This is a genomic window from Halosimplex yunnanense (assembly GCF_054504345.1).
Genome location: NZ_JBTJEL010000029.1, coordinates 109,832 through 213,272 on the forward strand (window position 1 = coordinate 109,832; position 103,441 = coordinate 213,272).

85 protein-coding genes and 1 pseudogene (1 of these 86 only partly in view) are annotated in these 103,441 nt (G+C 67.8%); 53 read left to right on the forward strand and 33 right to left on the reverse strand.

The window, feature by feature from the left end; genetic code table 11:
• Positions 1 to 605, forward strand: partial view of an Rv3626c family coenzyme F420 biosynthesis-associated protein gene (locus AB2U09_RS04040; protein WP_459191403.1) — the 3' portion only. It extends 346 nt beyond the left edge of the window; the window shows 605 of its 951 coding nt (coding positions 347-951); its start codon lies beyond the left edge, outside the window; its stop codon occupies positions 603 to 605.
• A 54-nt stretch (positions 606 to 659) separates the two neighbouring features.
• Here AB2U09_RS04040 and AB2U09_RS04045 read toward each other — a convergent pair whose 3' ends face one another.
• From AB2U09_RS04045 to AB2U09_RS04055, 3 genes are read right to left on the reverse strand one after another with little or no spacing between them, the layout of a single operon-like run.
• Complete coding sequence (locus AB2U09_RS04045) at positions 660 to 1,046, reverse strand: DUF8527 family protein (protein ID WP_459191404.1); 387 nt, start codon at positions 1,044 to 1,046, stop codon at positions 660 to 662.
• A gap of 52 nt (positions 1,047 to 1,098) precedes the next feature.
• Positions 1,099 to 1,533 (reverse strand): nuclear transport factor 2 family protein, encoded by a 435-nt coding sequence (locus AB2U09_RS04050; protein WP_459191405.1) that lies wholly within the window; start codon positions 1,531 to 1,533, stop codon positions 1,099 to 1,101.
• Positions 1,533 to 2,084, reverse strand: coding sequence for a hypothetical protein (locus AB2U09_RS04055; protein WP_459191406.1), 552 nt, complete (start codon positions 2,082 to 2,084; stop codon positions 1,533 to 1,535). The genes AB2U09_RS04050 and AB2U09_RS04055 overlap by 1 nt, the downstream gene beginning before the upstream one ends.
• A 182-nt stretch (positions 2,085 to 2,266) precedes the next feature.
• Between AB2U09_RS04055 and AB2U09_RS04060 the strand changes: the two genes are divergently transcribed.
• From AB2U09_RS04060 to AB2U09_RS04105, 10 genes are all read left to right on the forward strand, one after another.
• Positions 2,267 to 4,486 (forward strand): DUF4129 domain-containing protein, encoded by a 2,220-nt coding sequence (locus AB2U09_RS04060; RefSeq protein WP_459191407.1) that lies wholly within the window; start codon positions 2,267 to 2,269, stop codon positions 4,484 to 4,486.
• The gene (locus AB2U09_RS04065; protein ID WP_459191408.1) at positions 4,483 to 5,394 is read left to right on the forward strand and encodes a DUF7269 family protein; all 912 of its coding nucleotides are present in this window, start codon (positions 4,483 to 4,485) and stop codon (positions 5,392 to 5,394) included. The genes AB2U09_RS04060 and AB2U09_RS04065 overlap by 4 nt, the downstream gene beginning before the upstream one ends.
• Positions 5,387 to 6,694: a DUF58 domain-containing protein gene (locus AB2U09_RS04070; RefSeq protein WP_459191409.1), complete on the forward strand. Its 1,308-nt coding sequence runs from the start codon at positions 5,387 to 5,389 to the stop codon at positions 6,692 to 6,694. The genes AB2U09_RS04065 and AB2U09_RS04070 overlap by 8 nt, the downstream gene beginning before the upstream one ends.
• A complete protein-coding gene (locus AB2U09_RS04075) occupies positions 6,694 to 8,121 on the forward strand; it encodes a DUF7519 family protein (RefSeq protein ID WP_459191410.1) in 1,428 nt (475 codons plus the stop codon). Before AB2U09_RS04070 ends, AB2U09_RS04075 begins: the two co-directional genes overlap by 1 nt.
• A 71-nt stretch (positions 8,122 to 8,192) precedes the next feature.
• The gene (locus tag AB2U09_RS04080; RefSeq protein ID WP_459191411.1) at positions 8,193 to 9,443 is read left to right on the forward strand and encodes an AAA family ATPase; all 1,251 of its coding nucleotides are present in this window, start codon (positions 8,193 to 8,195) and stop codon (positions 9,441 to 9,443) included.
• Positions 9,444 to 9,482: 39 nt separating this feature from the next.
• Entirely contained in the window at positions 9,483 to 12,212 is a 2,730-nt protein-coding gene (locus tag AB2U09_RS04085) for an AAA domain-containing protein (RefSeq protein ID WP_459191412.1), read from the forward strand.
• A gap of 325 nt (positions 12,213 to 12,537) precedes the next feature.
• Positions 12,538 to 13,395 carry a phosphatase PAP2 family protein gene (locus AB2U09_RS04090; protein ID WP_459191413.1) on the forward strand — a complete coding sequence of 286 codons (858 nt, stop codon included), beginning with the start codon at positions 12,538 to 12,540 and terminating at the stop codon, positions 13,393 to 13,395.
• 72 nt (positions 13,396 to 13,467) lie between these two features.
• Entirely contained in the window at positions 13,468 to 14,691 is a 1,224-nt protein-coding gene (locus tag AB2U09_RS04095; RefSeq protein WP_459191414.1) for a lactate racemase domain-containing protein, read from the forward strand.
• A 135-nt stretch (positions 14,692 to 14,826) separates the two neighbouring features.
• Positions 14,827 to 15,252 (forward strand): hypothetical protein, encoded by a 426-nt coding sequence (locus AB2U09_RS04100; protein WP_459191415.1) that lies wholly within the window; start codon positions 14,827 to 14,829, stop codon positions 15,250 to 15,252.
• A 144-nt stretch (positions 15,253 to 15,396) separates the two neighbouring features.
• A complete protein-coding gene (locus AB2U09_RS04105) occupies positions 15,397 to 17,850 on the forward strand; it encodes a HEAT repeat domain-containing protein (protein WP_459191416.1) in 2,454 nt (817 codons plus the stop codon).
• Between the two features lies 1 nt (position 17,851).
• On the opposite strand, the gene AB2U09_RS04110 is transcribed toward AB2U09_RS04105, so the two are convergent.
• Both AB2U09_RS04110 and AB2U09_RS04115 read right to left on the reverse strand, forming a co-directional pair.
• The gene (locus AB2U09_RS04110) at positions 17,852 to 20,593 is read right to left on the reverse strand and encodes an ATP-dependent helicase (protein ID WP_459191417.1); all 2,742 of its coding nucleotides are present in this window, start codon (positions 20,591 to 20,593) and stop codon (positions 17,852 to 17,854) included.
• A 118-nt stretch (positions 20,594 to 20,711) separates the two neighbouring features.
• Positions 20,712 to 20,918 (reverse strand): hypothetical protein, encoded by a 207-nt coding sequence (locus tag AB2U09_RS04115; protein ID WP_459191418.1) that lies wholly within the window; start codon positions 20,916 to 20,918, stop codon positions 20,712 to 20,714.
• Positions 20,919 to 21,026: 108 nt separating this feature from the next.
• Between AB2U09_RS04115 and AB2U09_RS04120 the strand changes: the two genes are divergently transcribed.
• The 4 genes from AB2U09_RS04120 to AB2U09_RS04135 all read left to right on the forward strand — a co-directional run bounded on the left by AB2U09_RS04120 (position 21,027) and on the right by AB2U09_RS04135 (position 26,545).
• Positions 21,027 to 21,926, forward strand: coding sequence for a dihydrodipicolinate synthase family protein (locus AB2U09_RS04120; RefSeq protein ID WP_459191419.1), 900 nt, complete (start codon positions 21,027 to 21,029; stop codon positions 21,924 to 21,926).
• A 64-nt stretch (positions 21,927 to 21,990) separates the two neighbouring features.
• Positions 21,991 to 22,767, forward strand: a complete 777-nt coding sequence (locus AB2U09_RS04125; protein ID WP_459191420.1) for an MBL fold metallo-hydrolase — start codon at positions 21,991 to 21,993, stop codon at positions 22,765 to 22,767.
• Positions 22,768 to 22,841: 74 nt separating this feature from the next.
• On the forward strand, positions 22,842 to 26,033 hold the full coding sequence (locus AB2U09_RS04130; RefSeq protein ID WP_459191421.1) for a PAS domain S-box protein: 3,192 nt from the start codon (positions 22,842 to 22,844) through the stop codon (positions 26,031 to 26,033).
• Between the two features lie 77 nt (positions 26,034 to 26,110).
• On the forward strand, positions 26,111 to 26,545 hold the full coding sequence (locus AB2U09_RS04135; RefSeq protein ID WP_459191422.1) for a hypothetical protein: 435 nt from the start codon (positions 26,111 to 26,113) through the stop codon (positions 26,543 to 26,545).
• A 30-nt stretch (positions 26,546 to 26,575) separates the two neighbouring features.
• Here the strand turns inward: AB2U09_RS04135 and AB2U09_RS04140 are convergent, their stop codons facing one another.
• Positions 26,576 to 27,028 carry a pyridoxamine 5'-phosphate oxidase family protein gene (locus AB2U09_RS04140; RefSeq protein WP_459191423.1) on the reverse strand — a complete coding sequence of 151 codons (453 nt, stop codon included), beginning with the start codon at positions 27,026 to 27,028 and terminating at the stop codon, positions 26,576 to 26,578.
• A 179-nt stretch (positions 27,029 to 27,207) separates the two neighbouring features.
• Here AB2U09_RS04140 and AB2U09_RS04145 point away from each other — a divergent pair, with 179 nt between their 5' ends.
• Entirely contained in the window at positions 27,208 to 28,776 is a 1,569-nt protein-coding gene (locus AB2U09_RS04145) for a hypothetical protein (protein ID WP_459191424.1), read from the forward strand.
• Positions 28,777 to 28,821: 45 nt separating this feature from the next.
• On the opposite strand, the gene AB2U09_RS04150 is transcribed toward AB2U09_RS04145, so the two are convergent.
• From AB2U09_RS04150 to AB2U09_RS04160, 3 genes are all read right to left on the reverse strand, one after another.
• Complete coding sequence (locus tag AB2U09_RS04150; RefSeq protein WP_459191425.1) at positions 28,822 to 30,000, reverse strand: sensor histidine kinase; 1,179 nt, start codon at positions 29,998 to 30,000, stop codon at positions 28,822 to 28,824.
• Between the two features lie 144 nt (positions 30,001 to 30,144).
• A complete protein-coding gene (locus AB2U09_RS04155) occupies positions 30,145 to 31,245 on the reverse strand; it encodes an mRNA surveillance protein pelota (RefSeq protein WP_459191426.1) in 1,101 nt (366 codons plus the stop codon).
• 54 nt (positions 31,246 to 31,299) lie between these two features.
• Positions 31,300 to 31,509 carry a hypothetical protein gene (locus AB2U09_RS04160; RefSeq protein ID WP_459191427.1) on the reverse strand — a complete coding sequence of 70 codons (210 nt, stop codon included), beginning with the start codon at positions 31,507 to 31,509 and terminating at the stop codon, positions 31,300 to 31,302.
• Between the two features lie 123 nt (positions 31,510 to 31,632).
• On the opposite strand from AB2U09_RS04160, the gene folD reads away from it, so the two are divergent.
• Positions 31,633 to 32,523, forward strand: a complete 891-nt coding sequence (gene folD / locus AB2U09_RS04165) for a bifunctional methylenetetrahydrofolate dehydrogenase/methenyltetrahydrofolate cyclohydrolase FolD (protein ID WP_459191428.1) — start codon at positions 31,633 to 31,635, stop codon at positions 32,521 to 32,523.
• 33 nt (positions 32,524 to 32,556) lie between these two features.
• Here the strand turns inward: folD and AB2U09_RS04170 are convergent, their stop codons facing one another.
• Together AB2U09_RS04170 and AB2U09_RS04175 are read right to left on the reverse strand one after the other, a co-directional pair.
• Positions 32,557 to 33,276 carry a DUF7117 family protein gene (locus AB2U09_RS04170; protein ID WP_459191429.1) on the reverse strand — a complete coding sequence of 240 codons (720 nt, stop codon included), beginning with the start codon at positions 33,274 to 33,276 and terminating at the stop codon, positions 32,557 to 32,559.
• A 458-nt stretch (positions 33,277 to 33,734) separates the two neighbouring features.
• Positions 33,735 to 34,013, reverse strand: a complete 279-nt coding sequence (locus AB2U09_RS04175) for an amphi-Trp domain-containing protein (protein ID WP_459191430.1) — start codon at positions 34,011 to 34,013, stop codon at positions 33,735 to 33,737.
• 258 nt (positions 34,014 to 34,271) lie between these two features.
• Between AB2U09_RS04175 and AB2U09_RS04180 the strand changes: the two genes are divergently transcribed.
• Positions 34,272 to 34,547: a PadR family transcriptional regulator gene (locus AB2U09_RS04180; RefSeq protein ID WP_274323010.1), complete on the forward strand. Its 276-nt coding sequence runs from the start codon at positions 34,272 to 34,274 to the stop codon at positions 34,545 to 34,547.
• 59 nt (positions 34,548 to 34,606) lie between these two features.
• Here the strand turns inward: AB2U09_RS04180 and AB2U09_RS04185 are convergent, their stop codons facing one another.
• On the reverse strand, positions 34,607 to 35,920 hold the full coding sequence (locus AB2U09_RS04185; protein ID WP_459191431.1) for an AI-2E family transporter: 1,314 nt from the start codon (positions 35,918 to 35,920) through the stop codon (positions 34,607 to 34,609).
• Between the two features lie 121 nt (positions 35,921 to 36,041).
• On the opposite strand from AB2U09_RS04185, the gene AB2U09_RS04190 reads away from it, so the two are divergent.
• The 4 genes from AB2U09_RS04190 to AB2U09_RS04205 all read left to right on the forward strand — a co-directional run bounded on the left by AB2U09_RS04190 (position 36,042) and on the right by AB2U09_RS04205 (position 40,592).
• Positions 36,042 to 37,319: an MgtC/SapB family protein gene (locus tag AB2U09_RS04190; protein WP_459191432.1), complete on the forward strand. Its 1,278-nt coding sequence runs from the start codon at positions 36,042 to 36,044 to the stop codon at positions 37,317 to 37,319.
• Positions 37,320 to 37,393: 74 nt separating this feature from the next.
• Entirely contained in the window at positions 37,394 to 38,731 is a 1,338-nt protein-coding gene (locus AB2U09_RS04195; RefSeq protein WP_459191433.1) for an aminotransferase class III-fold pyridoxal phosphate-dependent enzyme, read from the forward strand.
• 110 nt (positions 38,732 to 38,841) lie between these two features.
• Entirely contained in the window at positions 38,842 to 39,576 is a 735-nt protein-coding gene (locus AB2U09_RS04200) for a ZIP family metal transporter (protein ID WP_459191434.1), read from the forward strand.
• A gap of 71 nt (positions 39,577 to 39,647) precedes the next feature.
• A complete protein-coding gene (locus AB2U09_RS04205; protein ID WP_459191435.1) occupies positions 39,648 to 40,592 on the forward strand; it encodes a glycoside hydrolase family 43 protein in 945 nt (314 codons plus the stop codon).
• A 30-nt stretch (positions 40,593 to 40,622) separates the two neighbouring features.
• Here the strand turns inward: AB2U09_RS04205 and AB2U09_RS04210 are convergent, their stop codons facing one another.
• The 3 genes from AB2U09_RS04210 to AB2U09_RS04220 all read right to left on the reverse strand — a co-directional run bounded on the left by AB2U09_RS04210 (position 40,623) and on the right by AB2U09_RS04220 (position 42,197).
• Positions 40,623 to 40,958: a ribbon-helix-helix protein gene (locus AB2U09_RS04210; RefSeq protein WP_459191436.1), complete on the reverse strand. Its 336-nt coding sequence runs from the start codon at positions 40,956 to 40,958 to the stop codon at positions 40,623 to 40,625.
• A gap of 80 nt (positions 40,959 to 41,038) precedes the next feature.
• Positions 41,039 to 41,320 carry a HalOD1 output domain-containing protein gene (locus AB2U09_RS04215; RefSeq protein WP_459191437.1) on the reverse strand — a complete coding sequence of 94 codons (282 nt, stop codon included), beginning with the start codon at positions 41,318 to 41,320 and terminating at the stop codon, positions 41,039 to 41,041.
• 124 nt (positions 41,321 to 41,444) lie between these two features.
• Entirely contained in the window at positions 41,445 to 42,197 is a 753-nt protein-coding gene (locus AB2U09_RS04220; RefSeq protein ID WP_459191438.1) for a sugar phosphate isomerase/epimerase family protein, read from the reverse strand.
• 129 nt (positions 42,198 to 42,326) lie between these two features.
• On the opposite strand from AB2U09_RS04220, the gene AB2U09_RS04225 reads away from it, so the two are divergent.
• Entirely contained in the window at positions 42,327 to 43,331 is a 1,005-nt protein-coding gene (locus AB2U09_RS04225; protein WP_459191439.1) for an NAD-dependent epimerase/dehydratase family protein, read from the forward strand.
• A 97-nt stretch (positions 43,332 to 43,428) separates the two neighbouring features.
• Here AB2U09_RS04225 and AB2U09_RS04230 read toward each other — a convergent pair whose 3' ends face one another.
• The 3 genes from AB2U09_RS04230 to AB2U09_RS04240 form a co-directional block, all read right to left on the reverse strand.
• Complete coding sequence (locus tag AB2U09_RS04230) at positions 43,429 to 43,569, reverse strand: hypothetical protein (RefSeq protein ID WP_459191440.1); 141 nt, start codon at positions 43,567 to 43,569, stop codon at positions 43,429 to 43,431.
• 5 nt (positions 43,570 to 43,574) lie between these two features.
• A complete protein-coding gene (locus tag AB2U09_RS04235; RefSeq protein ID WP_459191441.1) occupies positions 43,575 to 43,745 on the reverse strand; it encodes a DUF7837 family putative zinc-binding protein in 171 nt (56 codons plus the stop codon).
• Between the two features lie 140 nt (positions 43,746 to 43,885).
• Positions 43,886 to 44,356, reverse strand: a complete 471-nt coding sequence (locus AB2U09_RS04240) for an FKBP-type peptidyl-prolyl cis-trans isomerase (protein WP_459191442.1) — start codon at positions 44,354 to 44,356, stop codon at positions 43,886 to 43,888.
• A 171-nt stretch (positions 44,357 to 44,527) separates the two neighbouring features.
• Here AB2U09_RS04240 and AB2U09_RS04245 point away from each other — a divergent pair, with 171 nt between their 5' ends.
• Positions 44,528 to 45,862, forward strand: a complete 1,335-nt coding sequence (locus tag AB2U09_RS04245) for a TIGR00341 family protein (protein ID WP_459191443.1) — start codon at positions 44,528 to 44,530, stop codon at positions 45,860 to 45,862.
• Between the two features lie 6 nt (positions 45,863 to 45,868).
• Here the strand turns inward: AB2U09_RS04245 and AB2U09_RS04250 are convergent, their stop codons facing one another.
• Together AB2U09_RS04250 and AB2U09_RS04255 are read right to left on the reverse strand one after the other, a co-directional pair.
• The gene (locus tag AB2U09_RS04250) at positions 45,869 to 46,030 is read right to left on the reverse strand and encodes a hypothetical protein (protein ID WP_459191444.1); all 162 of its coding nucleotides are present in this window, start codon (positions 46,028 to 46,030) and stop codon (positions 45,869 to 45,871) included.
• 56 nt (positions 46,031 to 46,086) lie between these two features.
• Positions 46,087 to 46,707, reverse strand: coding sequence for a VOC family protein (locus AB2U09_RS04255; RefSeq protein WP_459191445.1), 621 nt, complete (start codon positions 46,705 to 46,707; stop codon positions 46,087 to 46,089).
• A 174-nt stretch (positions 46,708 to 46,881) separates the two neighbouring features.
• On the opposite strand from AB2U09_RS04255, the gene AB2U09_RS04260 reads away from it, so the two are divergent.
• The 6 genes from AB2U09_RS04260 to AB2U09_RS04285 all read left to right on the forward strand — a co-directional run bounded on the left by AB2U09_RS04260 (position 46,882) and on the right by AB2U09_RS04285 (position 51,281).
• Positions 46,882 to 47,349, forward strand: a complete 468-nt coding sequence (locus AB2U09_RS04260) for a hypothetical protein (RefSeq protein WP_459191446.1) — start codon at positions 46,882 to 46,884, stop codon at positions 47,347 to 47,349.
• Positions 47,350 to 47,462: 113 nt separating this feature from the next.
• Complete coding sequence (locus tag AB2U09_RS04265; protein WP_459191447.1) at positions 47,463 to 48,329, forward strand: hypothetical protein; 867 nt, start codon at positions 47,463 to 47,465, stop codon at positions 48,327 to 48,329.
• Positions 48,330 to 48,366: 37 nt separating this feature from the next.
• On the forward strand, positions 48,367 to 48,954 hold the full coding sequence (locus tag AB2U09_RS04270) for a hypothetical protein (protein WP_459191448.1): 588 nt from the start codon (positions 48,367 to 48,369) through the stop codon (positions 48,952 to 48,954).
• On the forward strand, positions 48,954 to 49,607 hold the full coding sequence (locus AB2U09_RS04275) for a DUF2238 domain-containing protein (RefSeq protein WP_459191449.1): 654 nt from the start codon (positions 48,954 to 48,956) through the stop codon (positions 49,605 to 49,607). Before AB2U09_RS04270 ends, AB2U09_RS04275 begins: the two co-directional genes overlap by 1 nt.
• A 94-nt stretch (positions 49,608 to 49,701) precedes the next feature.
• Positions 49,702 to 50,547 carry a phosphatase PAP2 family protein gene (locus tag AB2U09_RS04280; RefSeq protein WP_459191450.1) on the forward strand — a complete coding sequence of 282 codons (846 nt, stop codon included), beginning with the start codon at positions 49,702 to 49,704 and terminating at the stop codon, positions 50,545 to 50,547.
• 92 nt (positions 50,548 to 50,639) lie between these two features.
• Positions 50,640 to 51,281: a phosphatase PAP2 family protein gene (locus tag AB2U09_RS04285; RefSeq protein ID WP_459191451.1), complete on the forward strand. Its 642-nt coding sequence runs from the start codon at positions 50,640 to 50,642 to the stop codon at positions 51,279 to 51,281.
• Between the two features lies 1 nt (position 51,282).
• Here AB2U09_RS04285 and AB2U09_RS04290 read toward each other — a convergent pair whose 3' ends face one another.
• The 3 genes from AB2U09_RS04290 to leuS form a co-directional block, all read right to left on the reverse strand.
• Positions 51,283 to 52,320: an NAD(P)/FAD-dependent oxidoreductase gene (locus tag AB2U09_RS04290; RefSeq protein WP_459191452.1), complete on the reverse strand. Its 1,038-nt coding sequence runs from the start codon at positions 52,318 to 52,320 to the stop codon at positions 51,283 to 51,285.
• 638 nt (positions 52,321 to 52,958) lie between these two features.
• Positions 52,959 to 54,110, reverse strand: coding sequence for a CapA family protein (locus tag AB2U09_RS04295; RefSeq protein WP_459191453.1), 1,152 nt, complete (start codon positions 54,108 to 54,110; stop codon positions 52,959 to 52,961).
• Between the two features lie 28 nt (positions 54,111 to 54,138).
• Positions 54,139 to 56,853 (reverse strand): leucine--tRNA ligase, encoded by a 2,715-nt coding sequence (gene leuS, locus AB2U09_RS04300; protein ID WP_459191454.1) that lies wholly within the window; start codon positions 56,851 to 56,853, stop codon positions 54,139 to 54,141.
• A 171-nt stretch (positions 56,854 to 57,024) separates the two neighbouring features.
• Between leuS and AB2U09_RS04305 the strand changes: the two genes are divergently transcribed.
• From AB2U09_RS04305 to AB2U09_RS04325, 5 genes are all read left to right on the forward strand, one after another.
• Entirely contained in the window at positions 57,025 to 58,245 is a 1,221-nt protein-coding gene (locus AB2U09_RS04305; RefSeq protein WP_459191455.1) for an FAD-dependent oxidoreductase, read from the forward strand.
• A 148-nt stretch (positions 58,246 to 58,393) separates the two neighbouring features.
• A complete protein-coding gene (locus tag AB2U09_RS04310; protein ID WP_459191456.1) occupies positions 58,394 to 59,440 on the forward strand; it encodes a phytoene/squalene synthase family protein in 1,047 nt (348 codons plus the stop codon).
• A 55-nt stretch (positions 59,441 to 59,495) separates the two neighbouring features.
• Complete coding sequence (locus AB2U09_RS04315; protein ID WP_459191457.1) at positions 59,496 to 60,701, forward strand: NAD(P)/FAD-dependent oxidoreductase; 1,206 nt, start codon at positions 59,496 to 59,498, stop codon at positions 60,699 to 60,701.
• 111 nt (positions 60,702 to 60,812) lie between these two features.
• Positions 60,813 to 61,103: a translation initiation factor eIF-1A gene (locus tag AB2U09_RS04320; protein WP_459191458.1), complete on the forward strand. Its 291-nt coding sequence runs from the start codon at positions 60,813 to 60,815 to the stop codon at positions 61,101 to 61,103.
• 578 nt (positions 61,104 to 61,681) lie between these two features.
• Positions 61,682 to 63,229 carry a glycoside hydrolase family 28 protein gene (locus AB2U09_RS04325; RefSeq protein ID WP_459191459.1) on the forward strand — a complete coding sequence of 516 codons (1,548 nt, stop codon included), beginning with the start codon at positions 61,682 to 61,684 and terminating at the stop codon, positions 63,227 to 63,229.
• A 131-nt stretch (positions 63,230 to 63,360) separates the two neighbouring features.
• On the opposite strand, the gene AB2U09_RS04330 is transcribed toward AB2U09_RS04325, so the two are convergent.
• A complete protein-coding gene (locus AB2U09_RS04330) occupies positions 63,361 to 65,604 on the reverse strand; it encodes a DUF1349 domain-containing protein (RefSeq protein ID WP_459191460.1) in 2,244 nt (747 codons plus the stop codon).
• A 166-nt stretch (positions 65,605 to 65,770) separates the two neighbouring features.
• The gene (locus tag AB2U09_RS04335) at positions 65,771 to 68,002 is read right to left on the reverse strand and encodes a DUF1349 domain-containing protein (RefSeq protein WP_459191461.1); all 2,232 of its coding nucleotides are present in this window, start codon (positions 68,000 to 68,002) and stop codon (positions 65,771 to 65,773) included.
• An 830-nt stretch (positions 68,003 to 68,832) separates the two neighbouring features.
• Here AB2U09_RS04335 and AB2U09_RS04340 point away from each other — a divergent pair.
• Together AB2U09_RS04340 and AB2U09_RS04345 are read left to right on the forward strand one after the other, a co-directional pair.
• The gene (locus AB2U09_RS04340; protein WP_459191462.1) at positions 68,833 to 69,879 is read left to right on the forward strand and encodes a Gfo/Idh/MocA family protein; all 1,047 of its coding nucleotides are present in this window, start codon (positions 68,833 to 68,835) and stop codon (positions 69,877 to 69,879) included.
• A gap of 124 nt (positions 69,880 to 70,003) precedes the next feature.
• Positions 70,004 to 72,637: a DUF7282 domain-containing protein gene (locus AB2U09_RS04345; protein WP_459191463.1), complete on the forward strand. Its 2,634-nt coding sequence runs from the start codon at positions 70,004 to 70,006 to the stop codon at positions 72,635 to 72,637.
• A gap of 187 nt (positions 72,638 to 72,824) precedes the next feature.
• Here AB2U09_RS04345 and AB2U09_RS04350 read toward each other — a convergent pair whose 3' ends face one another.
• The gene (locus AB2U09_RS04350; RefSeq protein ID WP_459191464.1) at positions 72,825 to 74,285 is read right to left on the reverse strand and encodes a pectate lyase family protein; all 1,461 of its coding nucleotides are present in this window, start codon (positions 74,283 to 74,285) and stop codon (positions 72,825 to 72,827) included.
• 157 nt (positions 74,286 to 74,442) lie between these two features.
• On the opposite strand from AB2U09_RS04350, the gene AB2U09_RS04355 reads away from it, so the two are divergent.
• The 7 genes from AB2U09_RS04355 (at position 74,443) to AB2U09_RS04385 (ending at position 83,028) form a co-directional block, all read left to right on the forward strand.
• A complete protein-coding gene (locus tag AB2U09_RS04355; RefSeq protein WP_459191465.1) occupies positions 74,443 to 76,374 on the forward strand; it encodes an ABC transporter substrate-binding protein in 1,932 nt (643 codons plus the stop codon).
• A gap of 117 nt (positions 76,375 to 76,491) precedes the next feature.
• On the forward strand, positions 76,492 to 76,686 hold the full coding sequence (locus AB2U09_RS04360; RefSeq protein WP_459191466.1) for a hypothetical protein: 195 nt from the start codon (positions 76,492 to 76,494) through the stop codon (positions 76,684 to 76,686).
• Positions 76,687 to 76,845: 159 nt separating this feature from the next.
• Complete coding sequence (locus AB2U09_RS04365; RefSeq protein ID WP_459191467.1) at positions 76,846 to 77,850, forward strand: ABC transporter permease; 1,005 nt, start codon at positions 76,846 to 76,848, stop codon at positions 77,848 to 77,850.
• A gap of 155 nt (positions 77,851 to 78,005) precedes the next feature.
• A complete protein-coding gene (locus AB2U09_RS04370) occupies positions 78,006 to 79,142 on the forward strand; it encodes an ABC transporter permease (RefSeq protein WP_459191468.1) in 1,137 nt (378 codons plus the stop codon).
• A complete protein-coding gene (locus AB2U09_RS04375) occupies positions 79,143 to 81,383 on the forward strand; it encodes an ABC transporter ATP-binding protein (RefSeq protein WP_459191469.1) in 2,241 nt (746 codons plus the stop codon).
• Positions 81,384 to 81,488: 105 nt separating this feature from the next.
• Entirely contained in the window at positions 81,489 to 82,544 is a 1,056-nt protein-coding gene (locus AB2U09_RS04380) for a lactonase family protein (protein WP_459191470.1), read from the forward strand.
• A 49-nt stretch (positions 82,545 to 82,593) separates the two neighbouring features.
• On the forward strand, positions 82,594 to 83,028 hold the full coding sequence (locus AB2U09_RS04385) for a PPC domain-containing DNA-binding protein (RefSeq protein ID WP_459191471.1): 435 nt from the start codon (positions 82,594 to 82,596) through the stop codon (positions 83,026 to 83,028).
• Positions 83,029 to 83,041: 13 nt separating this feature from the next.
• Here the strand turns inward: AB2U09_RS04385 and AB2U09_RS04390 are convergent, their stop codons facing one another.
• From AB2U09_RS04390 to AB2U09_RS04405, 4 genes are all read right to left on the reverse strand, one after another.
• Positions 83,042 to 83,305 (reverse strand): hypothetical protein, encoded by a 264-nt coding sequence (locus AB2U09_RS04390; protein WP_459191472.1) that lies wholly within the window; start codon positions 83,303 to 83,305, stop codon positions 83,042 to 83,044.
• 404 nt (positions 83,306 to 83,709) lie between these two features.
• Entirely contained in the window at positions 83,710 to 84,549 is an 840-nt protein-coding gene (locus tag AB2U09_RS04395) for an NAD-dependent epimerase/dehydratase family protein (protein ID WP_459191473.1), read from the reverse strand.
• 52 nt (positions 84,550 to 84,601) lie between these two features.
• On the reverse strand, positions 84,602 to 85,741 hold the full coding sequence (locus AB2U09_RS04400; RefSeq protein WP_459191474.1) for a pectinesterase family protein: 1,140 nt from the start codon (positions 85,739 to 85,741) through the stop codon (positions 84,602 to 84,604).
• 167 nt (positions 85,742 to 85,908) lie between these two features.
• Positions 85,909 to 87,042, reverse strand: coding sequence for a mandelate racemase/muconate lactonizing enzyme family protein (locus tag AB2U09_RS04405; RefSeq protein ID WP_459191475.1), 1,134 nt, complete (start codon positions 87,040 to 87,042; stop codon positions 85,909 to 85,911).
• 162 nt (positions 87,043 to 87,204) lie between these two features.
• Between AB2U09_RS04405 and AB2U09_RS04410 the strand changes: the two genes are divergently transcribed.
• The gene (locus AB2U09_RS04410) at positions 87,205 to 88,161 is read left to right on the forward strand and encodes a dihydrodipicolinate synthase family protein (protein WP_459191476.1); all 957 of its coding nucleotides are present in this window, start codon (positions 87,205 to 87,207) and stop codon (positions 88,159 to 88,161) included.
• Between the two features lie 38 nt (positions 88,162 to 88,199).
• The gene (locus AB2U09_RS04415; RefSeq protein WP_459191477.1) at positions 88,200 to 89,144 is read left to right on the forward strand and encodes a dihydrodipicolinate synthase family protein; all 945 of its coding nucleotides are present in this window, start codon (positions 88,200 to 88,202) and stop codon (positions 89,142 to 89,144) included.
• Between the two features lie 121 nt (positions 89,145 to 89,265).
• On the opposite strand, the gene AB2U09_RS04420 is transcribed toward AB2U09_RS04415, so the two are convergent.
• Positions 89,266 to 90,504, reverse strand: a complete 1,239-nt coding sequence (locus AB2U09_RS04420; RefSeq protein WP_459191478.1) for a mandelate racemase/muconate lactonizing enzyme family protein — start codon at positions 90,502 to 90,504, stop codon at positions 89,266 to 89,268.
• 734 nt (positions 90,505 to 91,238) lie between these two features.
• On the opposite strand from AB2U09_RS04420, the gene AB2U09_RS04425 reads away from it, so the two are divergent.
• The 5 genes from AB2U09_RS04425 to AB2U09_RS04445 all read left to right on the forward strand — a co-directional run bounded on the left by AB2U09_RS04425 (position 91,239) and on the right by AB2U09_RS04445 (position 100,103).
• Positions 91,239 to 91,544: a HalOD1 output domain-containing protein gene (locus tag AB2U09_RS04425; protein WP_459191479.1), complete on the forward strand. Its 306-nt coding sequence runs from the start codon at positions 91,239 to 91,241 to the stop codon at positions 91,542 to 91,544.
• 67 nt (positions 91,545 to 91,611) lie between these two features.
• Positions 91,612 to 92,331 (forward strand): ThuA domain-containing protein, encoded by a 720-nt coding sequence (locus AB2U09_RS04430; protein WP_459191480.1) that lies wholly within the window; start codon positions 91,612 to 91,614, stop codon positions 92,329 to 92,331.
• A 168-nt stretch (positions 92,332 to 92,499) separates the two neighbouring features.
• Positions 92,500 to 95,574: a hypothetical protein gene (locus AB2U09_RS04435; protein WP_459191481.1), complete on the forward strand. Its 3,075-nt coding sequence runs from the start codon at positions 92,500 to 92,502 to the stop codon at positions 95,572 to 95,574.
• Between the two features lie 254 nt (positions 95,575 to 95,828).
• Positions 95,829 to 97,979, forward strand: a complete 2,151-nt coding sequence (locus AB2U09_RS04440) for a hypothetical protein (RefSeq protein ID WP_459191489.1) — start codon at positions 95,829 to 95,831, stop codon at positions 97,977 to 97,979.
• Between the two features lie 210 nt (positions 97,980 to 98,189).
• Positions 98,190 to 100,103: a DUF8034 domain-containing protein gene (locus tag AB2U09_RS04445; protein ID WP_459191482.1), complete on the forward strand. Its 1,914-nt coding sequence runs from the start codon at positions 98,190 to 98,192 to the stop codon at positions 100,101 to 100,103.
• A 28-nt stretch (positions 100,104 to 100,131) separates the two neighbouring features.
• Here the strand turns inward: AB2U09_RS04445 and AB2U09_RS04450 are convergent, their stop codons facing one another.
• Both AB2U09_RS04450 and AB2U09_RS04455 read right to left on the reverse strand, forming a co-directional pair.
• Positions 100,132 to 100,905: an IclR family transcriptional regulator gene (locus AB2U09_RS04450; RefSeq protein ID WP_459191483.1), complete on the reverse strand. Its 774-nt coding sequence runs from the start codon at positions 100,903 to 100,905 to the stop codon at positions 100,132 to 100,134.
• Positions 100,906 to 100,959: 54 nt separating this feature from the next.
• Positions 100,960 to 101,997 carry an SGNH/GDSL hydrolase family protein gene (locus tag AB2U09_RS04455; protein ID WP_459191484.1) on the reverse strand — a complete coding sequence of 346 codons (1,038 nt, stop codon included), beginning with the start codon at positions 101,995 to 101,997 and terminating at the stop codon, positions 100,960 to 100,962.
• A gap of 169 nt (positions 101,998 to 102,166) precedes the next feature.
• Here AB2U09_RS04455 and AB2U09_RS04460 point away from each other — a divergent pair, with 169 nt between their 5' ends.
• Positions 102,167 to 103,204 (forward strand): alpha/beta hydrolase family protein, encoded by a 1,038-nt coding sequence (locus AB2U09_RS04460; protein WP_459191485.1) that lies wholly within the window; start codon positions 102,167 to 102,169, stop codon positions 103,202 to 103,204.
• Between the two features lie 72 nt (positions 103,205 to 103,276).
• A pseudogene (locus AB2U09_RS04465) lies at positions 103,277 to 103,441 on the forward strand (LLM class flavin-dependent oxidoreductase); the annotation flags it as partial.

A 103,441-nucleotide genomic window follows, 5' to 3' on the forward strand; every position in this document is an offset into this window, starting at 1 on the left:
TCGCGCTCGCGTTCCTCGGGAACAACGTCCTCGGGCAGTACGACCCGCTGTTGCTCGCCGAGGGCGACGACCACGCGCTGTATTTCGTCCACCCGAACATCGAGAAGGTCGCCGCAGCGCTGGGGGTCGACTTCGGTCGGTTCCGCCGGTGGATAGCCTTCCACGAGGTCGCACACGCCGCCGAGTTCGGCGCGGCCCCGTGGCTCTCCGACCACCTCGAAACGACGATGGAAGGCGCCGTGACCGCCCTCGGTGAGGGGTCGCTCGACCGCGACGCGCTCAAGGAACTCGACACGACGATGACCGCCGTCGAGGGGTACGCCGAACTCGTGATGGATCGCGCGTTCGACGACGAGTACGCGGACCTCCGCGAGAAGGTCGAAGAGCGCCGGCGCGGCCGCGGGCCGGTGGCGCGCGTCATCCGCCGGCTGCTCGGCCTCGGGATGAAGCGCCGCCAGTACGAGCGCGGCAAGGCCTTCTTCGACGCCGTCGCCGACCAGCGCGGCGTCGCCGGCGCCTCCGTCGTCTGGGACGACCCCGCCAACCTGCCCACCGACGCCGAACTCGACGAGCCCGCGCTGTGGCTCGCTCGCGTCGGCGAGTGACCACGCAGTAATCGATTCTCCGGATCTCCGCTCCGACTCTAGCGCCGACGCCGATCAGCGCCGTCCGCGGTCGCGCGACCGTGAAGACGTGTCACTGCCGGTGCCCGTGTCGCCGTCACCGTTCGAGCGACTATCGTCCGAACGACCCCCGTCGGTGCTCCCGCCTTCGCCGTCGGTGAAGGGGTTCTCCTCGATCCGGCGCTGTTGCTCGCGCCGGCGCTGTCGCTGGCGGCTCGCCGGCGAGGAACCGGTCGGGATGACGAACCTGGCGAGCGGGTAGCCGACGATCAGTCCGAGGACGACGGCGCCGAGCGCCTGGAGCGGCGTGGGGTCGACCTGCAACGCGACCAGTCCGCCCGAGGCGCCGACGAGCAGGGTCACGCCGATAGTGACGCGCCGGCTGAACGACGAGCGCTCCTCGTCGGAGATCGGGTCTACCATCGGTTTCTCCCGGGTGTTCGAGTTCGCCTTCTCCGCGACGCACCGGTCCGACTCATCCGAGGTCCCTCGCAGTGCTGACGTGCATGCCGACGAACTGCCAGCGTTCGGGTTCGCTGTCGCCATCGGTGGTCTCGGCGGCGTCCGATTCGGCCGGTTCGTCGCCCGCCCGCAGTTCGAGCGTCCCGCTCCAGCGGGTGTCGAACTCGAAGCGGATCTGCCGGTCGGTGTCGGTCCACGCCATCGCGACGCTGTCGGCGAACCAGGCGTGGCGGTCGCGTTCGGTGACCCGGAGGTCGCGGCTCTCGACGTGCCAGCCGGTCGTCGTCTCCGTCTGCTCGCGCAGGCCCTCGGCGACCTCCTCCCCGCCGACGAGTCGCTCGGAGATACCGACCTTGACGACGTCGTCGCCCGGAGCGAAGAAGGGAGCGAGCGCCTCACCGGCGCGGAGCGCGTCGTAGTACGCCCGCACCCGGTCGTCGGCGCTCATCAGTGGAAGCCCCGGTCGACGGACTCGTCGATCAGGTCGTCGAGTTCGGAATCGAGCAACTCCTCGGCCTCCTCGAACGTATCTGCGAGCTCGTCGACCGAGTCGGGACGTCCGTACTGGTCGTACTCCATCGGCCCGTAGGCGGGCGAATCGAGGGCGTCCATTACGTCCTCGAACAGGGCGTCGGGCGTCGTCGGCGCGTCGGCGTGGGCCTGGACGACCTCCTCGAGGCGTGAAGCGGTGTCCTCGGCCTCGTCTTCGTCTTCGATCCCCTGTCGGACGCCGAACATCCCGCCGTCGCCGGGTTCCTCCGGGAACAGCGGGTCGAGTTCGTCGTCGATCTTGCGCGCGACTTCGGCGCCGACCCCCTGCACCTCGTAGGGGTTCTTCGCGTAGGTCTTGACCTGGAACACCCCGACCGAGGGGTGGCCGAAGTACAGATCCTCGCCGATGCCGTTCGCGCGGTCGCCGCCGGTCGCGCGCCAACCGTCCGGATCGGCGCTGCTCTCCACGACGTCTTCGAGGATGTCCTGCCAGTCGCGGACGCGCATATCGGTCGCGCCTTGGACGCCACCGGGAATGAAGGCATCGGTCCCCGGTCGCGCGGTCGGCCGCTGTTCGCGCCGCTCGCCCCGAACTGCCGGACCGGACGTTTGATTACCGGGGACATCTGACAGGTGTACAACAGCCCGGCGACCGGACGGGTCCGGCGCCGGGGGAGTGGGATACGACGGTGTCCGAAACAGACGCGACGGGCGAGGGCGGAAGCGGCGCGGGCGCGGGAGCCGCGGGTGTCGACCGTCGACAGGTCGCGCTCGTGGTCCTCTGTCTCCTCGGGCTGGTCGTCGCGGCCTTCGTCGCCCCGATACTGCCCAACGCCGGCGTCGGCGGCGGCAGCGCCGGAGGCGATGGGGGCAGTCAGGCGGGGGACGGCAGCGGATCCGCCGACGATGGCAGCGGGGAATCCGGACGGGGGACGGTTCCCGGTGAGGGGGGTAGTGGACAGGGCGGCGAAAGCGAGGACCGAGGCGGTGAACGCGGGAGCAGCGACGGCGAAGGCGACACCGGCGGAGCGGGCAAGGTGATCCGCGACGAGGGCGATCCGATTCCAGTCCCCGGCGGTGACGCGCCGCCGACCGAACGCGGCTGTGCGGTCGTCGTGGAGAACGAGCCGATCCCCGGCGCGATGGTGGAAGTCAGCGTATACGACGACCTCAGACCGGCTCCGAACGTCTCCGTCTGGTTCGGCGACCGGTTCGTCGGTCGCACCGACGAGGAAGGCGGCGTGCGCGGGCGAGCGCCCTACACTCGCGAGCTGAACGTGACCGTCCAGAAGCCCGGCGAGGAGTGTGAGTTCTTCCGTCGACAGTACGAAGACGACCCGCAGTCGAACGTCGCCCGTCCGGAGCAGTCGAGTCTCAGTGGCTCCGACCGGTCGAGTCTGGGCGCTGGCTTCGGAGCCGGAGACCTCTCGCTCGGCGGCGACACCGACTCGCTGGCACAGACCGACGACGGGAACGACACCGCGCCCTACACCGTCCACGGGACGGCCAACGCCACCGTCGCCGGCGACCCGTACCCGGGCGAGACGGTGACGCTGCGCGCGTCGGTCAAAGGCGTCGGCATGCGCCGCGCGAACGTCAGCGTCGACGGCGAACTCGTCGGGCGGACGACCGTGAACGGGACCTACCACCTCGCGGTTCCCGACGACGAGGACTCGATCCGGATCGCGGTCGAGCGCGGGGACTTCGGTGCCTCGGTCGTCCTCGACGTGTGGCTGCTGGACGCGAGCGTGGTCCCGCAGGAGGGACTTCCCTTCCCCGGCGAACCGGCGCTCGTCAACGCGACCGTCGGCGGCCCCCCGGTCGACGACGCTCGGGTCTCGCTCGCCGGGTCACAGCTCGGTCGGACCGACGACCACGGCAGCCTCGGGTTCTCGCTCCCCGCGGACCCTCGCCAGTCAGTCACGGTGCGGACCGAGCGACAGAGTGTGAGGACGACGCTCTGGAACGTCTACCTCGCGACCATCGTTCCGGCGGCGTTCCTGCTGGTCGCGGGCGTCGTCGGCGTTACCGTCACTACCCGTGTCCGCGGGCGACGTGCGGGCCGCCGCGCCGCGCTCGTGTGGGCGGCCGTCGCGACGATGTTCGTCGGTCTGGTCGTCGGTGAGGGGTTCGGCCTGCTCGTCTCGATAGGTCTCGTGCTACTCGGCGCCGCCGTCCTGAACCGGGGAACCGTGCGGTCGGGCGGCGAGTCCGCGGCCGGCTCGCTGGCCGCCCTCGTCGCGTTCGTCCGGCGGACCGCGCTCGCCATCGCCGACTGGATCGCCGTCGCACTGGATCGCGTCGCCGCGGCGCTCGGCCGGGTCGCCGCGCGCATCGCCTCGCTCCCGCTCTCGATCCGTGGGCTCGCCGCTCGACTCGGCGCGTGGCTGCGCGCGCTTCCCGGGCGTGTCCGGGCTTTCTTCGCGGACAGGTTCTCCGCTCGTCGCGCCGTCGCCGCGGTCTTCGCGCTCGCGCTCGTAGCTGGACTGACGTCGCAGTTCGGCGCTCTCGGGTTCCTCGGGTCGCTCGTCGCACTGTTCGTCGCCTTCCTCGTCTATCGGTGGTGGACGCGCGAAGAACCGGACGCGAGCAGCAACGACGACACCCGACCGACGTTCGGGACCGCAGACAGGCGATCGACCGGCGACGACGGGCCAGCGACGCGGTCGCTGCGGGCGATCTGGCGACAGTTCGCGCGATGGGTCCGCCCGAACTCGTGGCGGCAGTCGACCCCGGGCGAGGTCTCGCGGGCGGCCATCGAACGGGGGTTCCCCGAGCGGCCGGTGCGCGTACTCACCGAGGCGTTCCGCGAAGCGGAGTACGGCGACCGATCGTCGACCGACCGGAGCGACCGAGCACGCGAGGCGTTCGAATCGATCGAACGCGAGCGGGAGGGTGAGGACTCGTGAAGCGCGTCCTCACGGCGATCGCGGCCCTGATCGGCGTGGTCGCTATCGCCGCGGCGCTCGCGCTCGCCGTCGTCCTGACGCCGGTGACGGCCTCCGATGCGGGCGTGGGCGCCGTTTTGGTCGCGCTGGTCGGTGGAATTCTGGTGATCGCGAAGCTCTACCGCCCGGCCGACGACGAGGACGTCGCGCCGGCGCCGTGGACCGACGAGGGCGCGCTCGTGGCCGGGCGGCCGGAGGAGACGGCCGACCCCGCCGACGTGACCGGCGCCGAGTTCGCGAAGACCGTCGACGAGGCCTGCGACCGGGCCGCGTCGAGCGACGCCGTCGAGGACGGGTTCGAGGTCGTCCGACCGCCGCTCCGCGAGGTGCTGACGCGGGTGCTCGTCGCGAGTGGGACGGACCGCGACGCCGTCCAGGACGCGCTCGCGGCGGGCGAGTGGACGAGCGACCCAGTGGCCGCCGCGGTCGTCGACGAACGGGTCGATCCGCCGCAGCGATCGCTGCGCGAGCGGATCCGGGCGTGGCTGTTCCCCGAGCGCGTCGTCCGCCGACGGACCGCCCGCGCGGTCGGTGCTATCGCCGAGACCGCCGAAGCGGAGCTGCCGCCGGTGGCGGGCCAGCGGGCGCCGCGCACGCTGCCGACGCTCGCGCCGGCGCTCGGCAGCCTCCAGCGCTCCGTCGACGGGACGCTCCAAGAAGCGAGTACGCCGCCGACGGCGGGTTCGGCCGGCGACAGTGACGACGGAGGCAGCGCGGGGAGCGAAACCGACGGCGGGGCGGCCGGAACGGGCGATTCGGCGTCCGACACGGACACCGGTTCTCCCGGCAGTGACGCCGCCGAAGCCGTGGCTTCGACCGACGACTCAGACGTAACGGACCTCGTCGAGGAGGTGTGGGAGGATGCGTAAGCGTCGCGTCCGCTGGCGCGGGGCCGTCGCTGCGACGCTCGTCCTCGCGGTCGCGGGCCTGTGGTTCCGGAGCGCCGCGCTCCTGCTGGCCGCCGCCATCCCGCTGGTCTACGTGGCCTATGGCGCGGTCTCGACGGTCGACCCGCCGTCAGCGGTCGCCGTCGAGCGGACGATCGACCCCACCCCCGCGCCGCCGGGTCGGCCGGTGACGGTCTCACTCACCGCGACGAACGAGGGCGAGCGGACGCTGTCGGACCTGCGAATCGTCGACAGAGTGCCGGACGACCTGCAAGTCGTCGACGGATCGCCGCGGGCGGGGACGACGCTTGAACCCGGTGAATCCTGTGACCTGGAGTACACCGTCGTCGCCCGCCGCGGCGAGTACGACTTCGAGCGGCCGCGGGCGCGACTCCGCTCAGGCGGCGCGGGGATGGTTGCGACGACCGCCGTGCCGACGGCCGGCGACGACCGGCTGATCTGTCGGCTGGACGCCGACGCGCCGCCGCTGGCCGAGCGCGGCGACGACTTCGTGGGCCGGCTGACGAGCGACCAGCCCGGCCGCGGCGTTCAGTTCCACTCGACGCGGGAGTATCGCCACGGCGACGCCGCCGACCGGATCGACTGGCGCCAGTACGCCCGCCGCGGCGAGCTCGCGACCGTCAACTACGAGCGGTGGGTCTCGACTTCAGTCGTCGTCGTCCTCGACGCCCGTGACGTCTGCCGCGTCGCTGCCGGCCCGGGCCGGCCCACTGCCGTCGAGCGGTCGGCCTACGCGGCCGTCCGGACGATCAGCGCGCTCATGCGAGTCGGCCACGACGTCGGGCTGGCGGTCGTGGGCCGGGACACGTCCGGTCCCGGCGGGCTGGACTGGGTGGCGCCGGGAACCGGCTCCGACCATCGCTCGCGGCTGCTTGCGAGCATCGAGCGGGCCGTCGAGGTGGACGTGCCGAGCAGCGTCGACCCGAGCTACCAGTTCCAGAAGGTCGCCGAACTCGCGGACCGGCGGTCCCAGCTCGCGCTCGTCTCGCCGCTGCTGGACGAGGAACCGGCACAGGCGGTCTCCTCGTGGGGCGCGCTCGGCCGCTCCCGGATCGTCCTCTCGCCTGACGTGGTGACGGCGACGACCGTCGGCGGCCAGCTCGAGGCCGTCCGGCGACAGACGCGACTCACCCGATGCCAGTCCAGCGGGGCGCGGACCATCGACTGGCGCCGGGGGACGCCGCTGGCGCTCGTGTTAGAGTACGCGCTCGCCGTCGAGGCGCGCCAGCCCGCGGGGACCGCCACGGGGGGTGCGCGCTGATGCCGTTCGGCCCGCGGCTGGACAGGCCCTCGGCCGTCGGCGACGAGGGACGCCCGCGTGAGACGAGTCTCGGCATCGCCGCGGTGACGGTCGTCGCGCTCGCCGTCGCGACGGGAACCGTCGTCGGGCGGCCGAGCTTCCTGACCGGGTTCGCGCTGGTCGCCGGGATCGCGTCGGCCGGCGTCGCCCTGCTCGACCGCGACACCCTCGGCGAGAAGGTCGTCGGCCACCTCTGCTTTCTCCCGGGCGCGATACTGCTCGGCGTGCTCGTGTTCGTCTATCCGGGCGGGCCGCTGCTGATCGGCGGGTTCGCGCTCGCGGTGCTCGGGGTGGCCTCCTCGTGGGCGGACGTCGCCACCGACGAGCCGCTGGAGTCGGCGCTCTCGCAGGGTATCCTCTCGTACGTCTTCGGGATCTGCTGGCTGTTCGGCGGCGCGATCGCCGTCGCCGGGCTGTTCCTCTGCTGGAAACTCGTGGACGGGACGACCGCGGCGGAGAATCCGACGGCCGCGGCGATCGGGCTGCTGGCCGTCGTCGGCCTCGTCGCGGCGGCCGTCAGGGTCTCGTTGCGCTGGCTTCCGGTCGTCCAGCTTGCGCCGCGCGACCGGCGCGAGGCCGTCAGGGCGAATCTGGGGCGCACCAAGCGCGCGTTCACGCTCATGGCGCTGGGCGGCGTCGGGACGGCGCTGGTCTCGCTGGTGTTCCTGGCGACGTCCTCGCCGGCGCTGGCGCTCGTCCCCGGCGCAGCGCCCGTCGTCGCCGCCCTCTCCTCGGTGTACGTCGTCGGACCGCTGCTCGCCGTCGGCACGCTGGCGCTCCTGGCGGCCGGCGTGGCCGTCGGCGCACGGGGGCTCACGCGCCAGTTCGACGAGCGGAAGACCCGAACCGTCGCGGGCGCCATCGCCGGCGCCGGCTACATCGTTGTCCTCCTGTTCGGCGTCGTCCCGCAGACCTTCGGGATCGTCCTCTTCAGCCCGCTCCTGTTCGTGGCCGCTGTGTTGCTCGCGCCGCTGCTCGTGTTCGTCCTCGTCGGGTTCGCGCTGATCGCCGTCCGACTGGACGTGTTCCCGGACAGGGCCGGCGGTCCGGCGCTTTCGGCCGCGGGGCTGGTGATCGCCGCCGTCGGTGCGGGGTCCACCGGACTCCCGGCACCGCTCGTGTTCGCCTGCGTCGCCGGCGCCCTCGTCGTCTGGGACGCGGGGTCGTTCGGGCTCGGACTCACCGCCGAACTCGGCCACCGCCCGGAGACCAGACGGCTGGAACTGTACCACGGCGTCTTCGCCGTCGGGATCGGCGCGGTCGCCGTGGTCGGGGCGACCGGGCTGTACGCACTCCGAACGAGCGCGCTGGGGCCGGCCGGCAACACGGTCGCGATGACCGCCGCCGTCGTCGGTGCGCTGGTGCTGGCGGCGTTGCTCCGCGGATAGGTCCCCAAGCGGGGCGGACGCCGGAGCGCGGATCGCACAGATTCATGTCGGTGGAGTCACAGGGGACGGCCATGGCCGATCAGGAGCTGACCGTCGACGAGGCGACGGAGGTGTGCCTCGACGTGGTGGAACGGGTGGAGGAGGCGGTCGTCGTCGAGCGGTCGGTGCTGTACGAGACGCTCGCGGCCGTCATCGCCCGCGGCCACGTCCTCGTCGAGGACGTTCCGGGGACCGGCAAGACGGTGCTGGCGCGCGTCCTCGCGGAATCGCTGGGGCTGGGGTTCACGCGCGTCCAGTTCACGCCGGACCTCCTGCCCGCGGACGTGACGGGGTCGAACGTCTACAACGAGCACGAGCGGGAGTTCGAGTTCGCGAAGGGCCCGGTGTTCACGAACGTCGTCCTCGCCGACGAGATCAACCGCGCGCCGCCGAAGACGCAGGCGGCGCTGCTCGAATCGATGGAGGAGCGGCAGGTCAGCGTCGACGGGACGACCCACGACCTGCCCGAACCGTTCGTCGTCATCGCGACGCAGAACCCCGTCGAGCAAGAGGGGACCTTCCGGCTGCCCGAAGCCCAGCGCGACCGCTTCGCGGTCAAGACGTCGATGGGCTATCCCGACGTGGACGGCGAGATGGACCTGCTCGACAAGCGCGCCGAGCGGCGCTCGCTCGCGCCGAGCGTCGATCCCGTGATCGGTCCCGGGACGGTGCTCGCGCTGCAGGACCTCGCCGAGGACGTGCGCGTCGACGACAAGGTGCGGCGGTACATCATCGACATCGCGCGGGAGACTCGCCAGGACGGCCGAACGGAGATCGGCGTCTCGCCGCGCGGGGTCCAGCGGGTCTTCGAGGCCGTGCGAGCGGGCGCCGTTATCGCCGGCCGTGAGTACACGACGCCCGACGACGTGAAGCGACTCGCCCGCGCGACGATGGCCCACCGGCTCGTGCTCACGACGGAAGCGACTGTCGAGGGCGTCGACCCCGAGGCGATAATCGACGACGCGCTCGAGGCGGTCGACGTGCCCGCCGTCTCGCCCGACGCGCCGGATCCGGGCGGTCCCCGCGACCAGTCCGACCGCTCCGACCGGTCCGAGCGCGCAGAGCGAACGAACGGTGACCGACGCGGATCGGAGCGCGGGGACGACGCGGCTGGCCGGAATGGCTCGGACGTGAGTGACGATCCGTACCGCGGCGGGAGTCCCGGAGAGGGTCAGCGCTCTGGCGGTCGGACGAGCGAACCCGGCGGCGAGCGCAGGAACGAGGGCCAGCCCTCGAACGGACGGCCGAACGGCGGCGAGGTCGACGACGGCGACCCCATCTAACCGACAGCGTTTTTCCCGCGGCCGTCCCGAGAATTGAGCGTGACACTCCGCGGCGTCGCCGTCGACGTGAGCGAACCGAAGACGGTCTCGACCCAGTACGGCGAGAGCGAACTCGTCGAGGTGAGCCTGCGGCCCGACCGGGGCCGAGGCGAACCGACCACGGTGACCCTCTGGGGCAAGTGGACCGAGACGGCGACGTACCTCGAACCCGGGATGGAACTCGCGGTGACGAACCCCGAGGAACGGGAGTATCGCGGCGAGCAGCAGTACTCGACGAGCGGCGACTCGATGGTCGTCGTCGAACCCGATTTCCTCGTCGACGTGACCGACGTGCGCTCGTGGGTGCAGTGCCCGCGGATGTACTACCTCAACAAGATCGGCGGGACGCCGAACGCGTACCCCGTCGTCAAGGGGACCATCGTCCACGAGGTGTTCGGCGACCTCCTTCGCGGTCGTGATCTCGACGAGTCCATCGACGAGCGGGTCGAGGAGGCCGGCCTCGAACTCGGGATGCTCGGCCGGAGCGCCGACGAGGTCCGCGAGGAAGTCCGACAGAACGCCTCGGCCATCGAGGGCTGGCTCCAGCAGGGAACCCTGACGGACGAGGACGAGTGGCGATCGGAGATGACGCTGGTCAGCGAGACCTACGGGCTGAAGGGGCGGGCCGACGCCGTCCGCCGCGGGATGCCCGTGGAACTAAAGACGGGCAAGAACACGAAGCGCGAGCCCCGCTTTCACGACAAGGTGCAGGCGACCTGCTATGCACTCATCCTCGGCGAGCGCCGCGGGGAACCGCCGGACACTGGGACGCTCCTCTACACCAAGAACGCGGCCGTCGAGCGCAACGAGGAGAGCGGCGACCTCTCCCCGGCGAAGGAGTTCTCCATCGGGTCGGGCTTCCTGAAGTTCGTCCTCCGCACGAGGAACGCGCTGGCCGCGATGGAACACGGCGTCGACGTGCCGACGGGATACGAGGCCGACGCCAAGTGCGAGTACTGCTTCGAGCAGGACACCTGCATGGCCGTCTCCGGCCGGCTCGGACAGGAGTCGAAGGCCGGACAGGTCGGCAAGCAGGTCCCCGAGGAAGAGCGCGAGTACTTCGACCGCGTCTACGAGTCCATCGAGCGCGAGCGCCGGGCCGTCCACCGTGAGTACGCCAAGCTCTGGGAGCAAACGCCGGAAGAGCGGGCCGACGACGACCGCGCCCTGGTGAACCTCGAACCCACCGAGCGGACGGAACTCGACGGCGGCCGCTGGGAGCTCCGCGCTCGCGGGACCGGCGCCGTCTCGAAGATCCGCGAGGGGGACCTCGTGCTCGCCAGCGACGGCGACCCGATCCGCGGCGAGGCGGAACTCGCCCGCGTGGAGCGACTCGGTGGCAGCGTCGACGAGGACGACGGGAAGGGGCCCGAAATCGTCGTCACCGCCGACGAACCGGTCGAACTCCGCCGCATCGACGTCTACCCGTCCGAACTCTCGACCGACCGGATGCTCACCGCGCTGCACGACGCCGTCCTCACGCAGTCGCCCGCCGAGAAGGACGTGCTGTTCGGCCGGCGCGAGCCCGAGTTCGAGGAGGTTGAGGAGACGTTCGTCCCGAACAACGACGCCCAGGACGAGGCCGTCAGGCTCTCCGTCGGCTGCGAGGACTGCGCGCTCATCCACGGGCCGCCGGGGACGGGGAAGACGTATACGCTGGCCCACGTCGTGCAAGCGCTGGTCGACGACGGCGAGCGCGTCATGCTCTCGGCCTTTACCAACCGCGCAGTCGACAACGCCCTCGAAGCGCTCGTGGATCAGGAGTTCACCGACTTCGTCCGCGTCGGCACCGAGAGCGGGGTTCGCGAGGACATGCAGGAGTACCGGCTGGAGCGGGCCGGCGACCCCGACGAGCGGGTCGCGGAGTTGCGCGACGCGCAGGTCGTGGCGGCGACGACGGCCACCTGCGGGTCGCGGATCATGCGCGAGCAGGACTTCGACGTAGCCGTCGTCGACGAGGCGGGCCAGCTCACCGAACCCGGGACGCTCGCGGCGACGAACCTAGCCGAGCGGCTCGTCCTCGTCGGCGACCACCAGCAGCTGCCGCCGGTCGTCCAGGCCGACGAACCCGAACCGGAGACCGGCGGTGACGAACCGCCGGCCCCCGGCGCCACGCTCTCCCGGTCGCTGTTCCAGCGGCTCATCGAGCGTTATCCCGACGCCTCGGTCATGCTCGACCGCCAGTACCGCATGGCCCAGCGCATCCAGGCCTTCGCCTCCCGGGAGTTCTACGACGGCCAGCTACGCCCCGCGACCGGCGGGGTGGCCAGCCAACATCTTCGCGACCTGTCGGAGGTCGACGTCGAAGCGCTGCCCGACCACCTCCGCGACCAGGTCACGTTCGTCGACCCCGATGGGGACGCTGAGGGGAACACGAACCCGACCGAGGCGGCCACCGTGGCGGAGACGGTCGCGGCGTACCGCGAGGCGGGCGTCCCCGCCGAGGAGATCGGCGTTATCGCGCCGTTCCGCGCGCAAGTGGCCGAGATCGGGAAGCACGTCCCCGACGCCGTCGCCGTCGACACGGTCGACCGCTTCCAGGGGTCGAGCAAAGAGGTCATCGTCATCTCGTTCGTCGCGACCGGATCGCTCGACTCGCCCATTTTTGAGGACTACCGGCGCGTCAACGTCGCGCTCACCCGGGCGAAGAAAGCGCTCGTTCTCGTCGGTGATGCGGAGGCGCTCCGCACCGACGAGACCTACGGTCGGATGGTCGACTGGGCGCACTGAGGCCGTTCTCTCGATTTCCGCCGAACGGACCTCGGCCGCGCGTTTTCACTTTCACCCCGTGGCTATCACTTTTGACTAGTGACTCACCGCTTCACTTTCACCGTGTGGCCCAGATTTATGTCTAGGGCCGGACGTTTCACTTTCACCCCGTGGCCGACATTTATGACTAGTCGATTACCGTTTCACTTTCACTCCGTGGACAGGAGTTATCACTGGGTTTCGGCTCTACTTTCACTCCGTGGCGGAGTTTTATCACTAGGTTCTGACCAGTCTCGCGGCGACCGGTGGAGGAAGCTATAAGCCGTATCGCCGGCGGGAGTACGGTATGTTCAGGCTGGTCGAGGCGAGTCGGGTGCTCAGGGCGGCGGTGCCGGCCGAACTCGCGCCGCTGTTCTGGGTGATCACGCTACTGGGCAGTGCGAAGTTCCTGATGGTCGCGCTCTCGCTGGTGTACTGGAACGACCAGCGGCGGCGTCGGGAACTCCTCGCCGTGATCAGCGTCGCGTTCGTCGCCGTCTCGCTGACGCTCGCGCTGAAGTACTGGTTCGGGCTGCCGAGACCGCCGGCGGTCGTCCAGCGGTATCCCACTACACCCAGTCCGGTCGGGTTCCCGAGCGGGCACGCCATCGCCGCGACGACCGTCTACGGCGGCGCGCTGATCGCGATGGACGAGTATCGCGACCGGACCACCGTCCTCGGAGTCGGCGCGCTAGTAACCCTCATCGGGCTCTCCCGTGTCGTTCTCGGCGTTCACTACCTGGGCGACGTCCTCGCCGGGTTCGCCGTCGGGCTGGTGATGCTCGGGGTGCTCGTCGTCGCGATCGACGAGGGGCCCGCCGTGGTGTTCGGACTCGCCGTCGTGCTCTCGATCCCGGCGCTGCTGGTGACCACCGATCCCGGCGACGCCGCGCTCGCCCTGGGCGGCAGCCTCGGCGGTCTCGCCGGTTCGCTCTGGCGGACCGGCGCGGCGCGGTTCCGCTCTCGCACCGAGCGGGCGTTCGTGAACGTCGCCGGCGTCGGCTTCGTCGGCGTCTCCCTGATCGCCATCGAAGCCGTCGACACCCGGCTTATCGTCGCGGCCGCCGGCAACGCCGCGCTCGCGTTCGGCATCGTCGCGCTCCCGTCGCTCGTCGGTCGCTTCGACCGACTGAATCGCGCGACCGCGACCGATTCGGCCGACTGACGGGCGTTTTCCGGGACACCGCTGATCCGAGCGACCGGTAGGCTCTCGGACGGGGGCGCTCTATCTCCGCCCGTGACTCTCGAACTCCCGCTGGGCGAGGGGACCGTCTCCGTCTCGCTCCCGGACTGCGACGTGACGGTCTGCCGGCCGCCGGGCGGCGACCCGGTCGACGTCCGGCAGGCGGCCGAGCAGGCCGTCGCCGACCCGCACGGCCCGCGCCTCGCCCGTCGCGTCGACCCGGACGACACCGTCGGGATCGTCGTGACCGACGTGACCCGCGCCACGCCCGACGACGTCTTGCTCGACGTGCTGCTGGAGGAACTCGGGGCCGCAGGCGTCGCCCGCGAGCAGGTGACGGTGATCCTCGGCCTCGGGCTCCACCGGCCGATGAGCGACGACGAGATCGAGACTGCGCTCGGCGAACACGCCGACCTCGCGCGGAATCACGACCCCGACGCGACCGTGGAGGCCGGGACGGTCGAGGGGACGCCGATCGAGATCAACGAGACGCTCGCGATGGTGGACACCGTCCTCGCGACGGGGATGGTCGAACCGCACCAGTACGCCGGCTTCTCCGGCGGCGCGAAGACGGTCGTCGTCGGCGCCGGCGGCGAGTCCCAGATCGGCTACTCCCACGGCCCGGAGATGCTCGCCCGCGAGGGCGTCCGCCTCGGCCGCGTCGACGACAACCCGTTCCGGGAGTTCGTCGACGCCGCCGGCGACCTCGTCGGCGTCGAGTTCTCGCTCAACGTCACCCACGGCCCGAGCGGTATCCTCGGCGCCGCGGCGGGGAACCCCCGATCCGTCGTCAGAGACCTGGTCGACACCGCCCGCGACGCGCTCGCCGCACCGGTCGAGGACGGCTACGACGCCGTCGTCGCCGGCGTCGGCGCGCCGAAGGACGCGAACCTCTACCAGACGACCCGCGCGGCGACGTACGTCGTCCTCGGTGCGCACAACCCGCTCCGCGACGGCGGCCGCGTCGTGATCCCAGCGGCGCTCCCGGAGGGCGCCGGCGAAGGGACCGGTGAACGGCGGTTCTACGAACGGCTCTCGTCGGCCGAGAGCGCGGATGCGCTCTACGCGGAGATGCGCGAGGGCTACGAACCCGGCGCCCAGCGGGCGTTCGTCGTCGCTCGCGCCTTGCGGGACCACGACATCTACGTGACCGACAGCGACAGCCCGGAGATCGTCGAGGAGTGTCTGATGCACTCCCGCGAGTCGGTGACCGACGCTGTGGAACCCGGGAGCGACGTGCTCGTTGTCCCCGACGCGCTCGACACGCTGCTGGTGTAATCTGTCGGCTCGGCGGCCCGAATGTTGAACGAAGTTTCAACGGACTCGGGACGCGGTCCGGACGGAGTTTGCCGGCTCTCCGGGGGGAGTTTGAAAATTCCTTATCCGCGCGCCGGGCGCCGAGGCGAACGAATCATGACAGACGAGACGACTCGACGCAGGTTCCTCAGCAGAGCGCTCGCGACCGTCGGCGCCGCCGCGGTGGCCGGTTGCTCGGTGGGTGGCAGCGGCGACAGTGAGACGACCGAACCCGGCGACGATTCGATGGACGGCGGCGACTCGATGGACGACGGCGACGACATGGACGATTCCATGGGTGGGACCGACTCGATGACCGACTCCATGGACGACAGCTCGATGGACGAAACGGAGGACAACATGGGCAATGGGATGGACGACACCGCGACCGAGGAGATGGACGACGGAATGGAGGCGACGACCGGGACTGACGGCGGCATGGACGGAATGGCGGAGACGGATTCCGGGATGAACGGGACGGAGAGCGGAATGAACAGTGACGAGACGATGAGCAATGGGACGAAAACGGACGACGGGATGTAGACTCACGTCCAACAAGATACTGGACTTCGAGGAGTGCACCGCGGTTAAGTAGTGAATCCAGATCGGTAGACCCCGTCGACGTCTCACGTGACTATTTGTCACGCCCTCTGAACACTTTTCCCGGAAGTGTGCGTGTGAGGCGTCATGGGATCGGACGTCGTCCTCCACTTCGAGCGGCCCGGGCGCTTCGACGCGGCGTTTATCCGCGAGTTCGTCGACGCTCTCGACGAACTCGGATACGATCGCGACGGGCCGAGCCAGTCCGAACTCGACGGCGTGGGAACGAGCGATGAGTGGTCAGTGGAGTTGACGTTCGATGATCCGGAGAGCAACCTCCGGAAATCACCGTTCGAGGTCACGTTTCGACCGCCGACCCACGAATACGACCGGCCGCACATGGACCGCCGGATCGGCTTCTGGCTCCCGAAGCCGAGGAAGTACCCCGACGTATTTCTCGATTACGTCGCGACGCTTGGTCCGCTGTTCGACCGAGCTGGGTTCAGATACGGCCACGCGTCGTTCGCGCAGATCGGTCGACCGCCGCCGGGGTGGATTCAGCCGGGCGTCTGGTGGCGGACGGGACCGGTGACGTTCTTCGGACCGGAACTCGTCGAAGAAATCGGCCGTGACCGCCTGCTGTCGACGCCCGCGACGGCCGCCCGCGAGTACGAGCGGGGAAGCATCATGCTCGTCACGCTGACGCACAACGGGTCTGCGGCGTGGTCACTTCGTGAGCCGACAGCGCGGAGACCGAAGTGTGTCGGCCGACTCCCGGATCCACCGTTCGAGCCCGAACCGGACTCGCCTACCCGACGTTGTGGGGCGGTCGGTGGGCTGGACGGCTGGAACCCCGAACACGGGCCCAGCGCCAGTCACGACCAAAGCCGCGAGTGGATCGACCGGACGCTCGCCGAGGGAGAGCCGTGCCAGCGTGCGAGCGCGGTGTTGGCTGTCGCCGCTTCCGTTCACGATCCTTCGGAGCGGCGGCGACGAATCACGGCCGCAGGCGCTCCGATCGATCCGACCGAACCCGACGACCCAGCACTCAGGGCGGCACTGCTGGACGGGTTCGCGGATCGCCCGTGGAAACTCGACAGTGACGGGGCGAAAGACGGCTACTTCGCCTGCCTCTTCGACGAGGACGCCGAGGTCCGTCGGGCCGCGGCCAGCGCCCTCGCAACGATGGAGGGGCGGACGATCAGGCGCGAACTCGTCAAGCGCGTCCGCGACGACCCGTCACCGCGGGTTCGGGCAGTCGCGATGGCCGCGCTCTCGGTATCCGTGCAGGCAGCTTCCGAGAGCGAGGTCCGAACGGTCGCCCGTCACTGTTACGAGCGTGACGACGACGAGGGGGTACGCACCGCTGCGCTGGAAGTCGCTGGCGAAGTAGACGGCGTGTCGCTGCTCGTCGACGGGCTCGATGACCCCGCACGCAGAGTCCGGTCGGGGGCGATCGTCGCGCTCCGGCGAGCCCTCGACGCCGGCGACAGGCCGTCCGACGCGCTGGTCGAACGGCTCCGGGCGGCTTCCGACGACCTGATCACACTTCTCGGCCACGACGACGATGGCGTCGCGCACGTTGCCGCAGACGCTCTCGCCGTGACGCTCCCGGCGACCCGGGACGCCATCGTCGCGGAACTAGCCGACGGCGAGACGGTCAGACGGGCCGGAGCGTCGTACGTTCTGGCCGAGGGTGACGCGCTGACACCTTCGCTCGCACGTGAGGGGTTGACCGACGGAGCCGTTCGCGTTCGAACCGCTGTCGCGAGTGCGCTGGCCGACGCGCCAGAGACGGCCGCAGTGGTGGCGCCGTCACTCTGGAAGCGGTTCGAGTCGGCCGATGCTGCTCGCGAACTCACAGCACTCGGTCGTGCGCTCCGTTCGGGCTGGGATCATTCGGAGGGGGCGTTCCCGATCGACCGGACGTCGGTTGTGGCGGTTCTCGACTCGGAAGTGCTCTCCCGTGGCCGCTGGGCCGCCGTAGCGTTAGCCGGTGCGCCGGAGGGACGCGAACGACTGCGACGGATGGCCGACGACGCCTCGAACGCACGCGAACACGGGGCAGCGCTGTTCGGTCTCGGGTACTGCGGTAGCCAGGCAGATCTCGACAGGTTCGAACGGGCCGTTGCGGACGACCCACCCTGGGCAGTTCGATCCGGGGCGGCCTACGGTCTCGGCGTTCTCTCGTCCAGTCTCGACCTGTCTCGTGAAGTCGGACGAGATGCGGACACAGTCCTCAGAGATGCACTCCGTGACCCCCCTGACGATCCGGAAGCACGGCGGCTCCCGAGCCGTGACGCGGGACCGAAGTTCCACCGTCACGTCGCCGAACGGCTCTGCACACGCGATAGTGAGCCAGCGTATCAGCGACTGCTGGCCGAAACGGCCGACCTCAGCACCGGAGAGGTCATCCACGTCGTCGGGTCGCAAGCGTACGAGATCACCGACGAATGCGCTTGTCGAACCGTGTTGGAAAAGCGTCGACGCGCCCTCGAATGCGGTGACGAACAGATATCGCTGGGCCGGTGGGACTGGGAGTGGAAGGCCGGTCATACTGACGACATCCAGTGCCGAGGGCAGGACGGCCGGGCGTGGTGAGTCAGCTCGTGAGCGACGACTCATCCGCATCACTGTCGATCTCGGCCATGACCCGCTCGTGGAAGCGCTGGAGCACCTCGCTCTCGTCCTCGGCGAGCACGACGTCTGACGCCATCAGTGTCGCGAGGCCGAATGCCCGCGGCGACGGGGTGTCGACGCGGTGGTGTTCGACGGTGACCGCACCGTCGCGGATCGCGGCGACGACGTCCTCGATGGCGTTGACGTTCAGCTTGTCTTCGAGGATCTCGCGGTAGGTCTCCTCGATGACCGCGAACTCCTCTAGGCCCTCGGCGAACCCGAGCAGCATCTCGGAGTTCATCTGCTGCTCGCTGGCGGACTTCTCGTAGCCCTTGTAGCGCTTGAGAATCATCAGCGCCCGGGTGGCGTTGATCCGGAAGTACCGCTGGAGCAGGTCGGTGCCGTCGAGGCTCGCCCGCAGGTCCGGCCGCACGTCCGTCGGCCGCAGGTCCGCGAGGACGCCCGTCACGTCGACTTTCCGGTTGAGCGGCATCGAGAGCGTGAAGCCGTTGTCGGCGACGGCCACCTGCACGTTGGCGTCGGCCTCCTGGGCGACCCGGTAGGCCAGCAGCCGGGAGAAGCCGTCGTTGAACCGCCGGCCGTAGTTCGAGTGGACGTAGTACCGGCGCTCGTACTCCTCGCGGTCGAGTTCTTCCTCGACGACCAGCCGTTCGTCGGTGCTGACGCTCTCGAAGCCGGCGTACCGGATCTGCTCCTCGAACATCCGGGTGATCGCCCGGACGCTGTTCTCGTCGAGTGGCGCCGACCGCAGCCAGTGGCGCACCGCGCCGTCCCCGCCGCGGTCGAACCGGTCGAGCAGTTCCCGCTGGAAGGCCAGGATTTCCCGACCGAGGTCGTAGGACAGGGGCAGGCGCTCGGAGTACCACGAGGGGACGGTGGGCCGTTTGTTCGTCCGGTCGACGTACACCTTCGACCCGCGGCGGTAGCGGTACTCGAAGCGGTCGCCGCCGAGGACGAACACGTCGCCGGATTCGAGCGTGTCGAGGTAGGACTCGTCCAGTTGCCCCACCCAGTCGTCGCCCGACCGGGTGAACACGTCGCAGGTGAACGAGTCCGGGATGGTGCCGATGTTGGTCATGTAGATGACCCGGGCGAGCCGGCCGCGCTTGCCCATCAGCCGCTCGCCGACGGGATACTCCTCGTAGTGGTGTTCGCCGTCCGGCGGGTCGTTCCCGTCGCGCCAGACCTTCGCGTAGACGTGGCGGTCTTCCATCCCGTCGTAGTCCGCCGTGAGGTACCGCATCAGCGACTCCCACTCGGCGTCGCTGTAGTTGCGATAGGGGTAGGCGCGTTCGAGAATTCCGCGGATTTCGGCTTCGGGGCGGATGTCGGCGATCGCCATGCCGTAGACGTGCTGGGCGGCCACGTCCTGGGCGTTCTCGGGGACGAACACGCGGTCGACGAACCCCTCGGTCGCCTTCTTCAACATTACGGCGCACTCGACGAGTTCGTCGCGGTCGAGCGCGACGACGCGCCCGGTGACCGTCTCGCCGAGCTGGTGGCCGGCGCGGCCGACCCGCTGGAGCAGCGCCGCGACGGACTTCGGCGAGCCGACCTGGACCACCAGGTCGACGTGGGGCATGTCGATACCGAGTTCGAGGCTGGTCGAGGTAGTGACCACGTCCAGATCGCCCGACTTGAGCCGACGTTCGACCTCCTGACGGCGCTCTTTCGAGAGGCTGCCGTGGTGACAGCCCGAGTTCTCCTCGTCGTACTCGTCGTTGCGCTCGCGCAGATTATGGAGCACCCGCTCGGCGCCCGATCGAGTGTTGGTGAACACGATGGTGTTCGTGTGGTCCTGGATCAGGTCGTGCAGGTCGCGGTAGAACCGGTCGTTCACGACGTCCGGCGGCGTGTTCACCAGGTCGTCGGTCGGGCAGACGAGCTCCATGTCGAACTCGCGGGCGAAGCGAGCGTCGACGATCTCGTAGTCGCGGGGGTCGCCGCCGGGGGACTCCTGGCCCACTAGGAACTCGGCCATCGCGTCGAGCGGTTCAACCGTCGCCGAACAGCCGATCCGGGTCGGCGAGCCGTGCGCGAGCGCTTCGAGCCGTTCGAGCGAGACCGAGAGGTGGGTGCCCCGCTTGTTCTCCGCGAGGCTGTGGATCTCGTCGACGACGACGTACTCCACGGTCCGGAGCTTCTCGCGGAACTTCGGCGAGTTGAGGAGGATGGCGAGGGTCTCCGGCGTCGTGTTGAGGATGTGGGGCGTCTCTTTCAGCATCTTCTGGCGGTCGGCGTCGCTGGTGTCGCCGTGGCGGATGGCGTGGCGGATCTCGACGTCTTCGCCGCGGTCGTCGAGCTTCTCCGTGATGCCGTCCAGCGGCACCTCCAGGTTGCGGTGGATGTCGTTGGCGAGAGACTTGAGCGGCGAGACGTACAGGCAGTAGACGGAGTTTTCGAGCCCGTCGGCCCGGTCGCGGCGGAACAGCTCGTTGATGATCCCGGTGAAGCTGGCGAGGGTCTTGCCCGAGCCGGTCGGGGCCGCGATGAGTGCGTTCTCGCCGCGGTGGATGAGCGGGACGGCCTCCTTCTGCGGCGGCGTGAAGAAGCCGCCGTTCTGGGGGACGAACTCGCCGAACTGCTCGACCCACCACTCGCGGACCGGTGGCTCCAGCAGGTCCAGCACGTCGCCGTCGTCGATCTCGACGCCGGCCGGGTCGACACCCACCTCCGCCGCGTCGAGCAACTCTCGTCCTCCCATTCGGGGTTCGCTCTCCGGTTAGGGCCGCGCAGTCAAGTGGGTTTGGACAGCGGAGCGAAAGTGGTCGGCGGCGATTTAGACCCTCTCGGTACTGGGATTCCCAGAACCCGCTATCGCGTCACCTCCCGAACGCGTTGTCGGTCGTGATCATGAGGACGGCGAGGATCAAGACGGCCAGGACGCCCAGCGCGGTCCCGACTGCGCCGTCGCCCATCGCGTCGAGGCTGAACCCCCAGGCTTCCCGAACGACGACGTATCCCACCGCGAGCGTCGCGAACAGCAGCCCGACCGCCTTCGCGAGCGGAGAGTCGATACGGAACCCCATGCGATCGGGTTACCGTCGAGGAGCCAAATGTCTTGTGAGCCGATAGGATCTGCCGGGGCGCGCAGGGTCCGGCCGTCAGGTCAAGAGGCTGGCGGCCCAACCCGAGACGTGCTCCCGAACTCGACGCGGGTCCTCTGTCCGCTCGTAACGCCCTTCGACGACGGCGACGTAGACCACGACGCGCTCGCGGGCATCGTCGGTCACCTGGCCGACCGCGGCGTGGACGGGTTCGTCCCCTGCGGCACCACCGGCGAGTTCGCCAGTCTGACGCAGGACGAGCGCAACGCGGTCGTCGAGACGACGGTCGAGGCCGCGCCCGCCGACGCGCCGGTCGTCGCAGGCGCCGCGGGCACGGCCGTCGAGACGGTCCGCGAGCGGATTTCGGACGTGGACGCCGCCGGCGCCGACGCCGCGCTCACGGTCTCGCCGTACTACGTCACCCCCTCTGACCCGTCGAGCAACCAGACGTTCTTCGAGCAGGTCGTCGACGACAGCCCGATCCCGATCTACCTCTACAACATCCCGTCGGTCGTCAACGAGGAGATCGCCCCCGAGACGGTCGAGGCGCTGGCCGAGCGCGACACCGTCGTCGGCCTCAAGGACACCAGCGGTGACCTGACCCACGTCACCGAGGTGCTCGACCGGGTGCCCGACGATTTCGAAGTGCTACAGGGGTTCGACGGCCAGCTGGTCCCCGGCCTCTACATGGGGATGGACGCCGGCGTCAACGCGGTCTCGCACGTCATCCCGGAGCGGATCACGGCCGCTGTAGAGGCCGTCCGCGACGGGGACCACGACCGCGCCCGCGAGTTGCAGCGCCACGCCGTCGACCCGCTCTTTCGCTGCGGGACCGAGTACGGCTTCTCCGGCGCGACGAAGGTCATGCTCGCCCACGAAGGACTGATCGACGAGCCCGAAGTTCGCCCGCCGCTTGAACTCCCCGACCCCGACGAGCGCGAAGCGATCCAGTCGACGCTGGACCGGATCGACGACGGCGCGTCCGGGTGAGGAGCCGGGCCCTGCCGGAGTGACTGTCGAGAAAGCCTATTCCCCCGGCGGTCGAACGGCCGGTATGCGCGTCACGTTTCTCGGTACGGGGAGTGCGATGCCGACCGGCGAGCGGTTCCAGACCGGCCTCCTGATCGAGTCCGACGGCGGGACCCTGCTCGTCGACTGCGGCAGCGGCGTCCTGCACGGTCTCCAGCGCACCGCTGTCGGCTACGAGGGTATCGACGCGGTCCTGCTGACCCACCACCACCTCGACCACGTCTCGGACCTGCTACCCCTCCTGAAGGCGCGCTGGCTGGCGGGCGAGACGGAACTGACCGTCGCCGGCCCGGAGGGGACCGAGGAACTCGTCACGGACCTGCTGGAAGTCCACGACTACATGCAGGACCGCATGGATCTGCGCTTCCGGGAGGTCGAACCGGGCTCGTTCTCGCTCGCCGGGTTCGACGCCTCGGCGATGGAGGTCCGCCACTCGATGTACTGCCTCGCCTACCGGTTCGAACCCGAGTCGACGAACGATCCGACCGCTGGCGACGCGCCCGCGTTCGTCTTCAGCGGCGACACGGAGGCGTTCACAGACCTGATCGAGTTCGCGGACGGCGCGGCGGTGCTGGCCCACGACTGCTCGTTCCCCGACAGCGTCGACGTGGACAACCACCCGACGCCGAGCGAACTCGGACGGGTGCTCGCCGATGCGGATGCCGAGATCGGCCGCGTCTACCTGACCCACCTCTACCCGCACACGGACGGCGAACACGAGGGGATGCTGGAATCGATCGCCGACCGATACGACGGCGACGTGCGGTTCGCCTCGGACGGGCTCTCGCTGGACATCGAGTGAGCGGTCGTGTCAACGGGCCGGATATCGGCCTGAACGACCGCCAAGCGTATAGGGCTCAGACTTCTGCACGCCCTATGGGATCTTCAGGCTCGTCACCGGATATCGCCCCGGGGGACATCACCGACGTTTTCTCACGGCTGGACGAGCCGTCGACGCCGCTGACCGCCGCGGAGATCGCGACCGAACTCGGCTGCGAACCGGAGGCCACGCGTCGGCAGCTGGACGTACTCGTCGACAACGGGAGGCTCCACGTCAAACAGGTGAGCGGGTCCGAGCGGGTCTGGTGGCGGCCCGCCGACCGCGAACTATCTGACGGGGACGAACGGCCTGAGGCGGTGGAGTTCAGCGCGTTCGTGAGCGCGGTCAAGGACTACGCCATCTTCATGCTCGACCCCGACGGGACAGTCGCGAACTGGAACGACGGCGCCGAGCGCATCAAGGGATACCGGGAATCGGAGATCGTCGGCGAGCACTTCTCGACGTTCTACACCGAGTCCGACGTCGCCGACGACGTGCCCGCACAGAACCTCGAAGCCGCCAGGCGGAACGGTCGCGTCGAGGACGAGGGCTGGCGCGTCCGCGCGGACGGGACGCGGTTCTGGGCGAGCGTCGTGATAACCGCCGTCCGCGACGAGGACGGCGAGCTTCAGGGATTCACGAAAGTGACCCGCGACATGACCGAGCGCCGCGAGTACGAGCAGGAACTCCGGGAGAAACGCGACCTCGTCGAACGCGTCCTCGACACCGTCCCGGTCGGCATCGGCGTCCTCGACGGGAACGGGAAGTTCGTTCGCGCGAACCCGCAGATGCTCGAACAACACGGGCTCGACCCGTCCGACATGGACGAGTACGACCTCTACTCGCTGGACGTGTACGACTCGGACGGCGACCCGCTCACCAGCGACGAGTGGCCGCTGTCCCGAGTCCTCGAGACGGGCGAGCCGATCCACAGTTTCGAGTGCCAGATACAGCCCCCGGGCGAACCGCGACAGTGGTTCTCGATCAACGCGGCGCCGCTGGAACGGGGGCCGGACAACGAGCAGGTCGTCGTCGCCGTCGACGACATCACCGAGCGCAAGGAACGCGAGCGCCAGATCCGGCGAGAGCGCGACCAGACCGAACAGCTCCTCCGGACGGCGCCGATCGCCATCGCGGTACAGGACGCCGAGGGCGACACGGTGCTCGCCAACGAACGAGCCCAGAACGCGCTCGGGCTCTCCGAACAGGAGGGCAGCCGGGGAACCGGCGACGCAAGCGAGTGGACGGTCTACGACGCGAGCGGTGAGCCGCTCACCTCCGACGAGATGCCGGCGGCGCGCGTCCTCCGGAGTCGCGAACCGGTACTCGACGAGATGGTGAGTATCGACCCGCCCGACGGCGACCGGATGCAGTTCCGGATCAACGCGGCGCCGATCTTCGACGCCGACGGGGAGGTCGAGCGAGTCATCACTGCGGCGGAGGACGTCACGCGACTCAAAGAGCGCGAGCAGCAACTCGAACGCCGCAAGACGGAACTCGAAACGGAGCTGAGCGAGATCCTCGGCCGGATCTCCGACGCGTTCTTCGCGCTCGACGACGAGTGGCGGTTCACCCACCTCAACGACCGGGCTGCGGACATCATGGATCGGTCCCGGGAAGCCCTGATCGGGGAGGTCCTCTGGGACGCGTTCCCCGACTCGTCGGGCGTCTACCGCGAGCACTTCGAGCGGGCGATGGACACGCAGGAGCCGGTCACTTTCGAGGTGTACTTCGACGTCTCCGACTCGTGGCTGGAGTTCAACGTCTACCCCTCGGAGTCGGGGCTGTCGATCTACTTCCGGGACGTGACCGAGCGCATCGAGCGCGAGCAGGAACTGGCGAAATACGAGACGATCGTCGAGACCGTCGAAGACGGGATCTACGTGAAAGACGAGGAGGGGCAGTTCACGATGGTCAACGAGTCCTACGCGGAGCTGACCGGCTACGACGTGGAGGAACTCGTCGGCGCGAACGCGTCGCTCGTCGTCGACGAGGACACGATCCAGCAGGCGAAAGACCGCAAGCGCGCGATGAGCGACGACCCCGAGACGGACCCCGCGATGGAAGCGATGATCGAGCGGGCGGACGGGAGCAAGGTCCCGACTGAGGGGACGTTCGCGACCATCGAGACCGGCGACGGCGAGATCGAACAGGTCGGCGTGGTCCGGGACATCTCCGACCGGAAGGAGTACGAGCGGAAGATCGAGGAGAGCGAACGCCGCTACCGAACGCTCGCGGAGAACTTCCCGAACGGCATCGTCGCGCTGTTCGACGACGACCTCCGGTACGTCGCCGCCGGGGGCGAACTCGTCGGCGAACTCGAGATCGAGGGCGAGAACGCTATCGGCGAGACGGTCTACGACCGCTACCCCGCGGACCTCCTCGCCGAGATCGAACCGCACTTCGAGGCGGCGCTCGCCGGCGAGGCGAACTCCTTCGAGATCGAGTTCTACGGTCGGCACCTCCGGGCCCACACGCTCCCGATCGACCCGTCCGGCGACGACCGGAGAGGGATGCTCGTCGTGCAGGACATCACCGAGCGCAAGGAGTACCAGCGCAGACTCGAGGAGTCCAACGAGCGGCTCCAGCAGTTCGCCTACGCCGCTTCACACGACCTGCAGGAGCCGCTACGGATGGTCTCCAGCTACCTGCAGCTCGTGGAGGACCGGTACGCCGACGCCCTCGACGACGACGGCCGGGAGTTCATCGAGTACGCCGTCGACGGCGCCGAGCGGATGCGCGCGATGATCGAGGGGCTGCTCGAGTACTCCCGCGTCGAGACGCAGGGGGACCCGTTCGAGCCGGTCGCCCTCGACGACGTGCTGGCCGACGTGCGCGCGGACCTGCAGGTGCGGATCGAGGAGACCGACGCCGACATCGACGCCGAGCCGCTGCCCGAGGTCGAGGGCGACGCCGGCCAGCTCCGGCAGGTGTTCCAGAACCTGCTGGACAACGCCATCGAGTACAGCGGCGACGAACCGCCGGATATCGCCATCGGGGCCGAACGGGAGGGCGACGAGTGGGTGATCTCGGTCAGCGACGAGGGTATCGGCATCGACCCCGACGACTCCGATCGAGTCTTCGAGGTGTTCCAGCGGCTCCACAGCCGCGAGGACCACGCCGGGACGGGCATCGGGCTCGCGCTCTGTCGCCGTATCGTCGACCGACACGGCGGGGAGATCTGGGTCGACTCCGACATCGGCGCGGGCGCGACCTTCCGGTTCACGCTCCCCGTCGCCAGCGAGTAGCGAGCTGGCGGACGGCGCGTGCGCGGAGGCCTCCCCTACCCGATCACTTACCCGTGGCGGCCGCGATACGTAGATAGATGCCGACGACAGCGTTCGGGGCGTCCCAGTCCGAAGGAGATGACCCGTCGGGCGTCCACTGCGACGCGTGCCGCTCGGTGCTCCGCTCCGAGAGCGACCGCTCCGCGTCGTTCCTGCTCGTCGACGAACTCGCGATCCCGGTCCTCGGCTGCGAGGAACACCTCCGGCAGTTCGCCGCGGTCTGTGACCTCTCGACCGATGATTCGGCGGACCTGCTCGAACACTACCCGGCGGGCGGGATCCGCTGTCCCGGCTGCCGGAACGCCCGCCACGATCCGTCTCACCCCGTGATCGCCGTGCAGGACGGGGCGGTCGTCGTGGTCGCCTGTCCGGACCACGAGGTCGCCATCGTCGACCGGTTCCGCACGGGACTGCAAACCCGGGAGCAACTGAACGCGAGTCTCGGCACGACGACGACCCGAACGCCGCGGTAACGCCGAGGCGACGCTCGATTCTGATTTTCGTCAGTCCTCGCGGGGTTGCATCCGGTCGGAGAAGTCCCACGTGTAGGCCCGTTCGATGTCGATCCCGATACGCACCTCGTCGCGCTCGGGAGAGAGCAGCGACGCCGCCAGCCCGGAATCGCGGTCGCCGAGGTAGCGGTCGACGAGCGAGCGCAGCACCTCCTTGCCCTCGTCGGGCGCGACCGACGCGGATCCGGCGCCGCGAACGCCGCGGTAGGGCGGCCGATTCGTCGATATCTCGAAGGCGACCACCGGGTCTTCCCGGAGGTAGCGGACGACCTTCGCCTTCGCGCCGGTGGCACACTCCAGGCGACCGTCACGGTAGCGATACCACAGCGAGAGCATCCAGAGCCCGCCCTCGGGCGTGTGCATGGCGAGCCTGACCGGGATGGCCTGTTCGTCGAGGAACTGTTCGGCCCGCTCGCGGGTCCAGTCGCCGGTGACGGTATCCATGAGCGTCTCGTCTGTCGGTCCGGCCGCCAGCGAGATAAAGCTCTGCTCCGGTCGAGAGCACCGAACCCAGAGAGGTCGCCGACTCGCTGGTCGTAGTGGCCCCTTTCTCGGCAACAGCCCCCAACTACGTACTGCATATTCTGGGCATAACGAAGGTGTCCCGCAGGTATCGTGCGTGTATGCCGAACGAAGACACCGATACCGGGGTGGACAGGCGGGGAGTGCTGAAGATGATCGGCGGAGCGACAGCCGGGCTCGGCCTGCTGTCGGGTCGGGTGAGCGCACACTCGTTCACCTTCGACGAGTGCGAGACGGTCTGCACCGACACGGACGGCAACTTCGCGGTCGTCGAAGTCGGAACCGACATCGAGGGCCGAGAGCTGTCGCCCGCCCCCGAGCGCGAGACGCCGTGGGACCACGACAACACGTTCTGTTACACTGCGGCGGACGACGAGACGGTCGTCGGCTTCATCGAGGAGGACGTCTACCGGGGGGACGAGCGGGCAGACGACGGCTGTACGCTCCACGTGAACCCGAACGACTGCGCCTCCGTCGGGGTCGGCGAGTTACTGGGCCGGATCGACCGCGACACCATCGGCGTGTGCGACGGCGAACTGTACCCGCCCTGTGACCCGATGCTCCCCGAGGCCGACTGGGTCGAATTCGGTGAGACGTTCGACACCGACTGGGACGAGATCGCCGAGTCGGTGGTCCAGACCGCGGACGGCGGGTTCGCCCTCGCCGGGCGGCGGCGAACGGCCGATCAGAGTTCGAACGGTGCCCTCCTCGTGACGGACGGCGACGGCGACGAGCAGTTCAGACGGACGTACGGCGGCGACGAACTCGATTCGTTTTACGACGTCGTCCAGACGAGCGACGGGGGGTTCGCGATGGCGGGACTCACCCGATCGTTCGGAGCGGACGGGTACGACGGTTGGCTCGTGAAGACCGACGCCGAGGGCAACGAGGAATTCAACCGGACGTACGGTGGCGATCAGGACGACCGAGCGTTCGCCGTCGTCCAGACGGCTGACGGAGGATTCGTGCTGGGTGGCGACTCGGAGCCGACCGACGACCGGATAAACCACTTCTGGCTCGTGAAGACCGACGAGGAGGGCAACGAGCAGTTCAGCCGGACGTACGGCGACAAGCGGGGCGGTACGATGCGGGCGATGGTGCAGACGCGCGACGGCGGGTTCGCGCTGACCGGGACGACCGTTCTGGAGGACACATTCGAGAACGCCATCTTGCTCCTCAAAACCGACGAAGCGGGCAACGAGGAGTTCAGGACGGTCCTCGACAGCGAGGAGGCTACCTCGGCGAACTCGCTGGTGCAGACGGACGACGGCGGGTTCGCCCTCGCCGGCTCCGGGGTGACCGACGAGAAGGCGGGTGAGTTCTGGCTCGTGAAGACCGACGAGTCCGGCGACACGGAGTTCGTACGGAACTATGGTGGCGACGAGTTGGACCTGGCGGACGGGATCGTCAATATCACCGACGGCGGGTTCGCGCTGGCGGGACTCACCCAGTCGTTCGGGGCCGAGGGGACCGATATGTACCTCGTCACGACCGACGAGAACGGCGAGAAGACGTCCGATCGGACGTACGGAACTTGCGGCGAGGACCGGGCGAGAGACCTCGTCCTCGCGGACGACGGGAGCTACGTCCTCGCCGGTGAAGTGGCCGGCTCGGAGCGCGTGCGGCCCACCGAGATGGCGCTCGTGAAGACGGTCCCCGATCTCGAGTGAGCGAGCACGCCGGAGGCGGGACCACGCAAGTGACCGTCCGACGGCTCACGCCCGTTCGAGCGTGACCTGGAACTCCGCGCCGCCGGCATTGCTCTCGCCGACGGCGACGCTTCCGCCGTAGGACTCCGTCAGGGCGCGGACGAACCCGAGGCCGAACCCGGTTCCTCCGCTGTCGGCCCCCTTGACGCCCATCTCGAAGATGTCGTCGCGGATGGCCGACGGGATGCCGTCGCCGTCGTCGGCCAGCCCGACGGTGACGGTATCGGAGGTCGACTCCGCCAGGTACACCCGGACGGTCACGTCGCCGTCGGTGTGGACGGCGGCGTTCGAGAGGACGTTGCCGAACACCGAATCGAGCAGGTCGCCGGCGTAGACGCGGTAGTCGAATTCCCCGGGGTCGAACGCGACGGACAGGGACTCGTGCTGGTCGGCTCGGTCGGCGACCGTCCGTTCGAGGATGGGTCGGAGGTCCCGAGTTTCCGGCTCGCGCTGGGCTTCGAGCGTCGAGACGAGTTCGCCCACCCGCTCGACGAGGTCGACGGAGTTCCCGGCGGCACGCTCGATCTTCGCGGCGTACTCGGCGGTCTGGTCGTCCTCGACGCTGTCTGCGACCACGTCGGCGTAGCCGGCGATGATCTGCAGGTCGTTGCCGATGTCGTGGCGCAACAGTCGGTCGTACAGCTCGATCATCTCCTTTCGCGACTCCAGATCGCGGCGCGCCCGTTCGAGGCGCTCGCGCGACCGGATGTTGCTGATGGCCGTCGCGGCGTGGGTCGCGAGGATCTCCATCGGCCGGACGAACCCCTCGTCGAATCCCTCCGCGGTCGGCGACCGGACGACGATCACGCAGATCGTCTCGTCGACGATGCCCTGCGGGACCGCCAGTGCCGCGCCGGAGTCTCCCTCGGACCCGATCCCGGCTTCGTCCCCGGTCACGACGACGGTTTCGCCCGTCTCGTAGGCTCGAGTGGCAACCTCTCCGGGCGTCGCGCCGGCGGACAGTTCCGGGTTCGTGCTTCCGGCGACTCTGAGCGTGCGGTCCGCATCGGCGTCGCCACCGCGGACTTCGACCACGGTCACGTCCGCCAGTTCGAACAGGATGGTGACCGCCTCCAGCGTCAGCGAGACCACCTCGTCGACGGTTTCGCACTGGTTCAGCGCCTGCCCGTACTTGTTGAGGTCGGCCACCTGCCGCGCGACGTCCCCTCGGTGTTCGGATGCCATGGTCTTCGAACGATCCGTTGGCGTCGGTTTCGACACCGGACTGAAAGCCGTTTCGGCGATGGTATCAACAGTGAGACTCGCCGCCGCTCGGACCGCGACGAGCGACCGAGCGGGCAGGCAGAGGGCGCGGGGACAGGGCAGCGCTCAGTCGATGCGATAGCGCAGCAGCGCGGCGATCCCGCCGAGGTTCCGGAGCTGCTGGCCGGGGTCGAACTCGCCGGAGAAGACGGTCACCTCGCCGCCCTTCTGCTCGGTCGTCTCGATGATGTCGTCGACGTCGATCTCCCACTCGCCCTCGTCGCCGCGCTCTTCGCGAAGCCGCTCGTCGAGGACCAGCAGCGTCTCGATGGCGCCGAACTCGGCCGCTTCGGCGACCTGGTCGGGGCCGTAGGCGACTTCCGATCCCTTGGCGATACGCTCGGTGAGTTCGTCGACGAGGTCGGCTTCGGCTGAGATGCGCGTCTGGGTCTGGACGTCGTCGACGGCGCCGCGCTTGAGCACCTCGTGGACGCCGCGGTCGCCGACGCCCGCGGTGTCGACGGTCGTGATCAACTCCGCCATCTCGGGGTCCGTCTCCTCGATGTAGTTCAGCGCCTGCCGCTTGGTGAACCCCGGACCGGCGAGGATGATCGCGTCGACGTCCATCCGGGCGAGCACCTCGTGCAGTTCCGCGTAGAGGTCCTCCCGGGAGCTTCCGCCGCCGCTCGACCCCATCGACCCGGTCAGCGTGGACTGCTCTTTCCCGCTGGACCCCGTGAGGCTCGCGCGCTCCTCGGTCCCGTACTGGGCGACGGTGTGGACGTAGGCCTGTCCCTCCTCGACCGTCGCGATGGCGACGTCGGGATTCTCGGCGGCCTCGACGGACTCTTCGAGGCGCTCCTCCTGGTCGGCCTTCCAGATCTTCTCGACCTCGATCTCCTCGAAGGGCTCGACGTTGATCGTGTGGTGGAAGTCCAGCTGGTCCTCGCGTGAGCAGTCGACGATGGGGCCGCCGACCCGGAGTCGGTTGGCGAACTTCGCGAACTCGACGTCGTCGACCTCCAGTTCGACCCACATGTGCTCGCGCTCGCCGCCGGTGTCGCGCATATCGTCGTCGTTGCGCTGGATCCGCCGCGTCGTGTCGCCGGCCACCAGGTCCCCCGGCTCGACGATGTAGGTGAGATGCCACAGATCGTCCAGACTCTCGGGGACGAGCGTCACGCGCTCGCGCCCTTCGGTCGTGTGGTGGCGATCGTTGATCTGCATACCCTGATCTCTTCGTCCGGCGGCAAGTGTGCTGTTATTCCGCCCGACCGCCGACTACGCCGACCGGCTGTCGATGTGGTGGACCGCGTCGGGCGAGAGCATGCGCCCCGTCGGCAGTTCGACCCAGCCGTTCGCGAGGACGCGGAGCGCGCCCTCGTGCAGGACCGTCTCCTGGTCCATGTCCGCGTACGCGATCGCGTCCTCGTACTCCCGCACGGAGTTCTCGACGGCGCTGCCCCAGATCGGCTCGTCCGAAACGACCATGCTGTCGCTTCCGGTGCGAAGGTCAAAACGGTACGCTGCGGCGGGACTGACTGTGTCGACTGTGTCGACTGTCGCGTCCCTGTTTCCGGGACCTTCATACCGCCGCCACTCCCCACTCCGAGTATGACCGAGATCATCGACGGCAACGCGGTCGCCGAGGACGTCCGGGACGAAGTCAACGAGGCGGTGAACGACCTCGCCGACGAGGGCGTCACGCCGACGCTCGCGACGGTGCTGATGAGCGACGACCCCGCCAGCGAGACGTACGTCTCGATGAAGCAGAGCGACTGCGAGGAGGTCGGCATCGACACCGTCGACGTCGAACTCGACTCCGACGCGCCCGCCGAGGAGCTGTACGACACCATCGACGAGTTGAACGCCGACGAAGACGTCAACGGCATCCTCGTCCAGATGCCTGTCCCGGACCACGTCGACGATCGGCGGGTCCTCCGGAGCATCGACCCCGAGAAGGACGTCGACGGTCTCCACCCGGAGAACATCGGCCGCCTCGTCGCCGGCGACGCGCGCTACAAGCCCTGTACGCCCCACGGCATCCAGCGTCTGCTGGCCGCCGCGGACGTCGAGACCGAGGGTAAAGACGCCGTCGTCGTCGGCCGCTCGCGGCTGGTCGGCAAGCCGATGGCGAACCTCTTCATCCAGTACGGCGACGGCGGCAACGCGACCACGACGGTGTGTCACTCCCGGACGCAGAATCTGGCCGAGAAGACCCGAAACGCGGATATCCTCGTCGCCGCCGCGGGCGTGCCGGAGATGATCGACGGGTCGATGGTCGGCGAGGGCGCTGTCGTCATCGACGTCGGCATCAACCAGGTGGACGCGGACAACGAGAAGGGCTACGAGCTGGTCGGCGACGTGGAGTTCGAGAGCGCGAAGGAGCAGGCCGCGGCGATCACGCCCGTCCCCGGCGGTGTCGGCCCGATGACCCGCGCGATGTTGCTGTACAACACCGTCAACGCGGCCGCCCTGCAGTCGGGCGTCGAGAGCACGCTATAGAACGGAACAGCCGAACCGGACCGCGGACGTTTTTCAGAGGTCGATCTCGAACTCCTCGAGCCGCCGCTGGGCCTCGGCGAGGGCGGTCTCGTCGTCGTCGATGAGGGCGCGACCGATAGACCGAGCGACGTATACGAGCTGGCCGGCGGTCCGCGGCGACACGTCGCCGTCGAGCGCTTCGACGCGCTTCTGCTGGTCGCGCAGCGTCGTCAACAGCGAGCGGACCGTCTCGTCGGGATGGTCGTCGAGGTACCGTCGCACGTCCGAGCGATAGGCGTCGACAGCGCGGGCGTAGGCGAGCCCGCGGACCGCCCGCAGCGAGCCCGGGACCTCGTCGGCGGCCGGCCGCTCGCCGCGGTCGGCGCCCCGGAGCAGTTCGAGGAAGTAGTACTCCTCGTCGTCGTCGACGCGCATCGCGCGGGCGACGTCCTCAGCGGCGAACCGGAGTTCGGCCGCCGCGAGGTACGTGTCGTCCAGCGGCTGTAACTCGCCGCCGCTGACGAACCCGCGCTTGCGGACGTACTCCCGGCAGGTCTCGGCGGTGGCCTCGGCCACGTCCGCCAGCGACTCGTCGTCCACGAGGTTCCGGATCGCCGTCAACTCCAGCGCGGCCGGGCTGGCCGTGTGTTCCGTCGGGTCGTCGAGGCCGACGCTGCGCATGCTCCCGCAGTCCGGACAGACGACGCTCCCCGTCTCGTAGTACGACCAGCGGGTCCCGCAGGACTGACACTCGCGCTCGCCGCGGATCTTCATACGTCACGGTACCACCGCAGCGCCTAAAATCCGTCCGGTCGCCGACCAGTAGCCGTGGAACCCGTCGCCCGCCCGGCCCGCACTCGGCAACGGATCGACAGGTGGCGATGGCGTCCGGTGCCGGTACCTTTATGTAATTGCCGGACGGAACATCAGGTGACGCTTCGCTTGGAGGGCCGAAGCGTCAGCGGGGACCAATTCAGGGCGGCAAGCGTTCGCGTGGGCTTTTCACCCACGCGTTCGCTTTCCATTCCTTTCGTAGATCACGACCGAATAGCAACGCGTCCGTCGCCCCGTGATTTCACCGAAGTAACGCGACGTTACCGCCGTTCTCACGGTCAGCCCACGCGAGAATACCGAACGAATGGACGCTCCCGAACGAATGGTCGTTCGTTCACGGCCGAGAACGATTCTGAGTTTGTCTAACCCAAACTCCGGGCAGCCGCCGATCCGAGCGACTACGAGATCGACAGTGAATCGCCGCCTTCAGTCGCGTCCTCGTTCCATTCGAGTTCGAGCTCGAACCCGAGTTCACCGGGGCCGTCGGCCGGCCCCTCGCGTTCGACCTTGACCTCGAACTCGACGTCGTTCGGGACCTCGAGCGTGACGGAGTCCGCTCCCGCCTCGAAGGTGACCGTCTCGCCGGCGTCCAACCGGTCGGCGACGGTCCTGAGATACGAAGCGACGTCAGTGCGTGTCAGGTTGCGCTCGTCCGCGAAGATGACTTCTTCGGGCATAGGGGAGCTACGCGCGCCACTGGCATAAACGGCTGGTGCGGTCCGCAACGGAATCGGCCGCCCGAAACCAGGCGGTGAAACGTCTCGGAGACGATACCTGATACCGAGCGAATACGAGCGCTACCGCGTTATCATCAGCCGATTTAACTGTGTGATACGGATTAACAGCGGACTAATCCGGACGCTCGGGGATTTACCCGGATCATCAGTCGACATATTTATCAATATCAGACAGTAACGTTCATACGGACATTACCGATGTACGACTTGACAGGATTCCAGCGAGACCTGCTGTACGTCATCGCTGGGAAGGAGGAGCCACACGGCCTCGCGATCAAAGAGGAACTCGAGGAGTACTACGAGAAGGAGATCCACCACGGCCGCCTCTATCCGAATCTAGACACGCTCGTCGACAAGGGACTCGTCGAGAAGGGGCAGCGCGACCGGCGTACCAACTTCTACAGTCTGACGCGCCGCGGTCGCCGCGAGATCGAAGCCCGCCGCGACTGGGAAGAGCAGTACGTCGACCTGTAGGTCACGGATCGCGGTCCGCTCTCGTTTTCCGCCGCCACCCGTTCGATAGCGAACGTTCCTCAGTCAGGCCCCGAGTCGCCCGAGAATCTCTCGTCACCCGGGTCGGCCGCGGCATCATCGGACTCGCCGCTACCGGTCCCCGGCTCGGTCCCCGTCGGGTCACTTTCCGGGTCGCTGCCCGCCGTTGCGTCCCGATCTCCGGGCACAGCGGCGTCGGCGTCAGTTCCGTCGGAGGCCTCGCTCTGCCCGTCGAGTGCGTCGGGCAGTTCGTCGACGGGGCGGTCGGCAGTTGGCTCCGGATCGTCCGGTTGTCCCTCCCGTTGCCCGAGCAGTTCCGGCACGACGATCTTGCCGAAGTGCGTGACGAAGACGAGGATCATCGGGCCGAGGAACAGCCCGTACCAGCCGAACAGCAGTGAGCCGAGGATGTACGCGAACATGACGCTGCCCGTGTGGAGCGTCCCGCCAGTGACGTACGGGCGGACGAGCAAGTCCGGGATGGCGTCGACGACGACGAACGAGACGGCGGCGAAGGCGACGACGAAGCCCCAGCCGGTCCCCTCGGAGAACGCCGTGACCCCGAGGTAGGCGGTCATCGGCACGTAGACGAGCTTCATCCCGACGACCGGGATGAGGCTCGCGATGCCCGTCAGCAGGCCGACCAGCGCGGCGTAGGGGATGGCGACCTCCGGCGGCGCGAAGATATTCAGGATGCTGTACGTTATCGCGCCGACGGTGGCCGTGACGATGGCGTTGAGGATGTTCCCGGCGAAGATGAGTTCGAGGCTGTCGTCGACCTCGCGGGCGAACTCCTCGAAGACCGACGGACCGTTGCCGTCGAAGCTCTCCACCCAGTCGGCGAGTCGATGGTCGTCGCGCAGCAGGTAGAAAGCGACCGCGAACATGATGAACAGGTGGAGCAGGCCGGTTGCGAGGAGGCCGAGGTAGCTGGTCCCGCGGCTCAGCGTCGTCCGGACCAGATCCATCCCGCCGGCGCTCTCGAAGACCCCTCGCGGGTTCTCGACGGCTTCGGTCACGTTGAGATAGGGACCGGCGATCTCGATGTATCGGTCGAGGTCCGTAGTGCCGGCGAACTCCTGGAGTTCCTGCGCGCCGATGGCCGTCGCGTAGAGCAAGAGGAGGACGGCCGGGAGCGCGAGCGCAACCAGCGCGAGCGCCGCCGAGACGGACCGCTGGCCGACGCGGTCGCGGATGTGCCCGTTGACGCGGCGCGTCGAGTAGTAGATGAACAGGGCGAACACGAACGTGCCCACGAACGAGTAGAGGATCCAGAGCAGCGTCACACCGAGGACGACGCCGAGGGCGACCCAGCCGATCCGTCCCCAGTTCGGATTGAACTCGAACTCGACCATCGTCCGCGCTATCACCCCGGTGACACATAAATGCCGGCAGGGGCGTCGAACCGTGGACTGAGCGTCAGTAGCGTCGGGTAACAGCCCCGTATTTATTACGGGCAATCGTCTACGTGCGGGAGTGCACGAAGTCGCGCAGCTCGGGTCGATCCCGCTGGATACCGAGGTGCTCCAGATCACGCTCGCGGGCGTGCTGGGGCTGTTCCTCGGACTGGAGCGGGAGTGGTCACATAAGTCGGCCGGCGTCCGGACGTTCTCGCTGATCAGCATCCTCGGGGCGGCGTTCACCGTGCTGGGGTCGGTCCCGCTGGTCGTCCTGGGCGGGACCCTGGTCATCGTCCAGGGCGCGCTGCTGGCGGTCAGAGGCCTGCTGGCCGACGAGGAGGACGACGAGGGCCTGTCGCTGACGACCTCGATGTCGATGCTCGTGGCCTACGGCGTCGGGACGCTCGTCGCCTCCGGGTTCACCCTGGAAGCGGTGACGGTCACCGTCTTCTCGGCGCTGTTGCTCGTGCTCAAGCGCGAGCTCCACACCTTCGCCTGGGGGATGTCGCGGACCGAGCTCCGCTCGGCGGCCGAGTTCGCCATCCTGGCGTTCGTCATCTACCCGCTGTTGCCCGCGGGGGCCTACGAGGTTGGGTCCGGCAACCTCGTCGTGGAGGTCGAACCGCGGGTCATCTGGCTGATGGTCGTCACCGTCGCCGGCATCGGCATCGTGAACTACGCCATCGTCCAGACCTACGGCAGCCGCGGCATCGCAGTCACGGGCTTTTTCGGCGGGCTGGCCTCCTCGACGGCCGTCGTGGGCGCGATGCTCGACCACGTCGAGCAGCGACCCGCGGTCAGCTCATACGCCGTCGCGGCCATCCTGCTCGCCGACGCCGCGATGGCCGCCCGCAACCTCACCATCGCGATCCTGTTCACCTTCGAGACCGACCTGCTCGTCGGCGCCGTGGTCCCGCTCGGCGCGGTCATCCTCGGCAGTATCGCCATCGCTGCGGTCACCGCCGACTGGTCGGAAAACCTCGAGATGGACATGGAGAGTCCCTTCTCGCTGCGGAACGTCCTCGGGTTCGGCGGCCTGTTCCTCGTCGTCGTCGTCGCCGGCGGGCTCGCCGCGGCGAAGTTCGGTCGCCTCGGGTTCTACGTCACCGCGGCGCTCACCGGGCTGGTCTCCAGCGCCGGTGCGACCACCTCGGCGGTGATCCTCTACCGCGGCGGCGGGCTCTCCGCGGAGGCGGCCGTCTTCGCCATCCTGCTCGCGACGGCGTCGAGCATCGTCGTCAAGGCCGGCCTCACCTTCGCCGCATCCAACCGCGAATTCGCGATCAAGACGGCGACGACGAGTACCGTGTTGCTGATCGCCGCCGGTGTGGTCACCGCCATCGCCGTGCTGTAGCCCGATCCTGATCGCCCTGTGGCCCCCCGACAGCGGACAGATCACTTAACTGGCGACTCTCCTTCGCTATCGACATGAACAGGGACACGGCGGAACCCGACGTGTCGTCGCTCCCCGGGGAGCGAGCCCAGGAGTGGGTCGAGTACCACCACGAATCGGCGGCGCCGAGCACCTACGTCTACGACTTCGTCTGGGACTACACCGAACCCGCGGAGGGGCCGTTCTGCACCGACGTCGACGGCAACGTCCTCATGGACTTCACCAGCCACGTCGCCGCCTCGCCGCTGGGGTACAACAACCCCAAACTGATGGAGCGGATGGAGGGCTTCGACCTGGTCGATCCGCTGAAGATCGCCGGCCAGGACTTCTACGTCGGCAGCGGCGACCTGGGCGACCATCCCTTCCCGGCGCCGGCCGACCTGATGGACCGGCTGACCGACCGGAGCGACCAGTACGGGATGGACACGGTCTTCCTCTCGAACAGCGGCGCCGAGGCCGTCGAGAACGCCATCAAGATAAGCTACGACCACACCGGCGGCGACTACGGGATCACCTTCCAGGGGGCCTTCCACGGGCGGACCCTCGGCGCGCTCTCGCTCAACCGCTCGAAGTCCGTCTACCGGCGGGAGTTCCCCGAGATCCCGAAGGTCCACGACGTACCGTTCTGCGACGACCGCTCCTGCGGTCCCGACTCCTGCTCCTGCGGTTTCTTCACCGGTGAGACCTCCCAGCTCCGGAAGCTCGTCCATCCCGAGCGCGGCGCCGTCCACCCCGACGACGTGGCGTACCTGATCCTCGAACCGATCCAGGGCGAGGGCGGCTACCGGTTCCCCAGCGACGCCTTCGCCGAGGAGATCGCCGACGTCTGCGACGAACACAACCTGACGCTCGTCGTCGACGAGATCCAGTCGGGCGTCGGTCGGACCGGCGAGTTCTGGGCGTCGGACCACTACCCGTTCGAACCGGACGTCATCGCGAGCGCGAAAGGGCTGCGCGTCGGCGCGACCATCTCCCGCGAGGAGGTGTTTCCCGAGCGCAAGAGCCGCCTCTCCTCGACGTGGGGCGGCGGCGACATCCTCGCCGCACTGCAGGGCGCGCTCACCATCGACGTGATCGACGACTACGACCTCATGGACAACGCCGTCGTCCGCGGCCGGCAGTTCAAGGAGGCGATGCGCGACGCCGACCTCGACCCGGTCGTCGACGTGCGCGGCAAGGGCCTCATGCTCGCCGTCGAGTTCGACACCAAGGAGCGCCGCGACGCGGTCCAGACCGCCGCCATGCAGCGCGGGCTCCTGACGCTCGGCTGCGGTCACGAGGTGCTCCGGATCCTCCCGCCGATGGACGTGACTGAACGGGAGATCGACCTCGGCGTCGATCTCTTGACCGCGGCGATCGAAGACGTCGCCTGACGGGTAAGGCGCAGTTTTACCGCCGGTAACCGCCGAATAGATATCCCCCGAGGCGCCGACGTTCGTCCGTGCTATCGGCCGTTTCGTGGTCGCCTCAGGTCTCGGCTCTCGTGATCGGTCGAGCGACAGCGCTCCAGTCGGGATCGAGCGGGATCCTCGCGAATCCCTGGTTCTACGCCGCCTTCTCGGCGCTGTCGTTGATCGTCGGGTCGGCAGTAGGGATCTGGTACGAGCCCGACCGCGAGTGGCAGGCCGCGCTGCTCGCGGTCGGCGGCGGGTCGCTCGTCGTCTCGCTAGCCTTCGAGCTGTTCGAGCCGTCCTTCGAGAACATCGGCAGATATCCCGCCTCGGGTTACTTCCTCGGGGGGATCCTCGTCTTCGGGACGCTGGACGTCGCCATCGACCGCTGGGCCGACGACGAGACACAGGAGAACGGCGCGGGCCTCTGGGCGAGCGTGACCACGGACGGCATCCCGGAAAACGCGGCGATGGGTTCGCTCCTCACCGGAGGCGCCCACGGCGCGCTCGCCCTCCTGTTCGGGCTGGCCGTCACGAACGGCTCGCAGTCGATGATGTCGGGCACCAACATGTCCGAGAACTACGGCGACTGGAAGGTGATGGCGGGGTGGGCGGTCACCGCCGTCGTCGTCAGCGGATCCGTGATCGCCGGCTACCGCTTTCTCCCGCCGCTCCCGGACTACTGGATCGCCACGGTCCGCTCGTTCGCCGCCGGCGCCATCCTCGCGAGCCTCGCTGGCGAGATATACCCCGACGCCTACGAGTACGCCGGCCCGTACATCACGCTCGCGACCGCGGTCGGATTCCTCGGCACGTTCCTGCTCTGAGAGGCGGACCGGTGCTGGCTCCGGGCACAGGAACAGTAACGGCTACGGTCCCACCTCACAACTGTCGGCCCATGGACGCGTACTTGTTCGTGCACTTCAGGGAGAAGCGGACGCCGGACGGCGAACAGGTGTATTTCGGCATCAGTCAGGACGGTTTCCACTGGGAGCCAGTGAACGGGGGCGACCCCGTCCTCTGGAGTTACAAAGGCGACAAGGGGGTTCGCGACTGCACGATCACCCGAACGACGGACGGGCGGTTCGTGATCATGGGGACGGACCTCAGCCTCGCCTACGGGATGCCCAACCAGTACGTCGGATCGTGGGAGGAGATCACCCGCAACGGCAGCGACTCGCTGGTACTCTGGGAGTCCGAGGATCTGGTCGAGTGGTCCGACCAGCGGATGGTCGAACTCGGCGACGGGCAGTTTGGCTGCCTCTGGGCGCCGGACATCGTCTACGACCGCGAGAACGAGGACTACGTCGTCCACTGGTCCTCGTCTCACGAGCGCAACGACTACGCCGACATGGGCATCTACTATTCGCGGACCGAGTCGTTCGAGACGTTCTCCGAGCCGGAACTGCTCTACCGGAAATCCGACAGCACCGTCATCGACTCCGCCATCTACGAGGAAGACGGGTCGTACTACTGCTTCCTCAAGAGCGACGAGAACCCGGAGGGGATCATCCTCGTCGAGAGCGACGACCCGACCGGCCCCTACTCGCGGGTCGAAGTGTTCGATCGAACGATGGAGGGGCTGGAGGGCGCGCGGTACGAGGCGCCGACGGCCTTCCAGACCGACGACGGGCGCTGGTGTCTGTTCCTCGATTACTTCGGCGGCAGCCCGGAGACACAGGGCTACGTCCCGTTCGTCGCCGACTCGCTGGAGGCGGAGTTCATCCGCGCCGACGAGGAGTTCGAGTTCCCGTACGGCTTCAAACACGGCACGATCCTCCCGATCACGTCCGAGGAGTACGAGCGCCTGCGGGACTACGAGAAGGACCCGTCGGAGCGGTAAGCCGCACTTGCTGCGCGTTCTCCACCCGAGTTAGAACTGGTACCGGCGGTCGTCGGGGTCGCCCGTCCCCGTCTGGGGCAGGTCCGCACCGCCGGTCATCTCCTCGAAGGTCATGCCCGAGAGGTACTCGTCGTAGGTGACGTCGTACTCGCTGCGGAGGTGGAAGTCGAGGTTGCCGGTCTCGACGGCGGTCTGGAAGAGCATGTGGACGCCGCGGCGGACGAGTTCGTCGGGGTCGTCGGTGTCGAAGGCGGCCAGCAGCATGGCGAGTTCGTTGCGCGTCTCGCGGTCGGTGTCGACCGACAACTGCTCGTCGAGGTCGCTGTACTCGGACTGGACGGTCTCTTGCAGGTCGTCGAGGCTCATGGGTCGGAGTGGGGCGGACGCTCGCAAACACCTTACGCTCCGAGCGCGCCGGACGGCGACGACGCGGCGGTCGCCGCCGATCAGGGGTAGACTTCGACGGAGTCGGGCGTCAGGACGAACGTGCGATCCCAGATTTTGGAGACGAAGACGAAATCGTTCGGGCCCTCCTGCGAGCGGTGGTGGGAGACGAGCGCGTCGAGCGCGTCGGCGTCGATCTGGTCGTGAAGTCGCGGGCTAGGGTGGTCGAGGTCGACGTGGGCGCGTTCGGCCGCGCGGAGGATCGCGTCGGTCGCCGTCTCGTCGGATCCGATCGCGGCACGGGCAACCGGGAGGTCGTCGGGGATCTGCTCGGTCGCAGGCATGGCTCGCCGTGCGGAAGCGACCACCGTAAACGGCCGTCGCCGTCAACCCGATTTTGGCCCCATTTTGGCCGGATCAAAACGTCGAGGGCGGCGGGAACGAAAAGTGAGGCGGTTCGAGCGGCAGTTAGTCCTTCAGCGCGGCTCGAACGGCGGCGACCGCTTCGCGGAGTGCGTCAGGCGCGCGCTCCTGCGGGAGTTCGTACTCGATGACGAGCGGCGCGTCGAGGTCGGCGTGGTCGTCGAGGAGGTCGACGAACGAGTCGACGTCGAGGCGGCCGGTGCCGGGGACGTCTTCGATCTCCGCCTCGGAGGTGTCCTTGAGGTGGCAGCTGTTGATCCGGTCGCCAAGGTCCCGGACCACGTCCTCGGGGACCACGTCCTCGACGAGGAAGTGGCCGGTGTCGACGCACAGGCCCAACCGGTCGTGGTCGTATCGCTCCAGTACCCCACGGGCGTCGTCGATGGTCGAGAAGACCCGCGAGAGGTCGTCGTGGTGGACCGACGAGTAGTTGTGGATGCCCACGTCGAGGTCGAACGCCTCGGCGAGGTCGAGCAGTTCCTCGGTGACGGCGTCCGCGGCCGGCGGATAGTTGACGGTGACGTAGCCAGCGCCGAGGCGGTCGGCGAACTCGAAGTGCTCGCGCGCCTCGCCAGGCGCTTCGAGGTCGACGACGCCGTACCCGCAGACGGAGACGTCGGCGGCGTCGATGGCGTCCAGCCCCGCGGCGAGCGTGGGTTCGTCGAGATCCGGCGAGAGGTGGTGGCCCCAGAGTTCGAGGTGCTCGACCGGCGCGTCGTCGAGTTCCTCCAGCAGTTCGGTGAGCGAGAAGTCCCTGAAGACGACGCTCTGGACGCCGATATCGTAGTTCCGAGACATGGAGGCCCTGTATCGTGACGGGTGCAAAAGCGTTTGGTCGGCGAAACTGCACGAGCGAGCCGCGGGCAACCTCCCGGTGCGGACTTCCGCGGGCCGACCTTTTATCCGGGTTCTGGCCGTCGTTCGCCCATGAACGTCCTCATCATCGGCGGCACGGGGCTGATCAGCACCGGCATCGCCAGACAGGCGGTCGACGCCGGCCACGAGGTGATCGCGTTCCACCGCGGCGAGACGGACGCGGACCTGCCCGACGCCGTCGAACACGTCCACGGCGACCGCGACGACGACGAGCGACTCGCCGCGGTGGCCGAGGAGGTGGACCCCGAGGTCGTGATCGACATGGTCTGTTTCTCGCCGGAACAGGCCGAGAGCGCGGTCGAGGCGTTCGCCGGCGTCGAACAGTTCATCTTCTGCTCGACGGTCGACGTCTACCACCGGCCGCTGGACCGCAACCCCGCGACCGAGGACGCCGCCCGCGAACCGCCCGTCAGTGACTACGGCGCCGCGAAAGCCGAGTGCGAGGACGTCTTCACGGACGCTCACGGCGACGCGTTCCATACCACCGTGATCCGGCCGTGGAGCACCTACGGCGAAGGCGGCCCCGTCATCCACACGATGGGCTGGGGAACCTACTACCTAGACCGGGTTCGGAAGGGCAAGCCCGTCATCGTCCACGGCGACGGCGCGACGCTGTGGGGGCCCTGCCACCGCGACGACGTGGCCGGCGCGTTCGTCGGCGCCATCGGGACGGAGACCGCCTACGGCGAGGCCTACCACGTCACCAGCGAGGAGGTCATCTCGTGGAACCAGTACCACGACTACGTCGCCGACGCGATGGACGCGCCCGAACCCGAACTCGTCTCCATCCCGACGGATCAGCTGGTCGAGGCGGTTCCCGGCCGCACGGACCCACTGCTCGACCACTTCCAGTACTCGACGGTGTTCGACAATAGCAAGGCGAAACGGGACCTGGGCTTCGAGTACACCGTCTCCTTCCGCGAGGGCGTCGAGCGGACCATCGACGACCTCGAACGCCGGGGCGCCATCGACGACTGGGACAGCGAGAACGACGACGAGATAATCGACGCATGGCGGGACTCGACGGCGTCGTTCGTCGAGGCATTTCAGGAGTAAGACCAGCCAGGGGCGACGGGCGTCCAGGAGGACAGCCGGGAGCGACGAGCGGCCCACGGGGCGGCCGGGAACGACGAGCAGGGCTATCGCGGCGCAGTCAGTCGATCCTGTACTCGGCGAACTCCTCGCAGTCACAGGCGGAGCAGACGGAGGTATCGGGATCGACCGTCGTCCCGCAGCGGCGACACTCGACGACGACCGTGTCGCGGTCGGCAACGAGCGAGGTGAGCAGTCCCACGCTGATCACTCCGGATGTACCGGATCCCCGCAGGCGGGGCACTCGGCGAAGAGTCTGGGCCAGTTGCCGCGCGACTCGTACCGGATGAGCAGGTTCGCCGCGGGGATCATCTCCTCGCAGTTCGGGCACTGCCCGAGCGGCTGATCCCGCGCCTGCCAGTCGTCGATCCCGGACATACTCCCTGATAGTACACCTAGCCTCGTTGTTATGTCCTCTATAACGCGAGTAAGAGCGGATTTTATGCCCTCTCTACGGGGCTGCCGGTCGACCGATATGCGCCGCTCGGCGGGTAAATGAACAGAGGGTCGACGCGGCGTTACTCGACGGAGACGACTTCGACTTCGAACGTCAGCGTCTCGCCGGCGAGTTCGTGGTTGAAGTCGACGGTGACCGTCTCGTCGCCGGCGTCGGTGATCCGACCCGGCAGGCCCTCTTCGGTCTGAAGTTCCATCCCTTCCACGGGCTCGCGGCCGCCGAGCATCTCCGTGAGTTCCTCGGTGTCGTACTCGACGACGCGGTCGCCGGTGCGCTCGCCGTACGCCTGCTCGGGCTCGATAGTCACGGTGTCCTCGTCGCCGGTCTCCATGCCGACGAGGGCGTCTTCGAGGCCCTCGATGATGCGGCCCTGGCCGATCTCGACGGTCAGGGGCTGGTACGCGCGGTCTCCCTGCTCGTCGGCGAGTCCTTCCTCGGTCGCGACCGATTCGAGCGACGTGTCGAAGACCTCGCCGTCGTCAAGCCGTCCTGTGTACTCGATGGTAACGGTGTCGCCGGTGGAAACAGCCATACTGCCCGATACGGTGGCCGACGGATAAGCGTACGGTCTCGCGAAGACGGATACGCCCGGATACGTCCCAGAGCGGCGACCACGAACCGGCCGGCGACGCGACCACGGAGCACGCAGTCCCCCGCGATTGCCGGGTCTGGGCTTTTCAGGCCGCCGATCCTAACGGGGGCCATGCGGTTGCTCCAGCTCTCGGTGCCCCGCGAGCAACGCGAGGCGGTCGTCGGGGTCCTCGACGGGTACGGGCTTACGTATACCATCGGAGAGGGCGACGGTGCGAAGTCCGGCCACGACCTGATATCGTTCGTGACGCCCGCGGACGCGGTCGAGCACGTCCTCGACGACCTGAAAGCCGAGGGGTACGACAAGAGCACCTACACCGTCTCGGTCGCGACGCAGTTCGCCGATCTGGAGAACATCGACAACGTGCAGGACCAGTGGGCGAAGACGCCGAACAAGATCTCGCCGGCCACGCTCCGCTCGAAGGCCAAGGACATGCGGCTCAACACGCGGTCGTACCTCTGGATGATGGTCCTGAGCGCGGTCGTCGCCGTCTCGGGCGTGCTCACGGGGTCGCCGGCGGTCGTCGTCGGCTCGATGATCATCGCGCCGATCGTCAGTCCGATGCTGACAGCCAGCGTCGGCGCCGTCCGCGACGACCGCGAGATGCTGATCGACAGCATTCACCAGCAGCTCTATGGCCTGGGCATGGCCGTGGTCGCGGCCACCGTCTTCAGCCTTTTAGTGAAGCAGTTCTTCGCCGTCCCGACCACCCTGGACATCACGTCGATGCAGCTGGTGGCCGGTCGGCTCGCGCCGAGCATTCTCTCGACGATCATCGGGCTCGCTGCCGGCGCCGCGGGCGCCTACGGCCTCGCGACGAAGGGGTCGGTGTCGATCGTCGGCGTCATGATCGCCGCCGCGCTGATCCCCGTCGCCGCGGTCAGCGGCATCGGCGTGGCCTGGACCCAGTACATCGTGGCGCTCGGGGCGCTCGTGCTGCTCGTGCTCACGATGATCGCGGTCAACGTCGGCGGCTACCTGATGCTGCGCTATCTCGGGTACCGACCGGACGACGTCGACGAGGGGCTGTTCGAGCGTCCCAGCGGCAGACAGGCGGTGATCGTCGCCGGGACGGCCCTGCTCGTAGTCGGCATCGTCGTCGCGGTCGGCTTCGGGTCCTATCGCCACGCCTCGTTCGAGCAGACGGTCAACGACGCCACCACGGACGTGTTGCAACAGTCAGAATACGACAGGCTGGGGATCACGCAGGTCTCGACGGAGTACACGTCGGTCGGCCCGTTCGGCGACCCCTCGACGGTGACGATCGCCCTGAGCCGGACCGACAACGAGTCGTACCCGGATCTCCCGACCGTCCTCGATCGGTCGATAACCGAGCGGACCGGCGAGAACGTCACCGTCCGGGTGCGGTACATCGACTTCGACACGTCCGACCGGCTCGACCGGGCGAATCAGACGGGCGGCGCTGCGGTGGCTCCCGTCGGATAGCCCCGGTCACTCCTCGTCGTCCGCGTCGTCCTCGTCGTCTTCCATTCGCTCCGTCTGCTCGACGGCGTCGATGTCGCCCTCGCCCCCGCCGTACTGATTGGAGTCCTCGTTCGCTTCCTCGTCCACCGATTCGTTCTCGCGCTCCTCGTCGGTTTCGTCGTCTGCCATACGGCGGCTTCGAGCCTCGAGCGCAAAAGCCGCGCACCTGCGATAGCCGGCCGAGTTCACTCGACGCCGGCGCCGGTCGGTGCGTCGGGCAGTTCGACGGGGTCGCTGTCGATGCCGAGTTCGTCGAGCGCCCGTTCGAGGTGCTCGGCCTCGGCGTACTCGGCGCCGTCCTCGACGCGGATGCGCTGGATCGTCGCGAGCACTTCACCACGGCGTTCGTCGGGGATGTCGTACTTGTCGGTCGCCAGTTCGATCGTTAATCCGTTGTGATCACGCGTATACAGCGAGTGAAAGATCCCGCGGTCGAACTCGTTGTAGCCGTGTCCGTACTCCTCGAGCGCCTCCTTGACGTCCTGGAAGCGCTCTGGGTCGATGCCAAAGGAGAGGTGGTGAACCGAGCCGACCTGGTGGCGCAGCGGCGACGCGTCGGACTGGCGGTCGTCGGTCACGAAGAACGTGACGATGCGACCGTCGCCGGAATCGAAGAACAGGTGCGTCGAGTTCGGGTCGTCGAGGTTCGGCTGGCGGAGCACGAGCGGCATGCCGAGCACGTCGCGGTAGAACTCGATGGTGTCCTCCTCGTTGCTCCCGACGAGGGTGATGTGGTCGGTTCCGGTGGTGTGAAACGGGCTGTTCGGGGGGTCTGCGGTGATCTCGGGACCGTCCTCGGACGCCATAGGTGGCCCTTCGCAATCGACCTACAAAGGTCCCGTGCCGGTTTGACCGAACTAGAGGAGTGACGGGTCACTGTCGCTTACCGAGAGGCTGCTCCGCCGGCGGAGGCCGGGCGCGTCCGACCGACAGATTGATAACTGCCAATCGGTCGGGTAAGACTAACGTACGCGAAGTAGATGACGCCTATCCAGCTTCTCGCCGCCGTCGCCGCGCTCGCCGTCGCCGTCAGCATCGGCCTCGTAGCGCATGAACTGGCCCACGCCGCCGTCCTGCGCGCGGCGGGCGTCCCCCACACGATCGACTGGTTCCCCGGGAAAGACGGGGGGCTCCTGCAGGCGGGGCTGCGCGGGGAGTGGGCCGCGGTCAGGCCCCGTCCTGTCGCCGAGACGCCGGCGTGGCTCCTGCGCTTGTCGGCGATGATGCCGCTGGCGCTGATCGCCCCGCTTGCGCTGGTCCCCGCGGGCGTCGTTGCCGACCCGTTCGCGGCCGAAGGGGTCGCGCGGTTCGCGGTACTCGGCTGGATGGCCTGCGCCCTGCCGAGTCCGCAGGACTTCTCGGTGCTGTGGTACGCCGACCGGGCCGTCGACGACGCCGCGGAGGCCGCTGAGTCGACCGCGGGCAAGACGGTGACCGACGGCGCCTGAACAGCACCTGATTCGCCGGTAGGCACGCGATACTCGGCCCGACGCGCCTCGTTTCGGTGGCACGTGTCCGTAGGTGCCTCTTTCCTTTCACCGCGAACGCCGTAGGTGAGCGTATGCCCGACCCCGACCACGACGCGGAACCCGAACCGAAGACGGACCCGCGGTTCGACAACTGGCCGGTGCGGCGCTACGACGCCTACGACGACCTGACCGTCGAGCGCGAGACGCCCGGCGAGGAGGGACGCGAGCAGCTGGAAGACGTCGAGTGGGTCGGCGTCTCGGGAGGTGCCGGGGGGAACGCCGTCCTCTACGAACCCCAGCAGGACACGGTCCATCAGGGACGGTACGACCCCGACGAGAACCGGGTCGTCGTCGGGGACGACGAGCGCAGGGTCGACGAGGAGGAGTCGCTCGGCGACCACCTCGTCGACATCGGCGAGGAGCACGAGTGGAACTGGCTGTCCTCGTTCGCGCAGGACCACCTCGAAACGCCGGAGCACGACGGCGACCACCCGACTTCCGGTCACCTGCTCCCGCCCGGGTTCGACCACGAGTACACCGAGTTCCAGCAGCGCAACGTCGCCGCGTCGGCGGACGTCGACGCCGCCTTCTGGGGATCGCACACCTTCGCCGACGAGACCGACCGCGTCCACGTCCTCGAACGCGAGTTCGGCGTCAGGGGCGACGACGTCGGCGACGAAGTGGCCGTCCACGTCGAGGAGCGGTACCTCGTGGCCGAGGAGCCCCGCGAGGAGTCCCGCGCCGGGGACGCCGACCTCGTGAACGAGCGGGAGTACGACCTCGCGCTCGACGTCGATCCCACCGAGGACGGGTGGGTCCCCGCGACCGAGGACCTCCTGACCCGGTGGCACCGCAGCCACCTCGCTCCGCCGGAGCGCGAGGAGCACAGACGGGTCGACCGGGAGAGCTACGGCGAGGAGGCCGGTCGGGCGACTCCCGGCGAGCACACCGATTACTGATGGCGGCACCCGCGCCGCCCGGCGTCTGAGATCGACGATGCGAACGCCGTCCGACCTCCTCGACTACGAGGCCACGAACGCCGCGCTCGGGTGGCTGCTCGTCGCCGCGCTCGGCGCGGTGGCGGTCGAGCGGGTGATCGCGGGCGTCGACTGGTGGGCCGTCGTCGCGGCGATGACCGCACTCACCGGGGTCGTGCCCCCAGTCGTCGCGCGCGACCCGAAGGAGATGGTCGCGTGGGAAGTGCTCGCCGTCGCCGCGCTCCCGGTCGCGGTCCCGTCGTTCGGCGTCGAGCCCGAACCGGCGGCCTACGTCGTCGTGGCGGCGCTAGCGCTGCTGCTGGCCGTCGAACTCGACGCGTTCACCGACGTGGAGATGACGCCCGACTTCGCCGTCGCGTTCGTCGTCGTCCTGACGATGGCGGCGGCCGGCCTCTGGGTCGTCCTCAGATACGCCTCCGACGTCGCGCTGGGGACCGACCTGTTGCCCGGGGAGACGGCGGTAATGTGGGAACTGATCCTCGCGACGGCCGTCGGCGTGGTCGCGGGCGTCGTCTTCGAACTGTACGTCCGCCGGGTGAGCCCCGGTCACGGGATCGAACGCACGCTCTGGAGGGACCTGCGGTGATGCCGCGGTTCGAGTTCGTCGAGCGCGTTCCGACTGTCGGCGACCTGCCGACCGCCGGCACGCGAGCGTTGCAACTCGCCATCGCAGTCATGGCCGCCTACGGGGTCGCCAGCGGTCGGATCGGCGTCGCCGTCAACGGCGTGCTCGCGCTCTGTGTCACACTCGTCCCGGCGCTTCTCGGCTGGCGATTCGACTACGCGGTCGACCCGCGTCTCTCGCTGTGGATCGCCGTCGCAGCGGCGATACACGTCGGTGGGTTCCTCGGCCCGTACGACCAGCAGACGGGACTCCTCTCGCTGTACGATCAGGTCGCCCACTCCGTCTCCGGCGCCTTCGTCGCGGGGGTCGGCTACGCGGTGGTCGAGGCGATCGACGAGAGTTCAGCGCGCGCGCAGTTCCCCGGGGAGTTTCGGTTCGCCTTCACGCTGGCGATCGTGATGGCCTTCGGGGTCCTCTGGGAGATCGGCGAGTTCACCGCGGGTGCGGTCGGCGCCGCGGTGACCGGAACCGAGGTGCTCGTCCAGTACGGCGTCTCGGACATCGTCGCGGATCTCACGTTCAACACGATCGCGGCCGCCGCCGTCGCGCTGTGGGGAACCGGCTACTTCGACGGGATGGCGGGAGCCATCTCCCGAAGCATCTTCCGCGATTGAGTAGTCGGGAGCCCAGGCCGAACGCAGGGGGCGATCGTCGCGGCCAGCGAACGCCGACGCCACGTCCAAGTGTCGCAGTCCCCAACCACACACAATGTCCGGGACCGTCCTCCTCGCGCAGACGCTCGGGGACGCCGTCCGCGCGGCGGTGCCGCAGTGGATGGTCCCGCTCTTCCTCGGGATCACCCGTCTGGGCAACGTCGGCGTGTTCCTCGTCGTGTTCACGCTCGACTACTGGTTCGTCGACCGCGAGCGCGGCGCCCACGCCGTCGCCGTCGTCGTCGGCGGGATGGCGCTGATCACCGCGCTCAAGTACTTCTTCGCGGTCCCGCGCCCGCCGGCGGAAGTGAACGTCGTCCCCATCGACGGGTTCAGCTTCCCGAGCGGCCACGCCACCGGCGCGACGATCGGCTACGGCGCGCTCGCCGTCGTCCACGACCGGTACCCGGATTACGTTCGGTTCGGGGCCGTGGCCGTACTCGTCGGCCTGATCGCCCTCTCCCGGGTCGTCCTCGGCGTCCACTTCGTCAGGGACGTGCTTGCGGGCATCGTGTTCGGCGTCGGCTTCCTCGTCGTCGCGTTCGAGGTGACCGACGACAGCCCGCGAGCGGGGTTCGCGCTGGCGCTCGCGGTCGCGACCGCCGCGCTCCTCGTCAGCGATTTCAGTACCGACGGGACCGTCCTCTTCGGCGTGGCGGTCGGGGCCGCGGCCGTCTGGGAAGCGACCGCTCCGGGGGAGACCGTCGAGGGGACGACCGCACGGACGGCGCTCGTCGTCGGCGTTCTGCCCCTGCTCGGGGCCCTCGGCTACGTCGCGATCAAGCTCGCCCTGCCGCCCACGGTCATCTTCGCGGTGTCGGCCGTCCTCGGCGCCGGGTTGATCGGTGCGCCGCTGGCGGCCGGCGCGTTCGACGGTGACGGCGCTCCCGAACCGGTCTGAGGACGGTTCCGGAAGTGCCGCTGCCGGGTACTCGATGCCGACCCGGAGTGTGCCGACCGCTCAGTTATCCCTGTCGAAGCCCTAACGTACCCGTGCCTGGGACGCTCCAGCGAGCGAACGAGCTGTTCCCGTACGTCTTCCACCCGATCACCGTGCTGGCGCTCGGTATCGTGCTGCTGATCCACCACGAGTGGCGCGGGCAGTCGGCCGACCGCGCTGCACTCTGGCGGCGGATCGGCGCCTTCCTCGTCGCAGGGGCCCTCGCGCTCGTCCCGACGGCCGCGTACTTCCTGTTGGTCCGCGGCGGCCTCTCCTCGGCGGTACAGGGCAGCAGCTGGCAACTCGACGAGATGGTCGCCAGCGGCGTGCTCATCGCCGCGGGGACGACGTGGTACGTCTGGCACCGCTACGACTGGGGAGCTATCGTTCCCGATGCGACGGTGACGCTGGCGGCCGCGACGGTTCCCTACGCCCTGCTCTCGCCGTTCTGGGACATCTCCGGCCACGTCCTCTTCGCGCTGGTGCCGACGCTGTACCTCTCGCTTCTGGACCGCAGGTATCTCCCCTTGCTCGCGATTCCGGTATTGATGATCCCGAACCGCGTCGCCCTCGACGCCCACACGCTGGCCCAGGCGGTCGCCGGGTTCGCCGCCGGCGCCGTGATCACCCTCGGCCTCTACTACGTCCGCACTCAGCCGCAGGTCGAGCGATCGGGGGGATCGGCGGCCTCCTGACTCACAGCGAGTGGACGATCCGCTCGCCGGTGTCGAGTCCGTTTCGCAGTGCGGCGTGAAGCCGCGCTTCGCCGGCCACCCAGTCGCCGGTCGCGTAGAGGTCCGCTTCCGCGGCGTCGGCGACGGCGCCCCGTCGGACCCCTTCGTCGGGGAGCGCGTAGCGCCACCCCTGGTGGTCGGCCCACTCGGGGTCGGCCAGTCGGTCGTCGCCCAGCACGTCGGCCGACCGCGCCGCGAGGTCCGCGACGTTCTCGTCCGGGTCGTCGCCGTAGTGTTCGACCGACCAGTCGGGATTGGCTTGCGCCACGAGCACCGATTCGCCGTCTGGGACGTGGCCGGGTTTGCACTCTTCGCGGGCGATCCAGCCGATCTCGTGGTCGCGGTCGGGGTTCACCAGCGCATAGTACGGCCGGTCGAGTTCGAACTCGTAGCCGAGAACGGCCGTCCAGATGGTTCGGTAGGGGACGGCCTCGGCGGCTTCCGCCAGGTCAGTTCTGGTCTGGTTGTCCCACTCGGCATCCCGGAGCAGTTCGGCGCTCTGGGGAGCGGGCGGATTCAACAGGAGCGCGTCGAACGGTCCCCACTCGCAGCCGTCGGCGTCGGCGACGCGCCACTGTTCGCCGTCGCGGACGAGCGTCTCGACGCGAGTCTCGGTGTGGACTGTCGCCTCCGTCTCGCCGAACAGCCGCTTGGCGATCTGGGTGAGCCCCGCTCGATAGGTCCACTTGTGGCCGTCGTTGTCCCGACCTTCGGAGACGTTGCCGTCCGCGTCGAACGTGTAGATCGGCTCGGTCACGTCAACGAGCCCGTCGGCGTCGAGCGTCTCCGTGAGTAGTTCGACGACCCGCTCGTCGTCGCTCGTCACGTAGTTCGCGCCGTAGTCGTAAGTGACGTCGCCGCGGCGGCGCGTCGCCGCGCGGCCACAGACGCCGCCCGATTTCTCCAGTACCGTCACCTCGGCCGACGGGAGCGCCCCGTCGAGGACGTACGTCGCGGCCGCGGCCGCCGCGCCCGCGCCGACGACTCCGATCCGTGTCATGGCGGCCGTTCGAACTCCTGTGACTAAACGAGTGGTATCTCCGCTTGCTTGTTTTCGATCAGTTGGTGTCGTAGTCGTACCCGCAGGAATTACTGAGAGGTGACCGCTCATCGACGCGCTCGCTAGCAGTACTTGGAACCGCTACCGCAGGAGACAGCAGGCAGTGAAAGCCCTCGGCACGCTCGCGGTCGCTGTCTCCGAAAATCTCCGATTTTCGGGATCGGGCGAGAGCACAGCTCTCGCAGACCTCGCGAATCTCCGATTCGCTCAGTGACGAGAGAGCTTCGCTCTCTCGAACCACGCGGGATATCCGCGCTCTCGGCACCGCCCGCGCGGATAGTGCCCGCTCAGGCGACTAAAGTGAACGCGAGCGCGCCTCGCCCTTTCAGTCCGCCAGGAAACCGCAACTGCACAGCACCGCAGGCCGCCACACGCCTCCCCAGCCGATTGTGCTCCGCGCGCCTGCGGCGTGCGGTGCTCATCCACCGTCAGAGCAAGCGCTGACGAGCCGTCGCTCGCAGGCTCGCGAAGACCTCGCACGATGCTGTCGCGGCATGAACGCCGCGACAGCGCGCGCCACCGCACTTTAATCACTGGCCCACAGAACCCGCCGCTTCGACACCGAGCCAGAGCGCTGTTCACTCAGACTCCAGCGGGATCGACAGCCCGAGGCCGTCGCGCTCGACCGTCGTTCCGAACTCCTCCGAGAGCGCCCGCATCCGCTCGCGGACCCACGCGGCTACCTCGCCGGTCGCCGCGTTGACGCGTTCGTCGACGATTTCGACCGGGACGACGCGCAGGCGGTCGAGCCGTCCGTCTTCGATGGCGAGTTCGACGCGGACGCTCCGGTCGTTGTGGAGGTCGTCTTTGACGACGTAATCGTCGACGTAGTCGCCGAGGTCGTACAGGATCGGCCGGCCGCGGTAGACCTCGATGCCCTGGATCACGTGGGCGCTGTGGCCGTGGACCACGTCGACGCCGGCGTCGATCAACCAGCGGGCGAACCGCTGCTGAGTCTCCGACGGGCGGACTTCCCAGTTCGGCCCCCAGTGCAGCGAGGCGACGACGAGGTCGGGGTCGCGGCGCTGTACCCGCCGCAGGACGCTCCCGACGCGCTCGCGCGTCGTGGGATTCTCGGGGTCTAGCGGCGTCCACGCCGTCCCGGGGCTGTCGGGGCCGGCGCCGTACGAGCGCGACTGGTCGGTGAACGCGACGACGCCCACGTCGAGGTCGCCGACGGTCGCCACGGCGGGTTCGGTCGCTGCCTCGCGGTTCGCCCCCGCGCCGGCGTTGGCGACCCCGGCCTCCGAGAGGTGGTCGACGGTGTCGGTCAGCGCGACCGGACCGTAGTCGAGGAGGTGGTTGTTCGCGAGCGAGGCGTAGGCGGTGCCCGCGGCGTCGAGCGCCGGGATCGCCCACCCGGGGTCGGCCCGGAAGTAGTAGGTGCGGTTGGGCCGACGCTCGCCGCGCGTCGAGAGGCAACCCTCCAGATTCAAGAAGAGTCCGTCGAGTGCGCGGAGCGATCCGAGGGTCGATCCCCAGACGCCGGTGGGCTCCCTATCGGATCGGGAACCGCCGCTCGCTCCCGATTCCTCGCTGCCGGACCACCTGTCGTTCACGTTCCGGCCGAGCATCACGTCACCGACGAATCCGATACGGGTGTCGGTGCCACTGGACACCGTCGCGGGAACGGGACGCCGAGGTCGGCGCCGGACCGCTCCGCCGAGGACCGCGAGTCCGGCGACGCCCCCCGCGGACGCGGCGAGCAGCGCGCGGCGAGTCGGCGCCATCGTCAGCCGCCTCCGCGAGTCCAGCGCATCAGTCGATGTGGATGGCGGGCTTCGAGGGGTCGGCCTTCTCGGCGAGGTCGTCGTCGGCGCTCGCGCGTCGCACTTCGACGTCGGCGCCGAACTCGTCGGCGAACAGCCACGCCGCCGCGTCGAGCACGGCGAGTTCGCGCTCGGCGTCGAGCACGGGTTCGAGCGCGCCCGCGCGGGAAGCCAGTTCGCCGAGGTACTCCGCGGCGCGGTCGCCGTGGTCGCCGATCGCCTCGTCGTCCAGCGCGGACCCGACGACGGCGTCGCCGGGATCGGCCTGCCGGACGTGCTCGTAGGCGCGGTACTTCCACTCCTCGGCGGCGACGATTTCGATGGTCTCCGGGTCCTCGATGTCGACGACTTCGGTGATGTCGCGCACGTCGTCGAGCGTGGTCTCGACGAGGCGCCGTTCGAGGCCGTAGTCCTCGACCGACTCCTCGACCGACGGCCAGTCGGCTTCCACGACCATCCCGTCGGTGTCGAGCAGGTTCCACATCTCCTCGCCGAGGTACGGGGCCATCGGCGCGACGAACCGCGTCAGGGCGCGCAGCCCGCGGGTGTAGGTCGCCTCGTCGACCGGCCCGTACTCGCGGTACCGGCGCAGGAGGCGGGCGAACCGCTGGGTCTCGCTGACGACGCGGTGGAACCGGAACCGCTCGTACTCCTCCCCGACGGCGGTGATCGTCCGGTCGATCTCGCGCTGGAGGTACTCGTCCTGCGGCGCTCGCTCTTCGCGGGCGGCCACCTCGTCGCGGTCGGCGACCATCGAGAACAGCCGCTGCTGGAAGTCGTAGACGTCGCCGACGCTCTTGACCGTCCACTCGAAGTCCTGTGCGGGGTGGGCCGCCGACAGCAGGAACAGCCGCGTCGTCTCCGCGCCGTACTCGTGGGGCGCGATGGCGTTGCCCTTGGAGGAAGACATCTTCTCGCCGTCGTACAGTACCGTCCCCTGGTTGATCAGGCGCTCGACCGGCTCGCGGGTGTCGAGCAGCCCCAGGTCGGCCAGCGCGCGGGTGAAAAACCGGATGTACAGCAGGTGAAGGATGGCGTGCTCCTCGCCGCCGACGTACACGTCGACCGGGAGCCACTCTGCGGCGCGGTCGGTGTCGAACGGCGCGGTGTCGAGATCCGGCGAGAGGAACCGCAGGAAGTACCACGAGGAGTCGACGAAGGTGTCCATCGTGTCCGTCTCGCGCTCGGCCGCCCCTCCGCACTCGGGGCACTCGACGTGCTTCCAGTCCTCGCTCTCTTCGAGCGGGTTGCCCGCGGTGCGGACGTACGGCGGGAGTTCGACCGGCAGGTCCTCGTCGGGGACCGGCACCCGGCCGCACTCGTCGCAGTGGATCATCGGGATGGGCGTGCCCCAGTAGCGCTGCCGGGAGATGAGCCAGTCGCGCAGGCGGTACTCGGTGGCCGACTCGACGCCGTCCACTCCCAGGAGTCGCTCGCGCGCGGCGGAACTCGCGAGGCCGTCGTACTCGCCGCTCTCGGTGAGCATCCCGTCGTCGGTGTAGGGTGCGTCGGGCAGGTCGGTCGGGCTGCCGTCAACGGGTTCGACGACTTGCTCGACGGGGGGGTTGTGGGCCGCCGCGAAGGCGTGGTCGCGCTCGTTGTGCGCCGGGACGCCCATCACGGCGCCAGTGCCCACGTCGTCGAGGACGTAGGCGGCGACGTAGACGGGCAGTTCTTCGCCCGTGATGGGATGAGTCGCCGTGAGGCCGGTGTCGACTCCCGAGGTACCGCCCGCCTCGACGCCCGCGCTGGTCACGTCGTCGACGTACTCGGCCACCTCGTCGTCGCGCTCGGCGACGGCCCTCGCGAGGTCGTGGCCGGGAGAGAGAGCGACGAACGTCGCGCCGTAGACCGTGTCGAGGCGCGTCGTGAACACGTCCACGTCTCGCACCGGATCGTCGTCCTCGTCGCTCTCTCCGTCGAGGCCGCCGACCTCGAACGTGACGTGGGCGCCTTCCTGGCGGCCGATCCAGTTGCGCTGGATGTCGCGGACGCTGTCGGGCCACCCGTCGAGGTCGTCCAGCCCGGCGTCGAGTTCCTCGGCGTAGTCCGTGATGGTGAAGAACCACTGGTCGAGTTCGCGCCGCTCGACGGGCGTCTCGCAGCGCCAGCAGACGCCGGCGGAGTGGGCGTGATCGACCGCGCCGCCGTCGGCCGCCGCGGACTCGTCGCCGGCGCCGGACGCCGTCGGCTGTTCGACCTGCGCGTCGGCGAGCACCGTCTCGCAGTCGGGGCACCAGTTGACCCGCGCGCCGGTGTACTCGACCAGATCTTCCTCGTAGAAGCGCTTGAACAGCCACTGGTTCCAGCGGTAGTACTCGGGGTCGCAGGTGGTGATCTCCCGGGACCAGTCGTAGCCGAAGCCCATCGTCTCCAGCTCCTCGCGCATCTGGTCGATGCACGAGCGAGTCCACGATTCGGGGTCGGTATCGCGGGCGTAGGCGGCGTTCTCGGCGGGGAGGCCGAACGCGTCCCAGCCCATCGGCTGGAGGACGTCGTCGCCCTGTAGCGAGCGGTAGCGGGCGTAGGCGTCCGTGATCGCGTAGTTGCGGACGTGGCCCATGTGGAGCGTGCCCGAGGTGTAGGGGAACATCCCGAGGACGTAGGTGGGGTCGGCGGCGTCGTCGGCCACCTCGTAGACCCCCTCCGCGTCCCACACGTACTGCCAGTACTCCTGTACCCTGGCGTGGTTGTACCGGGTCATCGACTGTTGGCTGACCTGCGTTGCCCGTGGTAATCATTGTTCTGGCCGAGGCGCCCGGAGGGAGGGCGGTCGCCCCGCTTCGGTGCCGCCATGTCCGGGTCCGGACTGCGGTTTCGATCCGGATCCGTACGCCGTCAGCACCCACATACGTCTCCGGGCCGAAGCCCCGACATGGCACTCGACACGGAGGTCCTCGTCGTCGGCGGAGGCGCGACCGGCGCCGGGACCGCACGGGACCTCGCCCTCCGCGGCTGCGACGTGACGCTGGTCGACCGGGACGGCCTCGCTCACGGGACGACGGGCCGCTCGCACGGCCTGCTGCACAGCGGCGCGCGCTACGCCGAGTCGGACGCGGCCGGCGCCGAGGAGTGCATCGCGGAGAACCGGATCGTCTCCGACATCGCCGGGGCGTGCGTCCGGGAGACAGGCGGGTTGTTCGTCCAGCTCGCCGAGGACGACCCCGAGTATTTCGACGCCAAGCGGCGTGCCTGCGAAGAGATCGGTATCCCGGTAGAAGTCGTCGACGCCGACGAAGCGCGGGAGATCGCGCCCGGTCTCTCCGAGAGCGTCGAGCGGGCGATGCGCGTCCCGGACGCGGTCGTCTCCCCGTCGCGACTGGTCGCCGCGAACGTCGAGGCAGCGGCCCAGCAGGGCGCGACCGTCCACTCGAACGCGTCCGTCGAGGACATTCGTGTTGACGACGGCGAGATAACGGGCGTGGCCGTCGGCGGTGCGCTGGACGAGACGGTCAATCCCGAGGTCGTCGTCAACGCAACCGGCGCGTGGGCGGGCGAACTCGCGTCGATGGCCGGCGCGACCGTCGAGATGCGGCCGACCCGCGGCCTGATGATCTCGGTCGACCACGGGGACCTGGACACGGTCCTCAACCGGAGCCGGGAGCCCGGCGACGGCGACATCGTCGTCCCGCACGAGCGCGAGGCGGTGCTGGGGACGACGAGCGTCGTCGTCGACGACCCCGACGGGTACGAGCAAGCCGACTGGGAGCGCGACCGAATCCGCGAGGAGTGTACGGCGATGTACCCCGCCGTCGCCGACGCGGCGCAGGTCCGCGAGTGGTGGGGCGTCCGCCCGCTGTACGAACCCGACGAGGCCGAGCGCGGCGGCCGCGGCATCTCTCGCGGCTTCTTCTTGCTCGACCACGCCGACGAAGGAGTCGACAACTTCCTCTCGGTGGTCGGCGGGAAACTGACGACCTACCGGCTGATGGCCGAGGCGGCGGCCGACGCGGTCTGCGAGCGGCTCGGTGTCGACGAACCCTGTGAGACCGCAGAGCGGACGCTGCCCGGCGCCGACGATCCGAGCGCGCTGGACGGGTACGTCGCCGAACTCGGCGGTCCCGGTCCGTCCGACCGTGACGTGGTCGGGGAGTGACGATCAGCGGGTCAGTGCCGGTGGACTCCGGAGAGTGACGGCCGACAGACAGGAAACCGGCGGAGCGGAGTCCGGTCCGAGGGGTTCGACCGGCGCGGTCTGTAGGCGAACTTTTTACTTGTGCAAGGGTTAAGGGACGGTATCGGGAATGTCACGAAACCAGACCGAACAGATGTTTCAGGACGACCTCGATTACTGTTACGAGGCCGTCGAAGCCGTCTCACGCACGTTCGCCCTGACGGTCGCCGAACTCGACGAGCCGATGTCACGCGACATCTGTGTCGGATACCTCCTCTGTCGAATCGCCGACACCATCGAGGACGCGGGGCATATCCCACCGGCAGAGCAGCGCGCCCTTCTGGATCAGTACGATCGAGTGCTGGATCCGGACGACGAGGACACGATCGCGGAGTTCCGGAACGCGATCGACGAGTGGATCCCGGAGGAGCCGAACGACGACTGGCAGGTCGTCGCCGAGTGCGAGCGAGTGTTCCGCACCTTCGAGGGCCTCGACGAGGACTCGCAGGCGGCGATCCGGCCGCCCGTGCGCGAACTCGTTTCCGGGATGGCGATGTTCGTCGAGCGCTACGCGGAACAGGGAGGGCTGCGCCTCCAGACCTTCAGCGAACTCGAGGAGTACTGCTGGTACGCCGCCGGCACCGTCGGGACGCTCGTCACCGGTCTGGTCTCGCGCAACGTCGACGACTCCGTCCGTGACACCCTGCAGAACAACGCCCGCTCGTTCGCGATGCTCCTCCAGTTGGTCAACGTCTCCAAGGACGTCGCCACCGACTTCGAGGAGGAGAACAACGTCTACATCCCGCAGGAACTGCTCGACGCGGAGGAACTCGACACCGAGGACATCCCCGAGGAGGGCAACAGCGAGGAGTTCGTCCCGGTCATCCGTCGCGTCGTCGACCGCGCCGAGGGGTACCTCGACGGCGCCCAGACGTGGCTCGAAGCCATGCCGGAGATCCGCGGCAACACCCTCTCGGCGTGGGCCATCCCCTTCCTCCTCGCCGTCGGGACCATCCGCGAACTCGAAGAACGACCCGAGGACGTCATCGAGGAAGGCAACGTGAAGGTCTCCCGGTCGGAAGTGACCACGCTCTTCGCGATGTTCTCCGGCGACGACGACCCCTCGCTCGCGGAACTCCGGTCGAAGATCCGCCAGCAGCCCCTCGACGAGTACTGATCGGTCGTTTTCGGAATCGCAACGGATTTGTCACGCTGTCCGGTAGTTTGGACGTATGTCGGCAGACGCAGACGTGGTGGTCGCCGGCGGTGGACCGGCCGGCCTCCAGTTCGCCCGCGAAGTCGCCGCCCGCTCGACCTACGATGTCACCGTTCTCGAGGCCAACGACGCCCTCTCCGACAACGACAAGTCGACCGGCGGGACCTTCGACCAGGTGATCGACCGATACGACGTCCCCGACGAGGTGGTGATGGGAACCAACGAGACCGTCGTCTTCGAGGCGCCCGGCGCGAGTTCGACGCTCCCGATCCCGGGCTACGTCCTCGATTTCCCCGCCTTCCTGGAGTGGCTCGGCGAGGACGCCGCCGCCGACGGCGCCGAGATCCGGACCGACGCGCGCGTGTCCGACCCCGTCGTCGAGGACGGTCGCGTCGTCGGCGTCCAGTACTGGACCGACGGCGAGAAACGGCGGATCGACGCCGACCTCGTCGTCGACGCGACCGGCCCCCGAGCGGTCCTCGCGAAGCAACTCGGGATGTTCGACCCCGACTCCGCCCAGCGGGGCATCGGCAAGGAGTACGAGGTTCGTGGCCGCTACGACCTGGATTCGATGCTGTTCCGCTTCGACCACGAGTTCGCGCCGGGCGGCTACGCGTGGACGTTCCCCGCCGGCGACGACGCGTTCAAGGCGGGGATCTGCTGGATCGAGGACTTCCACGAGAACCACGCTCCGCCGGACGAGGGGACTATCGACGACTACGTCGAGTCGTGGGTGGCCGCGGACCCGCGGTGGGAGGCCGAGGAGGTGCGCGCCGTCCACGCGGGCGACGCCGTCTCGAACAACTCCATCAACCAGCGCGCGATGGACGGGCTGGTCGCCATCGGTGACGCCGTGTCGAGCATCAACCCCCTGTTCGGTGAGGGGATCCGTCCGGGGATGCAGTCCGCGGAGATGGCCGCCGACGCCGCGCTCGCCGCCCTCGACCACGGCGACACCTCCCGCGAGCGGCTCCGCCGCTACGAGGAGCGCTGGAACGGGGGGAAGGGACTCCAGTGGCGGATCCAGCGGGTCGTTTGCGAGCTGCTCTACGATTTCACACCGGGACAGCAACGGCGGTTCGTCACCAGCGCCGGCCAGTTGAGCGACGCGCAGGTCGACCGCCTGCAGGCCTACGAGCTGACCGCCCGGGACTACCTCGACCTCTATCCGTTCGACCGCAGCGACCTCGAGAAGATACCGGCGGTCGCGCGGCACATCTGAGGCAGCGCCTCGGCCAGTCTTCGATCTGACGGATCGGCCCCTCGTCGCTGTCGTGTCACGTGGTAGCGCGGTACTCAGGTGATTTAAAAGTGGGGAGCCCCTACGGGTCGTGTGAGCGAGAGCGACAACGGCGGGCGTCGAAACCTTCGGATGCCCTCAGACGACGAACTGTTCGCGGTAGTAACACAGCACAACGGCGGCAACCACGTCCGCGTCCAGTGCCAGGACGGCGTCGAGCGCATGGGCCGGATCCCGGGCCGCATGAAGTACCGCACCTGGATCAGCGAGGGCGACGTGGTCCTCGTCGAACCGTGGGACTGGCAGGACGAGAAGGCCAACATCGAGTGGCGCTACTCCGAGCAGGACGCGGACCAGCTGCGCGACGAAGGTCACATCGACTGAATTTTTTCCAGCGGTGATCGCCGACGAGCGCGTCTTCCGCAGGCCATCCGTAGCGGAGCCGCCGGCTCCCCACTCGGGATAGCAGCCCGAATAGACAACCAACGTTGATAGACAAGTATTTTAGATGTGTTGATTGTCACTCTGGGCGGCCACCCGTCGATCGCTCCGGAATAAGCGTCCTCTCCGGACGGTATTTTGGAATATCTCCGGTTCGGTAGTGGATGGCTTACGCTACGCTGACTCGGTTCCTCCGAGGTCGAATCAAGAAGCGAGATACCGGCTGATCCCGGTAGCTGCGTTCGTAGGGATCCGATAATACAGGCCGATTACGGTCGGTATCCGTCCCCTGTCGGCGTACACTCCTGGTCGGAGGTCGTCCCTCGTCGAGGGCAGAGTCGCTGCCGTACCGACTGCCGGTTTGCTACCAGAAATACTACCATAGCTAGAAAGGATGCAGATATTATCATATCCTGGATCGGCCAGTACGGTCGAGACAGCGGGATGGCAGGGCTGTCCCACGCAGGCACCGTGGATCGGGGAGGGGAAGTTTTATCGACGGCGTCAGTGATAGACGAGCCATGTCCGATAGCGACGCGAGACGCGACGTGAGAGACGTCGGTGCGTCCGGCACCGGCGAGCAGCGAGACACAGAGGCGCTCCAGTCGGCGCTGGACGAGTGCGCCGACACCGGTGGAACGGTCGTCGTCCCGCCCGGAGAGTACCTGACCGGGCCGCTGACGGTCGGGAGCCAGACGACGCTGGAGCTGCAGGCCGGTGCGACGCTCAAGTTCGTGCGGGACCACGAGGCGTTCCCGGCCAGAGAGGGCCGCTGGGAGGGGTGGAACCAGACCGGCTTCCACCCGTGTCTGCTCGTCGAAGACGCCGAGAACGTCGAGATAACGGGCCGCGGAACCGTCGACGGGCAGGGCGACTACTGGTGGCAGTTCTACGGCGTCGACGACGCCGACCTGCCCGACTCGCTCGTCGAGCGCCTCGACGAGTTCCACGCGCAAAACGACAAGGCCGACGACGTGAGTAGCTTCACGCTCCGCCCGCCGCTGTTCCAGATCGACGACTCGGAGAACGTCTCCGTCTCCGGGATCACCCTCGAGAACTCGCCGTTCTGGAACACTCACGTCGTCTACTCCGACAACGTCACCTTCCACGACGTCAATATCGAGAACCCCCACGACGCGCCCAACGGCGACGGGATGGACATCGACTCCTCGCAGTACGTCCGCATCAGCGACTGCTATCTCAACGCCGGCGACGACGCCATCTGCATCAAGTCCGGCAAGGACGCGGAGGGCCGGGAGATCGGCCGCCCCGCGTCGCAGATCACGGTGACGAACTGCACGGTCGAGGCCGGCCACGGCGGCGTCGTCATCGGGTCGGAGATGTCCGGCGACGTCCGCGACGTGACCGTCAGCAACTGCACGTTCACGGACACCGACCGGGGCGTCCGCATCAAGACCCAGCGCGGCCGCGGCGGCGTCGTCGAGGACCTGCGCTTCGACAACATCGTCATGCGCCGGGTCGCCTGCCCGTTCACCATCAACGGCTACTACTTCATGGACATCGACAGCGAGCCGATCCCCGTCGACGAGTCGACGCCGCTGGTTCGCAACGTTGCCTACTCGAACATCACGGCGCGGAACGTGGAGACCGCCGGGTTCTTCGCGGGCCTCCCCGAGCAGCACTTCGAGAACATCTCCTTCTCGAACGTCGAGATCGACGCGACGCGCCCGCTCGACTCGACCGATCTCTCGCCGGCGATGGCCGACGGCTTCGACCAGCGCCACGGCCTGTTCTGCAAGTCCATCGACGACATCTCCTTCTCGAACGTCGAGATCCGAACCGACGAGGCGCCGGCGCTCGCCTTCGAGGAGACGAGTCGGGTCTCGATCGACGGCCTCCACGTCGAGGCCGACCAGGAGACGCCCGTGCTCGACCTGCTCGACGTCGACGGGACGCTCGTCAGCGGCTGTGACTGGCAGGGCGACGGCACGTTCCTCCGGGTCCGGGGCGACGAGCCCGGACGGGTATCGTTCGCCGGCAACCACGGCGACCTCGCCGACCATGTCGAGGCCCCCGACGCCGACGACTTCGCTGTCGACGCCGACTGAAGGGGTCGCTTCTACCAGTTTTCACGCTTCGATCAGGGGACTCTCGGCGTCGAACCGCGGCGACTCGGCAAGTTTCGAATCATCGCCGCTGGACGAGGAGAAGACGAGGAAACGGGAGGGGCCGGACCGAGTTACGGTTCGACGGCGACGGCCTGCTCGCGGAGCCAGGCCCGCAAACCGGTGTCGGGCACCGCGATCGCTTCGGTGTTCTCCGGGAGGTCGGGATACCCGCCGACCTCCTCCTGGCTGTCGATGACGCCGCCATCGCCGTTGCGGATGTTCGCGACGATCCGCTCGTCGTGTTCGGTCCTGTCGGCGGGTCGAGCGCCCGCGTTCTCCAGGTTCTGCGTCTTCACGTCGCTGGCAGCGATCGCCGACAGACCGTCGGGGAACAGCGGCCTGTCGGAGACCTGATCGACGTTCTCGCCGATCATCGGCACGTCCGCGTCGTCGTTCTGGACGTTGTCCTCGGCGTAGACGGTCCCCTCGCCCAGGACGTTGGGCTGGTCGGTCTGGGGGTCCTCGAAGACGTTCCCGACGATGCTGTGGGCGGTCTCCGGGTCGGTCCACATCCCGTCGTGGTAGTGGTGGACGAGGTTGTTGACGACGACTGTCTCCGTGCCCTGTTTGAGACGCGGGTTGCGATCGGTCGCGAGCGCCCAGACGTTGCCGGCGAGCGTGACGTTCTTGGCGTTGTTTCCGATGAGCGAGTTGTAGCCGTGGGGGCCCTTGGGGTGGATCGAGTCGTGGAGCGGCTCGGCGACGAGGCAGTTCGTGAACGTCGTGTCGGTCGTGTCGTAGCCGACGGAGAGGTTCTCGTCGGTCGACCACGTCGCGGTACAGTGGTCGATGACGTTGTTCTCGGAGTCGTCCCCGGTCCGGAACGGGTCGTTCTGCCAGTTCTCGTCGAGGCCGAGGTCGCCGGGCCGCGCGCGGAGGTGCTGGACGACGCAGTCGTCGCCGTTGACCTGTATCCCGCCGCGGATGAAGGTGATCCCGGGCGACGGGGCGGTCTGGCCGGCCACCCAGCACTTGTCGTAAGGGATCGCGAGGTGGGACTGGTCGAGGTCGACCGTACCGCTCGTCTCGAAGGCGACCACCCGGGGCCCGTTGACGTTGAACGCGGTCTTGATCTGCTGGGCCGACGGCTCGTCGATGACGATGAGCGGCGTGTCGTCGTCGAGCCACGACGCCACGTCGGCGAAGCCGTCGGCGGGATCGATCGCCGCCGACGAACGCGGGCCCTCACCGCCGTCGCCGCTGCCCGGCCCCGGCGTCGAGAACTGGCCGGGCGGGCTCGTCGAGGTCACTTCGCCGTTGTCGATCGTGACGCGGTACTCGTAGTAGCGCCGCGGCGTGAGCCCCGTCGCTTCGAGCGTCGCTTCCCCGGCCTCGGAGATGGTCGTCTCGCCGGCCCCCGTCCACTCCTGGTCGGGAACCTCGCGGTACTCGAAGGCGAGATCCGCCGAGTCCGCGGCGCCGAGGTCGCTCACGTCCGCCGCCAGGGTGGCTGCGGTCGCGGAGACGTCGGCGGGGTCGCCCGTCTCGATGACCGGGACGTCCTCGACCACGGAGACTTCGCCACTCATGATCGGGCCGCCGATGTCGCTGTTCTCGTCGGGGGCAAAGCCCCCCAGGTTCCGGAAGCGGGCCTCGCACAGCGACGCGCGGTCGTGGCTCGTGACGGCGAGGCCGACCAGTACCTCGTCGGGAAGGTCGATCGTGTCGGCGCCGAGTTCGAGCAGGAGCGTCCACTCCTCGCCGTCGGCCGAGCCGTACGTCCGGACCGTGTCTCCGACGCGCTCGATCCGCTGCCAGGTGCCCTCGAACACGCCGCCGTTGCGGGCGAGGTCGCCGCCGGCGTCCGACGTGACGCTCGCGGAGCTCGCGCCGTCTTCCGGCCGCCACTGCGGCGACACCGGGAGGTCGCCCGGGCGCTTTCGCATGAAGACGTTGCGCGAGCCGCTGTCGATGCTCGCGCGGACCATCAGGCCCGCCTTCGCGTACGTGTCCGTGTTCTGCACCGAGACGACCTCCGTCCGGACGTCGAAGTCGCCGGTCAGCGTCTCGTAGTAGTAGTGGCCGTAGTCGTTGCTGTTCCAGATGTCCTCGCCGCCCCCGGAGACGGTGACGAGCGTCTTCCCTCCCGACGCCTCCGGCGCTTGCTCGGTCTCCGTTCCCGCGTCCGTCTCCGTCGAGGCAGCCGTGTCGGTGGGCGTGTCTGTCGGCGTCTCCGTCGGGCCGTCCGTGTCTTCGTCTCCCGGCGTCTCCCCGCTGTCGGTCGTTTCGTCGCCCAGGAGCCCGGAGCAACCGGCGAGTCCGCCGGCGGCCCCGATACCGAGGGCGCTGAGAAACGTACGTCTATCTCTGGCCATTTGCTGTTCCGATCGATGCGTGATATGGAATACATATAAAATTATGGTGATTTTGAAAATACAAGTTTCCGACAGCTACTGGGCAGCGAGGAGAGCGAGAGCGGCGTCAGGGACGGCCGATTTCGAGCGACAGGAGGAGGGAGGGGGACCGGATCGACGGACCGAGTTACGGTTCGACGGCGGCGGCCTGCTCGCGGAGCCAGGCCTTCAGACCGGTCGTCGGGACGTCGAGCGACTGGGTGTTCTCTTCGAGTTCGGGGTAGCCGCCGACCTCGTCCTGACTGTCGATGACGCCGCCCTCGCCGTTGCGGACGGCCTCGACGATTCGCTGGTCGGTCTCGGTGCGGTCGGCCGGGCGCGCCCCGGCGTGCTTCAGGTTGTGCGAGCGGACCTCAGAGGAGGAGACGGCTTCGAGCGCCTCGGGCCAGAGGGGCCGCTCGTCGAGTTCGGTGATGTCGTCGCCGACCATGGGCACGTCCGCGTCGTCGCGCTGGACGTTGTCCTCGCTGTAGACGCTGCCCTGGCCGAAGATATTGGGCTGGTCGGTCTGGGGGTCCTCGAAGACGTTCCCGACGATGCTGTGGCTCGTCTCCGGGTCGGCCCACATGCCGTCGCCGTAGTGGTGGACGAAGTTGTTGACCACGACCGTCTCGGTGCCCTGCTTGAGACGCGGGTTACGGTCGGTCCCGAGCGCCCAGATGTTCCCCGAGAGCGTGACGTTTTTCGCACGGTTGCCGACGATGGAGTTGTACCCGTGCTCGCCTTTCGCGTGGGTGGCGTCGTTGAGCGGTTCGGCGACGAGGCAGTTCGTCATCGTCGAGTTCTCGGTGTCGTAGCCGACGTTGATGTTCTCGTCGACGGACCACGTGCCGGTACAGTGGTCGACGACGTTCCCCGTCGTGTCGTCGGCCATCTCGATGGCGTCGGGCTGCCAGCCCTCGTCCTGTCCGGCGTCGCCCGGCCGGACGCGGATGTGCTGGACGACGCAGTCGTTGCCGTAAACCCAGAGACCGCCGCGAATGAGCGTCACCCCGGGCGAGGGGGCGGTCTGACCGGCGATCCAGCACTTGTCGTTGCGGACGTTGAGGTCCTCGGCGCCGAGATCGATCGTTCCGCTCGTCTCGAAGACGACGATGCGCGGGCCGGGGATGCTCGTCGCTGCGGCGAGCGCATCCCGGGTCGGTTCGTCGACAACGACCAGCGGCGTGTCGTCGTCGACCCACGGGGCCATGTCGGCGAAGCCGTCCGCGGGGTCGACGTTCGAACTGCTGGCGGGTCCCGATTCCGAGCTCCCGTCGGACCCGCTCGGCGTCGAGAACAGTTGGTTGACAGTGCCGAACTCGTCATCGCCGGCGACGGCGACGGCGCGGAACTGGTAGTAGCGCCGCGGCGTCAGCCCGGAAACGTCGACCTCGACCGATCCGGGCTCGGAGACGGTCGTCGCGTCGGTCTCTGTCCACTCGTCGGCCGTCGCCTCGCGGTACTCGAAGCGCACGTCGACGCTGTCCGCACCGCCCATGCTCTCCAGGGTCCCCTGCAGCGTCGCCGCGTCGGGTGCGGCGTCGGCCCCGAGGTCGGAGACGACCGCCGCCTGAGCTTCCGAGACGCTCCCGGAGATGATCGGGCTGCCGAGATCCTGGTTGTCCGTCAGTTCGACCCCGGAGAAGTTTCGGAACTTCGCCGTCGTCGCGTTCGCGTTGTCGTGGCTCGTCGCCGCCAGCCCCAGGTAAACCGTGTCCGGGAGCTCGATCTGGTCGGTCGTGAGTTCGACCATGAGCGTCCAGTCCTCGCCGTTCGCGGAACCGTAGGCGCGGATCGTGTCCCCGGAGCGCTCGAGGCGCTGCCAGTTCGCGTTCTCCATCATACCGCCGTCGACGCGACTGAGCGGTGCGCCCTGCTCCGAGGTGGTACTCGTCGTCGACGCGCCGTCCTTGGGACGCCACTGCGGCGAGATGCCGAACCCGGCGCGCTTGCGGACCATCACGTTCCGCGAGTCGGGCGCGAGCGCCGCCCTGACCATCAGTCCCGCTTTCGCGTGGGGGTTCGTGTTCTCGAGCGAGGAGACCTGTACCTGCACGTCGAAGTCGCCGCTGACTTCGGTGTAGTAGAAGTGCCCGAGGTCGGTGGTGTTCCAGATGTCCGCACCCGCGGCCTCCATCGTGATGATCGTGGGCCCATCGCCTCCGCCGCCCCCGTCCGAGTCCGTCTCGGTCTCTGTTTCCTCGGGCGTCGACTCCGGTGTGTCCGTGTCAGTCGGCGTCCCTTCGGAATCGGTCGGTTCGGCGTCGTCACCTGGCGTGTCCGTGTCGTCGTCACCCGAGAGCGCTGAACAGCCGGCCAGCCCGACGATCGAGCCAGCCCCCAGCGTTCGGATAAAGGTTCGTCTATCGGGGGTCATCGTCTCTCTTTACCGGTTCGAATGGAGCTTATTAATGCTTTTGGACACTGTGCCGGCTGGGAGGGCGAAGTCGGTCGGTGGTACAGGGCCCTCGAAGTTCGTTCGGGGATGGAGCCGACAGCTGATCGACTCTCTCAGCGCCGACATCCGCTGGAATCCGACAGTAGCGAGACATTCTCGTTCCGATCACAATTGTTCTCTTCTCGGGAACGATAGAAGCAACTCTCGTTTCGGCTGTTCCCGATTGCCGATCGGTTGTGTCGCGGTATCGGGCCGTTTTGCGACGGGACGGGGCCGGTCCGGTGGTAGAGGACCGATAGATAGCCGTTCCCAAGCAAAGAACGAGGAACTAGCGCATGAGTGGTCCGATGCTGGCCCGCGAATCTCACGTTCGGCCGCGCGACGCCGGAAGTTCGGCCGAGATCGCTCCCGGCTGTGAAACCGCCTAACACGCCGCTCTCCCCGGTATTCCTCGATCGATTACATCTGTATTCATGTAATCAGATGCTCGGACGTAACCGGTTCCAGTCGAGCGCTGGAGCCGATAGAGCCGGTCGAACCGGCCGGCAGAGACGGGGATACTGTCGGCGGAATGTTCGGTACCTGTTCGCACTTCGCGAATAACGCACATACTTCGTAGTTGGGCATTGAGGGACCGGATATGCTGTCCTGCACTCGTTTTCGTGAGGGATCTCAGTTCCCCACGAAGGAACAAAGATCGGAGAATAGGGAGGCTGCGACGGCGATACGGCGGGGGTCGAAACTCCGAAGCGTTCGCGGCTGCTCCGAGGGAAACAATTAATTGCGGTTTGGGTCAACAGCAACTCGGTATGGTCGACACGTCCGATGCGGTAACCGTCGGTATCGCCGGCGTCGGCAGCCTCGGTATCAGGCTGGCGCGTCAGTTCGAGGAACTGCCCGGTTCGAATCTCGTCGCGCTCGCAGACGTGAGCGAGGAGAGTCTGGCGGAAGCGGGGGCGGAACTGTCCGTTCCGGCGTCCTCGCAGTACCTCGATTACGAGACGATGCTGGACGAGGAACCGCTCGATGCCGTGGGGATCGCAACGCCGAACGGGCTGCACTATCGACAGGCGACCGCGGCGCTCGACCGTGATCTCCACGTGCTCTGTGAGAAGCCGCTCGCCACCGACGTCGAGGACGCGCACGAACTTTACCAGCGCGCCGAAGCGAGCGACCGCACGTTCATGGTCGGCTACCAGCGCCACTTCAACCCGGCCTACGACCTCGCGCGCGAGCGCTGGGCGCTCGGCGACCGCCAGCCGCGGTTCATAACCGGCGAGATCACTCACGACTGGCAGTCCTACTACGAGACCATGGAGGACTGGCGGATGGACCCGGACCTCTCCGGTGGCGGCCACCTGCTCAACGTCGGCACCCACGTCGTCGACGCCATCCTCTGGACGACGGGGCTCACGCCGACGCACGTCAACGCCTACGTCGACTTCCACGACGACGACCAGGTCTTCGACAAGCAGTCCTCCACCATCATCGAGTTCGAGGAAGGCGCGATGGCGAACGTCTCCGACACGGGCGTCGTCGCCCGGACACGCGAACACGTTCACATCTGGGACGAGGAGGGCGCGGTCTACCTCGAAGGCCGCGAGTGGGACGACCGGACCGGGATGACCATCGACGCCGACGGGACGGAACACGACCCCTACAGCGGGTACGACCGCCGCCTGAGCAAGGGAACCGCGTTCCTCGATGCGGTCGAAACCGGTGAGGAACCGCCGGCGACCGCGCTCGACGGACTGAAGGCTGTGATCGTGACGATGGCCGCCTACGAGTCCGGTCGTCGGAACGAGCGACTCTCGATCGCCGAGGAGTTCCCATTTCTCGACGGCGTCTTCGAGTGACGGCCCCGACCTGATCACCGTGTGAAACGTCTCGGCCAGCCCCCCGCGGGCCCTAGGCAATAGATCACAAACATATATATGGCGGTGAGTCAACTTTGCGCACGTATCTTCCAGTGGATCACATATGACAGATCGAACACAATCAGTTGGAGCGGTGTTTTTCGCGGTCGTGATGGTCCTGTCGGTCGCCGCAGGGACCGCCGCGGTCGCGGGAGCACAGACGGGAACAGACGCCGCCGTCGGGGCGGCAGCCGATGCCGACGCATCGGTCACGGCCATCGAGAACAACAGCGCGAAGCCGTTGACGATCTCGTGGTTCCGGAACGACGGTGACGCCAACGGACCGTATCCGGTCCCGCCGAACGAGTACGACGGCAACGAGTCGGAAGGCATCGAGATGTTCACGAACGCCGAGGGCGACGCGCAGCTGCGCGTCGACAACACGACGGCGCGCAACCCCAACGGTCAGTGGGACATGCTCGCGCTGCACGTCGAGACGGACGGGCTCGACGCCCTGAACCCGCCCAGCGAGGGTGCGGACAAGGGTCTCGTGACCGAGAACTTCGTCCAGAACGACAGCTGGGACGTCGAGATCACCCAGACTAACGGCGACAAGGAGCTGAACGTCGAGGACAACCAGGACGGCTTCGAGTCCCCGATGGTCTCCCAGCCGACCGAGGGCGACGTCCCGCCGGTGATGGTCTTCGCCGACACCGAGGAGATCGACGACGACTTCACCGTCGGCGGTGAGCCCGATACCGGTCTGTTCGTCTGGATCGACCCCAACAGGGCGGTCCTCTCGGAGAACGGCGAGAACGCGAGCTTCGAGCCCGGCGACGAGTTCGAGGCGACGTTCACGGTCGACGGCGAGACCGACACGACCACCTTCGAGATGGTCGACGGCCAGGTCCGCTTCAACGAGAGCCTGTCGCCGGCGAACACCGTCGACGCGCCCGTTCAGGGCGAATCGACGCTCGCGGGCGGCTCCGAGGTCCAGCTCGTCCTCGAGACCGAGGACGGCTACAACGAGTCGACCACCGTCGAGGTCGAGGGCGACCAGACGCTGATGGACAGCGACTCCAAGGCCTCGGCACCGTGGGGCACCATCGCGGGCAACTTCGACCTCTCCGGCAAGGAGAATCAGGAGTTCACGATCACCGCCTACGCGCCCGGGCCGGAGAACGCCACCATCGACGGCGAACCGGCCCGTGACGGTGACGAGTCCCTCAGTGAGGACAACCGTATCGAAGTGGCCAACGGTTCGGGCACCGTGCGCGACGTCATCGACCCGAACTACGCCATCGAGAACGCGACCATCCGCGACTCGAAGGTGATGACGATCGCCTACCACAACCCTGACCACGAGACGGCCTTCGGCGTCGGCGAGCAGGTCGGCGACGGCCACGCCTCGGGCGACCCCACTATCGCGAAGAACACCGACGGCCACGGCCAGTTCGACGAGATGTGGGTTCACTTCGAGACCAGCGACGAGATCTTCGAGGCCATCGACCGCTCGCCCGGTCGCAGTCAGGTCCAGAAGTTCCAGAACTCGCCGCTGTCGTTCGAACTCGAACAAGTGAACGCCGAGGGCGAGCCGAAGACGCTGAACCTCACCCGGAACGCGTCGGGCGTGTTCGTCGCGCCGGACAACGGGGACTCCGACCAGCGCATCTACAACAGTTCGGAGATGACCGGCCTCTTCTTCTCGATGCTGCCCAGCGAGATGACGCTGTATCAGGACGGCGAGCCGGTCGACCCGGAGATCGGCGAGCGCTACGAGGCCACCCTGACCATCGACACCGAGGAGGGAACCCGCGAGGAGACGACGCAGTTCAGCTTCGTCGAGGGGAAGACCGTCCTCGCCAACGCGGACGAACTCGAACTCCCCAGCGCCGAGGGGACCGAGATCACGTTCAACTCCACGCAGGCCCGCGGGACGGCGATGGGCATCCGCCTCGTCGCCCGGAACGACTCCGGCGGGATCATCATGGACGAGAACACGGGCGAGATGGGGCTGACCGGTCTCGGCCCGCAGATCTGCTGTGACGGCGGGATGACGAACCCGTGGGGCACGATCTCCGGGACGTTCGACACCAGCGACCTCCCCGTCGGCACGAACATCACCGCGACCGCGCGGATCGTCGCCGACGTGCCCGACCAGGACGTCGTAGTCGTCGAGCGCATCAACGGCACCATCCGCGCCCCGCCGAGCGGGTCCATCGCGCTGAGCGACCAGTCGGGCGACGGCGAGAGCGTCACCGTCGATAGCCTCGAACTGAGCGACGGCGGGTTCGTCTCGGTCCACACGGGCAGCGCGACCGGGCCGACCATCGGCGTCAGCGACTACCTCGAAGCCGGCGAGCACTCCGATCTGCCGATCGCGCTCGACGAGGCGGTCGACGAGGACGCGACGCTGTACGTGACCGCCCACGTCGACTCCAACGACAACCAGGAGTTCGACTTCCCGGCCTCCGACGATCCGCTGACGAACGACGACGGCTCGGAGGTCGCTGCGAGCGCGTCGTACACTGTCGAGGCCACGCAGACGGCGACCGCCACACCGACCGCGACGGCGACGCCGACTGACACGCCGACCGACACGCCGACCGCGACGCCCGACGAGGGCGGCGACGGCAGTGACGGCGGTGGCGAAACCGCCGAACCCGAAACGACGGCCGACGACGGCCCCGGATTCGGACTCGCCGCGACGCTCGTCGCGCTGCTGGCGGTCGCGCTGATCGCCCGCCGCCGCGACTGAATCGTTCGAAACGTCCCATTTTTTCGCGCGCTGACCGACCGCCAGTCGCGACGCTCTCACTCGACCGTCCCGTGTTCGACGAGACAGCCCGACTACGAGCGGTATGCGTCGCTCTCGTGGACGGAGGCACGAACGGAGAATGCTGCGTGAAAACGGAGTCGGAACTGGTCGGTGAGTCGACCGCGCGTCAACCCTGTTCGACGGCGACGGTGAACTCGCGGAGCCAGTCGGCGAGCCCCTCCTCCGGCACGGACAGTTCACGGGTCGTCGACTCGAGGTCCGGATAGCCGCCCACGTCGTCCTGGCTGTCGATCGAGGTCCCCTCGCGGTCACGTACGTCCGAGACGATGCGCTCGTCGTGCGGTGTCCGGTCGGCCGGACGCGCCCCAGCCGACGAGAGGACGGTCTCGTAGGCCTCCTCGGCGTCGGCGGCCGTCAGGCCGTCGGGCCACAGCGGTCGGGTGCTCGCCATCTCGATCGGTGCGCCGTCGCCGACGACGGGCATCGACGACGGATCCGTCCGGTTGTAGGCGACGAACGCGGTGATAGGGCCTTCCGCGTCCGTATAGGTCGCCCCGACGACGGGCTCGTTGTCCGCCGTCATCGGACCGGCCCGGTAGTAGTTCCCGACGATGGAGGCGGTCGTCTCGGCGGCGACGCCGCCGCCGAGGTTCGTCCCGCGGTCGAAGTTGTACATCACGTTGTTCGCGACGACTGAACTCGTCCCGCCCTTGAGCCGTGGGTGCCGGCCGACGTTGTGCGCCCAGAGGTTGCCCGCGAGCGTGACGTTTTCGCTGTTGTTCATCACCAGCGACCCCATCGAGTGGGCGCCTTTCGGGTGGATCGAGTCGTGGAGACACTCCGCGACGATGTTGTTGCTGATCGTCACGTCGGGCGCGTCCGGGGAGTTCGTCGAGAGCCCTTCGTCGGTCCCCCACGTCGCGGTACAGTGGTCAATGACGACGTTCGAGCCCCCAGCGTTCCCGATGGCGTCGACCGGTTCCGGGATGTCGTCGCCCGGCCGGACCCGCAGGTGCTGGAGGAGTACGTTGTCGGCCTCGACGTGGAGACCACCGCGGACGAGGGTGATCCCGGGCGAGGGAGCGGTCTGGCCGGCGACGAAGACGTTCGGCTGCGAGACGCTCAGCGACCGTCCGCCGAGGTCGATCACGCCGCCCACCTCGAAGACCACGATGCGCGCACCGGACTGGCCGAGCGCCCACCGAAGCGACCCCTCACCGTCGGCGTCGAGAGTGGTGACTTTCACCACCTCGGGCGTCGCTCCCGACAGCCAGCTCGCGTCGGCAAACCCGTCGACGGGCGCAACGGTGGAACTCGGGGACGCCTCGAAGAGGGCGGCGTCGAACCCGGGCGCGATCGTCGTCCCCGACCGCTCCGTCTCGGCGGGAGTCGACGTCTCGGACGCCGAGTCCGTGGCCTCGGCTGTCGCTTGGGGTGTCCGCGTTGGTGAGTCCGTCGCGTCGTCCGTAGACGTGGACTCGGGTGTCGTCGAGTCGCCGCCCAGCGAACCGCAACCGGCCGCGGCGCCCGCCGCGCCGACCCCCGCGAGCGTCAGGAGTCGCCGTCGGGAGACCGGCGGATTGCGATGCTGATCGCTGTCGGTGTCGCGTCCGCGCTCCTCAGTCATACCCCACTCCATGGGCTACCCCCCGTTAAAGCTGCCGGAGCGCGACCCCCGCCGAGCGGATCACCGCGGGCCGCTTCGACCGCCGACGTCCCGATGACCGGCGAAACCGACCGCAAAGATAGTTAAGTATATATAGAGTCATGTTCAAAGTCGGGGTATGCCAGACTTTGACAACTGGCGATCAGACGGGAGTACGAGACGCGACTTCATCAGGGCCGGTGCCGCCGGAAGCGTCATCCTGCTCGCCGGTTGCTCGGGTGAGGACGGAACTCCGACACCGGGCGACGGGAGCGGTGACGGCGGAGACGGGACCTCCGGCGACGGGAGCGGTGACGGCGGCGACGGAACCTCCGGCGACGGTGGCGACGGCATGTCCGGCGTCAACGACGCCCGATTCCGCCTGTTCGACCACGCCGACGCGGCACCGCCGGAGCGACACCTGAATCCGTGGAACCCGGCGCAGACTGGCTGCTGGTGGCCCGGTGCGGCGATCATGGACCGCCCGGCGGCCTACAGCCCCTCGGCGGACCAGATCATCAACGTGATGATCGAGGACTGGGAGATGACGGACGAAACGACCCTCGAGGCCACGTTCCGCGACGACTACACGTGGCACAACGGGGATCAGTTCGTCGCCCAGGACTACGCGATGGAACAGCAGATCGAACTGGAGATCCTCAAGGCGCAGGCCGAAGAGGGCGAGAACGCCCACGTGGCGATGGAGAGCATCGAGGCGGTCGACGACCAGCTCGTCCGCGTCAACCTCCACACGCCGTACGCGCCGAAGTTCGCGATGCAGAACACTATCGCGGACTACCACGGCAACCTCGCGCGCGGCGTCTTCACGAAGCACGACGACGACCAGTGGAGCGACTGGCACGAGCGCCTGCGCAACTCCGAGGGCGACGAGCTAACCGCAGTCATCGAGGAGATTACGACGGCCAACTACCCGGCGATCACGGACGACCCCATCGGACACGGTCCCTTCCAGATCGCGGACGTCGGCGACAACATCATCGTCTGCGAGCTCTACGAGGACCACCCCAACGCCGAGAACATCAACTTCCGGGAGTTCGCGATGCGGAACTTCCCGAACACGAATCAGCCGGTCCAGCCGTACTCGAGCAACCAGGTGGACGCGACCGCCGGCGGCTTCCCGGTCCAGAACGACCTGAAGAGCCAGCTGCCCGACACGCACTCGCTGTACCGCGAGGCCCGGTCGGCAAACAGCCTGTTCACGTTCAACTGCGGCGCGTTCAACGACTACGACACGCCGGTCAACGACCGACTCGTCCGCAAGGCGATCTGTCACGTCTTCGACCGCCAGCAGGTCGACAACCTGCTGCAGGGCGTCAAGCGCCGCTTCGAGTGGCCGCCGTGCCGCGTGCCCGGCCGCATCCTGGAGATCGGTGACCACGAGGCCACCGAGTGGATCCAGGACTTCGAGATGTACGGCCAGAACGACACCGAGCGCGCCGCCGAGTACCTCCAGCAGGCCGGCTTCGAGCAGGACAGCAACGGCAACTGGCTCACGCCGGACGGCGAACAGTGGGAACTGGAGTTCCTCAACGCGACCGAGCGCGTCGACTTCCAGATCCTCCAGCAGAACCTCGAGAACTTCGGCGTCAGCGTGACCCAGAACTCCGTCGACTCGGCGACCTTCGACGAGCGTCGCCAGAACGGCGAGTACGAGATGATCCCCGACGGCTCCTCGGCGAACGGCATCACCGCGATGTGGGCGCCGGGCCTCGTCGTCGACTGGCTCTCCAGTCTCGCACAGTTCTCGCTCGACACCGAGATCCCGATGCCCATCGGCGACCCCGAGGGCTCCAGCGGGACCAAGGAGATCAACGTCGCCGACCACATCCAGAGCTGGCAGACCACCGGCGAATCCAAGTACCACAAAGAGCTGATGTGGTGGTGGAACCAGCACGTCCCGGAGCACGAGAACATGTACGAGCCCGACGCGGGCGCGTTCAACACGCAGAACTGGAAACTCAACGCTCCCTCGGAGATCACCGAGGGTATCGACGACGCGCTGTTCATCGCGACGAAGGTCGGCGACGGCATCCAGTACACCGGTAACTGACCGGGCGAACTCGCCGACGGCCCCGATTCATCCTTTTTCCGCCGCGACTCGTCCCGAGCCGTTTGTCGTCGTGACGGCCGAGGAACGCTTATATCTCCCCGGCGTCAGTCGGAAGGTATGGGACTGCTCAAGTCCGCCGCGAAAGTGATCTTCGGGGCCGACATCCTCTTTTTACTGCTGCTGGGGTTCTGTTTTTACTTCCTGGAGCCCGGCACCGCCCCGTACGTCGTCGCACAGTTGACGCTCGTTCCGACGGTGCTGACGCTCGTCGCAAGCGCCGTCGTCATCCGGACGGGGTGGGAACCGTTCTGATCGGTCGGTCGAACCCCGAACGCTGACCGGGTATCGGAACGGGACATCCTTTATCAGTCCATCGTGACGTACCGTCGACTGATTACGGGTGCCCGCGCACGGGCGATGGAGGGATACATTCAAGGGGTTCGGAATCACTACCATTCAAGTAGTAGGATCATGGTAAACATAGACTGGCGTCTGCGCAGGCTAGGGCAGACAGCGTTCACCGCGTGGGCCGTTATCACGCTCTCGTTCGTGATCGTCCGGATGATGCCGGGCAATCCGATGGGGGCGATGATCCAGCAGCTCGAGCGGAGGGGGATGGACCCCGTCCGCGCCCGCGAGCTGGTCGAACTGCGGCTGAGCATCGACCCGACGAAACCGATTCCACAGGCGTACGCCGACTACATGATAAACATGGCCCAGGGGAACCTGGGTCAGTCGGTGTATTACCAGGAGTCGGTCGTCGACATCATCGCACAGTCGTTGCCCTGGACACTGTTCGTGCTGAGCTGGGCGACGTTCCTCAGCTTCTTCATCGGCATCACCGTCGGCGCGCTGATGGCGTACTGGGAAGGCGGGAAGCTGGACGTGGGACTGACGTCGTGGGCGATCGTGATGGGTTCGATCCCGTTCTACGTGCTGGCGATCATGCTGCTGATCTTCATGTCCTACCGATGGGGCATCTTCCCGACTGGCGGCAAGCAGCCGACCGGCGTCGAACCGGGGTTAACGTGGCCGTTCATCTCGGGGGTGGTACGGCACGCTGCGTTGCCGGTGCTTTCGATGATCGTCGCGTCCGGGGTGGCGTCGCTGGGGATGCGTGGGAACGCGATCCGCGTCCTCGGCGAGGACTACCTGCGGGTCGCGCGACTCCGCGGGCTCTCCGACGTGACCATCTCGACGCAGTACGTCGCTCGCAACGCCATCCTCCCGATGTACACGACGCTGCTGATCAGCATCGGCGAGATGTTCGGCGGGTCGATCGTCCTCGAGCAGGTGTTCCAGTACCGCGGCATCGGGTGGTACATGCTGTCGGCGACCTACCAGCGCGACTACGCGCTGATGATGGGCGGATTCGTGGTAATCACGCTCGCAGTCGTCACCACGCTGCTGATCGCCGACCTCACGTACGGCTATCTGGACCCGCGGGCACAGGGGCAGGAAAGTGAAGCATACTGAGAACCAGCGGACGGGGGCGCCCCAGTCCCGCGATTCGGCGGCGCCGCGGGCGCCCGCACGCGGCTGCGGCGACGGGAGGACCCCGTCACGGACAACCGAGACAGACAGAGACATGGAATCCACCGAGCGATATGCACTAGCGGAGGGATCGAACGATGAGTGACCCGACCGACGAGTCCGAGCGGACCGACCACGCCGAAGCGCTCGAAGCCATTCCGTCCGGCGACGGATCGGCCGACGGCGAGTCGTCCGACGAGCCCGTTGCGCGGACCGACGGCGGGAACGTCGGCGTCGACTCGCCGTTCGAGGTCGTCTCCTCGGTCGAGGAGACCCGGATCGACAGGATCCGCAAGATCTACGACAGCTACATCCGCGCGCCGTTTCTCATCGTCTGGACGGACTGGCGCGCCCGGATCGGGTTCACCGTCGTCTTCTTCTACCTCTTCATGGGTATCGTGGGGCCACACCTCCTCGAACCGGTCACGGTCGGCGAGGCCGGCGCGCTGGCGAAGCCGTTCCAGAACTGGGAGTATCCCCTCGGGACCGACCGGATGGGCCGAGACCTCCTCTCACAGGTGGTCTATTCGACGACCGAGATCCTGAAGATGGTGTTCTCGGGCGCCCTCGCGACCGTCGGGGTCGGGACGCTCGTCGGCGCCATCGCCGGCTACAAGGGCGGCTGGGTCGACACGGTCCTGAGTTCGATCACGGACATCTTCATCAACCTGCCGGGACTGCCGACGGTGATGGTGCTGGCACTGCTGCTTCCCATCGGGAGCAATCCCTACATCATCGGCCTCCTGCTGAGCATCGCCGCGTGGGGCGGTCTCGCCCGCGCGATCCGCTCGCAGATGCTGACGCTGCGCTCTGAGTCGTTCGTCGAGGCCTCGCGGGCGATGGGCATCCCGTCGCGGGACATCATCTTCAAGGAGATCGTCCCGCACCTGATGCCGTTCGTCGTGATCAACCTGACCAACGCGGCCCGCCGGGTCATCTTCTCGGCGGTCGCGCTGTACTATCTGGGCATCCTGCCCTTCGAGAAGCTCAACTGGGGGATCACGCTCAACCAGGCCTACCAGGCTAGCGCCCACACCCGACCGGGTGCGCTCCACTGGTTCCTGGTTCCCATGATCGCCATCATCGTCTTCTCCATCGGCCTGATCCTCCTCGGGCAGTCGCTGGACCGCGTCTTCAACCCGCGCGTCCGCGCCCGCCACGAGAAACGCTCCGAGGGCGGCGAGGCGAGCGGCGAGGACGAAACGAGCGGCGATACCATGGTCGGAGGTGTCTAAATGACGGTTTCCGAGACAGACTACGAACGGACGGTGGCGCACAGCGACCCGATCCTGCAGATGCGGGACACGACGGTCTCGTTCGACATGGAGCGCGGCGAATCGCGCGTCCTCGACAACGTCGACATGGACATCGAGCGCAACGAGGTGCTCGGCGTCGTCGGCGAGTCGGGGTCGGGCAAGTCGATGTTCGCCTCGGCCCTGCTCGACGCCGTCGTCGACCCGGGGTACCTCGAAGGTAACATCACGTACAACCCGGGCGACGGCGAGTCGCTCGACGTCCTCGAACTGAGCAAGCAGGAACGGAAGCAGTACCGCTGGGAAGAGGTGTCGATGGTGTTCCAGGGGGCGATGAGTTCGTTCAACCCCGTCCGGGACATCGAGACCCACTTCGTCGAGACGCTGGAAGCCCACGACTACGACGTCCGCGAGGGCATGGAACGGGCACGCCAGCTCCTCGGCGACCTGTACCTCGACGCCGACCGCGTGCTCGACTCCTACCCCCACGAGCTGTCCGGCGGGATGAAACAGCGGGCGCTCATCGCGCTCTCGCTGGTCCTCGAACCCGAAGTGCTCGTGATGGACGAGCCGACCGCGGCGCTGGATCTCTTGATGCAGCGCTCCATCATCTCCCTGCTGGAGAGCCTCAAGGAGCGCTACGACCTGACCATCGTCTTCATCACGCACGACCTGCCGCTGGTCGCCGACATCGCCGATCGGGTGGGCGTGCTGTACGCCTTCGAGTTCGTCGAACTCGGGCCGACCGACGAGATCCTCGAAGACGCCGCCCATCCGTACACGCGGATGCTCCTGAAGTCGACACCGAACCTCGAATCGCCCATCGAGAACATGCGGCCGGTCGAGGGCTCGGCGCCCGACCCGGTGAACGTGCCCGCGGGCTGCTCGTTCCACCCGCGCTGTCCGCTGGCCGACGAGCAGTGCGTCGACGTCGACCCCGGCCCGTACGACGCGGGCGAGGGGCGGTTCGTCCACTGTCACCACTGGGAGCACGCCGCCGAGGAGATCCCGATGACGGAGGACTCGGACACCGCCGCGCTCGCCGAAGACGGGTCGGAACTCCGGTCGACGAGGGCCGTTCCCGACCGAGAGGGCGAGGAGCCGGTCCTGTCGATGAACGACGTGGAGGTCCACTTCGAGCAGGAAGCGGGCTTCATGGACTTCTTCGACGACCCGCCGAAGGTCAAGGCGGTCGACGGCATCGACCTCGATATCTACGAGAACGACGTCGTCGTCCTCGTCGGCGAGTCCGGCTGCGGGAAGACGACACTCGGGAAGACCGCCGTCGGGCTCCAGCGGCCGACCGGGGGGAGCGTCGAGTACCGCGGGAACGACATCTGGGACGTCCGCGACGGCGGTGGTGACGGATCGGTCTCCTGGAGCGAGATCCGCCGGTCGCTCCAGATCGTCCACCAGGACCCCGGTAGCGCGCTCAACCCTCACCGACGCAACAGCAAGATCCTCGAAGCGCCGCTGAAGCGGTGGCACGACGACCTCGACGGCAACGACCGGCGCCAGCGGGTCATGAGCATGCTCGAACACGTCGGAATGACGCCGCCCGAGGACTACTACGAGCGCTATCCCCACCAGCTCTCCGGCGGCGAGCAACAGCGCGTCGCGCTCATCCGCGCGATGCTGATGAACCCCGAGGTCATCCTGGCCGACGAACCCGTCAGCGCGCTCGACGTGAGCCTCCGCGTGGAGATGATGGACCTCCTCATCGAACTGCAGGACATGTTCGACACCTCGTACCTGTTCATCAGCCACGACCTCTCGAACGCCCGCTACATCGCCGAGCGGACGGGCGGTCGCATCGGCGTCCTCTACCTCGGCGAACTGGTCGAGATCGGGCCGCCGGAACAGGTCATCAACAACCCCCAGCACCCCTACACGCAGGCGCTGCGCTGGGCGACGCCGGAACTCGATCCGGAAGAAGAGCGCACCGACGAGTCGCCGATCCGCGAGATCGACATCCCGGACCCCACGAACCCGCCGAGCGGCTGCCGCTACCACACCCGCTGTCCCGAAGCCCGCGAGGTGTGCGCCGAGCAGACGCCCGGTTCGTACGAGGCCGACACCGGCGCCGAGTCCCACCGCGGGGCCTGCTTCCGGATGGTCGAGGACCACGAGTACTGGTCGAGCGAGTCCATCGTCGACGAGGACGCCGACGAGTTCACCATCGGCGCCGACGATTCCACCGGTACCGCTCCGTCCGACGACTGACGACCCGTTCGCGCGTTCGCTTTTTTCGACGCGAGTTTCCCCGTGTCCGAGGTGTCGAGTACGGTGACCGGACGAATCAAGACGGATCCGGGCCAACAGCGGACCATGACTGATCGTGAGCACCTCGCGCTCGTCTGTTCGACGGCCGGCGACGGCGACGCGGGGATCTACGCGTACGCCTACGACGCGGCAGATGGGACGCTGTCCGAGACGGCGTCGACACCGGTCGAGCATCCGATGTACCTCGCCGTCCATCCCGACCGCGACAGGGTCTACGTCGCCGACCGCACCGACGGCGGCACGGTGAGCGCATTCGCGGTCGACCGGGCCGACGGATCGCTGCGTCGGCTCTCCGACCGGTCGAGCGAGGGCGTCGGCCCGTGTTACGTGAGCGTCGATCCGACGGGCCGCTACGCCTTCACCGCGAACTACGGGGGCGGAACGGCCGCGATGTACCCCCTCGACGCCGACGGTGACCTCGGGGAGGCCTGCGACGTCGTGACCCAGGAGGGCAGCGGCGCGGATCCCGACCGACAGGCCGAACCCCATCCGCACGCCGCTGTTCCCGGCCCCGACGGGGAGTTCCTCTACGTCCCGGACCTCGGGACGGACCGGGTGGAAGCGTACCGGATCGACCCAGCGGAGGACCGACTTCGTCCGGTCGACGACGCGAGCGCGACGCTCCCGCCGGGAACGGGGCCGCGCCACCTCGCCTTCGACCCCGATGGGGAGTACGGCTACCTCGTCGGCGAACTCGACTCGACGGTGACGGCGCTCTCCCGGGACGCAGCCACCGGAGCGCTGACGCCCGTCGACTCTGTGAGTACGGTTCCCGACGGCGTGGCGACCGCGGATAATTCGCCCTCGGACGTCCACGTCCATCGGAGTGGCCGGATGTACGTCTCGAACCGCGGCCACCAGAGCATCGCCGGGTTCGCCGTCGGCGACGACGGGTCGCTTTCGGCGATCGGGCACGCGCCGACCGGCGGCGCGAACCCCCGAGACTTCGCCTTCGACCCTGCTGGCCGCTTCCTGCTGGCGGAGAACCGTGACGACTTCACCGTCGTCAGCTTCGCCGTCGGCGAGGACGGCGGGCTGGACGAGCGCGTGCGCCGGCCCGTCCCCAAGCCGACGTGTCTCGCGTTCGTCCGGCGGGCCTGACTTCCGGTAGGGGCAGATTTATTCTCGCGCCGGCCGACCAGTTGGGTGTATGGAGACCTTCGAATCCGACGACGGACACGTAGTCGTCCGTCTCGACCGCGGCGACATGGCCCTGGAATCGATCGAAGCGGCGTGCGAGGAACACGACGTCGACACGGGCGCCGTCGTCTCCGGGATCGGGACGTTCAGCAACCTCAACATCCACTACGTCAACCGGACGGACCTGCCGGAGGACCAGTCGGACCGGAACGTAGACCTCGAACTGGAGGGGTCGTGGGAGGTCACGAACGTCGGCGGCGCCATCGCCGACGGCGAACCGCACCTCCACGTCACGGCGTTCAACGGCGATCGAACTGTCGGGGGCCACCTCGAAGAGGGCTGTGAGGTGAACGTCCTCGGCGAGTTCACCATCCGGAAGTTCGACGGGCTCTCGCTGACGCGGGAACCCGGAGAACACAACGTCTCGCAGTTGACCGAGCGATAGCGACTGTCCCCTTTTACCGGCGGCGCCACCAGATCAGGATTCGGCCGACCGTGCCGGCGATCACGAGCGCAGTGCCCCACAGCAGGAAGATCGTCGCCCAGATGCCGGAGATCCCGCGGACCAAGATCCCAACCTGGATCGCCCCTTCGATCGACACCGCGAGGATGGCCAGGAGGATCCCCAGCACGATGACCCTCGCCAGTACCGAGTCCCTGAGTTCCGACACCGCTCGCGTCGAAAGCCTGTTCGCACCGCTCGCGTTCTTGCTGGTCGCCATTACCCAAAGGTGGGTTACACTGCTATAAATTGGTTTGGGTCGACCCGACAGTGGGAGTACCGCGACCGCCGCCGTAACTGGGGAAAAGCATATGTAGTAGATGTTCCAAGACGATACTGTCCCGACCCCACGCGGGACACTGTACAACCATCCGACCGACCACCGTCACTCCGCGCAATCCGCCCGCGGAACTGCTGTCTCTATCGTCGGCGGGGCCGTCGGTCGCGCGCTCCCACCTCGCGCGACCGCTCTCGGTCCCGCTCACGAGGCTTTCTCTCTCGACCGCTCTCGGTCCCGCTCACGAGGCTTTCTCTCTCGACCTTCGGTGAAAAGCCGCGGCGTCGGCAGTCGTTCGCCGTCGTCGCAAAAGGGTCGCCGTCGCCGCCAGGAGATCGGGGCCGCTCTCAAGCGGGCGGTTCGTCCCACTCGTCGCCGTCGTCCTGCGGGTTGTAGTCGATCTCCGAGCGGGCGTGTTCGAGGTCGAACCACCGGCGCTGGTTGTCGCTGACCCCGTAGTAGACGCCGTACTCGACGGACTCGTCCTCGAAACAGCACTCGACCTGGTGGGCGAAGTCCCGGCGGGACTGCCAGGTGCATTTCATCCGGGCGACGTCCCGCTCGTACTCGGGGCTCCCGCGCTCGTACTCGCCGTCGTCGACGGCCGACTCCGCGTCGCCGTACGGGTGGTCGTACTCGGGCATGTTGACCGTCCCGACGCGCAGCGAGTACACCTGCTTGGGGTACTCGAACTCCTCGACGTAGTAGCGGGCCAGGTCCTCGCCGAAGCTCTTGGAGGCGCCGTAGTAGGAGTCCGGGCGGACCGGGTCGTTGTGGTCGACGACGAGGTTGTAGTCCCGGCTGTACAGCTCCGGGGCGTGTTCGGTCTCGTACAGCCCCACGACGTGGTTGGTCGAGAGGAAGACGAACGTCTCCAGCTCTTCCTGCCGAGCGGCTTCGAGGGCGTTGTACGCGCCGACGATGTTGGGTTCGAGCACGTCCGTCCAGTCGCCGTCCGTGTAGGGGTAGGCGGCCATGTGGACCATGGCGTCCCGGCCTTCGGAGGCGGCCTGGAGCTTCTCGGCGTCGGTGACGTTGCCGACGACCGTCTCGTAGCCGCCGTAGGGGTGGTCGTCGGGTCGGTCCGACCGGTTGTAGTACGTGAAGTCGTAGGCGTCGTCGTCGTGCAGGTGGTCGATCAGCGCCGTCCCGCACCGACCGTACGCGCCGGTAACCAGTACGTCCATACCCAATACCCGGCTCGTTGCCCTATCAAAATGTCGGATCCGGAGCCGCGACCTACGCGCTCCCGTCCGAGAGGCAGTCTTCGATGGCCCACCCGTCGAACAGCGTCTCGAGGGATCGGTACGGCTCGGCCTCCTCGTCGCTCAGCTGGTGGGCCCAGTCGACGCGCTGGTCGGGCGCCGCTCCCGGCCCCTCGTTGTTGTACTCGGCGAGGAACGCCGTCTTCGTCTTGTCGTCGTGTTCGGGTTCGTCCCACGGCTCCCAGCCCCGCGGCCGGATCACGTCGCCGAGGTAGCAGTTCATGAACACGGCCTGTCCGTAGGGTTCCCACGGGCGGCCGAGATAGACCGACTGTTCGGGGGCGTCGCCCGTGATCTCGCAGTTCCGGAAGACGTAGCCGTACTCCTGTTTCTCGGGCGTGGCGGGGGCGGCGATGTACCCCTCGTCCTTGCAGTTGATCTTGCAGTTGTCGAAGACGGCGGTGGCCAGACCGAAGATGAAGTCCACGTCGCCCTCGACGTAGCAGTTCCGGAAGTACTGGCGGGTGCCCCGCCCGTAGTTGTAGAGGGTGTCCTGGTTGCCGAGGAACCGGCAGTTGTCGAAGAACGCGCGGTCGCCGCTGATCCGCATGGCGACGGCCTGGGCGACGGGGTCGGCCGCGTTCTCGAAGGTGATGTTCCGCGCCGTGAAATCGAGCCCGTCGGCGAAGAAACTCGAGGACTGGGAAGTGCCGAGTTCCTCGCCGTTGTCGCCGGGCTTGTCCGCGTGGTCGTCGTAGGTGAGGACCGTCTCTGCCACGTCGTCGCCGACGAACGTCACGTCGGTGCGGTTGGGCGGCAGGCGAATCTTCTCCTTGTACCGGCCGGGCTTGATGCGCACGCGGTAGCCGTCGAAAGTTCCCGGCGAGATGGCGTCGATCGCCGCCTGAACGGACTCGAAGTCTCCCGAACCGTCCTGGGCGACGACCGCGTCGAACTCCTCGCCGCCCGGGCAGCGGTACTCGGCCAGCAACGCCTCGATGTCGCGGTCGGTCGCGGTCGGCGTCGGCGTCTCCGTCGGAGTGGACGTGGGGCTTGGCGTGGGGGAGTCAGTGGGCGTCGCCGCCGGTTCAGTTTGCGTGTCGGCGTCGGTGGGTGTTCCGTCGTTTCCGCCGCTACATCCGGCGATCGCCCCCAGCACGGCCGTCCCAGTCATGGAAAGTACCTGTCTCCGCGACGGTCGACGTGAGGTCAACGATGATACGGCCGATCCCCGCGACTGTCCGTCGCGGTCGCTCTCGTCTGCCATGCCCTGTCAATCGAAAAACAAAGGTAAAAATCTGATGGATACGGGGTTCGGACGCGGTGGCCGGCTCGGCCCGGTCACTCGATCCGGTACCGTTCGATGGCGTCCTCGTCGACGCTGATCCCCAGTCCGGGCTCCTGCGGCACCGCGAGGCGCCCACCGCTCGGGTCGAAGGGGGTCTCGAGGATGTCGTCGCGGAGGGGATTGGTGCTGCGGTCGAACTCGACCATCATCGGATCGGGGACGTTGCGGGTGTGAGGGTAGTCCGAGACGCTGGCGGCGAACTGGACCGCCGCGGCGAGGCCGACCGCGCTGTTCCAGATGTGCGGGCGGACCGCGACGTTCTCGGTCGAGGCGAGGTCGGCGATCCGCCGCGCCTCTGAGAGGCCGCCGCAGCGCGCGAGGTTCGGCTGGACCACGTCGACGAGGCGGTCGTCGATCAGCCGTTTGAACTCGAAACGGCCGTAGTGGGCTTCCCCTGCCGCCAGCGGCACGTCCGTCCGTTCGCGGAGTTCGCGGTAGCCCGAGAGGTTCTCCGGTGGGACGGGCTCCTCAATCCACGTGATGTCGTACTCGGCGATGGCCTTCGCGGTCTTGATGGCCTGGTCGGGCCGGTAGTTGCCGTTGATGTCGACCATGAGGCGGGCGTCGTCGCCGAGGATTTCCCGGGCCGTCCGCACCCGTTCGACGTCGGTCTCCGGATCCGCGCCGATCTTGATCTTGGCTGCCTCGAATCCCTCGTCGACCGCCTCGCGGATCGGCTCCTCGATAGGGCGGTCGCGCTCGGTGTAGTACATCGTCGAGGCGTAGGGCAGCAGTTCCTCGCGCTCGCGACCACCGAGCAGACGGTGGACCGGGCGGCCCACGGTCTTGCCGCGGATGTCCCAGCAGGCCACGTCGACGGCGCTGACGACGGCCTGGACGAAGACGCTCCCGCCGAAGTGGTACGGGTCGGTGTACGAGCGGGTCGCCAGCGACTCCGAGTCGAACGGGTCCATCCCGACGACCTCGTCGCGGAACAGCTCGTCGACGGTCGCCTCGACGATGGGTCCCGGCGCGAAGGCTTCGCCCCAGCCGACGGTGCCGTCGTCGGTCTCCAGCCGCAGGAGCGTCGTCGCCCGGTCGTGACCGAACCCCCGGGCGTCGCCGAGACCTTCGCCGTCTGGTAGCCTGTGCGAGAGTCCGTACACGTCGAGCTCGCGTATCTCCATGTCTCACTGCGATACCCGCCGGCGCATATAGCTTGTGCTGGGCGCCGGCCGGTGGGTAGCAGCGTCGCCCCGGCGCGGCGGCCGGAGTGTCGCTCGCGCCCGAGAGATCGGCAGACGGAACGCCAGTCAACGTTTAAGGTCGTGCTGGGCGAACGTCCGGACATGGACGGAGGGAGACTGCGAAGTAGCTTCGAGACCGTCGCGTTCACCACGCCGGTGCCATTCGATCCCGGGGGCGGAGACGTCGACCACGACGCGCTGGCCGAGAACCTCTCGGGCCTCTACGAGGCCGGCGCGCGGCTGTTCGTCCCGTGCGGAAACACGGGCGAATACTACGCCCTGACCGACGAGGAGCGCGTCGCGGTCGTCGAGACCCACGTCGAGGCCGTCGGGGACGAAGCGACCGTCGCGGCCGGCGCTGCCGGCAACGAACGGGAGGTCCTCGACCTCGCCGATCGGTACCGGGAAGCGGGCGCCGACGCCGTGATGGTGATGCACCCCGACCACACCTACGTTCACGAGCGCGGACTCCGCTCGTACTACGAGGCCATCTGCGACGGGACCGATCTCGGCGTCGTGGTCTACAAGCGCGGACCGGAGATCACCCGGGACGTGCTCGTGGACCTGACCGAACGCGACGAAGTGGTCGCGGTGAAGTTCGCAGTCCCCGACGTGCGCGAGTTCGCCCAGACGGCGGAGGACGCCGACGGCGCGGTGACGTGGGTCAACGGCATCGCCGAGCGGTACGCGATCCCGTTCGCCATCGAGGGGGCGACGGGGTACACGACAGGCGTCGGCAACTTCGTCCCGCGGGTGACCCTCGCGCTGTTCGAGGCCATCGAGAAGGGCCAGTGGGACCGCGCCCGCCGCATCCAGCGGGCGCTCCGGCCGCTCGAGGACCTCCGGGACGAACCCGGCGAGGACAGCACTGTTCCGAACGGCAACAACGTCCCGGTGGTCAAACGGGGCCTCGATCTGGCGGGATACGAGGGCGGCGCCCTGCGGCCCCCGCTCGCCGATCTCGGCCCGACGGACCGCGAGCGGCTCGAAGCCCACTACGAGCGCCTCGATTCCTGGACGCCCTCACGCGCGCCGGATCCACCGGATCGACCGAAGTAGACGATGGGTTTATAGGAGATGACGCGGATCTTCACACCATGCGTTTGTCAGACGGCCAGATACGGGAGCGTCTCAGAGGGGTGGCTGTCGGTCTCCTGACACCCTTCGACGACTCCCTGGAAATCGAATACGACAAACTCGCCGACAACGCGCAGGCGCTCTACGACGAAGGAATACGGACGTTTCTGGCGACTGCGAACATCAGCGAATATCACTCGCTCTCCCAGGACGAGCGGATCTCCATCGCGAAGGCAAGCGTCGAGGCGCTTCCCGACGACGCGTGCGTCCTCGGTGGCGTGGGCGGGAGCACCGCGGACGCGATCGAACTGATCGAAGCCTACGACGAACACGGCGTCGACGCGATGATGATCATGCCCCCGGACCACACCTACCTCCACGAGCAGGGGCTGCTCGATTACTACCGGGAGCTCGACGCCGCGAGCGACCGGCCGCTCGTCCCCTACGTCCGCGGGTTCGACCCGTCGGTCGACTACCTCGCCGGCCTGACGCGGGTCGACGGCGTCGTCGGCATCAAGTACGCGCTGGAAGACCCGGTGAAACTGGGCGCGGGCATCGCCGCGGGCACGGACGACGTGGTCTGGGTCGACGGCCTCGCCGAACCGTACGCCGTCTCGTTCTGGGCCGAGGGGGTCGAGGGCTTCTCCGCCGGCGTCAGCAACTTCCGCCCGGAAGTCGGACTCGCGCTCTTCGATGCGCTGCAGGAAGAGGACTGGGAGCGCGCCCGCGAACTGCGCAACATCTGTCTCCCCTACCAGGAGTTCCGCGACGAGACCGGGAAGGAAAACACCCTGGTCGGCGCGTCCAGCGTCGCCGCGGTCAAGGAAGGCCTGGAACTCTCCGGACTCCACGGGGGTGGCGGCTCGGTCCGCGAACCGATCCGACCGCTCACGCCCGACCAGCGCGACCGCGCGGCCGAACTGTACGACCAGCTCGACGACGACATCAACCGTCTCATCGAGTGACGTCGCCGACCACTCGCGTGCGTCACTGGCACTGAGGGGCGCGGTTCTCCTCGCCCTCCGCCTTCCGTACTCGAACTAGTTCTACAGAGAAATCGTTCCGCGTCCGGCCGTCAGCCGTCGCTCACTCGTCGTAGTGGAACTCGGTCCACGGGCCGTCGGTGAAGGGGTACTCCTCGACCACGTCGAGGTCGACGTCGACGCCAAGCCCCGGCCCTTCGGGGACAGAGAGGACGCCGTCCTCGACGTCGGGCTCGCCCTCGATGATGTCGAAGGCGAGATCGAAGGGGTACATGCCCCCGACCGACCCGATATCGAGCGCCGAGTCGTCCTCGAAGACGGGGTACTCCAGCAGTTCGACCTCCGGCGCGGCGGCGACGAGGTGGGCGTTCGCGGCGAGCCCGAGCCACGTGCCGAAGTTGTGGGGGACGAACTCCACGTCGCGGCCCCGGCAGAACTCGACGGCGTCGCGGCAGCCGGTAAACCCTTCGTGGTGGCGGACGTCGCCCTGCAGGAACGAGACGGCGCCCGTCTCGCCGAGTTCGACGAGGCCCTCCGCGGACTCCTCGCTCTCACCGCCGGCCAGCGGCGTCCCGGTCGCGGCGAGTTCGACGTAGCCCTCGTAGTCGTCCGGTTCGACGGGCTCCTCGACCCAGTAGGCGCCCTGCTCGCCGGCGTACTCGACGAGTTCTCGCACCGTCTCGCGGCCGTAGGCCTCGCCGAGTTTCCACCAGGTGTGGGTGTCGAGCATGAACTCCGTCTCCTCGAGCGCGTCGGCGAGCAACTCGACCGTCTGCCGATCACCGTCCGGGCCGATTCCCGGGCGGTACTTGTAGCCGAAGAATCCCAGATCTTCGATGACCTCCGCTTGCTCGGCGAAGCCCTCGGGGTCCATGTACATCCCGGCGCTCGCGTACAGCGGGAGGTCGAGCGTCGGATCGGAGTCGTACTCCTCGGCCAGCAGCTCGTAGATCGGGACGCCGTGTTCCTTGCCGCGGAGGTCGTACAGCGCCACGTCGATGGCCGAAATCGCCTCGATCACGTCGCCTTCGGGGACGTCTCCCGCCCGGATCAGGTCGTGGGCGTCGGTGATCGACTCGACGCCTTCGCCTTCGAGCGCGTCGGCCACCGGGCCTTCCATGATGTCCGCGAACGTTCCCTGCGACTCGCCCTCGAAGTACTCCGTCATCGCGGAACTGCTCGCGCCCGCGGTCGCGAACCCCTGCCTGCCGTCGCTCGTCTCGACGACGACCAGCACGACGTCGCGTTTCAGCAGCCGTCGCGTCCCGCCGTGGAACTGGCGGTCCTGCGGGGGGTCGATCGGGGAGGAGAGCGCGTAGCTCCGGATGGTCGCGATGTCCATGTGTGAACACTCGGCCCCCAGCGCTTAAATCATGTGAGAACGGCGGAACGGAAGTGTGTTCCCCTATCAGGAACGTGTCTGGCGAGAATCGGTCCCCAAGAATCCAGTACACCCGCCAAATCGGTGCGTAGAGAGCCATTTGATCGAGAATGGGTCCGGATACGGACGGAGGTCGTGGGAATATCCCTCACGCGTGGTGTTCCCCTCTGGGGGACGGTATCGACTCTCTTTTCGTGTCTATCCACCATCAAGCACGAGCTGCCCCCGACGCGACAGGACCGTCAACTGTTGCCGCTGATCGCGTATCGAGCGCAGTACGAGCATATCGCGACCGTTTCGTCGGATAGCTGTCTGGAAGCGGGGCGGTCCGTCTACCCCTGCGAGGGAACCTGTCCGTTCGCTGGTTGCGAATCAGGGAAATTACGGCTTCCCAGCGCTGTATTGGTCGATGTACGGCTTCGACCATCACGGTATATCATCCGGTTCTGGACTGAGCGCCCCCGTATTCGGGCTGGAGATTACAGGGATACAATCGTAATTGTTCGGGGCTGGGGAATCAGTCCCCCTCAGCGGGCGTGAGCGAGCGGGAACACGTGCCGGCAGTTGTGGACGGTGGCGATGCGATTCTGCGTGCCGATCGAACCTCGATCTGAATAGCAAGCGGAGACCACGAGTCCACCAGCCGCAAGCAAGTAGCGAATAGGGGTTTATGTCCCAGGTGGGTTCACCGGAGTATGTCCGACGAATCACAGACGATCGTACTCGCAATCATCGAAGCGGTGGCGGCAGCGGACCGGACCGACGCAGGGGATCTGCCTCCGCTGTCCGACGCGATCGACCCCGACGCGCTCAACACGCTGGTCGACCCCAGCGGCGACCAGCCGGCGCCGACACGGATCTCGTTCCCGTACGCCGGCCACGACGTGACGATCACCGCGGACGGCGATGTGGTTCTCGACAGCGACGCGCCGTGGGCGCCGACGTTCGGCAGCGCCACCGGTTCCCAGTTCCCCCGAACCGACGAACCCGTAGCGGAGTAACCGACGGGCGACGCGCGGGCGAGCACGACGGAAGGACTTATTCCGCTCGGCGGAGCAGACGGCGGTAATGACGCTCCGCGTCACCGTATGGAACGAGAACGTCCACGAACAGGAAGAGCCGGAGGTCGCCGAGCGGTACCCGGACGGCATCCACGGCGCCGTCGCGGACGCGCTCGCCGAGCGCGGCTTCGAGACGCGAACGGCGACGCTCCAGGAACCCGAGCACGGGCTCTCCGAGGACGTCCTCGCCGAGACAGACGTGCTCGTCTGGTGGTCCCACTGCGCCAACGACGAGGTCTCCGACGAGGTGGCCGAGCGCGTGGTCGACGCCGTCCACGAGGGGATGGGCTTCGTCCCGCTGCACTCCGGGAAGAACTCCAAGGCGTTCAAGCGGCTGATGGGCACAACCTGTAACATCAAGTACCGCCACGGCGGCGAGACCGAGCGAGTCTGGGTCGCCGACCCGGGTCACCCCATCGCCGACGGGCTCCCGGAGTCGTTCGAGATCCCGTCGACGGAGATGTACGGCGAACCGTACGACATCCCCGAACCCGACCGCACGGTCCTCATCTCGTGGTTCGAGGGCGGCGAGGTGTTCCGCTCGGGCGTCTGTTATCGCCGCGGCCGCGGGCGGATCTTCGCCTTCCGTCCCGGACACGAGGAGTACCCCATCCTCTATCAGGACGAGGTCCAGCAAGTCATCGCCAACGCCGTCGAGTGGGCCGCGCCGACCGAAGGCAGCGAGGCCGTCTGGGGCGAAGTCGAACCGGCGGAATCGGGGGAATAAATTCGAGCCACTCGGGCGTTCTTCGACGTGATCAGTCTGCCGCGATCCCGGACGCTTTAGCGGCAAGCATCTGGTAAGTAAGTGGCTTGCGATGTTTGCTAAAACGTAATATAAATACATACAGGATATATTTATTATCTGTCCAATTGTGCCCGAAATGTGGCACACATGGAACACCACAATCGGCGCACGTTTCTCCGGGCTGTGGGGCTCGGGACGACAGGGGCACTCGCAGCTAACTACGGATCGGGCGTCGTCGCGGGGGCGACGACGATCACGATCCAGGGTGCGGGGTACGACATCTGGAACGGCCGCGACGAGTTCCACTACTACTACACCGAACTCGAGGGGGACTTCGACGTGACCGTCCGGGTGGATGATCTCGAAGAGACCGACCCCTGGGCGCGGGCGGGGCTGATGGTCAGGCAGACGCTGAGCGACGACGCCGAGCACGCGATGATCCGGAAGACGCCGGGCAACGGCACGTCGCTGCAGTGGCGTTCGGACGACGGCAGCCAGGCCGAAAGTACTACCTCCGACGACGGCAGCAGCGAGGCGGAGGTCTCCGGGGGAACGATCGAAGCGACCTGGCAGCGCCTCGTTCGCTCCGGTGATACCATCGAGGCGTACGGCTCCCAGGACGGCGAGAACTGGACGCTCATCGCCGACATCTCGCCGGGAGAGGTCGACTTCGCCGGTAGCGCGTACGTCGGTCTCGCCGTCTGTAGTCACAGCGAGGGGACACTCACGACGGCGGAGTTCTCGAATCTCTCGGGACTCTCGCCGGACAGCAACGGAGACATCGGCGACGTTGACGTCGCCGGCAGTGTTTCGACGAGCACCGGCGGCGGAAGCGGTGGGAGCGATACGAACGTCGCCGTCTCGACGGGATCGGCGTCCGATGTCGGCAGCGCGTCGGCGACGCTCTCGGGTGCTCTCGACGAGCTCGGTGGAAGCGATTCGGCCGAGGTCGGCTTCGAGTACCGCGAGAGCGCCGCGAGTTCCTGGTCCGCGACAGCGACCCAGACGGTGTCGTCGTCGACGTCGTTCGACGCGGACCTCTCGGGGCTCTCGCCGGAGACGAGTTACGAGTTCCGTGGGGTGGCGACAGCGAGCGACGGCGATACGGATACAGGGTCCGTGAACACGTTCACGACGAACGTGGCACCCGAAACCGGAGAGATAACGGTCGAAGGGGCTGGCTACGACATCTGGAACGACCGCGACGAGTTCCACTACTACTACACCGAAGTCGACGGCGACTTCGACGTGCGCGTCCGGCTCGACGAATTCGAAGCCACCGACGGCTGGGCCAAGACGGGCCTGATGGTCAGGCAGACGCTGAACGACGACGCTGAACATGCGATCGTCAGGAAAACGCCGGACAACGCGACGTCGCTGCAATGGCGGTCGGACGACGGAGTTCAAGCCGAAAGCACAACGTCAGACGACGGGAGCAGTGAAGCAGCGGTGTCAGGCGGCACGATGGAGGCGACCTGGCAGCGCCTCGTGCGCTCAGGCGATACCATCGAGGCGTACGGCTCCACTGACGGTGAGAACTGGACGCTCATCGCGGACATCTCGCCCGGCGAGATCGACTTCGCCGGCAGCGCCTACGTCGGGCTCGCCGTCAGTAGCCACGACGAGGGCACGCTCGCGACCGCGGAGTTCTCGAACCTCTCGGGGCTTTCGCCCGATAGCAACGAAGACGTCGGCGACGTGGAAGTCGCCGGCAGCGTCTCGACAACCGAAGGCGGAAACGACGGTGACGAAGTCGAAGACACCGACCCGGTTGTCTCGACGGGATCGGCGTCGAACGTCGAAACCTCGTCGGCGACGCTCTCGGGCGCACTCGACGACCTCGGCCGCGCTTCCTCCGCGGACGTGTACTTCGAGTGGCGAGAGTCGGATGCGGACGCGTGGACGGCGACCGAGTCGCGGACGCTGTCGTCGCCGGACTCCTACAGCGAACCCGTCTCGGGGCTGTCAGCGGCGACCGATCACGAGTTCCGAGCGGCCGCGGACGCGAGCGACGGCGACGCGGCTGTCGGGTCGCTCAACACGTTCTCGACGACGAGTGACGACGGCGACGGCGTCGCCGGGGGGAGCGGTGCCTACTTTGCTCCGGACGACGGGTTCGCCAGCCCGGACTGGTTCGACGACGACGTCACTGTCCACCGAGTCACGGACCCCACCCGCAGCGCACTCGAAGACGCCGTGCAGGGCGGCGACCACCGACTCGTGGTCTTCGAGACCTCGGGGACGATCGACCTCGACGGCGACGGACTCGAAGTGACCGCCGACCAGTGCTGGATCGCCGGGCAGACCGCTCCCTCACCCGGGATCACGCTCACGCAGGGCCTGTTCCAGGTGAACGCGGACGACGTGGTCGTCCAGCACCTGCGTTCCCGCGTCGGCCCCGGAGACGGCGGCAACATTCAGGGCAACGATTCGTTCAACAACGCCGACGACACGCGGAACGTCATCTTCGACCACTGCACGGCCTCGTGGGGCGTCGACGAGTGTATGTCCGTCGGCTACGACACCGACCGGACGACGTTCTCGAACTGCCTCATCTACGAGGGGCTCCACGACCCCTACGGCGACGGCGCGGACCACAACTACAGCACACTCGTCGGTAACGGCGCCGACAACGTCGCCTTGCTGGGCAACGTCTGGGCGAAGACGCGGTCTCGCGTCCCTCGGCTGAAGTCCGAGACGCGCTCGGTCGTCGCGAACAACGTGATGTACTTCTTCAACGAGGCGACCAACATGGACGGCGATACCGAGTCGTCCATCGTCGGCAACGTCTACATCCCGCAGGACCTCGAGGATACCGTCATCGAGGGCGGGAACGCTTATCTCGAGGACAACGTCGTCGAACCGAACTCGACGCCGCTCACGGGCGGGACCTCGGAACTGTCCTCACGGCCGCTGTGGCCCAGCGGACTGTCCGCGATGGGTTCCAGCGAGGTCGAAAGCCACAACCTCGACTACGCCGGTGCGCGGCCCGCCGACCGTACCAGCAACGACTCGCGGATCATCTCGGAGATCCAGGGTCGCGAGGGTGACGCCTACACCGACTCGCCGTACGACTACTGGGTCGCCGACCACGAGGAGGTCGGCGGCTACCCACAGCTGCCGGAGAACACCCACTCGCTGACCATCCCGGATTTGGGGCTCCGCGAGTGGATCGACCAGTGGGCGCTGGCCGTCGAGGACCCGGGCGCGAGTCCGCCATAACTCGCTGATCCGGGAGCTTCGTTTTCCGGCGTCTGCGTAGCGGGCGTAGTCGCGTTCGCCCGCCTTCTTTCGCCAGACAGTCGCCTGAACGTCGGTAGCCGCTGGGCTGCTGCTCTTTGGATTTCGACCACAGATCATCCCGAGCCGTGATTGCGGACTGGGTGTCCATTATGATCCAGATCATAATATTTGTTGTTAATATATCTAGAAAATGTTTATCACACATCCATTCGCAATGTTCGTTGGTGGCATCAATGGCACACCATGACAGACGTACGTTTCTCCGGGCAGTCGGGCTCGGGGCTGCGGGGGCACTGGCATCGAACTACGCGACCGAAGGGGTCGCTGCGGCGACGACGATCACCGTCGAGGGAGCAGGGTACGACATCTGGAACGCTCGCGACGAGTTCCACTACTACTACACGGAGGTCGACGGCGACTTCGACGTGACCGTCCGGGTCGACAGTCTCGAAGATACCGACCCGTGGGCGCGCGCCGGCCTGATGGTCAGGCAGACACTGAACGACGACGCCGAACACGCGATGATCCGCAAGACACCCGGCAACCAGACCTCCTTCCAGTGGCGCTCGGACGACGGGGTAGAGGCCCAGAGCACCACCTCCGGCGGGACCGGCGAGGCCGAGACTTCGGGCGGCACGATGGAGGCGACCTGGCAGCGGCTCGTTCGCTCAGGTGACACGATCGAAGCGTACGGCTCGACGGACGGGAGCAACTGGACGCTCATCGCGGACATCTCCCCGGGGGAGATCGACTTCGCCGGTAGCGCGTACGTCGGACTGGCCGTCTGTAGCCACGCCGAAGGGACACTGTGTACGGCCGAGTTCTCGAACCTCTCGGGGCTCTCGCCGGACAGTAACGAGGACGTCGGCGACGTGGAGGTCGCCGGCAGCGTCTCGACGTCCGACGGCGGCGGAAGCGGTGACACTGACCCAGTGGTCTCGACGGGGTCGGCCGCCAGCGTCGACGCCTCGTCGGCGACGCTCTCGGGCGCTCTCGACGATCTGGGTGGCGCCGCTTCGGCGGACGCCTACTTCGAGTGGCGGGAGTCGGGCGCGAGTTCGTGGTCCGCGACCGGCGCGCAGACGCTGTCGTCCACGGGCTCCTACAGCGAAACCGTCTCGGGACTGTCGTCGGGCACCGACCACGAGTTCCGGGCGGCCGCGGACGCGAGCGACGGTGACACCGCCGTCGGGTCGGCCAACACGTTCTCGACGTCGAGCGACAGCGGCGGCGGTGGCACCGAGGGAGACGGTGCGTACTTCGACCTGAGCGACGGGTTCGCCAGCCCGGACTGGTTCGACGACAGCGTCACCGTCCACCGGGTCACCGAACCGACGCGGAGCGCGCTCGAAGACGCCGTCCAGGGCAGCGGACACCGGCTCGTGGTCTTCGAGACCTCGGGGACGATCGACCTGGGCGGCAGCGAACTCGAAGTGACCGCCGACCAGTGCTGGATCGCGGGACAGACGGCGCCGTCGCCGGGGATCACCCTCACGCAGGGGCTGTTCCAGGTCAACGCCGACGACTGCGTGGTCCAGCACCTCCGGTCGCGCGTCGGCCCGGGTGACGGCGGCAACATTCAGGGCAACGACTCGTTCAACAGCGCCGACGGCACGTCGAACAACATCTTCGATCACTGCACGGCCTCGTGGGGCGTCGACGAGTGCATGTCCGTCGGCTACGACACGACCGATACGACCCTCTCGAACTGCCTGATCTACGAGGGGCTCTACGACCCGTACGGCGACGGCTCGGACCACAACTACGCATCGCTGATCGGCGACGGCGCCGACAACGTCGCGCTGCTCGGCAACGTCTGGGGGAAGACGCGTGCCCGGGTCCCCCGGCTGAAGTCCGAGACGCGCTCGGTCGTCGCGAACAACGTGATGTACTTCTTCAACGAGGCGACCAACATGGACGGCGACACGGAGTCGTCCATCGTCGGCAACGTCTACATCCCGCAGGACCTGGGGGACACCGCCATCGAGGGTGGGAACGCCTACCTCGAAGACAACGTGACCGATCCCAGTTCAACGCCGCTCACCGGCGGGACCTCGGAGCTGTCCTCCCGGCCGCTGTGGCCCAGCGGGTTCTCGGCGATGTCGTCGGGCGACGTCGAGAGCCACAACCTCAACTACGCCGGCGCGCGGCCGGCCGACCGCACCAGCAACGACTCGCGCATCGTCTCTGAGATCCAGAACCGCGAAGGCGACGCCTACACCGATTCGCCGTACGACTACTGGATCGCCGATCACAACGAGGTCGGCGGCTACCCGCAGCTCCCGGAGAACACCCACTCGCTGGACGTACCCAGCAGCGGTCTGCGCCAGTGGGTCGAACAGTGGGCGCTGTCCGTGGAGGACCCGAACGCGAGTCCCCCCTGACCTCGCTCGGCACGACGAACGCGTCGAATCGACCGCCGCTCGGCGCGATCGCCGAGCGACGAACTGATCCTGTCTGTTCCGTCCCCCTTTTGGCGCGGTCCGTCGCGCTCACGTCCCAGTCGACGTCGGGGCCGAGACCGGGCCGACGTGTAACCGGACCAGCCCGCCACGACCCAAATGTTCATCACGGCGTGGGACGGTGGGTGGAGTATGTTCGAGCTAGCGGCGCGTCGCTCGGTCGCGCAACCGCCCGAGTGGGCCGCGCGCCAGCGAGCGCTGTTCGACCTGTTCGAAACCGCGGTCGAGGAGTTCGTCGCCGACTACCTCGGCGACGACGGCGAACCGCTCTGGCCGCCGGCCGACCACGTCGGCGTCGACGGCTACGACGACATCATCGAGGGGTTCTACAACTGGCCGCTCGTCTACGCGATGGGCGGCGACGAGTCCCTGCTGGAGCACGCCCAGGACGCCTACGAAGGCGCCCTCGAGCGCTTCGAACGAACGGACACTCCTCACGGCCACCCGATGGTCGTCGGGGAGTTCGAGCAGTGCCGCGACTGGTTCCACCTCGGCGAGGGGAACCTCTACACCTACAACATGGGCCTGGCCGCGCCCGACGACGACGTCGTCCGCGAGCGTGCCGCGAAGTTCGCCGACATGTATCTCGGGGACAGCGACCTGAACAACTACGACCCCGAGAAGCGGCTCGTCCGCGCACCGATGAACGGCAGCGCCGGCCCGGAGTACAGCGATCTGTCGGCCTTCGGCGCCCAGTCGACGTTCGGCGGCTACGGCGCCGACTACCGCTGGGCCAGCCACGGCCTCCCGTGGCGGGACCTGGAGTTCGACAACGCGACGGAACTGCTCGACCCCGACAACGAGGAGCGCCTCTACGAGATCTACGACGAGCGCTGCTCGAAGGGGGATATTCCGCTCAACCTCGCCATCTCCAGCCTGATGACCAACGCGTACCTCCACACCGGCGACGAGGACTACCGGGAGTGGGTCACGGAGTACCTCGACGCCTGGCGCGACCGGGTGGGGCGCAACGACGGGGTCATCCCCGACAACGTCGGGTTCTCCGACGAGATCGGCGAGTACACCGACGGGAAGTGGTGGGGCGGCATGTACGGCTGGTCGTGGGGCGGCTGGCATTACGTCGGCGTCGGGACGACCACCGCTGCCGAGAACGCGACGCTCCTGACGGGCGACCGCGACCACCTCGATTTCCACCGCCAGCAACTCGACACCCTGATCGACGAGGGGATCGAGCAGGGCGACACCCTCTACATCCCGCACAAGTACGGCGGCGAGGGCGACTACCACTACAACGGCTCGGGCCTCCGCGAGGACGACGGCGAGATCACGTGGCGCGACGGCTGGTACGAGTTCAAGCCCCACCGCGACGACCCCTACCTGTTCCACCTGTGGTACATGTCGCTGGACGACGCCGACCGCGAGCGCGTCGAACAGCTCCGCGACTGGGGCTCCCGGGAGTGGAAGCAGGTCGACATGCGCCCCTCCTCGAAGCACGGGGCCGGCAACGAATGGCCGTGGCTCGCCTACCTCGAAGGCGAGTTCCCCGAGTTCCCCGAGCGCGTTCTGGAGGCCAACCGGACGCACACGCAGGAACTGCTCGACGGGATGGCCGAGGAGGGTCGCGAACCCGACACCCTGAACGAGGACTACCTCCGCGACCGCAACCCCGTCTTCCACCGCGGGCTGCTCAACCTCACGATGGGCGCGCCTCAGCCGGTCTACTACGGCGGGATGGTGATGGCGCAGGTCCGCCACTTCGACCCCCAGCGCGAACGGCCGGGGCTACCGGAGGGCGTCAGCGCGCTCGTCGAGTCCATCGACAGCGAGGGGATCGACCTGACGCTGGTCAACAGCGGCAGTCGCGAGCGCGACGTGATCGTGCAGGCGGGCGCCTACGGCGAGCACGCGTTCACCGACGTCGAGACCGACGGCACCCGCGAAGCCGGGACAGATGGTGACCGCGGATCGGAAGCGGCGAACGAGGACGCACTCCGCGTGTCGCTGCTGAGCGGCACCCGGGTCTCGATATCGGCCGGGATGGACCGGTTCGTCGACGATCCGAGCTACGCGCTGCCCTGGGACTGAGAAGAGAGAAGCGGATCCGAAGTTCGGCTCAGGCGAACTTCGTGTTGAGTTCGATGACGTTGGCCGCGCGCTGGACCTGATCGGAGAGTTCGTCGTGGATGCGGTCGACGGTGAACCGGCTGGACGGGCCGGTGATGCTCACCGCGCCGAGGACCGTCTCCTCGTTTTTGACCGGCGCCGCGACGCAGCGCAGGCCCTCGAAGTTCTCCTCGTCGTCGATGCCGTAGCCGCGCTCGCGGATGGCCTCCAGATCCTCGTAGAGTTCCTCGGCACTCGTGATCGTCATCGGCGTCAGCGCCTCGTACTCCTGAGCGTGAACGATCTCTTCGGTTCGATCCTCGGGGAGGTACGCGAGGATGGTCTTGCCGAGCGACGTGGAGTACATCGGCTGCTGTGTGCCGACACGGGAGGCCGTCTCGACGCCGCGCTCACCCGTGGTCTTGTAGAGGTACGACACCTTTCCGTGTTCCTCGATACCGAACTGGGCGATCTCGCCGGTCTCCTCGGCCAGCGTGTCGACTTCGCTCTTGATGACGTCGTAGTTGCCGACCTGGTCGCGGACGTGCGTCGCCATGTCGAGGATACGGAGGCTCAGGCGGTAGCCGTCGCCCTCGCGGACGAGGATCTCCCGGTCTTCGAGGGTCCGCAGATGGCTGTGGATCGTGCTCTTCGAGTGGTCTAGCTCCTCCGCGAGGTCCGTCACCCCTGCACCGCCTTTCTCCTGGAGGACGTCGATGATGTTGAACGCTATCTCCACCGAACGGATGGTGCGTCCCCGGTCGTTCTGCGCCGCATTTGTCATACTATCCCATAGGAACCACGAGTGACTTAAACCGTTCGCCTCTGGGGAACCGTGTTAGCGGTCCGCGAGCAGCGGGGACAGTTCCTCCGCGAGGTTCTCCGCCATCGTCGTCATCGCGCCGTCTCCGGGGTGGACGAGATCGGTCGTGAGCCCCTCGATGGTGGGGAGCAGTTCGGGCCCTTCGAGGAGGTGGACGTTGTCGTGGGGCGATTCGGCGACGACTTCGCGGAGTTCCTCGCGGAACCGCTCGCACTCGCCGTCCTCGTCGGCCCCCTCGACCACGTCGTAGGAACTCCGGAAGATGGTGATGCAGGCGACGGGCTTGTCCGGGTTCGCGCTCGCGACCGTGTCGACGAAGTGCTCGGCGCGCTCGCGGAAGGTCTCGACGGAGAACGTGCCGACCATGTTGATCGACAGCGAGAGAGTAGCGACGTCCCAGTCGTCGCGATCCGCGATGTGGTCGGCCATCGCCTCGTCGCAGTAGGCGGTGCCACAGGAGCCGAGGTTGATCAGGTCGGCGTCGAGGCGGCCGGCAGTCTGGCTCACGTAGGTCAGGTGTTCGCCCAGCGGCGCCTCGCCCTCGGTGATGGAGGTACCGTAGGCGAGATACCGTCGGTCCGGGAGTTCGTCGTCCTCCGGCGGGCGGTACTCGCCGTCGGCGCCGTGGTACAGCGTGTAGCCGCCGCGGTGTTCGCCGGGGAGACAGACCCGACACACGCGCGGGTCGAACGCCAGATCCTCGACGGCCTCGTCCTTCAGTTGCGTCACCTTCTCCGGCGTGGACACTTCGAGGGTCGTCGGTTCCGGCCCAATCTCCACTTCCGTGTAGCCCTGGATCGGTCCCCAGAACACGCGGACGGTCCCGGTGTCGGCGCTGCCGCCGGGTTCGATAGAGAGCGTCACCTCGACCGTCTCACCCGCTTCGAGGACGAACCGCAGTTCGACGCCTGCCGGGTGGCGCATCCGCGACTGGGCGCCTTCGTTGAGACCGGTCCTGATCGGTTCCGGGACTCGCTGGATGAGCCGTCCGTCGCCGCCCTCGACCGGGCGGAGTTCACCCACGTTGTGGAACTGCATGCCGTCGACGTGCATGGTTCCACACCGGAGGCCTCCGGCTTTAAAGTACGGACTGCGGTGGGACCGTCCGCGAAGCCGCCGCTCCGATCGCGACCGACGAACCGAGGGCGTGCCAGCGAGATCACGATGGCTCCGCCGACGGAGAGCGGGTTTTATCTCGCCCGCCGTCCCACCGGGAAACGACATGGGAGAACCGCAGTTCGATCCGGACGCGTGGACGGCGCGGCTCTTCCGCGACCACGGCCGTCGCCACGCCTACGAGGGGGAGACCGGCGACGCTCTCCGTGCCTGGCAGACCGCGTTTCGGGACGAACTCCGGGCAGTGCTCGGCCACGATGTCATCGCCGAGGCCGACGTCCCGTCGTTAGCTCCGGAGCGTACCGGCGTCGAGTCCCTCGACGGGTACGAACGCCAGCGGTGGACGCTGCAGACCGAGACGGGCCTGCGACTCCCGTTCTATCTCCTCGTTCCCGACGACGCCGAGCCGCCGTATCCGACCGTCCTCGTCGCCCACGGTCACGGCGACGCCGGGAAGGAACTCGTCGTGGGCCACGCCGAGACCGACGACCAGCGACGCCAGATCGCCGAGGAGAAACGCGACATCGCGGTGCAGGCCGTCGAACGCGGCTACGCGGCACTCGCCCCGGACATGCGTGGGATGGGTGAACTCTCGAACCCGGCCGACGAAGAGCAGGGCTACCGAAGTTGCCACACTCTACAGTTGCACGCGCAACTGTTCGGCCGGTCGCTCGTCGGCGACCGCGTCTGGGACGTGACCCGACTGATCGACTTCGTCGAGAAACGCCCGGAGCTGAACGACGGCCGAGTCGCGCTCACCGGTCACTCGACCGGCGGCACCGTCGCGCTGTTCGCGGCAGCACTCGACGAGCGTATCGACGTTGTCGCGCCGTCGTCGTCGTTCTGCTCGTTCGAGGACGCCATCGCGTCGGTCGACCACTGCGAGTGTACCTATGTCCCCGGGATACTCCGACTCGGCGAACTGTGGGACGTCGCCGGCCTCATCGCCCCGCGACCGTTCGTCGCGGTCGCCGGAACGGAGGACGACCGCTTTCCGATCGAGGGCGTCTTCGAAGCGTTCGACCGGCTCTCGGGGATCTACGAGGCCGCGGGCGCGCTGGATCGGTGTGAGCTCGTCGTCGGCCCCGACGGCCACCGTTACTACGCCGACGGCGTCTGGCCGTTCGTCGCCCAGCACCTCTGAACGCGCGGTTGGACCGGCGCGGCGGCCTCTCGTAAGAAGTATGTAGGGTCCAGTCGCACGTCCTATCGAACCATGAAGTTCGGTATTTTTCCGATAGAGGGCGGTGACACCTGGGAGGGTGTCGTCGAGCAGTGTCAGGTCGCCGAGGACGTCGGGTTCGAGACCTGCTGGGTCAACGACCACCAGGCCACCGAGGGCGACAATTACTGGCCGTCGCCGCTGACACGGCTGACGAGC

What these genes read in the sequence shown, in the direction of transcription:
- AB2U09_RS04045 (WP_459191404.1), bottom strand. Translation starts at nt 1,046, where the DNA reads ATGGTAGACCCGATCTCCGACGAGGAGCGCTCGTCGTTCAGCCGGCGC.
- AB2U09_RS04050 (WP_459191405.1), bottom strand. Translation starts at nt 1,533, where the DNA reads ATGAGCGCCGACGACCGGGTGCGGGCGTACTACGACGCGCTCCGCGCC.
- AB2U09_RS04055 (WP_459191406.1), bottom strand. Translation starts at nt 2,084, where the DNA reads ATGCGCGTCCGCGACTGGCAGGACATCCTCGAAGACGTCGTGGAGAGC.
- AB2U09_RS04070 (WP_459191409.1), top strand. Translation starts at nt 5,387, where the DNA reads ATGCGTAAGCGTCGCGTCCGCTGGCGCGGGGCCGTCGCTGCGACGCTC.
- AB2U09_RS04075 (WP_459191410.1), top strand. Translation starts at nt 6,694, where the DNA reads ATGCCGTTCGGCCCGCGGCTGGACAGGCCCTCGGCCGTCGGCGACGAG.
- AB2U09_RS04080 (WP_459191411.1), top strand. Translation starts at nt 8,193, where the DNA reads ATGGCCGATCAGGAGCTGACCGTCGACGAGGCGACGGAGGTGTGCCTC.
- AB2U09_RS04090 (WP_459191413.1), top strand. Translation starts at nt 12,538, where the DNA reads ATGTTCAGGCTGGTCGAGGCGAGTCGGGTGCTCAGGGCGGCGGTGCCG.
- AB2U09_RS04100 (WP_459191415.1), top strand. Translation starts at nt 14,827, where the DNA reads ATGACAGACGAGACGACTCGACGCAGGTTCCTCAGCAGAGCGCTCGCG.
- AB2U09_RS04105 (WP_459191416.1), top strand. Translation starts at nt 15,397, where the DNA reads ATGGGATCGGACGTCGTCCTCCACTTCGAGCGGCCCGGGCGCTTCGAC.
- AB2U09_RS04110 (WP_459191417.1), bottom strand. Translation starts at nt 20,593, where the DNA reads ATGGGAGGACGAGAGTTGCTCGACGCGGCGGAGGTGGGTGTCGACCCG.
- AB2U09_RS04115 (WP_459191418.1), bottom strand. Translation starts at nt 20,918, where the DNA reads ATGGGGTTCCGTATCGACTCTCCGCTCGCGAAGGCGGTCGGGCTGCTG.
- AB2U09_RS04125 (WP_459191420.1), top strand. Translation starts at nt 21,991, where the DNA reads ATGCGCGTCACGTTTCTCGGTACGGGGAGTGCGATGCCGACCGGCGAG.
- AB2U09_RS04130 (WP_459191421.1), top strand. Translation starts at nt 22,842, where the DNA reads ATGGGATCTTCAGGCTCGTCACCGGATATCGCCCCGGGGGACATCACC.
- AB2U09_RS04135 (WP_459191422.1), top strand. Translation starts at nt 26,111, where the DNA reads ATGCCGACGACAGCGTTCGGGGCGTCCCAGTCCGAAGGAGATGACCCG.
- AB2U09_RS04140 (WP_459191423.1), bottom strand. Translation starts at nt 27,028, where the DNA reads ATGGATACCGTCACCGGCGACTGGACCCGCGAGCGGGCCGAACAGTTC.
- AB2U09_RS04145 (WP_459191424.1), top strand. Translation starts at nt 27,208, where the DNA reads ATGCCGAACGAAGACACCGATACCGGGGTGGACAGGCGGGGAGTGCTG.
- AB2U09_RS04150 (WP_459191425.1), bottom strand. Translation starts at nt 30,000, where the DNA reads ATGGCATCCGAACACCGAGGGGACGTCGCGCGGCAGGTGGCCGACCTC.
- AB2U09_RS04155 (WP_459191426.1), bottom strand. Translation starts at nt 31,245, where the DNA reads ATGCAGATCAACGATCGCCACCACACGACCGAAGGGCGCGAGCGCGTG.
- AB2U09_RS04160 (WP_459191427.1), bottom strand. Translation starts at nt 31,509, where the DNA reads ATGGTCGTTTCGGACGAGCCGATCTGGGGCAGCGCCGTCGAGAACTCC.
- folD (WP_459191428.1), top strand. Translation starts at nt 31,633, where the DNA reads ATGACCGAGATCATCGACGGCAACGCGGTCGCCGAGGACGTCCGGGAC.
- AB2U09_RS04170 (WP_459191429.1), bottom strand. Translation starts at nt 33,276, where the DNA reads ATGAAGATCCGCGGCGAGCGCGAGTGTCAGTCCTGCGGGACCCGCTGG.
- AB2U09_RS04175 (WP_459191430.1), bottom strand. Translation starts at nt 34,013, where the DNA reads ATGCCCGAAGAAGTCATCTTCGCGGACGAGCGCAACCTGACACGCACT.
- AB2U09_RS04180 (WP_274323010.1), top strand. Translation starts at nt 34,272, where the DNA reads ATGTACGACTTGACAGGATTCCAGCGAGACCTGCTGTACGTCATCGCT.
- AB2U09_RS04185 (WP_459191431.1), bottom strand. Translation starts at nt 35,920, where the DNA reads ATGGTCGAGTTCGAGTTCAATCCGAACTGGGGACGGATCGGCTGGGTC.
- AB2U09_RS04195 (WP_459191433.1), top strand. Translation starts at nt 37,394, where the DNA reads ATGAACAGGGACACGGCGGAACCCGACGTGTCGTCGCTCCCCGGGGAG.
- AB2U09_RS04205 (WP_459191435.1), top strand. Translation starts at nt 39,648, where the DNA reads ATGGACGCGTACTTGTTCGTGCACTTCAGGGAGAAGCGGACGCCGGAC.
- AB2U09_RS04210 (WP_459191436.1), bottom strand. Translation starts at nt 40,958, where the DNA reads ATGAGCCTCGACGACCTGCAAGAGACCGTCCAGTCCGAGTACAGCGAC.
- AB2U09_RS04215 (WP_459191437.1), bottom strand. Translation starts at nt 41,320, where the DNA reads ATGCCTGCGACCGAGCAGATCCCCGACGACCTCCCGGTTGCCCGTGCC.
- AB2U09_RS04220 (WP_459191438.1), bottom strand. Translation starts at nt 42,197, where the DNA reads ATGTCTCGGAACTACGATATCGGCGTCCAGAGCGTCGTCTTCAGGGAC.
- AB2U09_RS04225 (WP_459191439.1), top strand. Translation starts at nt 42,327, where the DNA reads ATGAACGTCCTCATCATCGGCGGCACGGGGCTGATCAGCACCGGCATC.
- AB2U09_RS04235 (WP_459191441.1), bottom strand. Translation starts at nt 43,745, where the DNA reads ATGTCCGGGATCGACGACTGGCAGGCGCGGGATCAGCCGCTCGGGCAG.
- AB2U09_RS04240 (WP_459191442.1), bottom strand. Translation starts at nt 44,356, where the DNA reads ATGGCTGTTTCCACCGGCGACACCGTTACCATCGAGTACACAGGACGG.
- AB2U09_RS04245 (WP_459191443.1), top strand. Translation starts at nt 44,528, where the DNA reads ATGCGGTTGCTCCAGCTCTCGGTGCCCCGCGAGCAACGCGAGGCGGTC.
- AB2U09_RS04250 (WP_459191444.1), bottom strand. Translation starts at nt 46,030, where the DNA reads ATGGCAGACGACGAAACCGACGAGGAGCGCGAGAACGAATCGGTGGAC.
- AB2U09_RS04255 (WP_459191445.1), bottom strand. Translation starts at nt 46,707, where the DNA reads ATGGCGTCCGAGGACGGTCCCGAGATCACCGCAGACCCCCCGAACAGC.
- AB2U09_RS04260 (WP_459191446.1), top strand. Translation starts at nt 46,882, where the DNA reads ATGACGCCTATCCAGCTTCTCGCCGCCGTCGCCGCGCTCGCCGTCGCC.
- AB2U09_RS04265 (WP_459191447.1), top strand. Translation starts at nt 47,463, where the DNA reads ATGCCCGACCCCGACCACGACGCGGAACCCGAACCGAAGACGGACCCG.
- AB2U09_RS04270 (WP_459191448.1), top strand. Translation starts at nt 48,367, where the DNA reads ATGCGAACGCCGTCCGACCTCCTCGACTACGAGGCCACGAACGCCGCG.
- AB2U09_RS04275 (WP_459191449.1), top strand. Translation starts at nt 48,954, where the DNA reads ATGCCGCGGTTCGAGTTCGTCGAGCGCGTTCCGACTGTCGGCGACCTG.
- AB2U09_RS04280 (WP_459191450.1), top strand. Translation starts at nt 49,702, where the DNA reads ATGTCCGGGACCGTCCTCCTCGCGCAGACGCTCGGGGACGCCGTCCGC.
- AB2U09_RS04290 (WP_459191452.1), bottom strand. Translation starts at nt 52,320, where the DNA reads ATGACACGGATCGGAGTCGTCGGCGCGGGCGCGGCGGCCGCGGCCGCG.
- AB2U09_RS04295 (WP_459191453.1), bottom strand. Translation starts at nt 54,110, where the DNA reads ATGGCGCCGACTCGCCGCGCGCTGCTCGCCGCGTCCGCGGGGGGCGTC.
- leuS (WP_459191454.1), bottom strand. Translation starts at nt 56,853, where the DNA reads ATGACCCGGTACAACCACGCCAGGGTACAGGAGTACTGGCAGTACGTG.
- AB2U09_RS04305 (WP_459191455.1), top strand. Translation starts at nt 57,025, where the DNA reads ATGGCACTCGACACGGAGGTCCTCGTCGTCGGCGGAGGCGCGACCGGC.
- AB2U09_RS04310 (WP_459191456.1), top strand. Translation starts at nt 58,394, where the DNA reads ATGTCACGAAACCAGACCGAACAGATGTTTCAGGACGACCTCGATTAC.
- AB2U09_RS04315 (WP_459191457.1), top strand. Translation starts at nt 59,496, where the DNA reads ATGTCGGCAGACGCAGACGTGGTGGTCGCCGGCGGTGGACCGGCCGGC.
- AB2U09_RS04325 (WP_459191459.1), top strand. Translation starts at nt 61,682, where the DNA reads ATGTCCGATAGCGACGCGAGACGCGACGTGAGAGACGTCGGTGCGTCC.
- AB2U09_RS04330 (WP_459191460.1), bottom strand. Translation starts at nt 65,604, where the DNA reads ATGGCCAGAGATAGACGTACGTTTCTCAGCGCCCTCGGTATCGGGGCC.
- AB2U09_RS04335 (WP_459191461.1), bottom strand. Translation starts at nt 68,002, where the DNA reads ATGACCCCCGATAGACGAACCTTTATCCGAACGCTGGGGGCTGGCTCG.
- AB2U09_RS04340 (WP_459191462.1), top strand. Translation starts at nt 68,833, where the DNA reads ATGGTCGACACGTCCGATGCGGTAACCGTCGGTATCGCCGGCGTCGGC.
- AB2U09_RS04345 (WP_459191463.1), top strand. Translation starts at nt 70,004, where the DNA reads ATGACAGATCGAACACAATCAGTTGGAGCGGTGTTTTTCGCGGTCGTG.
- AB2U09_RS04350 (WP_459191464.1), bottom strand. Translation starts at nt 74,285, where the DNA reads ATGACTGAGGAGCGCGGACGCGACACCGACAGCGATCAGCATCGCAAT.
- AB2U09_RS04355 (WP_459191465.1), top strand. Translation starts at nt 74,443, where the DNA reads ATGCCAGACTTTGACAACTGGCGATCAGACGGGAGTACGAGACGCGAC.
- AB2U09_RS04360 (WP_459191466.1), top strand. Translation starts at nt 76,492, where the DNA reads ATGGGACTGCTCAAGTCCGCCGCGAAAGTGATCTTCGGGGCCGACATC.
- AB2U09_RS04365 (WP_459191467.1), top strand. Translation starts at nt 76,846, where the DNA reads ATGGTAAACATAGACTGGCGTCTGCGCAGGCTAGGGCAGACAGCGTTC.
- AB2U09_RS04370 (WP_459191468.1), top strand. Translation starts at nt 78,006, where the DNA reads ATGAGTGACCCGACCGACGAGTCCGAGCGGACCGACCACGCCGAAGCG.
- AB2U09_RS04375 (WP_459191469.1), top strand. Translation starts at nt 79,143, where the DNA reads ATGACGGTTTCCGAGACAGACTACGAACGGACGGTGGCGCACAGCGAC.
- AB2U09_RS04380 (WP_459191470.1), top strand. Translation starts at nt 81,489, where the DNA reads ATGACTGATCGTGAGCACCTCGCGCTCGTCTGTTCGACGGCCGGCGAC.
- AB2U09_RS04385 (WP_459191471.1), top strand. Translation starts at nt 82,594, where the DNA reads ATGGAGACCTTCGAATCCGACGACGGACACGTAGTCGTCCGTCTCGAC.
- AB2U09_RS04390 (WP_459191472.1), bottom strand. Translation starts at nt 83,305, where the DNA reads ATGGCGACCAGCAAGAACGCGAGCGGTGCGAACAGGCTTTCGACGCGA.
- AB2U09_RS04395 (WP_459191473.1), bottom strand. Translation starts at nt 84,549, where the DNA reads ATGGACGTACTGGTTACCGGCGCGTACGGTCGGTGCGGGACGGCGCTG.
- AB2U09_RS04400 (WP_459191474.1), bottom strand. Translation starts at nt 85,741, where the DNA reads ATGACTGGGACGGCCGTGCTGGGGGCGATCGCCGGATGTAGCGGCGGA.
- AB2U09_RS04405 (WP_459191475.1), bottom strand. Translation starts at nt 87,042, where the DNA reads ATGGAGATACGCGAGCTCGACGTGTACGGACTCTCGCACAGGCTACCA.
- AB2U09_RS04410 (WP_459191476.1), top strand. Translation starts at nt 87,205, where the DNA reads ATGGACGGAGGGAGACTGCGAAGTAGCTTCGAGACCGTCGCGTTCACC.
- AB2U09_RS04415 (WP_459191477.1), top strand. Translation starts at nt 88,200, where the DNA reads ATGCGTTTGTCAGACGGCCAGATACGGGAGCGTCTCAGAGGGGTGGCT.
- AB2U09_RS04420 (WP_459191478.1), bottom strand. Translation starts at nt 90,504, where the DNA reads ATGGACATCGCGACCATCCGGAGCTACGCGCTCTCCTCCCCGATCGAC.
- AB2U09_RS04425 (WP_459191479.1), top strand. Translation starts at nt 91,239, where the DNA reads ATGTCCGACGAATCACAGACGATCGTACTCGCAATCATCGAAGCGGTG.
- AB2U09_RS04430 (WP_459191480.1), top strand. Translation starts at nt 91,612, where the DNA reads ATGACGCTCCGCGTCACCGTATGGAACGAGAACGTCCACGAACAGGAA.
- AB2U09_RS04435 (WP_459191481.1), top strand. Translation starts at nt 92,500, where the DNA reads ATGGAACACCACAATCGGCGCACGTTTCTCCGGGCTGTGGGGCTCGGG.
- AB2U09_RS04440 (WP_459191489.1), top strand. Translation starts at nt 95,829, where the DNA reads ATGGCACACCATGACAGACGTACGTTTCTCCGGGCAGTCGGGCTCGGG.
- AB2U09_RS04445 (WP_459191482.1), top strand. Translation starts at nt 98,190, where the DNA reads ATGTTCGAGCTAGCGGCGCGTCGCTCGGTCGCGCAACCGCCCGAGTGG.
- AB2U09_RS04450 (WP_459191483.1), bottom strand. Translation starts at nt 100,905, where the DNA reads ATGACAAATGCGGCGCAGAACGACCGGGGACGCACCATCCGTTCGGTG.
- AB2U09_RS04455 (WP_459191484.1), bottom strand. Translation starts at nt 101,997, where the DNA reads ATGCACGTCGACGGCATGCAGTTCCACAACGTGGGTGAACTCCGCCCG.
- AB2U09_RS04460 (WP_459191485.1), top strand. Translation starts at nt 102,167, where the DNA reads ATGGGAGAACCGCAGTTCGATCCGGACGCGTGGACGGCGCGGCTCTTC.